General features: G+C 65.3%; 98 protein-coding genes and 1 pseudogene (1 of these 99 cut by a window edge). 60 read left to right on the top strand and 39 right to left on the bottom strand.

Going from position 1 to position 113,928, the window contains the following annotated elements; translation table 11 throughout:
* On the bottom strand, positions 1-1,113 hold the 5' portion of the coding sequence (glnA, locus tag EWH21_RS22395; protein ID WP_037056518.1) for a glutamate--ammonia ligase. 294 nt of this gene lie to the left of the window's left edge; the window shows 1,113 of its 1,407 coding nt (coding positions 1-1,113); the start codon lies at positions 1,111-1,113; its stop codon lies off the left edge, out of view.
* Between the two features lie 329 nt (positions 1,114-1,442).
* Here glnA and thiI point away from each other — a divergent pair, with 329 nt between their 5' ends.
* Entirely contained in the window at positions 1,443-2,897 is a 1,455-nt protein-coding gene (gene thiI, locus EWH21_RS22390; protein WP_175252706.1) for a tRNA uracil 4-sulfurtransferase ThiI, read from the top strand.
* 126 nt (positions 2,898-3,023) lie between these two features.
* On the top strand, positions 3,024-4,844 hold the full coding sequence (gene typA, locus EWH21_RS22385) for a translational GTPase TypA (protein ID WP_047585814.1): 1,821 nt from the start codon (positions 3,024-3,026) through the stop codon (positions 4,842-4,844).
* A gap of 231 nt (positions 4,845-5,075) precedes the next feature.
* On the opposite strand, the gene gbcA is transcribed toward typA, so the two are convergent.
* Positions 5,076-6,368, bottom strand: a complete 1,293-nt coding sequence (gene gbcA, locus EWH21_RS22380) for a glycine-betaine demethylase subunit GbcA (RefSeq protein WP_277699362.1) — start codon at positions 6,366-6,368, stop codon at positions 5,076-5,078.
* A 314-nt stretch (positions 6,369-6,682) separates the two neighbouring features.
* Between gbcA and gbcB the strand changes: the two genes are divergently transcribed.
* Positions 6,683-7,786 (top strand): glycine-betaine demethylase subunit GbcB, encoded by a 1,104-nt coding sequence (gene gbcB, locus EWH21_RS22375; protein WP_152489799.1) that lies wholly within the window; start codon positions 6,683-6,685, stop codon positions 7,784-7,786.
* Positions 7,787-7,831: 45 nt separating this feature from the next.
* Here the strand turns inward: gbcB and EWH21_RS22370 are convergent, their stop codons facing one another.
* The 3 genes from EWH21_RS22370 to EWH21_RS22360 form a co-directional block, all read right to left on the bottom strand.
* Positions 7,832-8,365, bottom strand: coding sequence for a hypothetical protein (locus EWH21_RS22370; protein WP_256663020.1), 534 nt, complete (start codon positions 8,363-8,365; stop codon positions 7,832-7,834).
* On the bottom strand, positions 8,343-9,491 hold the full coding sequence (locus tag EWH21_RS22365) for a PAAR domain-containing protein (RefSeq protein WP_152489798.1): 1,149 nt from the start codon (positions 9,489-9,491) through the stop codon (positions 8,343-8,345). Before EWH21_RS22365 ends, EWH21_RS22370 begins: the two co-directional genes overlap by 23 nt.
* A 230-nt stretch (positions 9,492-9,721) precedes the next feature.
* Complete coding sequence (locus EWH21_RS22360) at positions 9,722-10,762, bottom strand: low specificity L-threonine aldolase (RefSeq protein ID WP_175252707.1); 1,041 nt, start codon at positions 10,760-10,762, stop codon at positions 9,722-9,724.
* Positions 10,763-10,998: 236 nt separating this feature from the next.
* Between EWH21_RS22360 and EWH21_RS22355 the strand changes: the two genes are divergently transcribed.
* The 8 genes from EWH21_RS22355 to fdhA all read left to right on the top strand — a co-directional run bounded on the left by EWH21_RS22355 (position 10,999) and on the right by fdhA (position 21,136).
* On the top strand, positions 10,999-11,298 hold the full coding sequence (locus EWH21_RS22355; protein ID WP_037056501.1) for a hypothetical protein: 300 nt from the start codon (positions 10,999-11,001) through the stop codon (positions 11,296-11,298).
* Between the two features lie 690 nt (positions 11,299-11,988).
* The gene (glyA, locus tag EWH21_RS22350; protein WP_134676433.1) at positions 11,989-13,242 is read left to right on the top strand and encodes a serine hydroxymethyltransferase; all 1,254 of its coding nucleotides are present in this window, start codon (positions 11,989-11,991) and stop codon (positions 13,240-13,242) included.
* A gap of 134 nt (positions 13,243-13,376) precedes the next feature.
* Positions 13,377-14,627: a sarcosine oxidase subunit beta family protein gene (locus tag EWH21_RS22345; protein WP_037056274.1), complete on the top strand. Its 1,251-nt coding sequence runs from the start codon at positions 13,377-13,379 to the stop codon at positions 14,625-14,627.
* Between the two features lie 186 nt (positions 14,628-14,813).
* The gene (locus EWH21_RS22340; protein ID WP_037056275.1) at positions 14,814-15,140 is read left to right on the top strand and encodes a sarcosine oxidase subunit delta; all 327 of its coding nucleotides are present in this window, start codon (positions 14,814-14,816) and stop codon (positions 15,138-15,140) included.
* Positions 15,137-18,160 (top strand): sarcosine oxidase subunit alpha, encoded by a 3,024-nt coding sequence (locus EWH21_RS22335; RefSeq protein WP_277699361.1) that lies wholly within the window; start codon positions 15,137-15,139, stop codon positions 18,158-18,160. The genes EWH21_RS22340 and EWH21_RS22335 overlap by 4 nt, the downstream gene beginning before the upstream one ends.
* Positions 18,153-18,782, top strand: a complete 630-nt coding sequence (gene soxG / locus EWH21_RS22330) for a sarcosine oxidase subunit gamma family protein (RefSeq protein ID WP_037056277.1) — start codon at positions 18,153-18,155, stop codon at positions 18,780-18,782. The genes EWH21_RS22335 and soxG overlap by 8 nt, the downstream gene beginning before the upstream one ends.
* Before the next feature lie 127 nt (positions 18,783-18,909).
* Complete coding sequence (gene purU / locus EWH21_RS22325; RefSeq protein ID WP_047592001.1) at positions 18,910-19,773, top strand: formyltetrahydrofolate deformylase; 864 nt, start codon at positions 18,910-18,912, stop codon at positions 19,771-19,773.
* A gap of 163 nt (positions 19,774-19,936) precedes the next feature.
* Entirely contained in the window at positions 19,937-21,136 is a 1,200-nt protein-coding gene (fdhA, locus tag EWH21_RS22320) for a formaldehyde dehydrogenase, glutathione-independent (protein ID WP_037056281.1), read from the top strand.
* A 104-nt stretch (positions 21,137-21,240) separates the two neighbouring features.
* On the opposite strand, the gene EWH21_RS22315 is transcribed toward fdhA, so the two are convergent.
* From EWH21_RS22315 to EWH21_RS22285, 7 genes are all read right to left on the bottom strand, one after another.
* The gene (locus EWH21_RS22315) at positions 21,241-22,560 is read right to left on the bottom strand and encodes a sigma-54 dependent transcriptional regulator (RefSeq protein ID WP_037056283.1); all 1,320 of its coding nucleotides are present in this window, start codon (positions 22,558-22,560) and stop codon (positions 21,241-21,243) included.
* Positions 22,557-24,422 (bottom strand): ATP-binding protein, encoded by a 1,866-nt coding sequence (locus EWH21_RS22310; protein WP_277699360.1) that lies wholly within the window; start codon positions 24,420-24,422, stop codon positions 22,557-22,559. The genes EWH21_RS22315 and EWH21_RS22310 overlap by 4 nt, the downstream gene beginning before the upstream one ends.
* Positions 24,423-24,496: 74 nt before the next feature.
* Positions 24,497-25,231: an amino acid ABC transporter ATP-binding protein gene (locus EWH21_RS22305; RefSeq protein ID WP_037056288.1), complete on the bottom strand. Its 735-nt coding sequence runs from the start codon at positions 25,229-25,231 to the stop codon at positions 24,497-24,499.
* Positions 25,228-25,896: an ABC transporter permease subunit gene (locus tag EWH21_RS22300; RefSeq protein ID WP_172979188.1), complete on the bottom strand. Its 669-nt coding sequence runs from the start codon at positions 25,894-25,896 to the stop codon at positions 25,228-25,230. The genes EWH21_RS22305 and EWH21_RS22300 overlap by 4 nt, the downstream gene beginning before the upstream one ends.
* Positions 25,893-26,639 carry an amino acid ABC transporter permease gene (locus EWH21_RS22295; protein ID WP_037056294.1) on the bottom strand — a complete coding sequence of 249 codons (747 nt, stop codon included), beginning with the start codon at positions 26,637-26,639 and terminating at the stop codon, positions 25,893-25,895. The genes EWH21_RS22300 and EWH21_RS22295 overlap by 4 nt, the downstream gene beginning before the upstream one ends.
* Before the next feature lie 237 nt (positions 26,640-26,876).
* Positions 26,877-27,785 carry a glutamate/aspartate ABC transporter substrate-binding protein gene (locus EWH21_RS22290; RefSeq protein ID WP_152489794.1) on the bottom strand — a complete coding sequence of 303 codons (909 nt, stop codon included), beginning with the start codon at positions 27,783-27,785 and terminating at the stop codon, positions 26,877-26,879.
* 252 nt (positions 27,786-28,037) lie between these two features.
* On the bottom strand, positions 28,038-28,925 hold the full coding sequence (locus EWH21_RS22285) for an acyltransferase (RefSeq protein WP_277699359.1): 888 nt from the start codon (positions 28,923-28,925) through the stop codon (positions 28,038-28,040).
* 161 nt (positions 28,926-29,086) lie between these two features.
* Between EWH21_RS22285 and EWH21_RS22280 the strand changes: the two genes are divergently transcribed.
* The 9 genes and pseudogenes from EWH21_RS22280 (at position 29,087) to EWH21_RS22240 (ending at position 38,418) form a co-directional block, all read left to right on the top strand.
* Positions 29,087-30,325 (top strand): HD-GYP domain-containing protein, encoded by a 1,239-nt coding sequence (locus tag EWH21_RS22280; protein ID WP_037056302.1) that lies wholly within the window; start codon positions 29,087-29,089, stop codon positions 30,323-30,325.
* 95 nt (positions 30,326-30,420) lie between these two features.
* On the top strand, positions 30,421-30,933 hold the full coding sequence (locus tag EWH21_RS22275; RefSeq protein WP_277699358.1) for an ATP-dependent zinc protease: 513 nt from the start codon (positions 30,421-30,423) through the stop codon (positions 30,931-30,933).
* Between the two features lie 162 nt (positions 30,934-31,095).
* Positions 31,096-33,126, top strand: a complete 2,031-nt coding sequence (locus EWH21_RS22270) for a methyl-accepting chemotaxis protein (protein WP_277699357.1) — start codon at positions 31,096-31,098, stop codon at positions 33,124-33,126.
* Positions 33,127-33,315: 189 nt separating this feature from the next.
* Entirely contained in the window at positions 33,316-33,753 is a 438-nt protein-coding gene (locus tag EWH21_RS22265; protein ID WP_037056309.1) for a CBS domain-containing protein, read from the top strand.
* A gap of 146 nt (positions 33,754-33,899) precedes the next feature.
* Positions 33,900-34,580, top strand: a complete 681-nt coding sequence (creB, locus tag EWH21_RS22260) for a two-component system response regulator CreB (RefSeq protein WP_047591855.1) — start codon at positions 33,900-33,902, stop codon at positions 34,578-34,580.
* A gap of 143 nt (positions 34,581-34,723) precedes the next feature.
* Positions 34,724-36,145: a two-component system sensor histidine kinase CreC gene (gene creC / locus EWH21_RS22255; RefSeq protein ID WP_277699356.1), complete on the top strand. Its 1,422-nt coding sequence runs from the start codon at positions 34,724-34,726 to the stop codon at positions 36,143-36,145.
* A 270-nt stretch (positions 36,146-36,415) separates the two neighbouring features.
* On the top strand, positions 36,416-37,360 hold the full coding sequence (locus tag EWH21_RS22250) for a DMT family transporter (protein ID WP_047591857.1): 945 nt from the start codon (positions 36,416-36,418) through the stop codon (positions 37,358-37,360).
* A gap of 86 nt (positions 37,361-37,446) precedes the next feature.
* Positions 37,447-37,542 (top strand): annotated as a pseudogene (locus EWH21_RS22245) (hypothetical protein); the annotation flags it as partial.
* A 369-nt stretch (positions 37,543-37,911) separates the two neighbouring features.
* Entirely contained in the window at positions 37,912-38,418 is a 507-nt protein-coding gene (locus EWH21_RS22240) for a phage infection protein (RefSeq protein WP_277699355.1), read from the top strand.
* 130 nt (positions 38,419-38,548) lie between these two features.
* Here the strand turns inward: EWH21_RS22240 and EWH21_RS22235 are convergent, their stop codons facing one another.
* The 4 genes from EWH21_RS22235 to EWH21_RS22220 all read right to left on the bottom strand — a co-directional run bounded on the left by EWH21_RS22235 (position 38,549) and on the right by EWH21_RS22220 (position 43,744).
* On the bottom strand, positions 38,549-38,935 hold the full coding sequence (locus tag EWH21_RS22235; RefSeq protein ID WP_277699354.1) for a hypothetical protein: 387 nt from the start codon (positions 38,933-38,935) through the stop codon (positions 38,549-38,551).
* A gap of 81 nt (positions 38,936-39,016) precedes the next feature.
* Positions 39,017-39,571, bottom strand: coding sequence for a YdeI/OmpD-associated family protein (locus tag EWH21_RS22230; RefSeq protein WP_277699353.1), 555 nt, complete (start codon positions 39,569-39,571; stop codon positions 39,017-39,019).
* 244 nt (positions 39,572-39,815) lie between these two features.
* The gene (locus EWH21_RS22225) at positions 39,816-42,116 is read right to left on the bottom strand and encodes an ATP-dependent DNA helicase (protein WP_277699352.1); all 2,301 of its coding nucleotides are present in this window, start codon (positions 42,114-42,116) and stop codon (positions 39,816-39,818) included.
* Entirely contained in the window at positions 42,113-43,744 is a 1,632-nt protein-coding gene (locus tag EWH21_RS22220) for a VRR-NUC domain-containing protein (RefSeq protein WP_277699351.1), read from the bottom strand. The genes EWH21_RS22225 and EWH21_RS22220 overlap by 4 nt, the downstream gene beginning before the upstream one ends.
* A 248-nt stretch (positions 43,745-43,992) precedes the next feature.
* On the opposite strand from EWH21_RS22220, the gene EWH21_RS22215 reads away from it, so the two are divergent.
* The 8 genes from EWH21_RS22215 (at position 43,993) to yegQ (ending at position 51,467) form a co-directional block, all read left to right on the top strand.
* Complete coding sequence (locus EWH21_RS22215) at positions 43,993-44,421, top strand: phage infection protein (protein WP_257229330.1); 429 nt, start codon at positions 43,993-43,995, stop codon at positions 44,419-44,421.
* Between the two features lie 179 nt (positions 44,422-44,600).
* Positions 44,601-45,944 (top strand): cell envelope integrity protein CreD, encoded by a 1,344-nt coding sequence (gene creD, locus EWH21_RS22210; protein ID WP_047591870.1) that lies wholly within the window; start codon positions 44,601-44,603, stop codon positions 45,942-45,944.
* 47 nt (positions 45,945-45,991) lie between these two features.
* Positions 45,992-46,294 carry a hypothetical protein gene (locus EWH21_RS22205; RefSeq protein WP_277699350.1) on the top strand — a complete coding sequence of 101 codons (303 nt, stop codon included), beginning with the start codon at positions 45,992-45,994 and terminating at the stop codon, positions 46,292-46,294.
* A 144-nt stretch (positions 46,295-46,438) separates the two neighbouring features.
* On the top strand, positions 46,439-47,221 hold the full coding sequence (locus tag EWH21_RS22200; protein WP_277699349.1) for a hypothetical protein: 783 nt from the start codon (positions 46,439-46,441) through the stop codon (positions 47,219-47,221).
* A gap of 175 nt (positions 47,222-47,396) precedes the next feature.
* Positions 47,397-47,657, top strand: coding sequence for a DUF4212 domain-containing protein (locus EWH21_RS22195; protein WP_037056334.1), 261 nt, complete (start codon positions 47,397-47,399; stop codon positions 47,655-47,657).
* A 3-nt stretch (positions 47,658-47,660) separates the two neighbouring features.
* On the top strand, positions 47,661-49,430 hold the full coding sequence (locus tag EWH21_RS22190; RefSeq protein WP_277699348.1) for a sodium:solute symporter family protein: 1,770 nt from the start codon (positions 47,661-47,663) through the stop codon (positions 49,428-49,430).
* A 90-nt stretch (positions 49,431-49,520) separates the two neighbouring features.
* Positions 49,521-50,027 (top strand): hypothetical protein, encoded by a 507-nt coding sequence (locus EWH21_RS22185; protein WP_037056343.1) that lies wholly within the window; start codon positions 49,521-49,523, stop codon positions 50,025-50,027.
* A 132-nt stretch (positions 50,028-50,159) separates the two neighbouring features.
* Entirely contained in the window at positions 50,160-51,467 is a 1,308-nt protein-coding gene (yegQ, locus tag EWH21_RS22180; RefSeq protein WP_152489780.1) for a tRNA 5-hydroxyuridine modification protein YegQ, read from the top strand.
* A 217-nt stretch (positions 51,468-51,684) separates the two neighbouring features.
* On the opposite strand, the gene EWH21_RS22175 is transcribed toward yegQ, so the two are convergent.
* Complete coding sequence (locus EWH21_RS22175; protein WP_277699347.1) at positions 51,685-52,386, bottom strand: 3'-5' exonuclease; 702 nt, start codon at positions 52,384-52,386, stop codon at positions 51,685-51,687.
* Positions 52,383-54,314, bottom strand: coding sequence for a putative nucleotidyltransferase substrate binding domain-containing protein (locus tag EWH21_RS22170; protein ID WP_277699346.1), 1,932 nt, complete (start codon positions 54,312-54,314; stop codon positions 52,383-52,385). The genes EWH21_RS22175 and EWH21_RS22170 overlap by 4 nt, the downstream gene beginning before the upstream one ends.
* Before the next feature lie 177 nt (positions 54,315-54,491).
* On the opposite strand from EWH21_RS22170, the gene EWH21_RS22165 reads away from it, so the two are divergent.
* Positions 54,492-56,558 carry an LTA synthase family protein gene (locus tag EWH21_RS22165; protein ID WP_277699345.1) on the top strand — a complete coding sequence of 689 codons (2,067 nt, stop codon included), beginning with the start codon at positions 54,492-54,494 and terminating at the stop codon, positions 56,556-56,558.
* A 75-nt stretch (positions 56,559-56,633) separates the two neighbouring features.
* Here EWH21_RS22165 and EWH21_RS22160 read toward each other — a convergent pair whose 3' ends face one another.
* Positions 56,634-58,811: a malate synthase G gene (locus EWH21_RS22160; RefSeq protein WP_037056088.1), complete on the bottom strand. Its 2,178-nt coding sequence runs from the start codon at positions 58,809-58,811 to the stop codon at positions 56,634-56,636.
* A gap of 359 nt (positions 58,812-59,170) precedes the next feature.
* Here EWH21_RS22160 and EWH21_RS22155 point away from each other — a divergent pair, with 359 nt between their 5' ends.
* Positions 59,171-59,620 (top strand): GNAT family N-acetyltransferase, encoded by a 450-nt coding sequence (locus tag EWH21_RS22155; RefSeq protein WP_037056087.1) that lies wholly within the window; start codon positions 59,171-59,173, stop codon positions 59,618-59,620.
* A 33-nt stretch (positions 59,621-59,653) separates the two neighbouring features.
* On the top strand, positions 59,654-60,172 hold the full coding sequence (locus tag EWH21_RS22150; RefSeq protein WP_037056085.1) for an ACT domain-containing protein: 519 nt from the start codon (positions 59,654-59,656) through the stop codon (positions 60,170-60,172).
* A 253-nt stretch (positions 60,173-60,425) separates the two neighbouring features.
* Here EWH21_RS22150 and rarD read toward each other — a convergent pair whose 3' ends face one another.
* The 5 genes from rarD to EWH21_RS22125 all read right to left on the bottom strand — a co-directional run bounded on the left by rarD (position 60,426) and on the right by EWH21_RS22125 (position 64,634).
* Positions 60,426-61,322, bottom strand: a complete 897-nt coding sequence (gene rarD / locus EWH21_RS22145) for an EamA family transporter RarD (RefSeq protein ID WP_037056083.1) — start codon at positions 61,320-61,322, stop codon at positions 60,426-60,428.
* A 359-nt stretch (positions 61,323-61,681) separates the two neighbouring features.
* Positions 61,682-62,656 carry a serine/threonine protein kinase gene (locus EWH21_RS22140; RefSeq protein WP_047591885.1) on the bottom strand — a complete coding sequence of 325 codons (975 nt, stop codon included), beginning with the start codon at positions 62,654-62,656 and terminating at the stop codon, positions 61,682-61,684.
* 74 nt (positions 62,657-62,730) lie between these two features.
* Complete coding sequence (locus EWH21_RS22135) at positions 62,731-63,495, bottom strand: TOBE domain-containing protein (protein WP_277700641.1); 765 nt, start codon at positions 63,493-63,495, stop codon at positions 62,731-62,733.
* 61 nt (positions 63,496-63,556) lie between these two features.
* On the bottom strand, positions 63,557-64,297 hold the full coding sequence (locus EWH21_RS22130) for a ComF family protein (RefSeq protein ID WP_277699344.1): 741 nt from the start codon (positions 64,295-64,297) through the stop codon (positions 63,557-63,559).
* 43 nt (positions 64,298-64,340) lie between these two features.
* Entirely contained in the window at positions 64,341-64,634 is a 294-nt protein-coding gene (locus tag EWH21_RS22125) for a hypothetical protein (protein ID WP_037056078.1), read from the bottom strand.
* Positions 64,635-64,820: 186 nt separating this feature from the next.
* On the opposite strand from EWH21_RS22125, the gene bioB reads away from it, so the two are divergent.
* From bioB to EWH21_RS22070, 11 genes are all read left to right on the top strand, one after another.
* A complete protein-coding gene (gene bioB / locus EWH21_RS22120; protein WP_037056076.1) occupies positions 64,821-65,879 on the top strand; it encodes a biotin synthase BioB in 1,059 nt (352 codons plus the stop codon).
* A gap of 106 nt (positions 65,880-65,985) precedes the next feature.
* The gene (gene bioF, locus EWH21_RS22115; RefSeq protein WP_047593046.1) at positions 65,986-67,155 is read left to right on the top strand and encodes an 8-amino-7-oxononanoate synthase; all 1,170 of its coding nucleotides are present in this window, start codon (positions 65,986-65,988) and stop codon (positions 67,153-67,155) included.
* Positions 67,148-67,870 (top strand): alpha/beta fold hydrolase, encoded by a 723-nt coding sequence (locus EWH21_RS22110; protein ID WP_277699343.1) that lies wholly within the window; start codon positions 67,148-67,150, stop codon positions 67,868-67,870. Before bioF ends, EWH21_RS22110 begins: the two co-directional genes overlap by 8 nt.
* A complete protein-coding gene (gene bioC, locus EWH21_RS22105) occupies positions 67,863-68,717 on the top strand; it encodes a malonyl-ACP O-methyltransferase BioC (RefSeq protein WP_277699342.1) in 855 nt (284 codons plus the stop codon). Before EWH21_RS22110 ends, bioC begins: the two co-directional genes overlap by 8 nt.
* 62 nt (positions 68,718-68,779) lie before the next feature.
* Positions 68,780-69,469 carry a dethiobiotin synthase gene (gene bioD / locus EWH21_RS22100; RefSeq protein ID WP_277699341.1) on the top strand — a complete coding sequence of 230 codons (690 nt, stop codon included), beginning with the start codon at positions 68,780-68,782 and terminating at the stop codon, positions 69,467-69,469.
* A 96-nt stretch (positions 69,470-69,565) separates the two neighbouring features.
* Positions 69,566-69,865: a hypothetical protein gene (locus EWH21_RS22095; protein ID WP_047592815.1), complete on the top strand. Its 300-nt coding sequence runs from the start codon at positions 69,566-69,568 to the stop codon at positions 69,863-69,865.
* Between the two features lie 52 nt (positions 69,866-69,917).
* Entirely contained in the window at positions 69,918-70,652 is a 735-nt protein-coding gene (locus EWH21_RS22090; protein ID WP_277699340.1) for a putative metalloprotease CJM1_0395 family protein, read from the top strand.
* 169 nt (positions 70,653-70,821) lie between these two features.
* Entirely contained in the window at positions 70,822-72,627 is a 1,806-nt protein-coding gene (locus EWH21_RS22085) for a phenylacyl-CoA dehydrogenase (RefSeq protein ID WP_134676460.1), read from the top strand.
* A gap of 145 nt (positions 72,628-72,772) precedes the next feature.
* Positions 72,773-74,062: a GGDEF domain-containing protein gene (locus tag EWH21_RS22080; protein WP_277700640.1), complete on the top strand. Its 1,290-nt coding sequence runs from the start codon at positions 72,773-72,775 to the stop codon at positions 74,060-74,062.
* 103 nt (positions 74,063-74,165) lie between these two features.
* Positions 74,166-75,956 carry an acyl-CoA dehydrogenase C-terminal domain-containing protein gene (locus EWH21_RS22075; protein WP_277699339.1) on the top strand — a complete coding sequence of 597 codons (1,791 nt, stop codon included), beginning with the start codon at positions 74,166-74,168 and terminating at the stop codon, positions 75,954-75,956.
* Between the two features lie 162 nt (positions 75,957-76,118).
* On the top strand, positions 76,119-77,897 hold the full coding sequence (locus EWH21_RS22070; protein WP_277699338.1) for an acyl-CoA dehydrogenase C-terminal domain-containing protein: 1,779 nt from the start codon (positions 76,119-76,121) through the stop codon (positions 77,895-77,897).
* Positions 77,898-77,948: 51 nt separating this feature from the next.
* On the opposite strand, the gene EWH21_RS22065 is transcribed toward EWH21_RS22070, so the two are convergent.
* Entirely contained in the window at positions 77,949-78,548 is a 600-nt protein-coding gene (locus tag EWH21_RS22065) for a HutD family protein (protein WP_277699337.1), read from the bottom strand.
* A 215-nt stretch (positions 78,549-78,763) separates the two neighbouring features.
* Between EWH21_RS22065 and hutI the strand changes: the two genes are divergently transcribed.
* The 6 genes from hutI to hutC all read left to right on the top strand — a co-directional run bounded on the left by hutI (position 78,764) and on the right by hutC (position 86,409).
* Positions 78,764-79,975, top strand: coding sequence for an imidazolonepropionase (gene hutI, locus EWH21_RS22060; RefSeq protein WP_179555017.1), 1,212 nt, complete (start codon positions 78,764-78,766; stop codon positions 79,973-79,975).
* Positions 79,965-80,903: a formimidoylglutamase gene (gene hutG / locus EWH21_RS22055; protein WP_134676463.1), complete on the top strand. Its 939-nt coding sequence runs from the start codon at positions 79,965-79,967 to the stop codon at positions 80,901-80,903. The genes hutI and hutG overlap by 11 nt, the downstream gene beginning before the upstream one ends.
* A gap of 93 nt (positions 80,904-80,996) precedes the next feature.
* The gene (locus EWH21_RS22050) at positions 80,997-82,322 is read left to right on the top strand and encodes a YjiH family protein (protein WP_277699336.1); all 1,326 of its coding nucleotides are present in this window, start codon (positions 80,997-80,999) and stop codon (positions 82,320-82,322) included.
* A gap of 39 nt (positions 82,323-82,361) precedes the next feature.
* Positions 82,362-84,032 carry a urocanate hydratase gene (gene hutU / locus EWH21_RS22045; protein ID WP_152489764.1) on the top strand — a complete coding sequence of 557 codons (1,671 nt, stop codon included), beginning with the start codon at positions 82,362-82,364 and terminating at the stop codon, positions 84,030-84,032.
* Positions 84,029-85,570 (top strand): histidine ammonia-lyase, encoded by a 1,542-nt coding sequence (gene hutH / locus EWH21_RS22040; RefSeq protein ID WP_037056054.1) that lies wholly within the window; start codon positions 84,029-84,031, stop codon positions 85,568-85,570. The genes hutU and hutH overlap by 4 nt, the downstream gene beginning before the upstream one ends.
* Positions 85,571-85,698: 128 nt before the next feature.
* Positions 85,699-86,409 carry a histidine utilization repressor gene (gene hutC / locus EWH21_RS22035; protein ID WP_037056053.1) on the top strand — a complete coding sequence of 237 codons (711 nt, stop codon included), beginning with the start codon at positions 85,699-85,701 and terminating at the stop codon, positions 86,407-86,409.
* Positions 86,410-86,471: 62 nt separating this feature from the next.
* Here hutC and EWH21_RS22030 read toward each other — a convergent pair whose 3' ends face one another.
* From EWH21_RS22030 to EWH21_RS22015, 4 genes are all read right to left on the bottom strand, one after another.
* A complete protein-coding gene (locus tag EWH21_RS22030; RefSeq protein ID WP_037056052.1) occupies positions 86,472-87,131 on the bottom strand; it encodes an endonuclease in 660 nt (219 codons plus the stop codon).
* Between the two features lie 439 nt (positions 87,132-87,570).
* Complete coding sequence (locus tag EWH21_RS22025) at positions 87,571-88,449, bottom strand: alpha/beta fold hydrolase (protein WP_277699335.1); 879 nt, start codon at positions 88,447-88,449, stop codon at positions 87,571-87,573.
* Entirely contained in the window at positions 88,427-89,026 is a 600-nt protein-coding gene (locus EWH21_RS22020) for a TetR/AcrR family transcriptional regulator (RefSeq protein WP_277699334.1), read from the bottom strand. The genes EWH21_RS22025 and EWH21_RS22020 overlap by 23 nt, the downstream gene beginning before the upstream one ends.
* A gap of 82 nt (positions 89,027-89,108) precedes the next feature.
* Positions 89,109-89,996 carry a LysR substrate-binding domain-containing protein gene (locus tag EWH21_RS22015; protein WP_037056049.1) on the bottom strand — a complete coding sequence of 296 codons (888 nt, stop codon included), beginning with the start codon at positions 89,994-89,996 and terminating at the stop codon, positions 89,109-89,111.
* Between the two features lie 102 nt (positions 89,997-90,098).
* On the opposite strand from EWH21_RS22015, the gene EWH21_RS22010 reads away from it, so the two are divergent.
* From EWH21_RS22010 to EWH21_RS22000, 3 genes are read left to right on the top strand one after another with little or no spacing between them, the layout of a single operon-like run.
* A complete protein-coding gene (locus tag EWH21_RS22010) occupies positions 90,099-90,818 on the top strand; it encodes an MOSC domain-containing protein (protein ID WP_277699333.1) in 720 nt (239 codons plus the stop codon).
* Positions 90,811-91,956: an aminotransferase class III-fold pyridoxal phosphate-dependent enzyme gene (locus tag EWH21_RS22005; RefSeq protein WP_277699332.1), complete on the top strand. Its 1,146-nt coding sequence runs from the start codon at positions 90,811-90,813 to the stop codon at positions 91,954-91,956. Before EWH21_RS22010 ends, EWH21_RS22005 begins: the two co-directional genes overlap by 8 nt.
* Entirely contained in the window at positions 91,956-92,657 is a 702-nt protein-coding gene (locus EWH21_RS22000) for a type 1 glutamine amidotransferase (RefSeq protein WP_277699331.1), read from the top strand. Before EWH21_RS22005 ends, EWH21_RS22000 begins: the two co-directional genes overlap by 1 nt.
* A 63-nt stretch (positions 92,658-92,720) precedes the next feature.
* Here EWH21_RS22000 and EWH21_RS21995 read toward each other — a convergent pair whose 3' ends face one another.
* The gene (locus tag EWH21_RS21995; RefSeq protein ID WP_047589086.1) at positions 92,721-93,278 is read right to left on the bottom strand and encodes an NADPH-dependent FMN reductase; all 558 of its coding nucleotides are present in this window, start codon (positions 93,276-93,278) and stop codon (positions 92,721-92,723) included.
* 81 nt (positions 93,279-93,359) lie between these two features.
* A complete protein-coding gene (locus EWH21_RS21990; protein ID WP_277699330.1) occupies positions 93,360-94,253 on the bottom strand; it encodes a LysR family transcriptional regulator in 894 nt (297 codons plus the stop codon).
* Between the two features lie 140 nt (positions 94,254-94,393).
* Between EWH21_RS21990 and EWH21_RS21985 the strand changes: the two genes are divergently transcribed.
* Both EWH21_RS21985 and speB read left to right on the top strand, forming a co-directional pair.
* A complete protein-coding gene (locus EWH21_RS21985; RefSeq protein ID WP_277699329.1) occupies positions 94,394-95,467 on the top strand; it encodes a polyamine ABC transporter substrate-binding protein in 1,074 nt (357 codons plus the stop codon).
* A gap of 28 nt (positions 95,468-95,495) precedes the next feature.
* Positions 95,496-96,461: an agmatinase gene (gene speB, locus EWH21_RS21980; RefSeq protein WP_277699328.1), complete on the top strand. Its 966-nt coding sequence runs from the start codon at positions 95,496-95,498 to the stop codon at positions 96,459-96,461.
* A gap of 86 nt (positions 96,462-96,547) precedes the next feature.
* Here speB and EWH21_RS21975 read toward each other — a convergent pair whose 3' ends face one another.
* From EWH21_RS21975 to EWH21_RS21965, 3 genes are all read right to left on the bottom strand, one after another.
* Positions 96,548-98,107 carry an acyl CoA:acetate/3-ketoacid CoA transferase gene (locus tag EWH21_RS21975; protein ID WP_277699327.1) on the bottom strand — a complete coding sequence of 520 codons (1,560 nt, stop codon included), beginning with the start codon at positions 98,105-98,107 and terminating at the stop codon, positions 96,548-96,550.
* Between the two features lie 124 nt (positions 98,108-98,231).
* Positions 98,232-99,617, bottom strand: a complete 1,386-nt coding sequence (locus EWH21_RS21970; protein WP_037056042.1) for a GntP family permease — start codon at positions 99,615-99,617, stop codon at positions 98,232-98,234.
* Positions 99,618-100,567: 950 nt separating this feature from the next.
* Complete coding sequence (locus EWH21_RS21965) at positions 100,568-102,028, bottom strand: sigma 54-interacting transcriptional regulator (RefSeq protein WP_277699326.1); 1,461 nt, start codon at positions 102,026-102,028, stop codon at positions 100,568-100,570.
* Positions 102,029-102,325: 297 nt separating this feature from the next.
* Here EWH21_RS21965 and EWH21_RS21960 point away from each other — a divergent pair, with 297 nt between their 5' ends.
* The 4 genes from EWH21_RS21960 (at position 102,326) to EWH21_RS21945 (ending at position 106,429) form a co-directional block, all read left to right on the top strand.
* Positions 102,326-103,327 carry a DctP family TRAP transporter solute-binding subunit gene (locus tag EWH21_RS21960; protein WP_175254558.1) on the top strand — a complete coding sequence of 334 codons (1,002 nt, stop codon included), beginning with the start codon at positions 102,326-102,328 and terminating at the stop codon, positions 103,325-103,327.
* A 156-nt stretch (positions 103,328-103,483) separates the two neighbouring features.
* On the top strand, positions 103,484-103,960 hold the full coding sequence (locus tag EWH21_RS21955; RefSeq protein WP_037056038.1) for a TRAP transporter small permease: 477 nt from the start codon (positions 103,484-103,486) through the stop codon (positions 103,958-103,960).
* Entirely contained in the window at positions 103,950-105,245 is a 1,296-nt protein-coding gene (locus tag EWH21_RS21950; protein ID WP_037056035.1) for a TRAP transporter large permease, read from the top strand. Before EWH21_RS21955 ends, EWH21_RS21950 begins: the two co-directional genes overlap by 11 nt.
* Before the next feature lie 83 nt (positions 105,246-105,328).
* Positions 105,329-106,429, top strand: coding sequence for a GGDEF domain-containing protein (locus EWH21_RS21945; protein ID WP_277699325.1), 1,101 nt, complete (start codon positions 105,329-105,331; stop codon positions 106,427-106,429).
* A gap of 10 nt (positions 106,430-106,439) precedes the next feature.
* On the opposite strand, the gene EWH21_RS21940 is transcribed toward EWH21_RS21945, so the two are convergent.
* Positions 106,440-106,808 (bottom strand): hypothetical protein, encoded by a 369-nt coding sequence (locus EWH21_RS21940; protein ID WP_277699324.1) that lies wholly within the window; start codon positions 106,806-106,808, stop codon positions 106,440-106,442.
* Between the two features lie 188 nt (positions 106,809-106,996).
* Here EWH21_RS21940 and EWH21_RS21935 point away from each other — a divergent pair, with 188 nt between their 5' ends.
* Complete coding sequence (locus EWH21_RS21935) at positions 106,997-108,628, top strand: hybrid sensor histidine kinase/response regulator (RefSeq protein ID WP_277699323.1); 1,632 nt, start codon at positions 106,997-106,999, stop codon at positions 108,626-108,628.
* Between the two features lie 3 nt (positions 108,629-108,631).
* Here the strand turns inward: EWH21_RS21935 and EWH21_RS21930 are convergent, their stop codons facing one another.
* On the bottom strand, positions 108,632-109,267 hold the full coding sequence (locus tag EWH21_RS21930) for a response regulator transcription factor (protein ID WP_152489754.1): 636 nt from the start codon (positions 109,265-109,267) through the stop codon (positions 108,632-108,634).
* 148 nt (positions 109,268-109,415) lie between these two features.
* Here EWH21_RS21930 and EWH21_RS21925 point away from each other — a divergent pair, with 148 nt between their 5' ends.
* Positions 109,416-109,574, top strand: coding sequence for a YqaE/Pmp3 family membrane protein (locus EWH21_RS21925; RefSeq protein WP_003084988.1), 159 nt, complete (start codon positions 109,416-109,418; stop codon positions 109,572-109,574).
* A gap of 134 nt (positions 109,575-109,708) precedes the next feature.
* Here EWH21_RS21925 and egtD read toward each other — a convergent pair whose 3' ends face one another.
* Together egtD and egtB are read right to left on the bottom strand one after the other, a co-directional pair.
* Positions 109,709-110,671 carry an L-histidine N(alpha)-methyltransferase gene (egtD, locus tag EWH21_RS21920; protein WP_277699321.1) on the bottom strand — a complete coding sequence of 321 codons (963 nt, stop codon included), beginning with the start codon at positions 110,669-110,671 and terminating at the stop codon, positions 109,709-109,711.
* 2 nt (positions 110,672-110,673) lie between these two features.
* Complete coding sequence (egtB, locus tag EWH21_RS21915) at positions 110,674-111,957, bottom strand: ergothioneine biosynthesis protein EgtB (RefSeq protein WP_277699320.1); 1,284 nt, start codon at positions 111,955-111,957, stop codon at positions 110,674-110,676.
* A 427-nt stretch (positions 111,958-112,384) separates the two neighbouring features.
* Between egtB and EWH21_RS21910 the strand changes: the two genes are divergently transcribed.
* Positions 112,385-112,672 carry a hypothetical protein gene (locus EWH21_RS21910; RefSeq protein ID WP_277699319.1) on the top strand — a complete coding sequence of 96 codons (288 nt, stop codon included), beginning with the start codon at positions 112,385-112,387 and terminating at the stop codon, positions 112,670-112,672.
* A 491-nt stretch (positions 112,673-113,163) separates the two neighbouring features.
* Here EWH21_RS21910 and EWH21_RS21905 read toward each other — a convergent pair whose 3' ends face one another.
* Entirely contained in the window at positions 113,164-113,865 is a 702-nt protein-coding gene (locus EWH21_RS21905) for a hypothetical protein (protein WP_277699318.1), read from the bottom strand.
* Positions 113,866-113,928 lie beyond the last annotated feature (63 nt).

The following is a 113,928-nucleotide window of genomic DNA, read 5'->3' as shown; positions in this document are numbered from 1 at the left end:
GAAGGCCAGGTACGGGTTGGCAGCCGGGTCCGGGAAGCGCGCTTCGATGCGGCGGGCTTTCGGGCTGGCGACGTACGGGATACGGATCGAGGCGGAGCGGTTGCGAGCCGAGTAGGCCAGCATGACCGGTGCTTCGAAGCCCGGAACCAGACGCTTGTAGGAGTTGGTCGACGGGTTGGTGAAGCCGTTCAGGGCCTTACCGTGCTTGATGATGCCGCCGATGAAGTACAGGGCGGTCTCGGACAGGCCGGCATAGCCTTCACCGGAGAAGGTGTTCTTGCCGTCCTTGGAGATCGACATGTGCACGTGCATGCCCGAGCCGTTGTCGCCGTACAGCGGCTTCGGCATGAAGGTCGCGGTCTTGCCGTAGGCGTCGGCCACGTTGTGCACGCAGTACTTCAGGGTCTGAACTTCGTCAGCCTTGTTGACCAGGGTGTTGAACTTCACGCCGATTTCGTTCTGACCGGCAGTGGCCACTTCGTGGTGGTGCACTTCGACGACCAGGCCCATCTCTTCCATGGCGTTGCACATGGCGGTACGGATTTCGTGGTCGTGGTCGCACGGCGGAACCGGGAAGTAACCGCCCTTGACGGCCGGGCGGTGACCCTTGTTGCCGCCTTCGACGTCGCCGTCGGTCATCCAGGAACCTTGCTCGGAGTAGATCTTGAACATCGAGCCGGAGATGTCGGACTTGAACTTGACTTCGTCGAAGATGAAGAACTCGGGCTCCGGGCCGACGAATACGGTGTCGCCGATGCCGGTGGACTTCAGGAACTCTTCGGCGCGCTTGGCGATGGAACGCGGGTCGCGGTCATAGCCCTGCATGGTGCTCGGCTCGATGATGTCGCAGACCAGGATCAGGGTCGGTTCTTCGGTGAACGGATCCAGTACGGCGGTCTCGTCGACCGGCATCAGGATCATGTCGGAGGCTTCGATGCCTTTCCAGCCATGGATGGACGAGCCGTCGAACATCTTGCCGTGCTCGAAGAAATCTTCGTCCAGGGCGTCACGGGCCGGCATGGTCACGTGGTGCTGCTTGCCCTTGGTGTCGGTGAAGCGCAGGTCTACCCACTTCACGTCGTGTTCTTTGATCAGTTGAACAGCCTTAGACATGTTGTCCTCCAGGTGGAAAAGGCTCCTATCTATGAGCCTCGAATGTACGGTGAAGCCCGGCGGGATAGTCCGTCAGGGCGACCTGCCTCACAAGGGAGCAAATTGCATGCCAGTGCCCTGTATTGGGCAGAAGCCTGGAAACTCAGGCATGGCGCCGGCTGCGCGGATTTTCCCTGGAGATATTTGCACTGATATGGGGCTGCAAATTATGGCTATGCCCGCTTTTGGTGCGCCGCGTGTTCGTTGCAGTATTTTTGGTCAAAGCTTGAGCAATTTCCGCTATAATCCGCGCCCCTGTTTTTTCGTCGCCTCGAGCGGGCGCCTTATCCATGAAACTGATCGTCAAAGTTTTCCCTGAAATCACCATCAAGAGTCGCCCGGTGCGCAAGCAGTTCATCCGCCAGTTGGGGAAGAACATCCGTGCCGTGCTGCGCGACCTCGACCCCGCACTGCGGGTGACCGGTGTGTGGGACAACCTGGAGGTCGAGACCGACCTGGACGATCCGCGCCTGCTCGCCGAGATGACCGAACGCCTGCGCAACACGCCGGGCATTGGTCTGTTCCTCGAAGTCAACGAGTACCCACTGGGTGACCTCGACGAGATCACCGAGCACTGCAAGCGCCACTACGCCGACCAGCTGCCGGGCAAGATCTTCGCCGTGCGTTGCAAGCGCGGCGGCAAGCATGCGTTCAGCTCCATCGATGTCGAACGCCATGTCGGCAGCCGACTGCGTCAGGAGTGCGCTGCTGCCGGTATCGACCTGAAGAAGCCGGAAGTCGAAGTGCGCATGGAGATCCGCGACCAGCGCCTGTTCGTGGTGCACCATCGTCACGAAGGCCTGGGCGGGTATCCGCTGGGCTCGCTGGAGCAGACCCTGGTGCTGATGAGTGGCGGCTTCGACTCCACCGTGGCGGCTTATCAGATGATGCGCCGCGGCCTGGTCAGCCACTTCTGCTTCTTCAATCTCGGCGGTCGTGCCCATGAGCTGGGCGTGATGGAGGTTGCGCACTATATCTGGCAGAAGTTCGGCCGCTCGCAGCGCGTGCTGTTCATCAGCGTGCCGTTCGAAGAGGTGGTCGGCGAGATTCTCTCCAAGGTCGACAACAGCCAGATGGGCGTGATCCTCAAGCGCATGATGCTGCGTGCCGCGACCCGCGTGGCCGAGCGCCTGGATATCGAGGCGCTGGTGACCGGCGAGGCGATCAGTCAGGTGTCCAGCCAGACGCTGACCAACCTGGCGGTGATCGACTCGGCCACCGACATGCTGGTGATGCGCCCGCTGATCGCCAGCCACAAGCAGGACATCATCGATACCGCCACGCAGATCGGCACCGCCGAGTTTGCCAAGAACATGCCCGAGTACTGCGGGGTGATCTCGGTAAACCCGACCACCAAGGCCCGTGGTTACCGCGTGGAGAAGGAAGAAGCGCAGTTCGACATGGCCATTCTCGAGCGTGCCCTGGAGCGCGCGACCCAGCTGCCGATCGATCGGGTGATCGACGAGCTGGGCAAGGATGTGCAGGTCGAGACCGTTTCCGAGGCGCTGGCCGGACAGATCGTCATCGACATCCGCCATCCCGATGCCGCCGAAGACGAGCCGCTCGAGGTGCCCGGCGTCGAAGTGCAGGCGCTGCCCTTCTATGCACTGAACAACAAATTCAAGGAACTGGATGAGAATCGCCAGTACCTGCTGTATTGCGACAAGGGCGTGATGAGTCGCCTGCATGCCCACCACCTGCTGAGCGAGGGGCATGCCAATGTGCGCGTTTATCGTCCGGCATAGAACGCCGGGGCTCAATGGCGGAAGTATCCGCCATCGCCCTCCCGACCTCGGGCGCTGATCCCCTTTTCTTCATATTCGTCGTCCAGGCTGGGCGACACACCGAATCCTCTGATCGAGATACACACAGTGATCGAAAATCTGCGCAACATCGCCATCATCGCCCACGTCGACCATGGCAAAACCACCCTCGTCGACAAACTGCTGCGTCTGTCCGGCACCCTCGACCGCAAAGAAGCGGAAAACGAGCGCGTGATGGACTCCAACGACCAGGAGAAAGAGCGCGGCATCACCATTCTGGCGAAGAACACCGCACTGAAGTGGGGCGACTACAACATCAACATCGTCGACACCCCCGGACACGCCGACTTCGGCGGTGAAGTGGAGCGTGTGATGAGCATGGTCGACTCCGTGCTGCTGGTGGTCGACGCCCAGGACGGCCCGATGCCGCAGACCCGCTTCGTGACCCAGAAGGCATTCAAGGCCGGCCTGCGTCCGATCGTCGTGGTCAACAAGATCGACCGTCCGGGCGCGCGTCCTGACTGGGTCATCGACCAGATCTTCGACCTGTTCGACAACCTCGGCGCCACCGACGAGCAGCTGGACTTCCCCATCGTTTACGCCTCGGCCCTGAACGGCATCGCCGGCATGGATCACGAGAACATGGACGACAACATGGACGCCCTGTTCCAGGCCATCGTCGACCACGTGCCGGCACCGGTCGTCGATGCCACTGGTCCGTTCCAGATGCAGATCTCCCAGCTGGACTACAACAGCTTCCTCGGCGTGATCGGTATCGGCCGCATCGCCCGCGGCACCGTCAAGGCCAACAGCCCGGTGACCGCCATCGGCGCCGACGGCAAGAAGCGCAACGGCCGCATCCTGAAGATCATGGGTCACTCCGGTCTGCAGCGCGTCGAAGTGCAGGAAGCCACTGCGGGCGACATCGTCTGCGTATCGGGCATGGACGAGCTGTTCATCTCCGACACCCTGTGCGACCAGAACAACGTCGAGGCCCTGCCGCCGCTGACCGTCGACCAGCCGACCGTGAGCATGACCTTCCAGGTCAACGACTCGCCGTTCGCCGGCAAGGAAGGCAAGTTCGTCACCAGCCGCAACATCAAGGACCGTCTGGACAAGGAGCTGCTGCACAACGTGGCGCTGCGTGTCGAGCCGGGCGAGACTCCTGAGAAGTTCAAGGTCTCCGGCCGTGGCGAGCTGCACCTGTCGGTACTGATCGAAACCATGCGCCGTGAAGGCTTCGAACTGGCCGTTGGCCGTCCGGAAGTGGTGATCATCGAGAACGAGGCCGGCGACAAGCAGGAGCCGTACGAGAACGTCACCATCGACATCGAAGAGCAGCATCAGGGTTCGGTGATGGAGCAGATGGGCCTGCGCAAGGGCGATCTGACCAACATGATCCCCGACGGCAAGGGTCGTATCCGCCTGGAGTACACCATCCCGGCACGTGGCCTGATCGGCTTCCGTAACAACTTCCTGACCCTGACCTCGGGCAGCGGCATCCTGACCTCGACCTTCAGTCACTATGGCGCGATCAAGGCCGGTGAAGTGTCCAACCGTCAGAACGGTGTACTGGTCTCCATGGCCACCGGCACCGCGCTGACCTACTCGCTGGAAACCCTGCAGGCGCGCGGCAAGCTGTTCCTCGAGCCGGGCCAGGAAATCTACGAAGGCCAGCTGGCCGGTATCAACAGCCGTGACAACGACCTGGTGATCAACCCCACCAAGGGCAAGAAGCTCGACAACATGCGCGCTTCCGGCAAGGACGAAGTCATCGCTCTGGTGCCGCCGATCAAGTTCACCCTCGAGCAGGCGCTGGAATTCATCGCCGACGACGAGCTGGTGGAAGTGACGCCGAAGTCGATCCGTCTGCGCAAGAAGTACCTGAACGAGAACGACCGCAAGCGCTTCGAACGCGCCAAGGTCTAACGGCAGCTATCAGCAGCACGCTGCAAGTTGCAAGGGAAAGCCCCGTCAGAGCGATCTGGCGGGGTTTTTCATTGTGTGGCGCTCATCGGGCATCGCGCTCCATGCGGCAAAAGAAAACCCCGGCCTCCTTGCGGAGCCGGGGTTTTGCGTATCTGCCTCAGCCGCGCTGCGGTCGACAGGCCAGCAGCCCGTAGGCCGTCAGTCCGATCAACAGCAGCAGGCTGAGCGTCATCACTCGCCCGCCACCTGGCGCAGCGACTGTGCCGGGGTGTCGCCGAGGTTGTTGAGCATGCGCTCGCTGTACCAGTTGATGAAGTTGATCACGCCGAACTCGTAGGTCTTCGAGTAGGGGCCGGGCTGGTAGGCGGTGGAGTTGATGCCGCGCTGGTTTTCCTCGGCCAGGCGACGGTCCTGGTCGTTGGTGGCGTCCCATACCTGGCGCAGGCGGGCGACGTCATAGTCGACGCCTTCCACGGCATCCTTGTGCACCAGCCACTTGGTGGTGACCATGGTTTCCTGGGCGCTGATCGGCCACACGGTGAAGACGATCATGTGATCGCCCATGCAGTGGTTCCACGAATGCGGCAGGTGCAGGATGCGCATCGAGCCGAGGTCCGGGTCGGTGATGCGGCCCATCAGCTTCTTGCAGCCCTGCTTGCCATCCATGGTCATGGAGACGGTGCCCTTGAGCAGCGGCATGCGCACGATGCGGTTGCGCAGGCCGAAGCTGGCGTGAGCGTAGGGGATGTTGTCCTTGTCCCAGCGGGTGGTGCACTCGGCGACCTGATCCTTGAACGCCTGGCTGGCGCGCGGATCGGTGACGTCGTCCCACTCCAGCAGGGTGTTGAGCAGTTCGGGGTGCGAGCCGTTGCAGTGGTAGCACTCGCGGTTGTTCTCGAGCACCAGCTTCCAGTTGGCCTTCTCCATCAGGGTGGTCTGCACGGCCACCTTGGTGTTCTCCATGTCGTAGGGTTCCATGTAGTGCGTCAGGGTCGCGAGGAACTCGTCGATGGCTGGCGGGTTTTCCGCCAGGGAGATGAAGATGTAGCCGCCGGCGGTCTTGCAGGCGACCGGCTTGAGGCTGTAGTCGGCAAGGTTGAAGCCTTCGCCCATCTCGGTGCCGGCGAACAGCAGGCGGCCGTCCAGTTCGTAGGTCCACTGGTGGTAGGGGCAGACCAGCTTGGCGACCTTGCCCTTGTCGCTGACGCACAGGCGCGAGCCGCGATGGCGGCAGACGTTGTGGAAGGCGTGCACCTGGCCGTCATTGCCGCGCAGGACGATGACCGGGTTGTCACCGATCTGCAGGGTGAGGAAGTTGCCCTTGGTCGGGATTTCGCTGGTCATGCCGGCGATCAGCCATTCCTTGTGGAAGATCTCCTGCATGTCGACCTGGAACAGGCGCTCGTCGTTGTAGAAGGGCTGCGGCAGCGAGAAGCTGTGATCGCGCTCGTTGAGCATCTGTGCGGTCGCCTTGCGGACGGGCTCCAGCGGGTCGCCCAGGCTCAGGTTTTGGGTGCAGTCCATGATGACTCCTCATTGGCGGGTGCCTGGCACCTGCCGGAAATAGTGGCTGTTACGGTATGTGCCGCAAGGTGTCGAGCGGTCGCTGCTGCCTGCTAAGGGCACGCATGCTTGGTGAGGCGGAGTGTGGATCCGGCCCGCGCTGAATCCTTATCCATGGGCGACATGGCCGGATGCGTTTCCGACGCGCCAAGCCCCGTGCAATGGGGCAGGTCGCGATAAGCATGCGGATGTCGCTGGTGGATAAATGACGTCCGCCAGCCTTTCGCACAATCCGCTGCAATTAGGCCGATGTCCGGCCGTGTGGAGAGTCGTTCATGACCGCCAACGCCTTCCTCAATCCGGTAACTACCCAGACCTGGACCAATGGCCGCCACGTGGTGCGCTGCGTCAAGGTCATTCAGGAAACCTGGGATGTGCGCACCTTCTGCTTCATGGCCGATCAGCCGGTGCTGTTCTTCTTCAAGCCCGGGCAGTTCGTCACCCTGGAACTGGAGATCGAGGGGCAGCCGATCATGCGCTCCTACACCATTTCCAGTTCACCGTCGGTGCCCTACAGCTTCTCCATCACCATCAAGCGGGTGCCGGGCGGCCGGGTTTCCAACTGGCTGCACGACAACCTCAAGGAAGGCGACGAGGTGCCGGTGCACGGCCCGGTGGGGCTGTTCAACGCCATCGACTTCCCGGCGGACAAGGTGCTGTTCCTGTCCGGTGGGGTCGGCATCACTCCGGTGATGTCGATGGCGCGCTGGTTCTACGACACCAACGCCAATGTCGACATGGTGTTCGTGCACAGCGCGCGCTCGCCGAAGGACATCATCTACCAGCGCGAGCTGGAGCACATGGCCGCTCGCATCAACAACTTCAGCCTGCATGTGATTTGCGAGAAGCATGGCCTGGGCGAGTCCTGGGCGGGCTATCGCGGCTACCTGAACAAGGCGATGCTGGAGCTGATGGCGCCGGACTACCTGGAGCGGGAAATCTTCTGCTGCGGCCCGACCCCCTACATGGGCGCGGTCAAGCGCCTGCTGGAGGCGGCGGGTTACGACATGAGCCGCTACCACGAGGAAGCGTTCGGGCCGACGCCGCCGGAGATTCGCGCCGAGGTCAAGGAACTGGCCGCCGAGGCGGCCGATGCGCCGGAAGTGCCGGTCGGCGAGCTCAATCAGGTGGAGTTCTCCAGTACCGGCAAGAGCATCCGGGTGGCACCGGGGGAAACCGTGCATGCGGCGGCGGCCAAGCTCGGCCTGCACATTCCCAAGGCCTGCGGCATGGGGATCTGCGGCACCTGCAAGGTCATGAAAACCTCCGGCGAGGTGGAGATGGAGCACAATGGCGGCATCACCGACGAAGACGTCGCCGAGGGCTACATCCTGTCCTGCTGCAGCGTGCCGAAGGGCGACGTGGCGATCGATTACTGACGCAGCTGCCGGCGGCATGGCGCATCGGGTTTCAGTGGCTCTGCGTCATGGTGTCTGCGGTGGGCTGCAACGCCACTCATGCGTGCCCTCCAGGCGTTCGGCATCCCTCACCGACCAGTTGCCGGCGCTACCGACCAAGCAGAAGCGCTTGTAGAACCACGCTCGTCGACGCTTCTGATCGCCAGCCTGTAGCAGAACCTCATAGATGCCCGGCTCAAGCGCACGAGGTGGGACCCTGGTCTCGAAGGAGGCAACAGGCTGGCCATACTCGATGCAGGTGTCGGGGCGTAGCTGCACGGTGGAACTCGTGGTGCCGGGTGGCAGGCTGGCTTCCCATGCCTGCGCTGACGGTCGATTGACCTGTACTGCATACAGCTCCACCTGATTCTGGTCGAGGCGAGCGTTGCGAGAAAAGAAGCCAGGCACTTCATAGGTTTCACTGGCTCCGATGCACAGCGCCTCGTCACGTATCCAGGCACGTGCGTCACCATCATGGTGTCGAGACATCGCATAGCCGTCACACACGCAGACGAGGGCCAGGATTGGCAGTAAAACGCTACGGAAGCAGTTTGCGGTCATTTGGATTGCTCAGAAAATCGCCGAGAACGTTCTTGTAAGCGTCTATGCTGGGCACTCGCCTGCCACTGGCACTCCTCGTGGCGTTGTTGGTCGACCAGCAATAGTAGTCGGCGATGATGTCGCCCTGTTGCTCCATGTTGAAGTCCTGCAGCTTGTCGCCAGGCTTAAGTTCGTACTGGTAGGGATCGCCAAGAAGCCCCCAAAGCGTGCCGGGGTGCAGCAGCAGGCCATGTAGTCTGACCCAATACCCGAGTTGGTATTGCCATACATGCACCATCTCATGCATGAACCAGTGTTGATCATTGGGGAGAAGGGAGAAGTCTTCCTTGTAGTAATCCGGATTGAAGTACATCTCACCATTTGGGGTCATCGCCGTATTGTCCGGTTGTAGACCGAACGGCAGATATTCTTCGCTGTGGATTTTTATCTTGGTGTAGTCAACCGAGTCTTTGAACAGGCTTTGCGCCATGGCGAGTTCGCCACTGGTCAGCATTCTGAACCTGTCGCTCTTGTTCACCGGTATAGGCGCTGTTTTCGTTCCGGCGTTTTGCGTTGTTTGCACTCCACTCAACGGGATCGATATACCGCTTGCCTGAGTCTGTACATGGCGGCCGCAGCAGTTCGATGCGGCCGTCGGTGGCAGCAGCTCTACGTTGGTGATAGCCATCTGCGTGAAGGTCCGTATTGCCTGGGTCGTGCCGGATGTATCTGTAATTCCTTTCTGAATTGAGCCATCTGCCAGGGTTACCCTGTACGGCAAGCACGAATACGCCTGCCCGTTGCTAGCCAAGAGTTGTAGCTGGCAACTGAAGGCGCTCGGCAGGGAGGTAGGTGCGGTGAAAGGGGCAGACGCGTGCTGGTTCCCGACTACTACATCTCCCGAGCCGGTAATGATGCTGCCGCCGTGACTGGTAGAGCTGCCGAGAAAGGCGATCGGTAATCCATTGACCAGAATACTGCTCATGCCTTCGGCCACGGTATCGCCGCAAGCACTGTTATCGCCTATTCGTAGTGTTGGTAGGCCATTGATCAGAACATCGGGGGAGCCGGTGACGGTTGGGTTGACGGCGTGTCCCGGCAGGGGGCAAGCATCTTGGTCACTTTGGCGAGCTGCGGGTTTGGACATGTCTTTGCTTCCTGCAATGGTATCCGACAGGCCTGGATCCGGCGGCCTGTGTTTTTGGTGTCTTTACATGGTTGATAGTTCCCCGAGTGATCGGTCTCATTCCATGACGTGTGTCGCTATTCGAGGGAATAGTCGAGGCTTAGGTGACGCAGCGACCATCCCGGGTCAGGCCGCTCGGCTGCATGGAAGGGCGCGTTGCGCCGCTGCCATGCTCAGCCAGGGCAGATTGCTCAGGCACCCATCACTTCGCGGATATCGGCGGCCAGCTGGCGCACGCGGGCTTCGTCGGTATCCCAGCTGCACATGAAGCGTGCGCCGCCGGCGCCGATGAAGGTGTAGAAGCGCCAGCCGCGGGCGGTCAGGGCGGCGATGGCGGGTTCCGACAGCTGCAGGAACACACCGTTGGCCTCCACCGGGAACATCAGGCTGACGCCCGGTACGTCGGCGACCAGCGTGGCCAGCAGTTGCGCGCAGTGGTTGGCGTGGTTGGCGTACTTCAGCCAGGCGTCGTCCTGCAGGATGCCGACCCAGGGAGCCGACAGGTAGCGCATCTTCGAGGCCAGCTGGCCAGCCTGCTTGCAGCGGTAGTCGAAGTCCTCGGCGAGGGCCTTGTCGAAGAAGATGATGGCTTCGCCCACGGCCATGCCGTTCTTGGTGCCGCCGAAGCACAGCACATCGACGCCGGCCTTCCAGGTCAGCTCCGCCGGGCTGCAGCCGAGGAAGGCGCAGGCGTTGGAGAAGCGGGCACCGTCCATGTGCAGGTGCAGGCCGAGTTCCTCGCAGGTCTGGCTGATGGCGCGGACCTCTTCGGGACGGTAAACGGTGCCGACCTCGGTGGCCTGGGTGAGGGTCACCACGCGCGGTTTCGGGTAGTGGATGTCCTGGCGCTTGAGTGCCACGTCGCGAATCGCCTGCGGGGTCAGCTTGCCGTTGTCGGTCCGGGCCAGCAGTAGCTTGGAGCCGTTGGAGAAGAACTCCGGAGCGCCGCATTCGTCGGTCTCGACGTGCGCGGTCTCCGAGCAGATCACGCTGTGGTAGCTCTGGCACAGCGAGGCCAGGGCCAGGGAGTTGGCCGCTGTGCCGTTGAAGGCGAAGAACACCTCGCAGTCGGTCTCGAACAGGCGGCGGAAGTGATCGGCGGCGCGCGCCGTCCACTCGTCATCACCGTAGGCGCGCTGGTGGCCCAGGTTGGCTTCGGCCATGGCTGCCCAGGCTTCGGGACAGATGCCGGAATAGTTGTCGCTGGCGAATTGCTGGGCATTGTCGGGCATTGGCGCGTTCCTTCTGAGTTGCAGCCGGCGAGGGTGCCGGCAAAGCCACCACTTTACTCCGTGGCTGGTGGGATGGACGTCCGTGGCGGCGACGACTTGTTGTGTCGATGCGTACTGCCGGGTCGGATCCTGAATGACCGTTCGCCGCAGGGAGGGAACTCGTGTCGGCGGATGGTGTTCCCACTACAGAGGGCGGCATCTGGCCCGTCTTCCGCAATCAAGAGAAGGAGTTTCATATGACCTATCGTCACCTGCTCGCCATCGCGCTGCCACTGGTCGTGGCCGTACCCGCCTCCGCCGCCGAGTGGTCCGACAATGCCAAGACCGAGTTCGTTCAGCAGTGTATCGCTGGTGCTCCGGCAGGCTATGAGGAGCCACAGCTGCGAGCGTATTGCGACTGCGCCGCGACCAAGGTCAGTCAGGAATTCAGCGAGGCCGAGCTGCAAGCCATGAGCCGTCAGTCGCCGCCCGATCAGGCCATGCAGCAGCGTCTGGTGAATGCATCCAGCAGCTGCAGCGGCAAGCTCAAGCCTTGAGTCGCATTGAGCAAATAGCACACGCTTGCGCCGGAGCCGCATCGGCTCTGGCCTGGCGCCGGTTTTCCACAGACAGCCCACAGCACTGCTCACAGTATTTGTGCACGAGCAGATGCTATCTTATTGATCCTGCTCGATTTTTGCTCTTGCCTCGGTAAGCCCCGCCAGCACTGGCCTGGGCCGTTAACCGAACAGTCTATGCACAGCTTCATCCACATAATCTGTGCATATCCCCAGCGTTCCTCCCCTTGTCGTCCCGGTCGCAGGTGGACAACTCAGTCCGCGCGCAGCCCTGGGTGGATATCGATCAGTTCAGCGTACGTCAGGCCCTGCGCGGCCCCTGGCCTGGTATGGACAGCTTTTCCACAGGCTGTTCCACCGCTTCTGTGTATGTCTCTGGTTATTAACTTATTGATATTGCTCGGGAAATGACCTGGTTCCGGGAGCCCGCGTGGCATCGGCCCTGCGCCCGCTTGTGCACCGCTTATCCACCGAACGATCCCCGTTTTCTGTGCGCAAGAGGCGCCGCCCGGGTGGCGCTTCCGTTTGCGACAGAGGCATGTCGCAAACGAATGCTCTCGCGGCGTTGGCAGGCATTTGAGGGGGCAGGGCCGGCCCTACCATCGCTGCAAATGGGCCTGCCGGCCCCCCGACCAAGACCGCCGCCAGCAGGCGCGCAGGAGAATCGAGATGTTCAGCAAACAGGACCAGATCCAGGGTTACGACGACGCGTTGCTCGCCGCCATCAATCAGGAAGAGCGCCGTCAGGAAGAGCACATCGAGCTGATCGCCTCGGAGAACTACTGCAGCCAGCGTGTCATGGAGGCGCAGGGCAGCGGCCTGACCAACAAGTACGCCGAAGGCTATCCGGGCAAGCGCTACTACGGTGGCTGCGAGTACGTCGACAAGGTCGAGCAGCTCGCCATCGACCGTGCCAAGGAACTGTTCGGCGCCGATTACGCCAACGTCCAGCCGCACTCCGGTTCCTCGGCCAACAGCGCCGTCTATCTGGCGCTGCTGAATGCCGGTGACACCATCCTGGGCATGAGCCTGGCCCATGGCGGTCACCTGACCCACGGCGCCAAGGTGTCGTCCTCGGGCAAGCTGTACAACGCGGTGCAGTACGGCCTGAACCCGGCCACCGGCCTGATCGACTACGACGAGGTCGAGCGCCTGGCCGTGGAGCACAAGCCGAAGATCATCGTGGCCGGCTTCTCTGCCTACTCCAAGACCCTCGACTTCCCGCGCTTTCGCGCCATCGCCGACAAGGTGGGTGCCCTGCTGTTCGTCGACATGGCCCACGTCGCCGGCCTGGTGGCCGCCGGCCTGTACCCGAATCCGATTCCGTTCGCCGACGTGGTCACCACCACCACGCACAAGACCCTGCGCGGCCCGCGTGGCGGCCTGATCCTGGCCAAGGCCAACGAAGAGATCGAGAAGAAGCTCAACTCCGCCGTGTTCCCCGGTGCCCAGGGTGGCCCGCTGATGCACGTCATCGCGGCCAAGGCGGTGTGCTTCAAGGAAGCCATGGAGCCGAGCTTCAAGGCCTACCAGCAGCAGGTGATCGACAATGCCCAGGCCATGGCCGAAGTGTTCGTCGAGCGTGGCTACGAGGTGGTCTCCGGCGGTACCGACAACCACCTGTTCCTGCTCAGCCTGATCAAGCAGGGGCTGACCGGCAAGGAGGCCGATGCGGCCCTGGGTCGTGCCGGCATCACCGTGAACAAGAACGCCGTGCCGAACGACCCGCAGTCGCCGTTCGTCACTTCCGGCATCCGTATCGGCACGCCGGCGGTGACCACCCGTGGCTTCAAGGTCGCGCAGTGCCAGGCGCTGGCGGGCTGGATCTGCGACATCCTCGACCACCTCGGCGATGCCGACGTCGAGGCGCAGGTCGCCAAGCAGGTGGCCGCACTGTGCGCGGATTATCCGGTGTATCGGTAATTCGCAGGGTGGAAGGCGCTGTTTCCTTCCGCCCGCTATCGGTGGATCGATGAGGCGCGATCCACTTCAAGTGACCCTCTCCCCCGGCCCCTCTCCCGCAAGCGCGAGAGGGGAGTAAAAACTGGAGCATGCCCATGCAACGTTATTCCGGCTTCGGCCTGTTCAAGCACTCGTTCAGCCACCATGAGAACTGGCAGCGCATGTGGCGCAATCCGACGCCCAAGCCGGTGTACGACGTGGTCATCGTCGGCGGTGGCGGTCATGGCCTGGCCACCGCCTACTACCTGGCCAAGGAGTTTGGCGTGAAGAACGTCGCGGTGGTCGAGAAAGGCTGGCTCGGTGGCGGCAACACCGCGCGCAACACCACTATCGTGCGCTCCAACTACCTGTGGGACGAATCCGCGCATCTCTACGAGCATGCGATGAAACTGTGGGAAGGCCTGTCCCAGGACCTGAACTACAACGTCATGTTCTCCCAGCGCGGCGTCTACAACCTGTGCCATACCCTGCAGGACATGCGTGATGCCGAGCGTCGCGTCAGTGCCAACCGCCTCAACGGCGTGGACGGCGAGCTGCTCGACGCCAGGCAGGTCGAGGCGGAGATTCCCTACCTGGACTGCAGCAAGAACACCCGCTACCCGATCATGGGCTCCACCGTGCAGCGTCGCGGCGGCGTGGCCCGTCATGATGCCGTGGCCTGGGGCTATGCCCGTGCGGCCGATGCGGCCGGTGTCGACCTGATCCAGAACACCGAGGTGATCGGTTTCCGCAAGCAGAACGGCGCGGTGATCGGCGTGGAGACCAACAAGGGCTTCATCGGCGCCAAGCGCGTCGGCGTGGTCACTGCCGGTAACTCCGGGCACATGGCCGGGCTTGCCGGTTTCCGTCTGCCGCTGGAATCCCACCCGCTGCAGGCGCTGGTGTCCGAGCCGATCAAGCCGATCATCGACAGCGTGATCATGTCCAACGCCGTGCACGGCTACATCAGCCAGTCGGACAAGGGCGACCTGGTCATCGGTGCCGGTATCGACGGCTACAACGGCTATGGCCAGCGTGGCTCCTACCCGACCATCGAACACACCCTGCAGGCCATCGTCGAGATGTTCCCGGTGCTTTCGCGGGTACGCATGAACCGCCAGTGGGGCGGCATCGTGGACACCTGCCCGGACGCCTGCCCGATCATCTCCAAGACGCCGGTGGACAACCTGTTCTTCAACTGCGGCTGGGGTACCGGTGGCTTCAAGGCCACGCCGGGCTCGGGCCACGTGTTCGCCGCCAGCCTGGCCAAGGGGGAGATGCACCCGCTGGCCAAGCCGTTCTCCATCGATCGTTTCCACACCGGTGCACTGATCGACGAGCACGGCGCCGCTGCCGTGGCTCACTAAAACGCGCGTAGCGCAAAACCGATGACCCTCTCCCGCTTGCGGAAGAGGGTGGCCCGAAGGGCCGGGAGAGGGTGGCGCGGCCAACACCGCACGCCCTCTCCCCGACCCCTCGCCCACGGGTGGGCGAGGGGAGACCAGATAAACCCCGTTGGCATCTGCGAGCGGGGAGCGTTTCAGGAGGCCACCATGCTGCACATCTTCTGCCCCTACTGTGGCGAACAGCGCTCCGAAGAGGAGTTCCATGCCAAGGGCCAGGCGCATATCGCCCGCCCGCTCGACCCCGATGCCTGCAGCGATGCCGAGTGGGGCGAGTACATGTTCTTCCGCGACAACCCGCGCGGTATCCACCATGAGCTGTGGGTGCACGCGGCCGGTTGCCGCAAGTATTTCAACGTCACCCGCCACACCGTGACCTACGAGATCCTCGAGACCTACAAGGTCGGCGAGCAGCCCTCGGTCACCGCAGCCGGCGCCTCCGAGAAGAAAGCCGTGGCAGAAGGAGTAACGGCATGAGCCAGGTCAATCGTCTTGCCAAGGGTGGTCGTATCGACCGCAGCCAGCCGCTGAGCTTCAGCTTCAACGGCCAGAACTATCAGGGCTACGCGGGCGACAGCCTGGCGGCCGCACTGCTGGCCAACGGTGTCGACATCGTCGGTCGCAGCTTCAAGTATTCGCGTCCGCGGGGCATCGTCGCGGCCGGCAGCGAAGAGCCCAATGCCGTGCTGCAGATCGGTTCCCGCGAAGCCACGCAGATCCCCAACGTGCGCGCCACCCAGCAGGCCCTGTACGGCGGTCTGGTGGCCAGCAGCACCAACGGTTGGCCGAGCGTCAACACCGACCTGATGGGCATTCTCGGCAAGGTCGGCGGGGGCATGATGCCGCCCGGCTTCTACTACAAGACCTTCATGTACCCGCAGAACCTGTGGCTGACCTACGAGAAGTACATCCGCAAGGCGGCGGGCCTGGGTCGTTCGCCGACCGAGGTCGACCCGGACATCTACGACCAGCTGAACCAGCACTGCGACGTGCTGATCGTCGGCGCGGGCCCGGCCGGCCTGGCTGCCGCGCTGGCCGCGGGTCGCAGTGGTGCCCGTGTGATCCTCGCCGATGAGCAGGAAGAGTTCGGCGGCAGCCTGCTCGACACCCGGCAGACCCTCGATGGCAAACCGGCCAGCGACTGGGTGGCCAAGGTGGTCGCCGAGCTGGAGAGCCTGCCGGAAGTGACCCTGCTGCCGCGTGCCACGGTCAACGGTTATCACGACCACAACTTCCTGACCATTCATCAGCGCCTCACCGATCACCTCGGCGAAGTCGCGCCCATGGGCCAGGCGCGCCAGCGCATGCACCGCGTGCGCGCCAAGCGCGTGGTCCTGGCCAGTGGTGCGCACGAGCGGCCGCTGGTGTACGCCAACAACGACGCGCCGGGCAACATGCTCGCCGGCGCCGTGTCGACCTACGTGCGCCGCTACGGCGTGGCGCCGGGCAAGGCCCTGGTGCTGTCGACCAACAACGATTACGCCTACCGCGTGGTGCTCGACTGGCTCGACGCCGGTCGCCAGGTGGTGGCCGTGGCCGACGCGCGCAGCAATCCGCGTGGTACCTGGGTCGAAGAGGCGCGCTCGCGTGGCGTGCGCATCCTGACCGGCAGTGCGGTGATCGAGGCGCGCGGCAGCAAGCGTGTCACCGGCGCCCGTATCTGTGCCATCGACGTCAAGAGCCACAAGATCACCAGCCCCGGCGAAGTCGTGGACTGCGACCTGATCGTCAGCTCCGGCGGCTACAGCCCGGTGGTGCACCTGGCTTCCCACCTGGGCGGTCGTCCCGAGTGGCGCGAGGACATCCTCGGCTTCGTCCCCGGTGCGGGCAATGGCATCCAGCAGCGCATCGATGCCGGTGCGGTGAACGGTGTGTTCGGTCTCGGCGACGTGCTGGCCAACGGCTTCGAGGCCGGTGCCAAGGCCGCCGCGGATACCGGTTACAAGGCCGTCAGCGACAGCCTGCCGAAGGCCAGCATCCTCAACGAAGACCCGATGCTGGCGCTGTTCCAGGTCCCGCACGAGAAGAACACCGCGCGTGCGCCGAAGCAGTTCGTCGACCTGCAGAACGACGTCACCGCCGCGGGCATCGAGCTGGCTACCCGTGAAGGCTTCGAGTCGGTCGAGCACGTCAAGCGCTACACCGCGCTGGGCTTCGGTACCGACCAGGGCAAGCTGGGCAACATCAACGGTCTGGCCATCGCGGCCCGTTCCATGGGCATCAGCATCCCGCAGATGGGCACTACCATGTTCCGCCCGAACTACACCCCGGTGACCTTCGGCGCCGTGGCCGGTCGTCACTGTGGTGCGCTGTTCGATGCCAAGCGCTACACCGCGATGCAGGCCTGGCATGTCAGCAACGGCGCCGAGTTCGAGGACGTCGGCCAGTGGAAGCGTCCCTGGTACTTCCCGAAGAACGGTGAGGACCTGCACGCCGCCGTGGCCCGCGAGTGCCTGGCGGTGCGCAACAGCGTGGGCATTCTCGATGCCTCCACCCTGGGCAAGATCGACATCCAGGGCCCGGATGCGCGCGAGTTCCTCAACCGCGTCTACACCAATGCCTGGACCAAGCTGGACGTGGGCAAGGCCCGCTACGGCCTGATGTGCAAGGAAGACGGCATGGTCTTCGACGACGGCGTGACCGCCTGTCTGGCCGACAACCATTTCGTCATGACCACCACCACCGGCGGCGCGGCGCGCGTGCTCGAGTGGCTGGAGATCTACCACCAGACCGAGTGGCCGGAACTGAAGGTGTTCTTCACCTCGGTCACCGACCACTGGGCCACCATGACCCTGTCCGGCCCGAACAGCCGCAAGCTGCTGGCCCAGGTCACCGACATCGACCTGGACAAGGACGCCTTCCCGTTCATGAGCTGGAAGGAAGGCCTGGTCGGCGGCGTGCCGGCGCGGGTGTTCCGCATCTCCTTCACCGGCGAGCTGAGCTACGAGGTGAACGTGCAGGCCGACTACGCCCTGGGCGTGTGGGAGCAGATCATCGAGGCGGGCAAGGAATTCGACCTGACCCCCTACGGCACCGAGACCATGCACGTGCTGCGTGCCGAGAAGGGTTTCATCATCGTTGGCCAGGATACCGACGCCTCGGTGACGCCGGACGACCTCAACATGGGCTGGTGCGTCGGCCGCACCAAGCCGTTCTCCTGGATCGGCAAGCGTGGCATGAACCGCGACGACTGCCTGCGTGAAGACCGCAAGCAGCTGGTCGGGCTGAAGCCGGTCGACCCGAACAAGGTGCTGCCGGAAGGTGCGCAACTGGTGTTCGACCCGAAACAGTCCATCCCGATGCAGATGGTCGGCCACGTCACCTCCAGCTACATGAGCGCGGCCATGGGTCACAGCTTCGCCATGGCCGTCGTCAAGGGCGGGCTCAAGCGCATGGGTGAGCGGGTGTTCGCCCCGCTGGTCGATGGCAGCGTGATCGAAGCCGAAATCTGCAGCTCCGTGTTCTATGACCCGAAAGGGGATCGCCAGAATGTCTAACGTCAACCTGTTCCAACAACGTCCCGCCGACATCGCCGGGCAATCCCCGCTGCATCACGCCGGCCTGCACGAGCTGGCCGGCAAGGGCAGCAAGAGCGCCGGCGTGACCCTGCGCGAGAAGAAGCTGCGCGGTCATCTGGTGATCCGTGGCGACGCCAGGGATGCGGCGTTCTCCGGTGGCATCCACAAGGCCGTCGGCCTGGAACTGCCGGTGGCGCTGACCCTGGTGGCTGATGGCGACACCTCGCTGCAGTGGCTCGGCCCTGACGAATGGTTGCTGATCGTGCCCGGCGGCACCGAGTTCGACGTCGAGCGCAAGCTGCGCGAGGCGCTGGACGGCCAGCTGTTCTCGGTGGTCAACGTCAGCGGCGGGCAGACCCTGCTGCAGCTCTCCGGGCCCAAGGTGCGCGAGATGCTGATGAAGTCCACGTCCTACGACGTGCACCCGAGCAACTTCCCGGTCGGCAAGGCGGTGGGCACCGTGTTCGCCAAGTCGCAGCTGGTGATTCGCCATGTCGGCGAGGACACCTGGGAGCTGGTGATCCGGCGCAGCTTCGCCGACTACTTCTGGCTGTGGCTGCAGGATGCCTGCGCCGAGTACGGGTTGGCGGTCGAGGCTTGATATCCAACGGCTCCCTCTGGGGAGGCGGGAAGGGCAGACCGCGTTGACTCGGATAGCCCTCTCCCCGACCCCTCTCTCATGAATGGGAGAGGGGTGAACAGCAACGGAGTTTGTCTCGGAGATTGTTATGGGCCGCACCCCCGATACCTGGATTCTCACCGCTCACTGCCCGAGCGTGCTCGGCACCGTGGACGCGGTGACGCGCTTTCTCTTCGAGCAGCACTGCTACGTCACCGAGCACCACAGCTTCGATGATCGGCTGTCGTCGCGCTTCTTCATCCGCGTGGAGTTTCGTCAGCCGGACGGCTTCGACGAGCAGGCCTTCCGCGACGGCCTGGCCGAGCGCCTGGCGCCGTTCCAGATGCAGGTCGAGCTGACCCCGCCGGGCTACCGCGCCAAGGTCGTGCTGATGGTCTCCAAGGCCGATCACTGCCTCAATGACCTGCTCTATCGCCAGCGCATCGGCCAACTGGCCATGGATGTGGTGGCGGTGGTCTCCAACCACCCGGACCTCGAGCCGCTGGCGCGCTGGCATGGCATTCCCTATCACCATTTCCCGCTCGACCCGGCCGACAAGCCGGCGCAGGAGCGCAAGGTGCTCAAGGTGATCGAGGATACCGGCGCCGAACTGGTGGTGCTCGCCCGCTACATGCAGGTGTTGTCGCCCGAGCTGTGCAAGAAGCTCGATGGCTGGGCGATCAATATCCATCACTCGCTGCTGCCCGGCTTCAAGGGCGCCAAGCCCTATCACCAGGCCTACCAGAAGGGGGTCAAGCTGGTCGGTGCCACGGCGCACTACATCAACAACGACCTCGATGAGGGGCCGATCATCGCCCAGGGCGTGGAGGCGGTGGATCACGCCCATTACCCCGAGGACCTGATCGCCAAGGGGCGTGACATCGAGTGCCTGACCCTGGCGCGTGCGGTCGGTCATCACATCGATCGCCGCGTGTTCCTCAACGCCAACCGCACGGTGGTGCTCAACGCCTGAGGGCGGATCACCGGTAACCCGGACGCAAACCGGGGAAATTCTCGCTCACCGCCCTGCCAGGCTTTACCGGCGGTGACCGGCAACAGACGAAAGAAGCTCCAGTGCAAGGCCGCGTGGCCCTTCGGTCGCGCCTTGTATCCACAAAAAGAAAGGAGAGTTACGCATGTCTGGTAATCGTGGTGTGGTTTATCTCGGTGCGGGCAAGGTCGAAGTGCAGAAGATCGACTACCCGAAGATGCAGGACCCGCGCGGCAAGAAGATCGAGCACGGCGTCATCCTGAAAGTCGTTTCCACCAACATCTGCGGCTCCGACCAGCACATGGTGCGCGGCCGTACCACCGCTCAGGTCGGCCTGGTGCTGGGCCACGAGATCACCGGCGAGGTGATCGAGAAGGGCCGCGACGTCGAGCGCCTGCAGATCGGTGATCTGGTTTCCGTTCCGTTCAACGTCGCCTGCGGCCGTTGCCGCTCCTGCAAGGAGCAGCACACCGGCGTCTGCCTGACCGTCAACCCGGCGCGTGCCGGTGGCGCCTACGGTTACGTCGACATGGGCGACTGGACCGGTGGCCAGGCCGAATACGTGCTGGTGCCCTACGCCGACTTCAACCTGCTCAAGCTGCCGGACCGCGACAAGGCCATGGAGAAGATCCGCGACCTGACCTGCCTGTCCGACATCCTGCCGACCGGCTACCACGGTGCCGTGACCGCCGGTGTCGGTCCGGGCAGCACCGTCTACGTCGCTGGCGCCGGCCCCGTCGGCCTGGCTGCCGCCGCCTCGGCGCGCCTGCTGGGTGCCGCCGTGGTCATCGTCGGCGACCTCAATCCGGCGCGTCTGGCGCATGCCAAGGCCCAGGGCTTCGAGATCGCCGACCTGTCCAAGGACACCCCGCTGCACGAGCAGATCGCCGACCTGCTGGGCGAGCCGGAAGTCGATTGCGCCATCGATTGCGTGGGCTTCGAGGCCCGTGGTCATGGCCACGAGGGGGCCAAGCACGAGGCACCGGCCACCGTGCTCAACTCGTTGATGCAGGTGACCCGCGTCGCCGGCAAGATCGGCATCCCCGGCCTGTACGTGACCGAAGATCCGGGCGCGGTCGATGCCGCCGCCAAGATCGGCAGCCTGAGCATTCGCTTCGGCCTCGGCTGGGCCAAGTCGCACAGCTTCCACACCGGCCAGACCCCGGTGATGAAATACAACCGTGCGCTGATGCAGGCCATCATGTGGGACCGCATCAACATCGCCGAAGTGGTGGGCGTGCAGGTGATCAACCTGGACGACGCGCCGCGCGGCTATGGCGAGTTCGATGCCGGGGTGCCGAAGAAATTCGTCATCGACCCGCACAAGACCTTCAGCGCAGCCTGAGTTTCACGGCCCTGGGCGCATTGGTCCGCGCCTTTTTCGGGAGCCTGCGGGCTCCCTTTTTTCCTTTGCAAGGTTGATGAGGCGTTGCGCGGCTGAAGTTGCACCTACAGGCCGTACTTCTTCACCTTGTCGAACAGCGTGGTCTTGGCCATGCCCAGCGTCTGCGCGGCCTGGCTGAGGTTGCCGGCGTGGCGTTCCAGTGCAGCGCTGAGCAGGCTGCGCTCGAAGGCTTCCACGGCCTCGTTGAAGCCCAGCGTGTTGTTGTCGGCCTGGCCGCTTTTCTTGAACACCGGCAGGCCGAGGGCAAAGCGCTCGGCGACGTTGCGCAGTTCGCGCACGTTGCCTGGCCAGTCGTGGGCGCTGAGCGCGGCCAGGGTCTGGCGGTCCAGCTCGGGCACGGCGCGGTCGAAACGCAGCGCCGCCAACTGCAGGAAGTGCTCGAACAGCAGGGCGATGTCCTCGCGGCGCTCGCGCAGCGGCGGCAGTTCCAGGGTCACCACGTTCAGCCGGTAGTACAGGTCGCTGCGGAACTCGCCACGTTTGCCCAGTTCATCGAGGTCGGACTTGGTCGCGGCGATCACCCGGCAGTCGACGGCGACCGACTGGTTCGAGCCGAGGCGCTCCAGGCTGTGCTCCTGCAGCACGCGCAGCAGCTTGATCTGCAGGTTGAGCGGCATGCTCTCGATTTCGTCGAGGAACAGGCTGCCGCCGTCGGCGTGCTCGATCTTGCCGATGCGGCGCTTGCCGGCGCCGGTGAAGGCATGCGCCTCGTGGCCGAATATCTCGCTCTCGAACAGGCTTTCCGGCAGGCCGCCGCAATTGAGCGCGACGAACTGCTTGCTCTGCCGCCGGCTGAAGTCGTGCAGGCAGCGAGCGACCAGTTCCTTGCCGGTGCCGGTTTCGCCCTCGATCAGCACGTTGGCGTTGGTGTCGGCGACGTTGGCGATCAGCTCGCGCAACTGCTGCATGGCCGGCGAGCGGCCGATGATGCGCTGCTCCAGTGCCTGGCGCCCGGCCAGCTGGCGGCGCAGGGCGCTGACCTCGCGGGCCAGGGCGCGCTGCTCCAGGGCGCGGCGGGCGACGTCGACCAGGCGTTCCGGCGAGAACGGCTTCTCCATGAAGTCATAGGCGCCGTCGCGCATCGCCCCCACGGCCATGCCGATGTCGCCATGGCCGGTGATCAGTACCACCGGCAGGCTGGCGTCGCGTTGCTTGAGGCGCGTCAGCAGCTCCAGGCCATCGATGCCGGGCAGGCGGATATCGCTGACGACGATGCCGGCGAAGTCGCTGTCGACCTGGGCCAGGGCTTCCTCGGCGCTGCTCACGCCGATGCTGGGAATGTCTTCCAGGGCCAGGGCCTGCTGGCAGCCGAGCAGCACATGGGGGTCGTCTTCGACGATCAGGACGGTGAGGCGGTCGCTCATGCTTGTGGCTCTCGCGGATAGGGCAGGCTGAGGACGAAGGCGGTACCGCCTTCTTCCGGGTGGCGCACGGTGAGGCTGCCACCGGCGGCGGCGGCGAGGCTGGCCGAGAGAGTCAGGCCGAGCCCCAGGCCCTGTTCGCCCGGCTTGGTGGTGAAGAAGGGTTCGAACAGATGGGCGCGGGTTTCCGGCGCGATGCCGGGACCGTTGTCGCGGATTTCCAGCAGGTAGTGCTCGGCTTCGGCGTTGCCGCTCAGCCAGATATGCCGGTCGCCTTGCGCTTGCAGCGCGTCGACGGCGTTGCTGATCAGGTTGACCAGGATCTGTTCCAGGCGAATCTGCTCGATGGCCAGGCGCGCCTCGGCGAACTCCTGGTGAATCTTCACCCGGGTGCGCTGCAGGCGCGGATGCAGCAGCAACAGCGCGGCGTCCACCGCCTGCTGCAGCGAGGCTTCGCCCTGGTCGCCGGCACGGCGGGCGAAGGCGCGCAGGCTGGCGGTGATCTTGCCCATGCGGTCGACCAGCTCGGCGATGTTCTGCAGGTTGCTGCTGGCGACATCCAGCGCGCCGCGCTGGAGAAAGCGCACGGTGTTGGCCGACAGCGTGCGCAGGGCCGCCAGTGGCTGGTTGAGCTCATGGGCGATGCTGGTGGACATCTGCCCGATCACGGCCAACTTGCCGGCCTGGACCAGCTCGTCCTGGGCCTGGCGCAGGGTGGTTTCGGCCTGCTCGCGCTCGCTCACTTCCGCCAGCAGGCGTGCGTTGCTGGCCTGCAGGTCGGCGGTGCGCTCGGTGATCTTGCGTTCCAGTTCGTCGTTGGCCGCCTGCAGCGCTTCGCGTGCGGCCAGGCGGGTGGCGATGACCTTGCGCCGTTCGTTCCAGGCGATCAGCAGGAAGGCCAGCAGCGCGCAGGCCACCGCCGCCAGCAGGGCATTGAGCAGGGCGGCGCTGCGCTGCTCCTGCAGCGGGCTGAGCAGCGTCAGGTGCCAGGGCGTGTCGACCAGCGGGCGAGTCTGCAGCAGGTAGCGGGTGATGCTGCCGTCGTGGTCGAGGCTGATCTGTTCCAGGTCGTCGCCGAGCGCTTCACGCCCGGCGAACTGCAGCTCCTCCAGCGCCGCCCAGTGATACTGCAGGCTGCGCGCCAGGCGTTCGCGGCTGGCGTCGTCCAGCGCCTGCACGGCCTTGAGCCGGCGCTCCGGCTTGCTGGAGAGGATGATGATGCCGTTCTCGTCGCTGACGTAGGCTTCCAGGTGGGCGCGCTGCCAGCGCTCTTCGAGGGTGTCCAGGCGCACCTTGACCACCGCCACGCCGATCACCTTGCCGTCTTCGCGCAACCCGTGAGACAGGTAGTAGCCCGCCTCGCCGGTGGTGCTGCCGATGCCGTAGAAGCGGCCGGCCTTGCCCTGTACGGCATCCTGGTAGTAGGCACGGAACGACAGGTCCTCGCCGAGGTAGCTGTCGGCGCGGTCCCAGTTGCTGGTGGCGATGACCCGCCCGTCCAGGTCGAGCACGTAGATGGCCAGGCTGCCGCTGCGCTGGTTCAGCCCGGCCAGGTACTGGTTGACGTGATGCCTGCGGTACGCCGTGGGGAACTGCAGCAGGCGCGAGACGTTGCCTTCCAGCTCCAGCAGGCTGGGCAGGTAGGTGTACTTGGTGATCTCGCTTTCCACCGCGCGGGCATTCAGTTCGAGCTGGCGCTCGCCGCTTTCGGCCAGCGTCTGGATACCGCTGCGGTCACTCAGCAGATAGGCCGCATAGCCACTGCCAAGCACCAGCAGGAGGAGCAGGCAGGCCAGCGAGAGATGGCGAAGCAGGCGCGTTTTCACGATCAGGTCGGCGTGAGTACTGGCGGGCAGGCATTGCATCACAGTCATCCCTGTCTGGCCAGATGAGCGCCGCGCCGGGTGCGGCGTGCGCACCCGGCGGCGTCCGTGGGCGCTCAGTGCTGGAGAATCTTCGCCAGGAACTGCTGCGCGCGTTCGGAGCGGGCATTGATGTCGCCGAAGAACTCTTCCTTGGCGCAGTCCTCGACGATCTGCCCGCGGTCCATGAAGATCACCCGGTCGGCGACCTTGCGTGCGAAGCCCATCTCGTGGGTCACGCACATCATGGTCATGCCTTCCTGGGCCAGCTGCACCATCACATCGAGCACCTCGTTGACCATCTCCGGGTCGAGCGCCGAGGTGGGTTCGTCGAACAGCATCACCACCGGGTCCATGGCCAGCGCACGGGCGATCGCCACGCGCTGCTGCTGGCCGCCGGAGAGCTGGCCCGGGTGCTTGTGCGCGTGGGCGGCGAGGCCGACACGGTCGAGCAGGGCCAGGCCCTTCTCGGTGGCCTCGTCCTTGCTGCGGCCGAGCACCTTGACCTGGGCGATGGTGAGGTTCTCGGTGATCGACAGGTGCGGGAACAGCTCGAAGTGCTGGAACACCATGCCGACGCGCGAGCGCAGCCTGGGCAGGTTGGTCTTCTTGTCGGCGATGGAGGTGCCGTCGACCACGATGTCACCCTGCTGGAAGGGCTCCAGCGCGTTGACGCACTTGATCAGGGTCGACTTGCCCGAACCCGACGGGCCGCAGACCACGACCACTTCGCCCTTCTTCACTTCTGTGCTGCACTCGGTCAGCACCTGGAAGTCCCCGTACCACTTGTTGACGTTCTTGATGGCAATCATACGGCTAACCTTTTCTGCAGAAGCTTGACCAGTTGCGAGGCGGCGAAGCTGACGGTGAAGTAGACCAGGCCGGCGAAAATCAGAAACTCGTGGGGCTGGCCGATGATGTCGCCACGCGAGCGGGCGGCGTTGAGGAAGTCCATCAGACCCACGGTGTACACCAGCGAGGTGTCCTGGAAGAGGATGATGCTCTGCTGCAGCAGCAGCGGGGTCATCTTGCGGAAGGCCTGCGGCAGGATGATCAGGCGCATGCTCTGCGCGTAGCTCATGCCCAGCGCCGAGGCGGCGCCCATCTGGCCCTTGGGGATGGCCTGGATGCCGGCGCGGACGATCTCGCAGAAGTAGGCAGCCTCGAACATCACGAAGGCCACCAGGCAGGAGCTGAACGCCCCGACCGGCGTGTCCTCGCCGGTGATCCAGCGCAGGATGAAGGGCACCGCGAAGTAGAACCAGGTGACCACCAGCAGCAGCGGGATCGAGCGGAAGTAGTTGACGTAGGTGGCGGCGATGTTCGCCAGCAGCCGGCTGTGCGACAGGCGCATCAGGGCCAGCAGGGTGCCCAGCACCACGCCGCCGAGCACGCCGAGGACCATCAGCTGCAGGGTGATCAGCATGCCGTCCCACAGCCCCGGCAGCGCCGGAACGATTTGGCTGAAGTCCATCACTTGCCTCCTACGGAAATCAGGCCCGGCACCGCGACCTTCTTCTCGATCAGGCGCATCAGCAGCATCAGGCTCATGTTCAGGGTGAAGTAGATCAGCGTGGCCAGGGTGAAGGCCTCGAACAGGTTGGCGCTGAACTCGGCGGTCTGCTTGGTCTGCGCCAGCAGCTCCATCAGGCCGATCAGCGAGGCCACTGAGGAGTTCTTGAAGATGTTGAGGAATTCACTGGTCAGCGGCGGGATGATGATGCGAAACGCCTGTGGCAGCAGCACGTCCCGGTAGATCTGCGGCAGGCGGAAACCCAGCGCGTAGCCGGCGGCCAGCTGGCCCCTGGGCAATGCCTGGATACCGGTGCGCACCTGTTCGCAGACCCGCGCCGCGGTGAACAGGCCGAGGCACACGACGACCGAGAGATAGGCCGAGGTGGCCGGGTTGAGGTCCTGCTTGAACCACAGCTCCAGGGGTTCCGGCAGCAGGTCCGGCACCAGGAAGTACCAGAGGAACAGCTGCACCAGCAGCGGCACGTTGCGGAAGATTTCCACGTAGGCGGTGGCCAGGCCGGACAGCCAGCGGTTCGGCAGGGTACGCATGACGCCGAGCAGCGCGCCGAGCGCCAGGGCGATCAGCCAGCCTGCCAGGGCGATGGCGATGGTCCAGCCCAGGCCGGTGACGAACCAGTCCAGGTAGGTCTCGCTGCCGATGCCGGTGGACTTGAAGTAGATGCCCCAGTCCCAGTTGTAATTCATTGCAACTTTCCCCTCTGCTGAGGAAACGATCTGCTGCGCGTCGGCTCTGCTGTGTCGAAGGCAGATGCTCGCTGGCGAGATCGTGAATACGTTGGCGAAGCGCGAAAGCGGGCGACAGTTCCCCGTATCCGTGTGGGCGGATGGTCTCGGCTTCGTCAGGAGTTAGGTTGGGGAGGCCGCAGGCCTCCCCGGAGTCCCCGCGCCGTCACGCCTCGTGAGCGTGGCGGCGCATCACCGTCAAATCTGTTCTGCGGATTTGTCGGTCGGGTTGGCGATCAGCTGCTTCAGCTCGTCGCTCATGGGGAAATTCAGGTTCAGGCCCTTCGGTGGGACGGGCTGCTGGAACCACTTGGCGTAGATCTCGTTGATCTCGCCGGAAGCGAAGGTGTCGCTGATGGCCTTGTCGACCACCTTCTTGAAGGCCTCGTCGCCCTTGCGCAGCATGCAGCCGTAGACCTCGAAGGACTGCGGCGTGCCGACCACGCTCCAGTCGTCAGGCTTCTTGGCCTTGGCCATCTCGCCGGCGAGCAGGGCGTCGTCCATCATGAAGGCCACGGCGCGGTTGGACTCGAGCATCAGGAAGGACTCCCCGTGGTCCTTGGCCGAGATCACGTTCATGCCCATCTGCTTCTCGGCATTCATCGACTTGATCAGGCGCTCGGAGGTGGTACCGGCGGTGGTCACCACGTTCTTGCCCTTGAGGTCGCCGAAATCCTTGATGCCGCTGCTGTTCCTGGCCAGCAGGCGGGTGCCGACCTCGAAGATGCCGACCGAGAAGTCGACCTGCTGCTGGCGCTCGACGTTGTTGGTGGTGGAGCCGCATTCCAGGTCGACGGTGCCGTTCTGCACCAGGGGAATACGGGTCTGCGAAGTCACCAGGTTGTAGCGTACCTTGAGGTCAGGCAGGCCCAGTTCCTGTTTCAGCGCCTCGACCACTTTCAGTTGCAGATCGTGGGAGTAGCCGATGGGTTTGCGCGAGTTGTCGCCGAAGTAGGAGAAGGGGATGGAGGAGTCGCGGTGGCCCAGGGTGATGGTGCCGGTGTCCTTGATCTTCTTCAGGGTGCCGGTCAGCTCCTCTGCGATGGCCGGAGTGGAGAGAATGGCTGCAGCGACGGCCACGCTCAGTACACGGTGGAAGGTACGCATGAATCGAGTCCTCGGTATTGTTGTTGTGATGGCGTGCTCACGCCACTTTGCTCACGGAAGGTCTATCGCATTCCTGAGGGGGACCTGAGCAGGTTGCATGCCAGCGCTTTCGAGGACCTTGTTTTTATTTCAAGTGATTGATTTTAAAGAAATTAAATTTATTGCCCGAGCGGGGCGAGATGCCTGTTCGTTCGACCTTCCGACCATCGCGCTGCGCGGCATTCGGAAAACCGAACGACAAGCCGGTCATGGCTAGGCGTCGTGGCGCAGGTCGGCGATGCGCGCGTCCTTGGCCTGCCACAGTGCGGACACCCAGTCCTGCATCTGCTGGCGGAAGGCGGGGTCGTTCTCGTAGTCGCCGCGGCACAGCGTGGGGTCGAGAGGCAGCGTGCGGATGTCGACGATGACCTTCGCGACCTGGCCGCTGAGCAGGTCCCAGAAGCCTGGTACCTGCTGGTCGGGGTAGACCAGGGTCACGTCCAGCACGGCGTCCAGCTGCTCGCCCAGAGCGGCGAGGACGAAGGCCACGCCACCCGCCTTGGGCTTGAGCAGATAGCGGTACGGCGACTGCTGCTGCGCCTGCTTGGCCGGGGTGAAACGGGTGCCTTCCAGGTAGTTGACCACGGTGACGGGCAGGCGCTTGAACTTCTCGCAAGCCGCCTTGGTGATCTCCAGGTCCTTGCCTTTCATGTGCGGGTTCTTCTCCAGGAACGCCCTGGAATAGCGCTTCATGAAGGGGTAATCCAGCGCCCAGAAGGCCAGGCCGAGGAACGGCACCCAGATCAGCTCCTGCTTGAGGAAGAACTTGAAGTAGGGCGTCTTGCGGTTGAACGCCTGGACCAGCGCGGGAATGTCGACCCAGGACTGATGGTTGCTGATCACCAGGTAGGAGCAGTCCTGGCGCAATTCGGCATTGCCGCGAATGTCCCAGCGGGTCGGGGTCAGCAGGGCGAAGATGCGCTTGCAGTTCTCGGCCCAGAATTCGGCGACCCACATCACGCCGCGCGAGCAGGCGTCGCGCGCGGCCTGGCCGGGCAGCACGAATTTGCCCAGCGCGATCAGCAGCAACGGGCCGATCAGGATCAGGGTGTTGGCGAGTAGCAGAACGACGTTCGCAAGGCCGGTCAGCAGGGGGCGCATGTCGACTCCATGGCAGGCGGTGAGCGGCCATCTTATGCAAGCGCGACGCTTTGCTCAAAGCGCTGCTGACTGGCCTATTGCCAGTTGAGAGGCTATATACCCATGAGCCTCATCGGAAGTAGCCTGGTCAGGGAAGGCATTCTCATCTTTCGGTACATGCCATGCTCAAGCGGATCGCCGTCACCGATCTTCGTGTCGGAATGTTCATTCAGGAATTCTGTGGTTCGTGGATGGATCACCCCTTCTGGAAATCCAAGTTCGTCCTCAACTCCGAAAAGGATCTCGCACGCATTCGCGACAGCGCGATCAGCGAACTGTGGATCGACGTCAGCAAGGGGGCTGACGTCGCCGCCGGTGTGCAGGCCGCCACCGAGGCCGAGGTCGAATGCGAGGCACAGGCCCGCCTGCTGGCCGCCATCGAGCCACCCAAGGTCAGGAACCTGTCGATGGAGCAGGAGCTGGAGCAGGCGGTCAAGCTGTGCGCCCGCTCCAAGCAGGCAGTGGTGGACATGTTCAGCGATGCACGCATGGGCCAGGCGCTGCAGTTCGATCAGGCCGAGTCGCTGGTGGAGGAGATCTCCCAGTCGGTGATGCGCCACCCCAATGCGCTGATCAGTCTGGCGCGGCTCAAGCACAGCAACGAATACACCTACATGCACTCGGTCGCGGTGTGCGCGCTGATGATCGCGCTGGCCCGTCAGCTCGGCCTGCCAGAGGCGGCCGTGCGTGAGGCGGGGCTGGCCGGCCTGCTGCACGACATCGGCAAGATGGCGGTGCCGCAGGACCTGCTGGACAAGCCCGGCAAGCTCACCGACGGCGAGTTCGCCGCCGTGCGCAAGCACCCGGAGGAGGGCGGCAACATCCTCATCGCCAGCAAGCAGGTCAGCGCGCTGGTGCTGGACGTCTGCCTGCACCACCACGAGAAGATCGACGGCAGTGGCTACCCCCATCGCCTGCAGGGCGAGCAGATCAGCCTGCTGGCGAAGATGGGCGCGGTGTGCGACGTGTACGACGCCATCACCTCGAACCGTCCGTACAAGGCGGGCTGGGACCCGGCGGAGTCGATCCGCAAGATGGCCGAGTGGAAGGGCCACTTCGACGAGCTGGTGTTCCAGGCCTTCGTCAAGACCGTCGGCATCTACCCGGTCGGCGCGCTGGTGCGCCTGCAGAGCGGCCGCCTGGCCGTGGTCATGGAGCAGAACCCCAAGGCGTTGCTGGCGCCCAGGGTCAAGGTGTTCTTCTCGGCCAAGTCGCGCGTGCCGTTGCCGCAGAGCGTCGTCGATCTGAGCAAGATCACCGATCAGGACCGTATCGTCGGGCGCGAGTCCGCCGAGGAGTGGGGCTTCGAGCGCCTCGACGAGCTGTGGACCGGGATGGAGCTGGAAGGCCGTGGGCGCTAGCGCCTGAGGATGTAGCATGCGGTAACGCTTGGCGGGGAACATGGCCCGGGCAGGGCAGTCGTAGATTCGGTCACCGCAAACGAGAGGACCGATCCTTGAAATATGCTCTGCTCCTGCTGGCCGCTGCCATCAGTCTGCCAGCCATGGCCAACCAGCAACCCGATCTCTACGGTCGCTACGAACTGATCAAGCTCCCGGACCTGGGCAAGACCCTCAAGGCCAAGATGGACACGGGCGCCATGACCGCCTCGCTGTCCGCCAAGGACATCGAACCCTTCACCCGCAACGGCGAGGACTGGGTGCGCTTCCGTCTGGCCGTGGACGGTGCCGACGATACCCTGTACGAACATCCGCTGGTGCGCATCGCCGAGATCAAGAAGCGCGCCGAGGAAGGGGGCGAAGCCGGTACGCAGGAGGTCGCCTACTCGCAGCGCCCGGTGATCGAGATGCCGATCTGCCTGGGCGACGAGGAGCACACCATCGAGATCAATCTGACCGATCGACGTACCTTCAGCTATCCGCTGCTGATCGGCGCCAGCGCCATGCGCGATCTTGGTGCAGCGGTGGACCCGGCCGAGCGATACACCCGCGACCGTCCCCAATGCTGAGTTAATTGTCGCATTTCGGAAAAGGCTGATTCCCATTGGCCATTACACTCATTCGGAGTGCCCTGTAACGACTTCCTCGCGCCATGGGGCGCCGGGCCTGCTTCTTGCTAACTGCAATTGTTTGCCAGGCCTGTAGGCCCATTAGGTCACTGAGGTGTCGTCATGACGGGAGTACTCAAGCCGGGTGTACGGCTGCTGCAGCGTTTCAGTTTTGCCCACAAGTTCCAGCTGGTGTTCCTGTTGTTCGCATTGCCGTTGGGCTATGCGCTCTGGGTGATCAGCAGCGATTCCCTCTCGCGCCTGGATTTCGTCGACCGCGAGGTCGAGGGTGCGCAGGCGCTCGAGCGCATGGCCAAGGTGCAGCAGGAGCTGATTGCCCAGCGCACCCTGTTCGCCCGCTGGAAGGGCACCGAAGACGCCGCCGAAGGGCAGCTGCGCCAGCGTGAAGCGCAGCTCGATGCAGCCCTGGAGCAGGCGGCCGAGCCGCTGCAGAGCGCGTTGATCAGCGCCCAGGCGCGCGAGCACTTCCAGGCCCTGCAGGGCGAGCGCGACAGCCTGCGTGCGGAGGCGCTGAAGAAGGTGGCGCTGCCCGATGCGCTGGAGCGCTACCAGAAGACCCTGCTGCATCTGATCGCACTGCGCGAGCAGGTGGCGACCGACAGTGCCCTGATTCTCGATCCGAATCTCGACACCTACCTGATGATGGAGCAGATCACCTACATCATGCCGCGCCTGCTCGAGCAGCTCGGCACCTTCGCCGCGCAGGGGCATGGCGCCGTGGTCTCGCAGCATTTCACCCTGCAGAGCCGGGTGCTGATCCGCGACCTGCGCCGCAGCCTGGACGAGCAGCAGGCGCAGCTGGTCAAGGCGCAGACCACCCTGTCACGCGAGGCCCCGCAGGCCATGCGCCAGCTGAGCGGGCCCTTCGACGCCTCGCTCAAGGCCTTCGACGATTTTCTTGCCCAGATCGACCGCGACATGTTCGAGGCCAGCCCCATGGCGCTGACGCCCGAGCAGTTCATCCAGCGTGTCGAAGCCCTGCAAGTGCAGCTGCAGGACTTGCAGCAGGCGATCTATCAGCAGTTCTCCGTCAGCCTCGGTGGCTATCGGCAACGGGCGCTGAACACGATGATCGAGGTGGTCGGCGCGTTCGTCCTGCTCACCCTGCTGGCGATGTACGTGATGCTGTGCCTGAACGCTTCGATTCGCATCAGCACCGGCAACATCATCGAGGCCGCGCGTGGCCTGCGTGACGGTGACCTGCGCGTGCGCATGGAAGTGAACGGACGCGACGATCTGGCGGCCATCGCCCAGGCATTGAACATCGCCGTCGAGCAGATGCGCGACTCGTTGCAAGGGGTCAACCGCGAGAGTCAGCAGCTCGACAGCACGGTGCAGCTGCTCGGTGGCCAGGCCCAGCACGCGCTGGACGCCGTCGAACAGCAACAGGCGCAGATGAGCCAGATCGCCACCGCCGCCACGCAGATGGCCGCCACCGCGCAGAGCGTGGCGCAAAGCTGCGAGCAGGCGGCCGTGGAAGCGCAGCAGACCCGCGAGGTGGCGCTGAGCAGCAACCAGCGCAGCGAGCGCACCAGCGCCAGCATGCGCCAGCTCAGCAGCCGCCTGGGCGACAGCGCCGCGGCGTTGCAGGAGCTGCGTGAGCAGACGCAGCAGATCAACCGGGTGGTCGAGGTGATCAAGGGTATCGCCGAACAGACCAACCTGCTGGCGCTCAATGCCGCCATCGAGGCCGCCCGCGCTGGCGAGGCGGGGCGCGGGTTCGCCGTGGTCGCGGACGAGGTTCGCTCGCTGTCCAAGCGCACCCAGGACTCGACCCAGGAGATCGCCCAGACCGTGGACAACCTGCAACGCGTGGTCGGCCAGTCGGTCACGCTGATGGAGGACGCCTGCTCCCAGGCCGACGGCGATATCGGCAGCGTGCTGGCCATGGGCGACGAGCTGCAGAACATCGTCGATTCCGTGCAGCGGGTCAGCGACCGCCTGGCGCAGATCGCCACGGCGGCCGAGCAGCAGGCCGCCACGGCCGATGAGGTCAGCGGCAACATCCAGCAGGTCGATCAGGCCGCAGGGCAGTTGCTCGATGGCGCCCAGGCCGTCAGCAGCGCGGCCGAGCAGTTGCGCCGTGGCAGCGAAGGGCTGGCGCAGAATACCGGGCGTTTCAGCCTCGACTGAGGTTGGGGTTGCAGCCGAAAACAGCGGTGCGCTGATGCGGCGCCGGAGCCGGGCCGGAGCGCCAGCCCGGCCCGGTCCTCGCCTGTTCTGGCCGGCCTGAACGGCATTCGGCGATCTTTCGTGTAGCTCCTGAGCTGACCTGGCTGGCCAACTCTGCTAAAAACAATGCAAACCACACGGAGCCCCAGCATGAAAACGGTCGCCGAAGTCCTCAGAACCAAGTCGAACGCCCTTCTTTACAGCATCGATGCCGACGACTCCCTGCTCGATGGCCTGCGCATCATGTCCGAGAAGGGCATCGGCGCCCTGGTGGTGCTGTCTGGCGGGCGGCTGGTGGGCATCGTCAGCGAGCGCGACTACGTGCGCAAGGTGGCCCTGGCCGAGCGCTCCATGCTGGCGGCCAAGGTCAGCGAAATCATGACTCGCGACGTGATCAGCGTCGGCCCGCGCGACAGCCTGCAGCACTGCATGGAGCTGATGACCGAGCGCCGTCTGCGCCACTTGCCGGTGCTGGCCGAGGGCGAGCTGATCGGCCTGCTCTCCATCGGTGACCTGGTCAAGGAAACCATCGCCGAACAGGCCGACCTGATTCGCCAGCTGGAACAGTACATTCGCGGCGAGCACTGAGCCTGCCCGAGCGCGTCGCGGTGCCCCCATCCCATGGCAGTTGCAGCCCGTCAACGGCGTCCCGGCGGGTTGCCCCCGCCTGCGCTTGACGCCCGCCGCCGCCCTCGGCAGTCTCCTGCCGTCGAACCCCAGGTGCAGGATGCCCGATGCCGCAGATACTCATAGTCGAAGACGAAGCCGCGATTGCCGACACCCTGGTCTATGCCCTGCAGGCCGAAGGCTTCACCACTCACTGGTCGAGCCTCGGCAGCGAGGCGCTGACCCTGCTGGAGAGCGGGCGTTTCGACCTGGCCATCCTCGACGTCGGCCTGCCGGATATCAGCGGCTTCGAGGTGTGCAAACGCCTGCGGCGCTTTTCCGAGGTGCCGGTGATCTTCCTCACCGCGCGCAGTGAAGAGATCGATCGCGTGGTGGGCCTGGAGATCGGCGCCGACGACTATGTGGTCAAGCCCTTCAGCCCGCGCGAGGTGGCCGCCAGGGTCAAGGTCATCCTCAGGCGCATGGTGCCGCGCGAAACCACGGAGAGCGCCGCGCCAGGCGTTTTCCAGATCGACGACGCAGCCTTTCGCATCCACTACCACGGCCAGGCGCTGAGCCTGACCCGCCACGAGTTTCGCCTGTTGCGCACCTTGCTCGGCCAGCCGGGGCGAGTGTTCTCCCGCGAACAGCTGCTCGACGCGCTCGGCGTGCCCAGCGAAGCCGGTTACGAGCGCAACATCGACAGTCACATCAAGAGCCTGCGGGCCAAGCTGCGCAGCGTTGCCGCCACCGAGGAGCCGATCCAGACCCATCGTGGCCTGGGCTACAGCTTCGAGCCGGCGGCCTAGCGCCTTTACTCGATCTGCCAGGCTCGGTCGAGCGGCGTTGCAGGTGCCTTCGGAATGCTCGTTCACCCTTGTAAACTCCGCGTCCTCGGGCGTTTGCATCACCCTTTCCCTCCAGTTCGCGAGACCGTAGAGAGGCTCCTACCATGCCGTTGGGCGTTCGCATCTTCCTCGTCTACTTCCTCTTCGTCGGCCTGGCGGGCTGGTTCGTGCTCAGCACGGTGATGGACGAGATTCGTCCCGGCGTGCGCCAGAGTACCGAGGAGACTCTGGTCGATACCGCCAACCTGCTGGCGGAAATCCTGCGGGACGAGGTCAAGGCCGGTACCCTCGGCCAGGGCCGCCTGCCAGAGGCACTGGAGGCCTATGGCCGGCGCCAGCCGCAGGCGACCATCTGGGGACTGACCAAGGCCGAGGTCAACCACCGCATCTACGTCACCGACGGCCAGGGCATCGTCCTGCTCGACTCTGCCGGCCAGGCGGTCGGTCAGGACTACTCGCGCTGGAACGATGTGCTGCTGACCCTGCGCGGCCAGTACGGTGCCCGTTCCACCCGCGAAGACCCGAACGACCCCGATTCGTCGGTCATGTACGTGGCGGCACCGATCAAGGATGGCGAGCGGATCATCGGCGTGGTCTCGGTGGCCAAGCCCAACCGCACCCTGCAACCCTACATCGAGCGCTCGCAGAACCGCCTGGCCTGGCTCGGCGCTGGCTTGATCGGCCTCGGTCTGCTGATTGGCGCGGCGCTGTCCTGGTGGCTCAGCGCCGCACTGGGCAAGCTGACGCGCTATGCCCAGGCGGTCAGCGAGGGTCAGCGCGCCGAGGCGCCGCAGGTACGGGGTGGCGAGCTGGGGCAACTGGCCGTGGCAGTCGAGCGCATGCGCACCGAGCTGGAGGGCAAGGCCTACGTCGAGCGCTACGTGCACACCCTGACGCATGAGCTGAAGAGCCCACTGGCCGCCATCCGGGGCGCCGCCGAACTGCTCGAGGGCGACATGCCGGTGGAGCAGCGCCAGCGCTTCGTGGCCAATATCCAGCAGGAAAGCGCACGCCTGCAGAACCTCATCGAGCGCCTGCTGCATCTGGCTCAGGTGGAGCAGCGCCAGGGGCTGGAGGAGCGCGTGACAGTCGCGCTGAGGGCTCTGGTCGACGAGCTGCTGCAGGCGCAGCAGGCACGCATCACCGCCGCCGGTCTGCAGGTCGAAGAGGCGCTGCCGGCGGGCCTCAGCCTGCGGGGCGAGCGCTTCCTGCTGCGTCAGGCGCTGGCCAACCTGCTGGACAATGCCCTGGACTTCACGCCACCCGGCGGGCGCATCCGTATCGCCGCCGAACGCCGGGGCGAGGGTGTCGTGCTGCGCCTGTTCAACCAGGGCGAAGCCATTCCCGATTACGCGCTGGCACGCCTGACCGAGCGCTTCTACTCCCTGCCGCGCCCCAATGGCGGGCGCAAGAGCACGGGGCTTGGCCTCAACTTCGTCCAGGAAGTGGCCGAACTGCATGGCGGCGAGCTGCAGGTCGGTAACGTCGATGGGGGCGTAGAAGTACGCCTGACGCTGCCCACATAGGATGGGTAGCGCAACGCGAAACCACATCCTATGTGGGGTTCCAGTTTTCGCTGCGCTCAAGCCAGGCAGAGTGGACAAGCTTCGCGTTGTCCACCCTACGCGACGAGTTACCGTAGGGTGGATGACGCTTCTCTCATCCACCCTTGGAAGTGGCTGTCCGGCTACGTGTTGTTGAACATACTTAATATTGCACCCATAAATTGTTCATCTGGCAGCTAATGTCGTACGTGGTAATGTCGCGGCCGTTATTTTCTTGTGTTGAGAATATATATGTGGGTGGGTGCTCTTTGTGCGCTGATTGCCGGCATGATGTGGGGGCTGGTATTCATTGGGCCATTGCTGTTACCGGACTACCCGGCACTGCTTATTTCCATCGGGCGTTATCTGGCATATGGACTCATTGCACTGCCTTTGGCTTGGCTTGATCGTGCCGCCTTACTGAAACTTTCGCGCAACGATTGGCTGGTGGCTGCACTTCTATCGGCTGTTGGGAATTTCTTGTATTACTTCTGCTTGGCAAGCTCCATCCAGCGTACAGGTGGAGCCTTGAGCACTATGATTATAGGTACGTTGCCTGTAGTTATTGCTGTGGCTGCTAATTTGCAGCGGACTGCACAGGCAACCAGATTACCTTGGATGAAACTATTGCCTTCTACGGCGCTGATCATCATAGGGGTGATATGCGTAAACCAAGCCGAACTGGGAGGAAGGCTGGGGCATGAAGGCTTTGATCAATGGAGTTATGGCTTTGGAGTATTACTGGCCATAGCCGCTGTAGCATGCTGGACGTGGTATCCATTGCGCAATGCAGACTGGCTCAGGGAGAACTCCAGCGGCAGTGCAAGAACCTGGGCCACCGCACAGGGCATCGTTACGTTGCCTATGGCTATCATCGGCCTCCTTTGCCTGTGGTCATTTTTCGCCATCCAGGATGGCGACTTTGAAATGCCGCTTGGGCCGGAGCCCGGCTATTTCATTCTTGTCATAGTCGTGATGGCGCTATTTTCTTCCTGGCTGGCGACCGTGTGCTGGAATGAAGCCAGCCGGCGCCTCCCACCTGCACTGGTTGGTCAATTGATCGTGCTGGAAACACTGGCCGCAATGGCCTATCTGTTTATATGGCGCGGTGACGTCCCCGGTATTACGACCCTATCGGGAATGGTGGTGCTGATCGTTGGGGTTCTAATAGCGCTGAAGAAGAGTCGAGCTTTGTAGGATGGGGAGAGCAACGCGAACCCCATCATCTGTGAATTCCTGGGGCGCTGTGTTCTACCCTGGTGGCTTACAGTCCGGGCTACTTGCTGTGCCTGCTCAACCAAGGCGAAGCCATTCCCGATTACGTGCTGGCACGCCTGACCGGACGCTCCTATTCCCTGCCGCGCCCCAATGGCGGGCGCGTGGCACCAATCCGTGCTGGTGCTGCCCAGTGTGTGGAGGGACAGCCATGCCCGCTACATGGCCCTGTCGCCGCTGAAGCGCCTCCCACGGGACGGTGCCTGACAGCGCCCGCATGCAACCTGCTTCGCCACTGACGACATCCGGTCCACCAGCGCTGCAGTGTCACGCCCCTCAACCCCGGATTACGCGTGGAGCGATTTGTTCAACGACCGATGACTGACGCGGTTCGCCGCTGATGTCTTCTTGCTTGTTTGAATAAATATCTATTTATTCGATTCATTGCCTCGTTTATTTGCGCTATTTAATCGATTTAATGCGAGTAGCATAGGTTCCGTACTCACTTTCCAGCCTCATCCAGGAGCCTGATCATGAAAAAGCAAATCCTCGCCAGCCTCGTTATCGCCGCACTTTCCGCCAGCGCTTTCGCCGCGCCGCAGATTTCCGTTCAGTCCGTCGCTGCCCCTGTCGTCGCTGCAGACGGCGCTGACCGCGTGGGTGCGGACCGAGTGGCCGAAGGGGGCGCCGAACGCACCCTCGAGCGCTTCCGTGTCGCGGAGGACGGTGCTGACCGCGTCGGTGCTGATCGTGTCGCCGAGGGCGGTGCCGAGCGCGTAGGCGTCAACCGCATTGCAGAAGGCGGGGCCGAGTGCACTCTCGAGCGCTTTCGTGTCGCCGAAGATGGCGCTGATCGCGTCGGTGCTGATCGTGTCGCCGAGGGCGGTGCCGAGCGTGTAGGCGTCAATCGCATTGCAGAAGGCGGGGCCGAACGTACTCTCGAGCGCTTTCGTGTCGCCGAGGATGGTGCTGACCGCGTTGGTGCCGATCGTGTCGCCGAAGGCGGTGCCGAGCGAGTGGGCGCCAGTCGCACTGCCTGATCGACGCTTCACTCCGCTTCGACTGAAGGCGCCTATCCGGGCGCCTTCGTCGTTTATCGATAGCGTCCACGTTCTGCGTGGGCGCTATCCTCGGGTTGCTGTAGCGCCATGGCCTTGCCCGCCGATCCCTTCAGATGGCCTGGCCCAGCGCGAAAACAGGCAGGTACATCGCCAGGATCATGACGCTGATGGCCAGCGTCAGGCCGATGACGCCCGTCAGGCAGGCGGCCAATGGCCGGCGTTCGGCCTTGGGCCAGAACAGGAACGCCGCGATCACCAATATCGGCAGCACCCAGAGCCACAGGTGGTAGCTCAGGGCGAGCTGCGTCATCAGCGGTAGTTGGGCCCCGAAACTGTCGAAGACCTGCTGAAACGAAGGGATGACCAGCATCGGCAGCGCCGCCGCAATGAGTGCACAGATCAGTCCCACGATCAGGCGGGTGGCCGTGGTGGCGCTGCCACCCTGAGCCGATCCGCCTTCGAGGGTCGACTGAGGGGGTTGGTATGGATTGGTCATAGGGCCATGGCGTCTGGGGGAAGGGGAGGGTTCGATGAGCGAAGCGACTCAGGTGTCAGGCGTTTCAACGCCGTTCGTCATTTAGGAGTCTTCCGCTTCGGGCGCTCGGAAAGCCTTGCTGTAGTAACCCGACTGATCGAAGCAGCAGACCCGTTTCTTGCCGGATGCCAGCATGTCGCAAGCATCGGCAATGCGCTTGTCGCGCGTCTTGAGCTGCTTGGCTGACGTGATCCAGTGTATCCAGTCTACGCGCGCGATGGTCGTCGTGGCGTTCCACACTTCACAGGCTCGAGGGATGGCTGCCAGTGCCGCCTGCAGATCCGCCGGGATCTCGGGTTCGGGTTCGCTGGCGACAGGGGCGAGCTCCAGTGTCACGACATCCCCGGCGGCCGCGCCTGCGGCTTCCTGCAGGGCGCTGCTGACCTGCAGCCAATGGCTCAGTTGGCCATCCGGCTCAAGGGTCGCCTGGAACGGGTGGCCATTGAGCCTGCCGGCAACGGTCGTCCTGCCGCGTCTTGGCAGCTGTTCGCTGGCCTCCCTCGGCAGTACCACGAACGTCCATGACCTGTCGCCGGCAGGCTTTGCCGGGCGCAGAAGCCTTGCTTCGAAGCGGCATTTCACATCGGCTGTCGTCACGGCAAACCCTCCGTTCAGTACGCCTGGCCATGGATGGACGCGCAATGGCGCACAGGCTGCGGGCGGTCTCGATGGATGACCTTCCGGGTCATGCTGGAAATCCTTCTCTGGTTCGCCGTCTGTGGCGAGGCGCCGGAGTGTCTGGAGGTTATACCGCATGTCGGATAGCTGTTGGGAGGTCGTGATCCCGCGCTGAGCGTCCGGCCGCCGGAGCGCGCCGCCATGATCGCGGATGCATCCGCTGCTACGGATCGGCTTGCGGTTCCAGCGTATGGGCTTGCCGCGGCAAACGCAGCAGGTCGACCTGCCACCAGGTCGGCAGCAGGCGACGGACTTCCGGGCGGGCGAAGCGGTCGTCGATCAGGTAGAGCACGCCCTGGTCTTGCGGTGTGCGGATCACCCGGCCAGCGGCCTGCACCACCTTCTGCAAACCGGGATAGAGGTAGGTGTAGTCGTAGCCGTTGCCGAACAGGGCGTCCATGCGTTGGCGGATTTCCTCGTTGATCGGGTTGAGCTGCGCCAGGCCGAGCGTGGCGACGAAGGCGCCGATCAGGCGCTCGCCGGGCAGATCCACCCCTTCGCCGAAGACGCCGCCGAGCACGGCGAAGCCGATACCGCGACCGCCGACCTGGAAGCGTTCGATGAAGCCCTGGCGCGCCGCTTCGTCCATCTGCCGTGACTGCGTCCACAGCGGAATCTGCGGGTGATCGCGGCGCAGTTGCTGCAGCACCTGCTCCAGATACTGATAGCTGCTGAAGAAGGCCAGGTAGTTGCCGGGGCGTTCGCTGTACTGGCGCGCCATCAGCTGGCAGATCGGTGCCAGCGAGGCATCGCGGTGCTGGTAGCGGGTCGACAGGTTGCGCACCACCTGCACGTGCAGCTGTTCGGCGCTGAATGGCGAGGCGACGTCCAGGCACTGGGTTTCGATCGGCAGGCCGAGCAGGTCGAGGTAGTAGTGGCTGGGGCTGAGGGTGGCGGAGAACAGCGTGGCGCTGTGCGCCTCTTCGAAACGCGGGCCGAGGAAGGGCGCCGGCAGGATATTGCGGATGCACAGCGTGGAATGGCTGCGCCCGTTGCCGGCCTCTTCGCGGTTGATGTCGAACAGTGAGTGCGGGCCGAAGCTTTCCGCCAGGCGGCAGAACAGCATGGCGTCGAGGTAGAAGCTGAGCAGTTCACCGGCATTGCCTTCGGGCTGGTCGGTGAGCAGGTCGGTGATGGCGCTGACCGCCTTGCCCAGCGAGGCGAGCAGCAGGTCCGGCGCCAGCGGATAGACCTGGTAGGGCAGCTGCTGTTCACGGTGCAGCTGGTCCCAGTGGCGGTCGACGCGTTCCAGCACGCTTCTCAGGCGTTTCGGTGCGTCGCGGCACATGGCCTTGAAGCGCGCCTGATCCAGCTCGGCGCTGTACATGCCACGCCCGCGCTCGACCAGGTTATGCGCCTCGTCCACCAGCAGGCAGACGCGCCACTGGTTGACCAGGGTGAGGCTGTGCAGCAGGGCGCCGAGGTCGAAGTAGTAGTTGTAGTCGCACACCACCACATCGCTCCAGCGGCACAGCTCCTGGCTCAGGTAGTAGGGGCAGACGCCATGGGCGATGGCGATGTTGCGCACCGCCTGCTGATCCAGCCAGCGCTCCTTGAGCGCCGCGCTGCGTGCTGCCGGCAGGCGGTCGTAGAAGCCCTTGGCCAATGGGCAGGAGTCGCCGTGGCAGGCCTTGCTCGGGTGCTCGCAGGCCTTGTCGCGGGCCACGTGTTCCAGCACGCGCAGTGGCGTGTCCGGCTCGCGCAGGCGCTGCAGGGCATCCAGCGCCAGGCGCCGGCCCGGTGTCTTCGCACTGAGGAAGAACAGGCGGTCGAGCTGCTGGCCGGGCATGGCCTTGAGCTGCGGGAACAGGGTGCCGAGGGTCTTGCCGATGCCGGTGGTGGCCTGGGCCAGCAGGTAGTGGCCGTCGCGCGCGGCGCGGTACACGGCCTCGGCCAGTTGCCGCTGGCCGTGGCGGAATTCGCCGTAGGGGAAACTCAAGGCCTCCAGCGCCTGGTTGCGCGCCTGCTGGTGCGCCTGCTCCTGCCGCGCCCAGGTAATGTAGCGGCGGCAGTGCAGGGCGAAGAACTCACCCAGCGACTCGGCGCTGTGGCGCTCGCGGAACACCGTCTCCTGCTGGGTGATGACGTTGAAGTAGACCACCGCCAGGTCCAGCTCGTCGCAGCCCAGCTCCTGGCACAACAGCCAGCCGTAGATCTTCACCTGCGCCCAGTGCAGCAGGCGATGGTTGGCGGGGATGCGCGAGATGTCGCCTCGGTGGGTCTTGATCTCCTCCAGCAGACGAAACTCGGGGTCGAAGCCGTCGGCGCGACCACTGACCGTCAGCCCTTCGAACTCGCCGATCAGTGGCAACTCGGACACGTAATCCGGGCCGCGCCGGGCCACCACCGTGGCGTGCCCGGCCATGCCCTCCTGGGCCGTCGGCGAGGGGGTGAAACGCAGGTCGAGGTCACCCTCCTTGGCGGTGAACTCGCACAGCTCGCGCACGGCGACGCGCAGGTTCAATCGAGCCACTCTACGTAGCACACGCTGACCGGCATGCCGTGCTCGGCGCAGAACGCCAGCCAGCGCTTCTGGTTGTCCTGCAGGCGGTCGCCGGGGCCCTTCACCTCGATCATCCGGTAGCGTCCCTCGCGGGGCCAGAACTGGATCAGGTCGGGCATGCCGGCGCGGTTCTCGCGAATATCGGCCAGCAGGCGGCGGAACCAGGCGCCCAGGTGCGCTGGCGGCAGGCAGGCCAGCGCCTGCTCCAGGCGCTCGGCATCGAGCAGCTCCCAGAACACGAACGGTGACTGGATGCCGAATTTCTCGGCATGGGTACGGCGCATGGCGTCGCGATAACTGCCGTCATCCAGGCGCGCCAGGCAGGCGGCGAACAGCTCGCTGCGCCGGGCGTGGAAGTCGGCGCGGTGCAGATCGACCGGACCGGTATGGAAGGGATGGAAGAAGGCACCGGGCAGCGGGGCGAAGATCGCCTCCCAGCAGAGCAGGCCGAACAGCCCGCAGATCAGCGTGTTCTCCACGTAATGCACCGGCGCATCGGGCGCGGCCAGGTGCGCGGCCACGGCCAGCTCGACGCTGGCGGCGCGCGGCAGGCGCAGGTCGAGACGATCCTCATCGAGCTTCGCCGCCTTGGGCGCCGCCGGCAGGCCGAGGCGCTTGCGCAGGCGGGTGCGTGCGCGTCCGGCCAGTTGCGCTTCCTCGGCGTTGAGCGGCGCTTCGAGCACCTGTTCGACCAGGGTCAGCGCCTCGGTATCCTGGCCCAGGCGTTCCAGCACGCGAATCTGCCGTTGCCGCGAGCCGAGCGCGCGGGTGTCGCGATACAGCGTCAGCGCCGAGTCCAGTTCGCCCGCGCGCTCCAGATGCTGCGCCAGTTGCAGCAGCAGGCGCTGGTGGCGTTCGTTGATGTGCGCGCTGGCGCTGGCAAAGTCGCCAAGCTGCTGCAGCACCTCGGGCACCGTCATGCCTGCCTCGAAGGCTTCGCGGCAGAGGCGCAGGTGCAGGTAGTCGTCGACGTCCTGACGGCTGCGAAAACCGCGTGAGCCGGGGGTGATCGGCACCTGCTCGTAACGGAATATCCCCAGGTCGGCCAACACGAACTCCGACCAGTCCTGTGCCAGGTTGCCGAAGAACATTAGCCGCAGGCGGTCGCACAGCGGGCCGATGACCAGGCTCAACAGGCGCTCGTCCAGCCGTGGGCACCAATCGGCCAGGCTGCGCGGTTCCGTGTGCAGGGCGCGCAGGTGTTCGAGCAATTCGCTTTTCTTCAGGCTGCCTCCGGGCAGGTCGTCGGCGAAGTGCGTGGCCAGCTCATCCTTGAGCAGCAGGGCGCCCAGCTCATCGAAGGTCAGCGCTGCATGCTCGATCAGCCAGCCCGACGCCAGCAGCGCGCCAGCCGCAGTGGCAATGTCGCCGATCTCCACATAGCGCAGCTTGCCGGCGCGAAAGTGCACGCCCTTGCGCATGACCAGGCGCACCAGCAGCGCCTGGGATGGCAGCGGCAGCTGGAGAAAGTTCGCGACGAAGGCCAGCTCGGCGTCGTCCATCAGGTCGCGATGATGGGTGTCGAGCCAGTCGAGGGCCTTGCGGAAGTTGGCCAGGTAATAGAGTTCGGGGGCGTCGAGGTTGAGCATGGTGCGAAGTCTTACTGGTTTTTTATACAGATGCCAGTGCCGTTCACCCGCTGCATTGCCTGAGCAGACGGAAGGCGGGGCGCCTGAGTCGTGCCTGAGAGGTGAGCCTATCTAGCTGATCGGAAAGAGTTTTTTCAGCTATCGATGGCGTCGATTGTCACTATCCCGAGATGTCCCTTTTGCCGTTCCGGGGCGTGCGTAACATGACAACCGTACCCAGTTGCTCACCCCTTCTCAGGAGAACGAACATGAAAAAGCAGATCCTCGCCAGCCTTGTCCTCGCCGCCCTGTCCGCCAGTGCCTTCGCCCTGCCGCAGGTAACCGCCGCGCAATCCACCGCCCCTGTCGTCGCTGAAGATGGCGCCGATCGTGTTGGCGCGAACCGTGTCGCCGAAGGTGGTGCCGAGCGCACGCTGGAGCGTTTCCGCGTAGCCGAAGATGGCGCCGATCGTGTTGGCGCGAACCGTGTCGCCGAAGGCGGTGCCGAGCGCACGCTGGAGCGTTTCCGCGTCGCTGAAGATGGCGCCGATCGCGTCGGTGCGAACCGTGTCGCCGAAGGTGGTGCCGAGCGCACGCTGGAACGTTTCCGCGTAGCCGAAGATGGTGCCGATCGCGTCGGTGCGAACCGTGTCGCCGAAGACGGTGCCGACCGCGTAGGTGCCAGCCGTATCAGCTGATCCGGTCATCTATCACGCGGGAGCAGTCTCATGCCGCACAGCCGTTAGCAAGGGCGCCCTCGACCGGCGCCCTTTCTGTTTCCCACATTCTCCACACAATCTCCACGCTCGCCCCATACCCCCGCCACCCAGGCTGCCCAGACTCTGCCGTACCTTCACTCGCTACGGAGAGCCGTACCATGAGCCGTACCCTGGGCTTCAAGCTGGGCGCCATCGCCCTGCTGATTCTGCTGTTGATGATTCCCCTGTTGATGATCGATGGCCTGGTCGACGAGCGTCAGGGCCTGCGCCATGACGTGCTGCAGGACATCGCGCGCAGCTCCAGCTATCGCCAGCAGGTCACCGGGCCGATTCTGGTCGTGCCTTACATCAAGACCACTCACGAGTGGAAAACCAACAAGACCACCGGCGAACGCTACACCGAGGAGCGTCAGCAACGCGGACGCCTGTACTTCCTGCCGGAGCGCTTCGTGCTCGAGGGGCAGGTCGGCACCGAGCTGCGGGCGCGGGGCATCTACCAGGCGCGCCTGTACCACAGCGACAGCCAGGTCAGTGGCCAGTTCCGCCTGCCGGCGCGCCTGGGCCTGGGCGACGACCTCGGTTTCTACCGCTTCGAGAAACCTTTCCTTTCGGTCGGCATCAGCGACATTCGCGGTATCAGCAATGACCTGCAGCTGCGCCTCAATGGCCAGACCCTGAGCTTCGCTCCCGGCAGCGGCGACGACAGTTTCGGCGCGGGCGTGCATGCACCGATCCCCGCACTCGACCCGCAGGGTGGGCAGAGCCTGGAGTTCGCCTTCGACCTCAAGCTGCAGGGCACCGAGCAGTTGTCGATCGTGCCGGTCGGGCGTGACAGCCGGGTCAAGCTGAGCTCCGACTGGCCGCACCCGAGCTTCGTCGGCGAGTACCTGCCGAACCGTCGCAGCATCGACGCCAAGGGTTTCACGGCCGAATGGCAGACCAGCTTCTTCGCCACCAACCTGGAGGAGGCGCTGCGTGACTGCGTGGTGGGCGAGCGTTGCCAGGCGCTGTTCGGCCGCCACTTCGGCGTCAGCTTCGTCGACCCCGTCGACCAGTACCTGAAGACCGACCGGGCGATCAAATACGCGCTGCTGTTCATCGCCCTGACCTTCGCGGCGTTCTTCCTCTTCGAAGTGCTCAAGCGCCTTGCCGTGCACCCGGTGCAGTACGCCCTGGTGGGGCTGTCGCTGGCGCTGTTCTACCTGTTGCTGCTGTCGCTCTCCGAGCACCTGCCTTTCGCGCTGGCCTATGGCCTTTCCGCCACGGCCTGCGTCGGCCTGATCGGCTTCTACGTCAGCCACGTGCTGCACAGCTGGCAGCGCGGCATGGGCTTTGGCGCCCTGCTGGCGGCGCTCTACGGGATGCTCTACGGCCTGCTCAGCGCCGAGGATTACGCCCTGCTGATGGGCTCGCTGCTGGTCTTCGGCGTGCTCGGCAGCGTGATGGTACTGACCCGCAAACTGGACTGGTATGGCGTCGGCCGCGCGGCCCCGCAAGCCTGAATCATATGGCGCGGCAGTGGCCGCGCCGCTTCTCTGGAGGTGATCCCATGCGTCTTCTCATGCAGTTTTCCGCGTGCCTGGGCCTTGGCCTGGTGGTAGCCGTGATGATTCTGATCGGTCTGATGTTCGTTGGCTGGTTCGACGTCATCGATGGTCTGCTGATGACTGGCAAGCCCCTCGCCAGCCTGAGCCTGATGGTGTTGCCGGAGGGCTTCTGGAGTTCGCTGATGGGGGTGCAGGACGCCGCGAACAACAGCTCGCTGCGTTCCTTTCTGGCGCTGTGTGCCGCACTGGGCCAGGTCGGCCTGATCCTGGCGCTGGGTTTCATGCGCCTGTGGTACCGCGCATGAGCGGGCATATCGGTTTGCGTGAGGAGGCGCGTGCCGGGCATCTGCTGGCACGGCGCATCGCCTGGCTGTTTCGCGATGCCCGTCATGGGCGGTGGTGCTGCGCTGACGTAGACTCGCGGCGGGATGAACAGGAGGTGTTCAGGGATGACATTCAGACTCGCCGTGGGCCTGGCCGGCCTGCTGACAGCCAGCGTGGCGCTGGCCGATGACTGCTCGGCGCAACTGCCTGGCTGGCTGGAACAGGCGCACCCGGGCCAGGCTGGCGGAATCTGGCTGCAGGATGAGCGCGGGGCCTATCGGGTGGATGCCCGACAGAGCATCTGCAAGGTCTGGCCGGCGCGGCCGCACCTGACCCTGGTCGCCGTGCCGCTGCTGCGCGAGGAGCATGACGACCATGGCCAGAGCGACCTCGAAGTCCTCCTGCTCGATAGTGCCAGGCAAGATGTCGTGGCGCGCCTGATCGAACCCAACCGGCTGGATTGGGATGCGATATTCGTCGATGGCATCGAGTTCGACACCGCCCCTTATCGTCTGCGTGCGCAGGACCTGGCCTTCGGTGTCCGCATCAAGCGGCGCAACGGATCAGCCCCCAATCCCTTCCACGAAACCGAACTCAACCTGTACGAGCTGGATGGACAGCACCTGAGGTCGGTGCTGAGCGAGCTGGTGGTGCAGCGCTCGGGAGGGGAGTGGGATACCCACTGCGCCGGAGAGTTCAGCGAATCCACGGGCGTGGTGATCATCACCGAGCGCGTCGGGCATGCCGGCTATCGCGACCTGCAGCTCAGGATGAGCGCTATCCACAGCCGCTCCGCAGAGGTCGCCGGCGACTGTCAGACGGTCGAGCGCAGTACCCAGCGCTCCCGATACACCATCGAATACGGCGACGAGCGCTATCTGCTGCCGATCGAGCTGTCGCCGCTCTGAGCGGCCACCCTACTCCCGCACGATCTGCGCGAGGTTTTGCAAAACAGCGCCCGCATGCTGCACATGGACGGGCAGTCATGACGATCTTCGGCTAATACCAATGTCTAGCTGTCGGCTTTTGCTGGCCAGCTGCTAGTTTGAAGGTGCATCAGAATAACAATAACCGGAGGCGTCTATGACTTCTGAACAAGCAAATGCCGCGGCCTACTGGAAGGCCAATGTGCGGCTCATCACCTGGAGCCTGATCATCTGGGCGCTGGTTTCCTACGGATTCGCCATGATTCTGCGCCCCATGGTCGCGGGTATCTCGGTAGGCGGTTCCGACCTCGGATTCTGGTTCGCGCAGCAGGGCTCCATCCTCTTCTTCATCGGGCTGATCTTTCACTACGCGTGGAGACTGAACAAGCTCGATAAAGAATTCGGCGTCGAGGAGTAGGTCATGAGCCAGTTCGTAATCAACATGCTGTTCGTGGGGGCGTCCTTCGCGCTCTACATCGGTATCGCCATCTGGGCGCGCGCCGGTTCCACCAAGGAATTCTACGTCGCGGGCGGTGGCGTCCATCCGGTCACCAACGGCATGGCGACGGCTGCTGACTGGATGTCTGCAGCCTCGTTCATTTCCATGGCGGGCCTGATCGCCGCCGGTGGTTATGCCAACTCCACCTTCCTCATGGGCTGGACCGGCGGCTACGTGCTGCTGGCGATGCTGCTCGCGCCCTACCTGCGCAAGTTCGGCAAGTTCACCGTGCCGGACTTCATCGGTGATCGCTTCTACAGCCGCGGTGCGCGTCTGACTGCGGTGATCTGCCTGGTGATCATCTCCGTCACCTACGTGATCGGCCAGATGGCCGGTGCCGGTGTCGCGTTCTCGCGCTTCCTCGAAGTGAGCAACTCGACCGGTATCTGGATCGCCGCAGCGGTGGTGTTCGCCTACGCCGTATTCGGCGGCATGAAAGGCATCACCTACACCCAGGTGGCGCAGTACGTGGTGCTGATCATCGCCTACACCATTCCGGCGATCTTCATCTCCCTGCAGCTGACCGGTAACCCGATTCCGCCTCTGGGCCTGTTCGGTGACCATGTCGAGTCCGGCCTGCCGCTGCTGCAGAAGCTCGATGCCGTGGTCCGTGACCTGGGCTTCGCCGCCTACACCGCTGACGTCGACAACAAGCTGAACATGGTGCTGTTCACCATGTCGCTGATGATCGGTACTGCCGGTCTGCCGCACGTGATCATCCGCTTCTTCACCGTACCGCGCGTGGCCGATGCCCGCTGGTCCGCTGGCTGGACGCTGATCTTCATCGCGCTGCTGTACCTCACCGCTCCGGCTGTGGCCTCCATGGCGCGCCTGAACCTGATGACCACCATCTACCCGGAAGGCACCTCGGCGCCTGCGCTGTCCTATGAAGAGCGTCCGGAGTGGGTCAAGACCTGGGAAACCACCGGCCTGATCAAGTGGGAAGACAAGAACGGCGACGGCCGCATCCAGATGTACAACGATGCCGCACCGGCCTTCACCGCGACCGCTCAGGAGCGTGGCTGGAACGGCAACGAGCTGACCGTCAACAACGACATCCTGGTGCTCGCCAACCCGGAAATCGCCAACCTGCCGGGTTGGGTCGTGGGTCTGATCGCGGCGGGTGCCATCGCGGCTGCACTGTCCACCGCGGCGGGGCTGTTGCTGGCGATCTCCTCGGCGATCAGTCATGACCTGATCAAGACCCTGATCAATCCGAAGATCAGCGAGAAGAACGAGATGCTCGCCGCGCGGATCTCCATGGCCTGCGCGATCCTTCTGGCGACCTATCTGGGGCTCAATCCGCCTGGGTTCGCCGCGCAGGTGGTGGCGTTGGCCTTCGGTATCGCGGCAGCCTCGCTGTTCCCGGTGCTGATGATGGGGATCTTCTCCAAGCGCATGAACGACAAGGGCGCGATCTGCGGCATGGTCGCCGGTCTGGCCATCACCCTGGTGTACATCTTCACCTACCTGGGCTGGTTCTTCATTCCGGGCACCAACATGCTGGCCAATACCCCGGACAACTGGTTCATGGGCATCTCCCCGGCTTCCTTCGGTTCCGTCGGTGCGCTGATCAACTTCGCCGTGGCCTACGCCGTGTCGATGGTCACCGCCGAGCCGCCGCAGGAAATCCAGGATCTGGTGGAAAGCGTGCGTACCCCCAAAGGTGCTGGTGCCGCTCTGAGCCACTGAGCATAATCCTGGCCTGACGCCATCGTTCGATGGTCCAGGGTCTGACAGACGGGCCTCCTCGGAGGCCCGTCTTTTTTCGGGAACAGTCGTATGTTGTGGACTTTGCTTGCCATCGTGGTTTCGGGGCTCGGCGCTGCCGGTATTGCCCTGCTGCTGCGCAAACTGACGCGCAACAGGTTGCCCAGGTGGATCATTCCGCTGTTCGGTGGCCTGGGCATGCTGGGTTACCAGGTGTCCTACGAGTACGCCTGGTTCGAGCACCAGCAGCAGCGCCAGCCGAAGGAGTCGGTCGTGGTCGCGACCGAGCAGGGGCATGTGTTCTGGCGTCCCTGGAGCTACTTCGTACCCATCACCACGGCCTTCACCGTGCTCGACAGCAAGAGCGTCGTGCGCCAGCAGGTCGCGGATGCGCGGGTGGCGGAATTCATGCTCTATCGCTTCGAGAAGCAGCATGTCGACCATGTCTCGCACCAGGCGCACCTGCTCAACTGCGAAACGGCCGAGCTGCTGCCGCTGGATGAGCAGAAACAGCCGCAGCTGTCCCAGCTCAAGCGCATCGACAAGAGTGACACCCTCTACCGCCTGACCTGTCAGTAGGTCAGCGCGTGACCTGCCTCGCCGATCTCGCGGCGGGGCACGGGTCTTTCTGCCAGCGCATAGACCCAGGTCAATGCCCGCGCAGTGCATCTGCATAGAATCGCCAGCCCCTGATTTTTCGAGCGCGCGGTCATGCCCCGTTTTCCCGAATTGCTGTCGCCGGCCGGCACCCTGAAGAACATGCGCTACGCCTTCGCCTACGGCGCCGATGCGGTGTATGCCGGGCAGCCACGTTACAGCCTGCGCGTGCGCAACAACGAATTCGATCACGCCAACCTGGCGCTGGGCATCGCTGAGGCGCACGCACAGGGCAAGCAGTTCTACGTGGTGGTCAACATCGCCCCGCACAACGCCAAGCTCAAGACCTTCCTCAAGGACCTGGCGCCGGTGATCGAGATGGCGCCCGACGCGCTGATCATGTCCGACCCCGGCCTGATCATGCTGGTGCGCCAGCATTACCCGCAGATGCCGATCCATCTGTCGGTGCAGGCCAACGCGGTGAACTGGGCCAGCGTCGAGTTCTGGCGGCAGCAGGGGCTGACGCGGGTGATCCTGTCGCGCGAGCTGTCGCTGGAGGAGATCGGGGAAATCCGCGCCCAGGTGCCGGGCATGGAGCTGGAGGTATTCGTCCACGGCGCGCTGTGCATGGCCTATTCCGGGCGCTGCCTGCTGTCGGGCTACATCAATCGTCGCGATCCCAACCAGGGCACCTGTACCAATGCCTGTCGCTGGCAGTACCAGGCCACGCCGGCAGCCGAGAACGAACTGGGCGAGATCGTGCGCGTGGTCGACCCGACCCTGGGCCAGGGGGCACCGACCTCTCAGGCGTTCGTGCTGCAGGAAGCGGGGCGCCCGGAGGAGGAAATGAGCGCCTTCGAGGACGAGCACGGCACCTACATCATGAACTCCAAGGACCTGCGTGCGGTGCAGCACGTCGAGCGCCTGGTGCGCATGGGCGTGCATTCGCTGAAGATCGAAGGGCGGACCAAGAGCCACTTCTACGTGGCGCGTACTGCCCAGGTCTATCGCCGCGCCATCGACGATGCGCTGGCCGGCAAGCCCTTCGATCCGAGCCTGCTGGGCAGCCTCGAATCGCTGGCCCACCGTGGCTATACGGAGGGCTTTCTGCGCCGCCACGTGCACGACGAATACCAGAACTACGAGCGCGGCAGCTCGGTTTCCGAGCGTCAGCAGTTCGTTGGCGAGCTGACCGGCGAGCGCCGTGGCGAGCTGGTCGAAGTGCGGGTGAAGAACCGCTTCGCGGTGGGTGATGGCCTGGAACTGATGACGCCACAGGGCAACCTGCGCTTCACCCTGGAGCAACTGCAGAACGCACAAGGCCAGGCGCAGTCGGTAGCGCCTGGCGACGGCCACGTCCTCTACCTGCCGCTGCCGGCGCAGGTGCAGCTGGAGTACGGCCTGCTGATGCGCGATCTGTAGGGCGCGAGGGTGGAGGGATAGCGTTTTCGGTGGATGGGTGAAGCGTCATCCACCCTACGGTGTTGTAGGGGCGGGGGTGGATCGCCGGCAAGCCGGCTCCTACGGATCGCGTCAGCCGATGCATCTGGCGATTCGCTTCAGTCGCGATGTGCTCGAGCAGGGTGTAGGAGCCCGCTTGCGGGCGATACGGGCGATACGGGCGATGCGCAGGGCGCCGCTACATCGCCTGCTGGCGGCGGCGTCGGCTGGCCAGCTGGCGTTCCAGTTCGCAGAGGCTGTCGATGCCCTGGCGGCGTGCCTTGCTGAACAGCATCAGCGCCAGTTCGGCGGTGACCAGCGCGTCGGCACTGGCGTTGTGGCGCTGTTGCACCTGCAGGCCGAACTCGGTGACCCACTCATCCAGTCCGCCCTGACGCACGCGTGCCTGCGGGCAGAGCAGGGGGGCGATCTCGGCGACGTCGAAGAAGTTGTGCTGCAGGCGATAGTCCAGGCTCTGGCGCAGGGCACGCCCCAGCATGCGCTGGTCGAAACCGGCATGGAAGGCCAGCAGCGGGCTGCTGCCGACGAACTCCATGAAGTCCAGCAAGGCCTCGGCCGGGTCGACGCCGCGTGCCACCTCGCTGGGGGCGATGCCATGGATCAGGGTGCTGGCGCTGGCCTGGTGGTCGGGCCGGCGCAGGGTGCATTCGAACTGTTCGGCGAAGTCGATGGCGCCGTGATCGATCACCACCGCGCCAATCGCCAGTACCAGGTCGCGGCGCATGTTCAGGCCGGTGGTCTCCAGGTCCAGCACGACGATGCGCTGCTGGTGCAGCGGCCGCTCATCGAGCGGCGCGGGCGCACTCAGGGCCTGGCGACGTTGCAACTGCTGCTGGGTCAGGGCCGGGCCACGGCCGGTGAACCAGGTGAACTTGCTCATAGCTGATACCTCATGGCCAGGCTGCTCTGCAGTCGCTGAGCCTGGCGGAAGGACTCGCGCAGGATACGCCGGTCCAGGTGATTCAGGTGATCGGGGTCGACCCGATTGGAGTAGGGCAGTTCGTCGCGCGCCTGCAGCTGGTGCTGCTGCATGCGGGTTTGCTGGATGAAATGATAGGCCTCCTCGTAGGCCGCGCCATCCAGCGCATCGATCACGCCCTTGGCGACCAGCGCGCGCAGGCGCTCCAGGGTGCCGACCGAGCTGATGCCGTTGGCCAGCGCCAGCAGGCGGGCGCCATCGACGAAGGGCGTCAGGCCCTGCACCTTGAGATCGAGGGTGTCCTTGTCGGCGCCGGAGCGCGCCACCACGAAGTCGCGGAAGCGGCCAACCGGCGGACGCTGGCGCAGGGCGTTCTCGGCCAGCATCTTCTGGAACAGGCTGTTGCTGGCGACGCGTTCGAGCAAGGCGGCGCGCAGCTGCTCGCAGCCGGTATCCGGGCCCCAGATGGTGCGCAGGTCGAAGTAGATCGACGAGCCCAGCAGGTTCTCCGGCGTCGCTTCGTCCACGAAACCGGCGAAGCGCCGCGACCACTCCTGGCGCGACAGGCACAGCTCCGGGTTGCCGGCCATGATGTTGCCCTTGCACAGGGTGAAGCCGCATTGCGCCAAACGCTGGTTGATCTCGACGGCCAGCGGCAGCAGGCGGCCACGGATGGTGGCGGCCTCGGCAGCGTCGGCGGCCTCGAAGAGAATGCCGTTGTCCTGGTCGGTGTGCAGGGTCTGCTCGCGGCGGCCTTCGCTGCCGAAGCACAGCCAGGTGAACGCGATGCCCGGGTCGCCCATGTCCTCGAGGGTCAGCTCGATCACCCGGCACACGGTGTGGTCGTTGAGCAGGGTGACGATGTGGGTGATCTGCGTCGAGCTGGCGCCGTGGGCGAGCATGCGATCGACCAGCAGGCGAATGTCGCTGCGCAGCCCGGCCAGGGTCTCGACCTTGCCGGCGTGGCGAATGGTTCGGGCCAGGTGGACCAGGTCGACCCGCTGCAGGCTGAACAGGTCTCGCTCGGAAATGACCCCGCAGAGCTTCTCGTTCTGCACCAGGCAAACGTGGGCGATATGCCGCTCGGTCATGGCGATGGCGGCGTCGAAGGCACTGGCGTCCGGTTGCAGATGGAAGGGGTTGGGGGTCATCAGCCGGTCGATCGGCTGCGCCAGGTCGACGCCGTCGGCGACCACCCGGCGCAGGTCGCGCAGGGTGAAGATGCCCAGGGGCCGCTCGCTTTGGTCCACCACCACGATGCTGCCCACGTGCTGCTCGTGCATCAGCCGCACGGCCTCGCGCAGGGGCGTGTGCGGCGCGCAGCCGATGGGTTGGCGCATGGCCAGCTCACCCAGGCGGGTATCCAGCGAGTACTGCGCGCCGAGGGTTTCCACAGCGCGCAACTGCACCTGCTGGTTGACCTGGTCGAGCAGGCTGCTGACGCCGCGCAGGGCGAAGTCGCGCAACGGGTTGGAGACGGCGAACAGCTTGATGAAGGCGTGCTTGGCCAGCAGCAGGCAGAAGGTGTCTTCGGCGGCCAGGTGTTCGGTGCGGGTGGCGCGCTCGCCGATCAGTGCGGCCAGCGGAAAGCATTCGCCTGCGGTGATCTCGAAGGTGGTCTCGGTGCCACGGCGTGCGCTGTGCGGACGCTCACCGTGCACACGCCCCTGCTTGACGATGTAGAAGTGCTCGACCACGCCATCGGCGGGTTTGATGATCGAGTCGCCCTCGGCATAGAAGCGCAGCTGGCAATGCTCGACCAGAAACGCCAGGTGGGCGGTGTCCATCTGGTTGAAGGGGGGGAACTTCTGCAGGAACTCCATGGTGCCGTGGATGTTCTGCAGCACCGCGGTCTTGCCCGCATCGGCCATCGCGTCGGCCTTGCTCATGGGCTTGCGCCTCGCACGTTCGGGATGCTTGCAGTGTGGCCCCGGCACGGCGTTTTGCCCATTGCACCTAAGTAGGGGGCAGCGGCAACGCGCGCCGCACGGGGTTTTGACGAAATTTTTACGTCCCCCCGGGCAGACTTCGCCAGCCCTCGTGTTCCGCAACCAGCAGGCCTTTCCATGCAGCCATCCGTACCCGCCGCCCGAGCCCCGGCTCAGGTCAGCATCGCCAGCCATCTGGCATTCATCCTGAGCAGCGCACTGTGCATGCTGCTGCTGTTCGCGCTGGCGCGCCTGGGCCTGCTGGCCTACAACCATGCGCTGATCGCCGATACGCCGGCCAGCACCTTTGCCGAGGCCTTCTTCAACGGTGCGCGGTTCGACCTGCGCCTGATCGTCTATCTGTGCATCCCGCTGACCCTGGCGCTGCTCAGCGTGCGGGCGATGCGTGCGCGTCACCTGCAGGTGGCCTGGCTGACCCTCGCCACCAGCCTGTGCCTGTTCTTCGCCGTGGTCGAACTGAATTTCTACCGCGAATTCCACCAGCGCCTGAACAGCCTGGTGTTCCAGTACATGCAGGAAGACCTGGGCACCGTGGCCAGCATGATCTGGAACGGCTTCCCGGTGCTGCGCCTGCTGCTGGTCTGGGCCCTGGCCAGCGTGCTGCTGGCCTGGCTGTTCCGCCGCATCGAACGCGCCACCCGTGCCCGCGCGAACGCCAGCGCGCCGCACTGGGCGGCCCGCAGCGCGGTGTTCGTGATGTTCCTGCTGGTCTGCGTCGTGGCCGCGCGTGGCACCCTGCGCTCCGGTCCGCCGCTGCGCTGGGGCGACGCCTATACCACCGATTCGATGTTCGCCAACCACCTGGGCCTCAACGGCACCCTGACCCTGGCCAATGCCGCCAGCAACTACTTCTCCGATCACCGTGACAACAGCTGGAAGGCGACCCTGCCGGCGGACGAGGCCCGGCAGGTGACCCGCGACCTGCTGCTGACCCCGCGTGACCGCCTGATCGATGCCGACCAGGCGGCCGTGCGCCGCATCTACACGCCGCCGCCCGAAGGTCAGCTGCCGCAGGTGCGCAACGTGGTGGTGATCCTCATGGAAAGCATGGCGGGGCGCTACATCGGCGCGATGGGCAACCAGGACGGCATCACGCCGAACTTCGATGCGCTGGCCAAGCAGGGCCTGCTGTTCCAGCACGTGTTCTCCAACGGTACCCACACCCATCAGGGCATGTTCGCCACCATGGCCTGCTTCCCCAACCTGCCGGCGTTCGAGTACCTGATGCGCATGCCCGAGGGCAGCCACCAGTTCTCCGGGCTGCCGCAGCTGCTCAGTGCCCGTGGCTACGATGACGTCTACGTCTACAACGGCAGTTTCGCCTGGGACAACCAGTCCGGCTTCTTCGCCAACCAAGGCATGCGCAATTTCGTCGGCCGCGAGGACTTCGTCGACCCGGTGTTCATCGACCCGACCTGGGGTGTCTCCGACCAGGACATGTTCAGCCGTGGCGCCGAGGAGCTGGCCAGGCTGGGGCGCCAGGGCAAGCCCTTCTATGCGCTGCTGCAGACGCTCTCCAACCACACCCCGTACGCCTTGCCGGAAAACCTGCCGGTCGAGCGCGTCAGCGGCCACGGTTCGCTCGACGAGCACCTGACCGCCATGCGCTACGCCGACTGGGCGCTGGGGCAGTTCTTCGCCAAGGCGCGTCAGGAGCCCTACTTCAAGGACACCCTGTTCGTGGTGCTGGGCGATCACGGCTTCGGCAACGATGAACAGATCACCGAGATGGACCTGTCGCGCTTCAGCATCCCGCTGCTGATGATCGGTCCGGGCGTGCAGGAGACCTTCGGCAGCAGCCGCGATACCGTCGGCAGCCAGATCGACGTGGTGCCGACCATCGTCGGGCGCCTGGGCCTGCCGGTACAGGCGCAGTGCTGGGGCCGCGACCTGCTGGCGCTGCCGCCGGGTGATGCGGGGGTGGCGGTGATCAAGCCGTCCGGCAGCGACCAGACCGTGGGCCTGGTGAGCGGCGACCGCATCCTGGTCAAGCCACGTGACCGTGACGCGCGCCTGTATCGCTACCAGCTGGGCCACGACGCAGGCGCCGAGGTGATCGATGACGCCCAGGCGCGTACGGACCTGGAGCGCAAGCTGTCGGCCTTCGTCCAGACCGCGACCGCCAGCCTGCTGGGCAATACCACCGGCGTCTCGCTGGACAAGACGGCGCAGGCCAAGCGCTAGCGGCACAGGCCTGCCGCGACCGCCCAATAAAAAACCGCCCCGAAGGGCGGTTTTTTCATACCTGCTGCGCGGGTATCACAGGCCGTTCTTGGCCTTGTACTCGCGGCGACGGCGGTGCAGGACCGGCTCGGTGTAGCCGTTGGGCTGCTTGCAGCCTTCGACGACCAGCTCCAGCGCGGCCTGGAAGGCGACGTTGCTGTCGAAGTCCGGGGCCATCGGGCGGTACAGCGGGTCGGCCGCGTTCTGGCGGTCGACCACCGGTGCCATGCGCTTGAGGCTCTCGACCACCTGCGCCTCGCTGACGATGCCGTGGCGCAGCCAGTTGGCCAGCAGCTGGCTGGAGATACGCAGGGTGGCGCGGTCTTCCATCAGGCCGACATCGTTGATGTCCGGCACCTTGGAACAGCCGACGCCCTGGTCGATCCAGCGCACCACGTAGCCGAGGATGCCTTGCGCGTTGTTGTCCAGCTCGTTGCGGATTTCTTCCGCGGACCAGTTGGTGTCCTTGGCCAGCGGGATGGTCAGGATGTCATCCACCGACGCCGGGGTGCGCTTGGCCAGCTCGGCCTGACGGGCGAACACGTCGACCTTGTGGTAGTGCAGGGCGTGCAGGGTGGCGGCGGTCGGCGACGGGACCCAGGCGGTGTTGGCGCCGGACAGCGGGTGCGCGACTTTCTGCTCGAGCATGGCGGCCATCAGGTCCGGCATCGCCCACATGCCCTTGCCGATCTGCGCACGGCCCTGCAGGCCGGTGGCCAGGCCGACGTCGACGTTGTTGTTCTCGTAGGCACCGATCCAGGCCTCGCTCTTCATGGCGGCCTTGCGCACGACCGCGCCCGCTTCCATGGAGGTGTGGATCTCGTCACCGGTACGGTCGAGGAAGCCGGTGTTGATGAACACCACGCGCTCGCTGGCCGCCTTGATGCAGGCCTTGAGGTTGACGGTGGTGCGGCGCTCTTCGTCCATGATGCCGACTTTCAGGGTGTTGCGGGCCAGGCCCAGCACATCCTCGACGCGGGCGAAGATTTCGCTGGTGAAGGCGACTTCTTCCGGGCCGTGCATCTTCGGCTTGACGATGTAGACGCTGCCGGTGCGGGTGTTCTTGCGGCTGGTGTTGCCGTTCAGGTTGTGCACCGCGATCAGGCTGGTGAACAGCGCGTCCTGGATGCCTTCCGGAATCTCGTTGCCCTCGGCATCGAGGATGGCCGGGTTGGTCATCAGGTGACCGACGTTGCGCACGAACAGCAGCGAGCGGCCGTGCAGGGTCAGTTCGCCACCGTCGACCTTGGTGTAGACGCGGTCCGGGTTCATGGTGCGGGTGAAGGTGCTGCCGCCCTTGGACACTTCCTCGGCCAGGTCGCCCTTCATCAGGCCCAGCCAGTTCTTGTAGACCACGACCTTGTCGTCGGCATCGACGGCGGCGACGGAGTCTTCGCAGTCCATGATGGTGGTCAGCGCCGCTTCCATCAGCACGTCTTTCACGCCGGCGGCGTCGGTGCTGCCGATGGGGCTGCTGGCATCGATCTGGATTTCGAAGTGCAGGCCGTTGTGCTTGAGCAGCACCGCGACCGGTGCGCTGGCGTCACCCTGGAAGCCGATCAGTTGCGCGTCGTCGCGCAGGCCGGTGTTGCTGCCGCCCTTGAGGCCGACGACCAGCTTGCCGTCGACGATCTTGTAGGCGCTGGAGTCGACATGCGAGCCGGCGGCCAGCGGAGCGGCCTCGTCGAGGAAGGCGCGAGCGAAGGCGATGACCTTGTCACCACGGACCTTGTTGTAGCCCTTGCCCTTCTCGGCGCCACCTTCTTCGCTGATCACGTCGGTGCCGTACAGTGCGTCGTACAGCGAGCCCCAGCGGGCGTTCGAGGCGTTGAGGGCGAAGCGGGCGTTCATGACCGGCACGACCAGCTGCGGGCCGGCCAGGCGGGCGATTTCTTCGTCGACGTTCTGCGTGGTGGCCTGGAAGTCCTGCGGCTCCGGCAGCAGGTAGCCGATCTCCTGCAGGAAGGCCTTGTAGGCAGCGGCGTCATGAGCCTGACCCTGGCGCGCCTGGTGCCAGGCATCGATCTGCGCCTGCAGCTCGTCACGCTTGGCCAGCAGGGCACGGTTCTTCGGTGCCAGGTCCTTGATGACCGCGGCGGCGCCAGCCCAGAAGCTGTCGGCAGCGATGCCGGTACCGGGGATGGCTTCGTTGTTCACGAAGTCGTACAGGGCTTTGGCGACCTGCAGGCCACCGACTTGAACGCGTTCAGTCATCACTTGCCTCACTCTCTCTGAGCTCTACTCAAAAGCCACTTCGGGCCCCTCTGAAACTACCTGCGTTGCCATCGACTACGCCTTTGGAGAGGCTCGTCGGAGACGGCCTTGCCGTCTTGTAGTCCAAGGCGCGGCATACTACATCAAGATTCGGGGGAAATGCAGTGGGGATACGTCAGTCCGCGACCGAAAAGGTCTTTCCGGTCATTATCGATACGTTGTGTGTGCAAAAAAGAGTGTCATTGTTTCATAAAAATCGTAAAAACGTACACGATTAATTGTTCTGGCTACTGACAAGCACGCGAATATGGCCTACGCCGCCTCGCCTATACTGCCTGTCATGCATTCTGGAGTGCCTCATGACGGTATCTGCTGCTAGTGCCAATGACCTGGTCGATCTCGTGCGTCTGTTCGCCGGCTACCTGCGTTTCTACCAGGTGCCGAGGGCAGAGTCGGACATCGCGGATTTCCTCGGCGAGCGCCTGCAACGCGGCGACGCGCAGCTGTTCATCGCCCGCGACGCGCAGGGCGTTGCCCAGGGGTTCGTCCAGCTCTATCCGTTGTTCTCCTCGCTGGCGCTGGAACCGGCCTGGCTGCTCAGCGATCTGTATGTGGACGAAGCGTCCCGCCGCGCAGGTGTCGGCGAGGCGCTGATGAACGCGGCCCGTGCCCACGCCGAGGCCACGGGTGCCTGTGGCCTGCAGCTGGAGACGGCGAAGAGCAACCTGGCCGGGCAGCGTCTCTACGAGCGTCTCGGCTATGTGCGTGACGAACAGTTCCTTACCTATTGGCTGGCGCTGAAGCGCTGACCCTGTGGCTATGACATGAGAGAGGGGCAGTAGATGGATCATCTGGTATTGACGGTGATTGCCGCGGATCAACCCGGCCTGGTCGAGCGCCTGGCTGGCTGCGTCGCGGCCCACGGCGGCAACTGGCTGGAGAGCCGCATGGCGCGCATGGCCGGGCAGTTCGCCGGGATCGTGCGGGTGGACGTGCCGGGCGAGGCGCATGGCGCGCTGATCCGGGAGCTCGAAGCCCTGAGCGCACAGGGGATTCGCGTGCAACTGGCGGCCAGTGGCAGCGAGCCCGGCGGACGCTTCACCTCGATTCGCCTGGAACTGGTGGGCAACGACCGTCCGGGTATCGTCCGCGACATCACCCGCGTGCTCGCCGAGCAGGGCGTCAACCTGGAAAACCTGCTGACGGAAGTGGCGCCGGCGCCCATGAGCGGCGAGCTGCTGTTCACCGCCGAAGCGATGCTGGCGGTGCCCGAGTCGCTGGAACTGGAGCAGTTGCAGGCACGCCTGGAGACCCTGGCCGATGACCTGATGGTCGAGCTGAACCTGCGTGCCGAGGACTGATATCCACGGCCTGCGTGGATCAGCCTGTGGATAAACTGGGGAGCCCCGACGCACCACCTAGTGCGCCGGGGCTTTTCGTTGTCTGGCTAAAAAATCAGCAGGATCAATGGCTTGTGCACAAATGCCGGGGATGGATCTGTGGATAAGCCTGGGGTGAACGAGGCTGCGCCAGGAGCGACGCGGCCTGCAGCTGGCTGAGCGTTTTCTGTGCAGCGAGCACGGCGCGCAACGCCTCGGCGCCGTATCCTGCTGCCTATCGAGCGGGCGGGCGCTTGCGCAGGCTCAGCCAGATATCGATGCTGTATACAATCAGCGCAGCCCAGATGCAGGCAAAGGCGAGCAGGGTGCTCGGCGAGAAATGCTCGTCGAACAGCAGGATGGCCTGCAGCAGCACCAGCGTGGGCGCCAGGTACTGCAGAAAGCCCAGCGTGGTGTAGGGCAGGTGCCGCGCCGCCGCATTGAAGCACACCAGCGGCACCAGGGTGATCGGGCCTGCCGCCGCCAGCCAGAGGGCCTCGCTGCTGGTCCAGAAGCTTGCCTGGCTGCTCGTGGCCGCCGGGTGCAGGAGCAGCCAGCCCAGTGCCAACGGCAGCAGCAGCCAGGTTTCCACCACCAGGCCGGGCAGGGCCGCCACTGGCGCCTGCTTGCGAATCAGCCCGTAGAAACCGAAGGTCAGGGCCAGCACTAGTGAGACCCAGGGCAGGCTGCCGACCTGCCAGAGCTGCTGCAGCACGCCCAGCGCGGCCAGCGCGACGGCCAGCCACTGCAGGCGGCGCAGGCGTTCGCCGAGAATCAGCAGGCCGAGCAGAACGTTGATCAGCGGGTTGATGTAGTAGCCCAGGCTGGCCTCGATCATGCGCCCGTTGTTCACCGCCCAGACGTACACCAGCCAGTTGGTGGCGATCAGCAGGCCGCAGCCGGCGAGCACCGCCAGGCGCCTGGGGTTGTCACGCAGCTCGCGCCACCAGCCCGGGTGCTTCCAGACCAGCAGCAGCAAGCCGCCGAACAGCGCCGACCAGAGCACGCGATGAACGATGATTTCCATCGCGGGTACGCTTTGCAGGGCTTTGAAGTAGAGGGGAAACAGGCCCCAGATGATGTAGGCGGTAAGGCCCAGAATGTACCCGCGCTGCGGGTTGGCGGTGGCCATCGATGATCCTTGCTGGGGCGGCTTGAGGGGCCGGCAAATTCTAGTCGTCTGGCCCCGGACTTGTCTGTCCGTTCAGTTTCCCTGGCTGCCCAGGCCTGGGGGAAAGTCGTAAGGCAAACTTTACGCGGTGCGCGCAACTGTATCGGTACGCGGGGCCGGCGCAGCCGCTGGGTAGCCCGGATGCGATCCGGGGCCGCGGGATGGAACGGCAAGCATCGCGGCTGAAGCCGCTCCTACGGCACAGGCGAACACCGGTAGGAGCGGCTTCAGCCGCGAAGGCTCCATCTCTCGGATAGCCGCAATGACCTCACGCCAGGGCGTGGTTCGGATTCACGCCGGGCGCGCAGCCAGGCCAGGTTTCAGAACAGCCGCAACGGCTCCTCATCCAGCGCAGCCAGCTGCTCGCGCAGGGCGAGAATCTGGTCGCCCCAGTAGCGCTCGCCGGCGAACCAGGGAAAGGCCAGGGGGAAGGCCGGGTCGTCCCAGCGCCGTGCGATCCAGGCGCTGTGGTGCATCAGGCGCAGGGCGCGCAAGCCCTCGATCAGCGGCAGTTCGCGGGCGGCGAAATCATGGAATTCCTGATAGCCATCGACCAGTTCGGCAAGCTGGCCGAGGCGCTCATGGCGTTCGCCGGCCAGCATCATCCACAGGTCCTGCACGGCCGGGCCCATGCGGCAGTCATCCAGGTCGACCATATGGAAGCTGTCATCGCGGCACAGCAGGTTGCCGGGGTGGCAGTCACCATGCAGGCGGATGGCCTGGTAGCGCACGCGGGAGAACAGCTCGTCGAGGCGCGCCAGCAGGTCGCGGGCGACCGACTCGTAGGCCGGCAGCAGGCTGCCCGGCACGAAACCGCCGTCGAGCAGCGCGCCCAGGGCGGCATGGCCGAAGTTGTCCACCGCCAGGGTCTCGCGGTGGGCGAACGGACGACTGGCGCCGATGGCGTGCATGCGTCCGAGCAACTGGCCGAGACGATACAGCTGATCGAGATTGCCGGGCTCCGGGGCGCGGCCACCACGGCGCGGGAACAGGGCGAAGCGGAAACCGCCATGCGCGAACAGCGTCTCGCCGTCGCGTGACAGCGGCGCCACCACCGGCACTTCATGCTCGGCCAGCTCGGCGCTGAAGGCATGCTCTTCACGGATCGCCGCGTCGCTCCAGCGATCCGGGCGGTAGAACTTGGCGATCAGCGGCGTCTCGCCCTCGATGCCGACCTGATAGACGCGGTTCTCGTAGCTGTTCAGCGCGAGCACGCGAGCGTCGCTGAGGTAGCCGAGGCTTTCCACGGCGTCGAGTACCAGGTCCGGGGTGAGGGTCGAAAAAGGATGGCTCATGAACGGCTCCGCACAAGTGGGCGCCCAGTCTACCGGCTTGCGCGAGGTGCAGGGGGCTGGCCGTCGCGGGTGCGCTACAGCTGGGTGCCGAGCAGCACCTGACTGGCGGCGAACTGGGCGCGGACCGGGTCGTCGCGGTTCAGGCCCAGTGCGGTCAGCTGCTCGGCGGCGATCAAGGCGCACAGGGTCTGGCCGCTGGCCAGACCGATGCGTACTTCGCTGGGGCCGTCGAGTGCTGGGATGATCTGTTCGATGCGCCCTTCCAGGGCATTGCGCTGTTCATCGCGGTGCGCGTGCAGCGGATGCAGCTCCAGCCAGCCGGCCTTGATCAGGGCGACGACGTTGCTGCCCGGCTGCAGGTGCAGGTTGTCCGTGCTGTCGTGGGTGATCTGCGCCTGCAGCCGCTCACCGCCCGGCAGCTCGATATCGATCAGGTCGTTGTGCCCGCACGGATGAATCGCACGCACGCGACCGGCGAGCTGGTTGCGCGCGCTGGTGCGCAGCATCAGGCGGCCGAGCAGTTGCAGGTCGGCGTCGTCCTCGGCAGCCAGCAGCAACTGGGCCTGCAGCGCCTGCACGCGCTGGTGCAGGGCCAGCAGGCGCTCGCCGGCTGGCGTCAGGCGTGCACCGCCACCGCCCTTGCCGCCGACGTTGCGGCTGACCAGCGGCTGCTCGGAAAGATTGTTCAGCTCGTCGATGGCGTCCCAGGCCGACTTGTAGCTCAGCCCGGCGGCCTTGGCGGCGCGGGTGATGGAGCCCAGCTCGGCAATCCGTTCCAGCAGGGCCAGGCGTTTGGGGCGGCGGCTGAGCAGTTGCGCGAGAGGGTCGAGCTGAGACATGGCGGACGGGCAGGCGAGAAGAATGTCGGGCACGGTGCGTGACTGCGCGCGGCACGTCAAGTCAGCCGTCCCCCGGTGCTGGCGTGCGGGCCAGGCAGTAGACGTCGATGCGTGACGCCCCGGCGCGGCGCAGCAGTTGGGCGATGCTGCTGGCGGTCGCGCCCGTGGTCAGCACGTCATCGACCAGCGCCAGATGAGCGCCGCGGAGCCGGGCCTGCGGCTCCAGGGCGAAGGCCTGGCGCAGGTTGCGCTTGCGCGTGGCGGCGTTCAGCCCCTGCTGCGCAGGGGTATCGAGCGGGCGCCGCAACCAGTCGCCGTGAACCGGCAACTGCAGGCTGGCGCCCAGCCAGTCGGCGAGCATCTGCGCCTGGTTGAAGCCTCGCTGCCGTTGCCGCCGCTGAGCCAGTGGCACGGGCAGCAAGGCCTGTGGCCTGGGCAGGCCTTCGGCATAGGTGTGGCGCAGGTGTTGGGCCAGCAACTCGGCGAGCAGGCGACCGTGCGGCCACTGGCCCTGGTGCTTGAAGCGGGTGATCAGGCTGTCTACCGGGAAGGCATAGCGCCACGGCGCCTCCACGCGGGTGAAGCCTGGCGCCTTCTTCTGGCAGGCGCCGCAGGTCAGTCCTTGCGCGGGCAAGGGTACGGCGCAGACCGGGCAATGCGCCCCCAGCCAGGGCAGCTCGGCTTCACAGGCCGTGCAGATGCCGTGCGTGGGGTGGTCGTTGGCGTCGTCGCACAGTTGGCAGTGGCGCCGCAGGCGCAACCAGCCGAGGCGTTGCAGCGAACGCAGGTCGAATCCGGGCATGACGGCTCATCCTTGAGCGACGGAGCCCCGAGCCTAGCAGGTCTCAGCGAATCAGCCAGCCCATCACCACCAGGCCGAGGAACAGCCAGATGACCCCGCCGATGATCGAGCGTCTCAGCAGCGCGCGCACGCCGTTGTAGAGAAACAGCAGGCCGATGATCAGCAGGATGATGCTGAAGATCGAGACGTCCATGCCGATGGCGCTGGCCAGGCCGCGGAGGAAATCGTCGAACGCATCGGCAACGGCTCCCAGCGCACCGGACAGCACGTCCACGACGAAACGGATGGCGCGACCCAGTACCTGGCCGAGTCCTTCGAAGAAACCTTCTACCTGCATGCAAGCGTCCTGTATTGGCGATAGGCATTGGGCAAGATGCCATGATGGAAGTTCGATCGATCAATATGTGATCAATGGTAAACCTGTGTCTTTCTTGCGGTTGACAGCATCCAACTGCCACTTATGATGGCCTGAGCCTGAATGCCCCCTCAAACAGATGCCACCAAGCGTCGAAGGATTTCCCAGATGAGCGCAACCGCAGCAACCACCGCCCGCCACGATTGGTCCCTCGCCGAAGTTCGTGCGCTGTTCGAGCAGCCCTTCAACGATCTGCTGTTCCAGGCGCAGACGGTACACCGCGCGCACTTCGATCCCAACCGCGTGCAGGTCTCGACCCTGCTGTCGATCAAGACCGGTGCCTGCCCGGAGGACTGCAAGTACTGCCCGCAGTCCGGCCACTACAACACGGGTCTGGACAAGGAAAAGCTGATGGAGGTGCAGAAGGTGCTGGAGGCGGCGGCCGAGGCCAAGGCCATCGGCTCGACGCGCTTCTGCATGGGCGCGGCGTGGAAGCATCCGTCGGCCAAGGACATGCCCTACGTGCTGGAAATGGTCAAAGGCGTGAAGAAGCTCGGCCTGGAAACCTGCATGACCCTCGGTCGCCTGGACCAGGAACAGACCCAGGCGCTGGCCGATGCGGGGTTGGACTACTACAACCACAACCTCGACACCTCGCCGGAGTTCTACGGCAACATCATCACCACGCGCACCTACGGCGAGCGCCTGCAGACCCTGGCCTACGTGCGCGAGGCGGGTATGAAGATCTGCTCCGGCGGCATTCTCGGCATGGGCGAGTCGGTGGATGACCGCGCCGGGCTGCTGATCCAGCTGGCCAACCTGCCCGAGCATCCGGAAAGCGTACCGATCAACATGCTGGTCAAGGTCAAGGGCACGCCGTTGGCCGAAGAGAAGGACGTCGATCCGTTCGACTTCATCCGCACCCTGGCGGTGGCGCGCATCATGATGCCGCAGTCCCATGTGCGCCTGTCTGCCGGTCGCGAGCAGATGAACGAGCAGATGCAGGCCCTGGCCTTCATGGCCGGTGCCAACTCGATCTTCTACGGCGAGAAACTGCTGACCACCGCCAACCCGCAGGCCGACAAGGACATGGCCCTGTTCAAGCGCCTCGGCATCAAGCCGGAAGAGCGCGAGGAACATGCCGACGAGGTGCATCAGGCGGCCATCGAGCAGGCCCTGGTCGAGCAACGCGACTCCCAGCTGTTCTACAACGCGGCCTCGGCCTGATATCTCCCAGGTGGATGGATGAAGCGTCATCCGCCCTGCGCAGCCCGATGCCATGCGCAGGGTGGCTGACCCGCTTGCGGTTATCCACCGTTCTCCGGTGCCTGCCATGTCTTTCGATCTTGCTGCCCGCCTGGCCGAGCGCCAGGCAGCCGACCTGTTCCGCAGCCGTCCTCTGCTGCAGACCCCGCAGGGTCCGCAGGTGCGTGCTGATGACCAGGAGCTGCTGGCCTTCTGCTCCAACGATTACCTGGGCCTGGCCAACCACCCCGAGGTGATTCGTGCGCTGCAACAGGGCGCGGAGCAATGGGGCGTCGGTGGCGGCGCGTCGCATCTGGTGATCGGCCACAGCACGCCTCACCATGAGTTGGAAGAGGCGCTCGCCGCGTTCACCGGACGCCCGCGCGCGTTGCTGTTCTCCACGGGCTACATGGCCAACCTCGCCGTCGTCACCGCGCTGCTCGGCCAGGGTGACAGCGTGCTGGAGGATCGCCTCAACCACGCGTCGCTGCTCGACGCCGGCCTGCTGTCCGGCGCGCGCTTCTCGCGCTACCTGCACAACGATGCGGTCAGCCTGGCCAATCGCCTGCGCAAGGCCAGCGGCAACTGCCTGGTGGTCACCGATGGGGTGTTCAGCATGGATGGCGACCTGGCCGACCTGCCGGCGCTGTGCGCCGAGGCGCGGCTCAAGGATGCCTGGGTGATGGTCGACGACGCCCATGGCTTTGGTCCGTTGGGGGCGACCGGCGCTGGCATCGTCGAACATTTCGGCCTGGGTCAGGATGACGTGCAGGTGCTGGTCGGCACCCTGGGCAAGGCCTTTGGCACCGCCGGTGCCTTCGTCGCTGGCAGCGAAGAGCTGATCGAGACGCTGATCCAGTTCGCCCGCCCCTACATCTACACCACCAGCCAGCCGCCCGCCGTGGCCTGCGCCACGCTGAAGAGCCTGGAGCTGCTGCGTACCGAGAGCTGGCGCCGCGAACACCTGGCCGGACTGATTGCCCGCTTCCGTCAGGGCGCCAGCGAGATCGGCCTGGACCTGATGGACAGCCCGACGCCGATTCAGCCGATCCTGGTCGGTGACAGCGCCCGCGCCCTGAAGCTTTCGGCGCTGCTCAAGGCGCGCGGCATGCTGGTCGGCGCCATCCGTCCGCCGACCGTGCCGGCCGGCAGTGCGCGCCTGCGCGTGACCCTCTCCGCCGCCCATAGCGCAGCGCAGCTCGAACTGCTGCTCGAAGCCTTGGCCGAATGCTGGCCCCAGGTGTGTACCGATGACTGAGAAACTGATTCTGCTGCCCGGCTGGGGCTTCGATGCGGCCGTGCTGCAACCCCTTGCGGATGCACTGGGTGGCGAGTGCCAGGTGCAGGTCGCTGCACTGCCCAGGCTGGCCTCCGCGTCTGCCGGGGACTGGCTCGACGAGCTGGATGCGCGCCTGGCCGATGGTTGCTGGCTGGCCGGCTGGTCGCTGGGCGGCATGCTCGCCGCTGCCCTGGCGGCGCGGCGCGGCGCGCGTTGCCGCGGCCTGATCAGCCTGGCCAGCAATGCCTGCTTCGTGGCCAGCGAGCACTGGCCGCAGGCGCTGGCCGAGGACACCTACAGCGCGTTCTACCAGGGCTGCCAGGCGAATGCCGGCGCGACCCTGAAACGCTTCGCCATGCTCTGTGCCCAGGGCGCTGCAGATGCGCGCGGCCTGTCGCGGCAGCTGCAGACGCACCTGCTCGCGGGGGACGAGGCGGCACTGCTCGCCGGCCTGCGGGTTCTGGCGAGCCTCGACAATCGTGCGCCGCTGGCGGCCTTCGGCGGGGCGCAGCTGCATCTGCTGGCCGAGCTGGACGCACTGGTCCCGGCTGCGGCGGGCGACGCGCTGCTGGCGTTGTTGTCGGCGGGCGAGGTGGATGTGCTGGAGGGTTGTGGTCATGCCTTCGTGCACGAGCAGGCTGACAGCGTGGCGGCGTTGATGCTGGATTTCATCCGTGAGTCCGACGATGGCTGAGTGTTCCGAACGCGCGCAGGGCTCCGACGCCGAGGTGAGCACGGCGGCCCTGCCGGACAAGCGCCAGGTGGCGGCGTCGTTCTCGCGAGCGGCGACGAGCTACGATGCCGTGGCCGAGCTGCAGCGCCATGTCGGCACGCAACTGCTGGCGCGTCTGCCGGTTTCGCTGCAGCTGCATCGTTGGCTGGACCTGGGCAGCGGCACGGGTTATTTCACCCGCGCCCTTGGCGAGCGCTACGGGCAGGGGACGGGGTTGGCCGTGGACATCGCCGAAGGCATGCTGCGCCATGCCAGGCCCCAGGGGGGCGCCGCGCACTTCATCGCCGGTGATGCCGAGGCCCTGCCGCTGCAGACGGCCAGCGTCGACCTGCTGTTCTCCAGCCTGGCGCTGCAGTGGTGCGCCGATTTCCCGCGCGTGCTGAGCGAGGCGCAGCGGGTGTTGCGCCCCGGTGGCGTGCTGGCGTTCTCCAGCCTGTGCGTCGGCACCCTGCAGGAGTTGCGCGACAGCTGGCAGGCGGTCGACGGCTTCGTCCACGTCAATCACTTCCGCCGGTTCGAGGACTACCAGCAGTGTTGCGCCGCCAGTGGCATGCAGGTGCTGAGCCTGCAGCGCCAGGCGCAAACGCTGCATTTCCCCGACCTGCGCAGCCTGACCACTTCGCTCAAGGACCTCGGTGCGCACAACCTCAACCCTGGCCGGCCGGGCGGCCTGACCGGGCGTGCGCGCATTCGCGCGCTGGTCGAGGCCTACGAGCGCTGGCGCCAGCCTGCCGGGCTGCCTGCCACCTATCAGGTGGTCTACGGCGTGTTGCAGAAACTTCCGGGCGACGTTGCTGGCGTCGCCTAGCGGCGGTCCGCAATTGCCCGCCAGAAAGACACCTTTGGATAGCAGCGACGGGAGACATCGTCATGACGCACGCCTACTTCGTCACGGGGACGGATACCGAGATCGGCAAGACCACCATCGCTGCCGGCCTGCTGCACGCTGCCCGTCTGCGTGGGTTGAGTACTGCGGCGGCCAAGCCGGTCGCCTCCGGTTGCCAGGGAACGCCGCAAGGGCTGCGCAACGACGATGCACTGGCCTTGCTGGCGCAGTGTTCGCTGCCGCTGCGCTACGAGGAGGTCAACCCGCTGGCGTTCGAGCCGGCGATCGCGCCGCACCTGGCGGCGCGCGAGGTCGGCGTCGAGTTGACTGTCGCCAGCCTGGCCAGCCCGGTACGCGCGATCCTGGCAAGGAACGCCGACTTCTCCCTGGTCGAAGGTGCCGGTGGCTGGCGTGTACCCCTGGCCGGGCGCGAGAGCCTGTCGGACCTGGCCCAGGCGCTGGCGATACCGGTGATCCTGGTCGTGGGTGTGCGGCTGGGCTGCATCAATCACGCGGTCCTGACGGCCGAGGCCATCGAACGTGACGGGCTCGAGCTTGCCGGCTGGGTCGCCAATATCGTCGACCCGCAGACCTCGCGCCTGGAAGAGAACCTGGCGACCCTGGGCGAGCGATTGCCCGCCCCGTGCCTGGGCCGGGTGCCGTACCTGGCAGATGCGAGCGCCGCAGCGGTGGCGCAGCACCTGGCGCTGGAACGTCTGGCCGACTGGGAATAAACAGCCGGCGGACGATAGCCTTTTGTCTGTACATTTTTTAGCCGACTTCTGCTTCAATACGCAGCATCAGGTTTTATTTCCCCTTGGGAGCTGCCGATGGAAATCTCCAGCAATGCATTCAGTTCGGGCTTGAACGGCATCCAGGCCGGGCAGCGCCGTGTCGAGCAGGCGGCCAGCGACATCGCCAGCAACGCGGTGACCGAGCCGCAGCAGCCCAGCCAGACGCCACCGCAGAACCAGGTGAACCCCACGCCACAGTCTGCCGAGCAGACGCGCCCCGACCTGGCGGAAAGCCTGGTCGCCTTGCGCGTTGGCGAGAACGAGGTGCGGGCCAGCTCACGTGTCGTGGAAACCGCCGATGAGGTGCTGGGTACGCTCATCGACACGCGTGCGTAAGTAGTTCCACCCCGGCCGTGGATGCGGCCTGCAACGGGGTAGGAGGGAGCACATGCAGATCGGCAACAGCGTGCCACCTTTCGTCCCTGCGCCGTCCTTCTCTTCGGCTCGGCCCCTCTCGTCCGACGTTTCCCCCGATATCGCCCGTGCCGACCAGGCACCCGTGACCGCGCCGCAGGAGCAGCAGGCGAATTCCAGCGCCTCCGGGCGCGAAGAGGCTGACCGTGCCTCCACCGATACGGCGGACGACAGCGCCGAAGCCAGCCCCCGGGAGCAGCGCCAGCAGCAGCTGGAGATCGCCGATCTGGTTCAGCGCGATCGTGAAGTGCGCGCCCACGAACAGGCCCATGCCGCTGTCGGCGGGCAGTACGCCGGTTCACCGACCTACAGCTTCAAGCGTGGCCCTGACGGCCAGCGCTATGCCGTCTCCGGCGAGGTCGGCATCGACACGGCCGCTGTCCCCAATGACCCCGAAGCCACCTTGCGCAAGATGGAAGTCGTGCTGCGGGCCGCCCTCGCGCCCGCCGAGCCCTCCGCACAGGATCTGCGCGTGGCTGCCCAGGCCCAGGCCAAGGCGGCGCAGGCGCGGGTGGAGCTGGCCGAACTGCGTCGCGACGAAGCCGCCAGCGCCAGTGAGGAGAGCAAGGGGCGTGACGACGAACGGCAAGCCCAGGAGGCGTCTGACGAGCAGGGCCAGCAGGCCGTGCCGCCCGCACCTGACCTTGACCTGTACCGGCGCCTGGGCGAGTTGCCGTCGTCGGAGCCCGGCATCGATCTGGTCGCGTGACGGGTCGATTGGCAGCGCTTGACAAGGGGTTGGCGTAAACGTATGTTTCAAACGCCTGTTTGATTGCTTCGGCCGCAGCCTCGTGGCCGGGCAGCCGGGAGTGATCCCGAGAGCGACCGCCAAGACGGTCACCCCAACTACTAGGAATCCACCGCAGAGGTTTACCGCTATGCCTGACTACAAGGCCCCCTTGCGTGACATTCGTTTCGTTCGTGACGAGCTGCTGGGCTACGAAGCGCACTACCAGAGCCTGCCAGGTTGCCAGGACGCCACTCCGGACATGGTCGACGCCATCCTCGAGGAAGGCGCGAAGTTCTGCGAGCAGGTCCTGTCGCCGCTGAACCGCGTGGGTGACACCGAAGGCTGCACCTGGAGCGAGTCCGGTGTGAAAACCCCGACGGGCTTCAAGGAGGCCTATCAGCAGTTCGTCGAAGGCGGCTGGCCGAGCCTGGCCCATGACGTCGAGCACGGCGGTCAGGGTCTGCCGGAGTCGCTGGGTCTGGCGATCAGCGAAATGGTCGGTTCGGCCAACTGGTCGTGGGGCATGTACCCGGGCCTCTCCCACGGTGCGATGAACACCCTGAGCGCCCACGGTACCGACGAGCAGAAGCACACCTACCTGACCAAGCTGGTATCCGGCGAGTGGACCGGCACCATGTGCCTGACCGAGCCGCATTGCGGCACCGACCTGGGCATGCTGCGCACCAAGGCCGAACCGCAGGCCGACGGCAGCTACAAGGTCACCGGCACCAAGATCTTCATCTCTGCGGGTGAGCACGACATGGCCGGCAACATCGTCCATATCGTCCTGGCCCGCCTGCCCGATGCTCCGGCCGGTACCAAGGGTATCTCGCTGTTCATCGTGCCGAAGTTCATGCCCAACGCCGATGGCGGCGTAGGCGAGCGCAATGCCGTTTCCTGTGGCTCCATCGAGCACAAGATGGGCATCCACGGCAACGCCACCTGCGTGATGAACTTCGACGGCGCCACCGGCTTCCTGATCGGCCCGGCCAACAAGGGCCTGAACTGCATGTTCACCTTCATGAACACCGCTCGTCTGGGTACCGCGCTGCAAGGCCTGGCCCACGCCGAAGTCGGTTTCCAGGGTGGCATCAAGTACGCCCGTGAGCGTCTGCAGATGCGTTCGCTGACTGGCCCGAAAGCGCCGGAAAAAGCCGCTGACCCGATCATCGTGCATCCGGACGTGCGCCGCATGCTGCTGACCATGAAGGCCTTCGCCGAAGGCAACCGTGCCATGGTCTACTTCACCGCCAAGCAGGTGGACATCGTTCAGCACAGCGACAACGAAGAAGAGAAGAAGGTCGCCGACGAGCTGCTGGCGTTCCTGACGCCGATCGCCAAGGCCTTCATGACCGAAGTGGGCTTCGAGTCCGCTTCCCACGGCATGCAGATCTACGGTGGCCATGGCTTCATCAGCGAGTGGGGCATGGAGCAGAACCTGCGTGACTGCCGCATCTCCATGATGTACGAAGGCACCACCGGCGTTCAGGCGCTCGATCTGCTGGGCCGCAAGGTGCTGATGACTCAGGGCGGCGCGCTGAAGAACTTCACCAAGATCGTGCACAAGTTCTGCCAGGCCAACGAAGGCAACGACGCCGTCAAGGAGTTCGTCGAACCGCTGGCCAAGCTGAACAAGGAGTGGGGCGACATCACCATGAAGATCGGCATGGCGGCGATGAAGGATCGCGAGGAAGTCGGTGCCGCTTCGGTGGACTACCTGATGTACTCCGGTTACGCCTGCCTGGCCTACTTCTGGGCCGACATGGCGCGCCTGGCTGCCGAGAAACTGGCTGCCGGTGCGGGTGACGAGGCCTTCTACAAGGCCAAGCTGCAGACTGCCCGCTTCTACTTCGCGCGCATCCTGCCGCGCACTCGCGCGCACGTCGAGACCATGCTGTCTGGCGCCAGCAACCTGATGGACATGGATGAAGAGCACTTCGCGCTCGGCTTCTGATTCCATCACGGTTGAACGCAAACGCCGCCCTTCGGGGCGGCGTTTGCGTTTTTGCGCGTCGTACTGAAGGGAATGTCGCATCCTGTCGCTGTTTTCAATCATCGAAGCAGGCAGAATGCCTTCATCTCTTGCTCAGGGTGTCCGCGTGATCCGTCCGGCCAATCTGCGCCTCAGCCATTTCCTCTCCTCGCTGCCGTTGCTGGTCGGCGCGTTCGTGGCTGCCCGGCTGCCGGTGCTCAGCGAATTCTTCATCTCCCTGTTCAATGTCCTGCCGACCCTGCTGTTGCTGCTCGGCGGCGCCTTCTGCCTGGCCTATGGCCGCCAGCGCGAGGTCTTCCTGCTGCTGGTGCTGTACGTCGGCTACTTCATGCTCGATATCCAGGTCGATCATTTCCGTGACAACGGCCAGGTCAGGGACGACGCCGTCCTGGTCTTTCACCTGATCTGCCTGCTGTTGCCGATGCTCTACGCCCTCTACGGCTGCTGGGAGGAGCGTTCGCACCTGGCCCAGGACATGCTGGCGCGGGCGCTGGTCCTGCTGGCGGTCAGTGCGGTGGCCTTCGCGCTCGGACGCCGTTATCCACAGGGCATCGCCGACTGGCTGGCGCAGATCCACTGGCCGGCGTTGCACGGCGCCTGGATGAGCCTCGCGCAGCTGACCTACCTGGTGTTCCTGGTCGCTTTCGTCGCGCTGCTGGTGCAGTACCTGCGACGCCCGCGGCCCTTGCACGCGGCGCAACTGGTCGGGCTTGTCGGCCTGCTGTGGATGCTGCCGCAGGTGTTCATCATGGCCCATGCGCTGCAGGTGATGAGCAGCATGGTCATGCTCATGCTGGTGGCGGCGGTGGCGCACGAGGCCTACCAGATGGCCTTCCGTGACGAGCTGACCGGCCTGCCGGGACGGCGTGCGCTCAACGAGCGTCTGCAGCGCCTCGGGCGTGACTATGTGATCGCCATGGTCGATGTCGATCACTTCAAGAAATTCAACGATACCCATGGCCATGACGTCGGCGACCAGGTGTTGCGCCTGGTCGCCAGCCAGCTGCGCAAGGTCGGCGGTGGCGGCAAGGCCTACCGCTATGGCGGCGAGGAGTTCACCCTGCTGTTTCCCGGCAAGAGCGTGGAGCAATGCGTGCCGCACATGGAGGCCGTGCGCCTGGCCATCGAGCAGTACCGCATGCAGCTGCGCGACAAGCAGAGCCGTCCGCGTGATGATCGCGAGGGCAAGCAGCGTCGTGCCGGCAAGGCCGCCAGCGAGGTTTCGGTGACGGTCAGCATGGGCGTGGCCGAGCGCCAGGCCGAGCAGCGCACACCGCAGGAAGTGATCAAGGAAGCGGACAGGGCGCTCTACAGCGCCAAGGCCGCCGGGCGCAACTGCATTCGCAGCGCCGGGCAGCGACGTGGTGCGGTGAAGGTCAGCGCCTCGGCCGACTGAGCCGGCTTATGGCGGCGCATTCAGGCGGCCAACGATCATTGTTGCCGTTCCATTCGCGGCAGTAGCGTGGGGCACCTGACCGCTACCCGAATGGAGAACGACCATGCCCGAGTACAAGGCCCCGCTGCGCGACATGCGCTTTCTGATCGACGATGTCTTCGCCTTTCCCGCCCACTACGCCAGCCTGGGGGCCGACGATGCGAGCCCGGACATGGTCGCGGCGATCCTCGAGGAGGGCGCCAAGTTCTGCGAACAGGTGCTGGCCCCGCTGAACCGCAGCGGTGATGAGGAGGGTTGCCATTTCGACAACGGCGTGGTGACCACGCCCAAGGGCTTCAAGGAGGCCTTCGCGCAGTATGCCGAGGGCGGCTGGATGGGGCTGGCCGCTGACCCGCTGCATGGCGGGCAGGGCCTGCCCGAGTCTCTCGGCCTGATCGTCGCCGAGATGGTCGCCTCGGCTAACCAGTCCTGGGCCATGTACCCGGGGCTGACCCATGGCGCCATGTCCGCGATCCACGCCCATGGCAGCGAAGAGCAGAAGCAGACCTACCTGACGCGCCTCACCGAAGGCCGCTGGACCGGCACCATGTGCCTGACCGAGCCGCATTGCGGCACCGACCTGGGCATCATCAAGACGCGCGCCGTGCCGCAGGCCGACGGCAGCCATGCGATCTCCGGGACGAAGATCTTCATCTCCGCGGGCGAGCACGACATGAGCGAGAACATCGTGCACCTGGTGCTGGCCAAGCTGCCCGACGCGCCTGCGGGCACCCGGGGCATCTCCCTGTTCATCGTGCCCAAGTTCCTGCCCCAGGGCGACGGCGTCGGCGCGCGCAATGCAGTGAGCTGCGGCTCCATCGAGCATAAGATGGGCATCAAGGCCTCGGCGACCTGCGTGATCAACTTCGACGCTGCGACCGGTTACCTGATCGGCGAGGCCAACAAGGGCCTCGCCTGCATGTTCACCATGATGAACCATGCCCGCCTGGGCACCGGCATGCAGGGCCTCTGCCTGGGCGAGGCCAGTTATCAGGGCGCCCTGCGCTACGCCAGGGAGCGCCTGCAGATGCGCGCACTGACGGGGCCGAAGGCGCCGGACAAGGCGGCCGATCCGATCATCGTGCACCCCGATGTCCGCCGTATGTTGCTGACCATGAAGGCCTTCAACGAGGGCAACCGCGCGCTGGCCTACTTCACTGCGCAGCTGATCGATGTCGCGCACCGCGCCGAGACGGCCGAAGCGCGCCAGGAGGCCGAGGACCTGCTGGCCTTGCTCACGCCGATCTGCAAGGCGTTCATGACCGAGACCGGGCTCGAGGCCACCAACCACGGCATGCAGGTTTTCGGCGGGCATGGCTACATCCGTGAGTGGGGCATGGAGCAACTGGTGCGCGATTGCCGCATCGCGCCGATCTATGAAGGCACCAATGGCATCCAGGCCCTCGACCTGCTCGGGCGCAAGGTGCTGGGCAGCCAGGGCAAATTGCTGCGCGGTTTCACCCGTGTCCTGCACAAGTTCTGCGAGGCCCAGCAGGAGCATCCGCAACTGGCCCCGCAGGTGGCGCAGCTGGCGGCGTTGAACCGGCAGTGGGGGGAGCTGACGCAGAGCATCGGCATGGCCGCGATGAAGAATCCGGACGAGGTCGGCGCGGCGTCGGTCGATTACCTGATGTATTCGGGCTATGTCACCCTGGCCTACTTCTGGTTGCGCATGGCTGTGGTCGCCCAGGAAAAGCTCGCGCAAGGGGATGACGAAGGCTTCCATCAGGCCAAGCTGGTGACGTGCGCCTTCTACTTCCAGCGCATCCTGCCGCGCACCGAGGCGCATCGTCTGGCGATGTCGGCGGGCAGCGCCAGCACCATGCAGCTGGCGGAAGATCACTTCGCCTTCTGACCGCTGGTCGAGGCAATTCGGCCCGCCCTTTGGCGGGCCTTTTCATTTCATGGACATATGAGCGGTCGATGAATAATTGGTCACAACATGACCCTATGTGTCTGAAAAGTTGTTGGATTAAACTCGGTCCACATACGTAAGTCCGCTTTTCGAGGATGTGTCATGGCCGATTACAAAGCCCCCCTGCGCGACATGCGCTTCGTGCTCAATGAAGTATTCGATGTCTCCAAGCTCTGGGCCGAGTTGCCGGCCCTGGCCGAAGTGGTCGATGCCGATACCGCCAGCGCCATTCTGGAGGAGGCCGGCAAGGTCACCGCAGGCAGCATCGCGCCGCTGAACCGCAGTGGCGATGAAGAAGGCTGCTCCTGGGACGACGGCGCGGTGAAAACGCCGGCAGGCTTCCCCGAGGCCTACCAGACCTACGCCGAAGGCGGCTGGGTGGGTGTCGGTGGTTCGCCGGAGTTCGGCGGCATGGGCATGCCCAAGGTGATCGGCGCCCAGGTCGAGGAAATGGTCAACTCGGCCAACCTGTCCTTCGGTCTCTACCCGATGCTGACCGCCGGTGCCTGCCTGTCGATTCTCAACCACGCCAGCGAAGAGCTGAAGGCGCAGTACCTGCCGAACATGTATGCCGGCGTCTGGGCCGGCTCCATGTGCCTGACCGAACCGCATGCCGGCACCGACCTGGGCATCATCCGCACCAAGGCCGAGCCCCAGGCCGATGGCAGCTACAAGGTCACCGGCACCAAGATCTTCATCACCGGTGGTGAGCACGACCTGACCGAGAACATCATCCACCTGGTGCTGGCCAAGCTGCCGGATGCGCCGGCTGGCCCGAAAGGCATTTCGCTGTTCATCGTGCCCAAGGTCATGGTCAATGCCGACGGCTCGCTGGGTGAGAAGAACGCCCTGGGCTGCGGCTCCATCGAACACAAGATGGGCATCAAGGCCTCGGCCACCTGCGTGATGAACTTCGATGGCGCCACCGGCTACCTGGTCGGCGAAGTGAACAAGGGCCTCAACGCCATGTTCACCATGATGAACTACGAGCGCCTGGGCGTTGGTATCCAGGGCCTGGCACTGGGTGAGCGCAGCTACCAGAGCGCCGTCGAGTATGCGCGCGAGCGCATCCAGAGCCGTGCCCCGACCGGCCCGCAGGCAAAAGACAAAGCAGCCGACCCGATCATCGTGCATCCGGACGTGCGTCGCATGCTGCTGACCATGAAGGCGCTGAACGAGGGCGGTCGTGCCTTCTCCAGCTACGTCGCCATGCAGCTGGACACCGCCAAGTACAGCGAGGACAAGGACACCGCCAGGCGCGCCGACGAACTGGTCGCCCTGCTGACGCCGGTGGCCAAGGCCTTCCTCACCGACATGGCGCTGGAAACCACCGTGCATGGCCAGCAGATCTTTGGCGGCCATGGCTTCATCCGCGAGTGGGGCCAGGAGCAGCTGGTGCGCGACTGCCGCATCACCCAGATCTACGAAGGCACCAACGGCATCCAGTCGCTGGACCTGATGGGGCGCAAGATCGTGGGCAGCGGTGGCAGCTTCTACAAGCACCTGTCCGACGAGATCAAGGCGTTCGTCGCCTCGGCCGATGCCGGCCTCGCCGAGTTCACCCAGCCGCTGACCGCGGCGGTGCAGAACCTCGATGAGCTGACCGCCTGGGTCCTGGATCGTGCCAAGAGCAACCCCAACGAAATCGGCGCGGCGTCGGTGGAGTACCTGCACGTGTTCGGCTACACCGCCTACGCCTACATGTGGGCGTTGATGGCGCGCGCGGCGCTGGGCAAGGAAGCTCAGGACGAGTTCTACGCCAGCAAGCTGGGCACGGCGCGCTTCTACTTCGCCCGCCTGTTGCCGCGCGTTCACTCCTTGAGCGCCTCGGTCAGGGCCGGCAGCGAATCGCTGTACCTGCTGGATGCCGCGCAGTTCTGAGTTCTGCTGCGTGGTGGATGAGCCCCGGCCCCTGTGCCGGGGTTTTTCATTTCAGCGGCAGCGCGCGTTCAGCCTGCCCAGGTAGAGCAGGGCAGGGCGCTGCGACTGCAGGTGCAGCGGCCCCGGCCCCGGCTCGTTCTCCACGAGCAGGCCGTTGCCCGCCGCGATGTCGTGCAGTACACCGCCTGCATCGACCCTGACGGCGGTCTGCGCCGCGTTCCATAGCAGCAGCACTTCGGCATCGTTCTCCACGAGCTGTTCGCCCTGCAGCCTCAGCGCCTGCAGGTCATGCGTCCAGGCGCCGCGTCGCGTCATCAGGTTGAGGTCGGTGATGAGGCCGTCCTGCAGCTGCGCGCTGATCGCTTCCTCACCGCCGAACACTGCGATGGTGCCGTCGCCCGATAGCGTCTCGCGCCGGCCGTTTTCCCGCTGCAGGTGCAAGCCCTCGCCGGCCAGCACGACCAGGCTGCGGTCGATGCCGGGGAAGCGGGAGAAGGCACCGCTGGAGGCGACGCTCGCGCTGCTGATGCGCCAGTCGAAGTCGTCCAGGCTGGCGCCTGCCGGGCAGATGGCCAGTTCCAGCGTCGAGCCGCCGCCGTTCTTCCAGGGCATGGCGATGGCGCTGCTGGGGTCGAGCAGGGTGTAGGGCATGGTCTTCTCTAATGTATATACATATTGAGCGGATCGCCGGTATGGCGACCGCTTGCCTCGTCATTCCCCGCGTGTCGCGGAGGTGTTTGCAATCATAACGTATCGCTGCAACGGTCAAGCGACAGGCGGATGATCTTGGCATGCGTCGCCGGCTTGACGTCGATTCGATTCGTTTCTATTGTATATACAAATAAAGCGCAAAGAGCACCAGCCAGATGCATTCCAATTCGAAACAGCTGTGGCGCGACGTTCAGGTCTTCGATGGCCAGGCGCTGCTGGACGAGGCGATGACCGTGCGCGTCGACGACGGTCGCGTGGTCGGTATGTGGCCGTCGCGTGCGTTCGCCGAGGCGGACGCCCAGGGCGCCGTCGAAGCGGGGCAGGGTGGGGTGATGACGCCGGGCCTGGTCGACTGTCACACGCACCTGGTTTACGCCGGCGACCGCGCCGGTGAATTCGAGCAGCGCCTGGAAGGGGTCAGCTACGCCGAGATCGCCAAGGCCGGCGGCGGCATCCTCAGCACCGTGCGCGCGACTCGCGAAGCCAGCGAGGAGGCGCTGCTCGCCGCCAGCCTGCCGCGTCTCGACGCGCTGCTCGCCGATGGCGTGACCACCGTGGAGATCAAGTCCGGTTATGGCCTGACCCTGAGCGACGAACTGAAGATGCTGCGTGTCGCCCGTCGTCTCGGCGAGCTGCGCCCGGTGCGCGTCACCGCCACGCTGCTGGGTGCCCATGCGCTGCCTCCGGAATACGCGGGACGCGCCGATGACTATGTGAGCCTGGTCTGCGACGAGATGATCCCGGCCGCCGCTGGCGAAGGGCTGGCCGACGCGGTGGATGTGTTCTGCGAAGGCATCGGTTTTTCCCCGGCGCAGTGCGAGCGCATCTACCAGGCCGCCCAGGCGCACGGCCTGGCGATCAAGGCGCATGCCGAGCAGCTGTCCAACCTCGGTGGCAGCGCCCTGGCCGCGCGCTACGGCGCGTTGTCGGCCGACCATATCGAATACCTCGACGAGGCCGGCGTGCGGGCCATGGCCGAGGCCGGCACCGTTGCCGTGCTGCTGCCCGGCGCCTTCCACGTGCTGCGCGAGACCCAGTTGCCGCCCATCGACCTGCTGCGCCAGTACCAGGTGCCGATGGCCGTGGCCAGCGACGCCAACCCCGGCACCTCGCCGATCTGCATGCCGAGTCTGATGGCCAACCTGGCCTGCACCCTGTTCCGCCTGACCCCGCGTGAAGCCCTGGCCGGCATGACCGCCCATGCTGCCCGCGCCCTCGGCCTGCCCGAGCTGGGACGGATCGCCGTCGGCGCAGCGGCGGACCTGTGCCTGTGGGACATCCAGCACCCGGCCGAGCTGGCCTATGCGGTGCAGAGCGGGCGCCTGCGCCAGCGCATTTTCAACGGAGTCATCACCCATGCTCGCTGATCGTTTCTCCCTCGACGCCTGGACCGGCCGTATCGACCCCGAGCCGGACAGCCCGCGCTGGCACCAGCGCATCCAGCCGCTGGCCGAGGCCCGCGAGCCAGGCCTGGCCCTGCTCGGCTTCGCCTGCGACGAGGGCGTGCGACGCAATCATGGTCGCGTCGGCGCCGCCGGCGGGCCGCTGGCCCTGCGCAAGGCTCTGGCCAACCTGGCCTGGCACCGTGAAGCGCCGGCCTTCGACGCCGGCGACGTGATCTGCGAGGACGGCGACCTGGCCGCCGCCCAGGCGCGCCTGGCGCGTGGCGTCTGCGCGCTGCTGGAGGCCGGGCACCTGCCGCTGGTGCTCGGTGGCGGCCATGAGGTGGCCTTCGGCAGCTGGTCCGGCCTGGCCGAGCATTTCGCCGGACGGAAGACGGCGCCGAAGATCGGCATCGTCAACTTCGACGCGCATTTCGACCTGCGCGATCCGGCTCACGTGCAGTCCTCGGGCACGCCCTTCGCGCAGATCGCCGAGCAGTGCCAGGCCCGTGGCTGGCCGTTCCACTACGCCTGCCTGGGCGTCAGCCGAGCCAGCAATACCCGCGCGCTGTTCTCCCGCGCCGCCGAGCTGAACGTGCTGGTGCGCGAGGACCACGAGATGCGCGAGGCCGGCCTGGCCGCCATCGCAGCCGAACTGGAGACCTTCCTCGCCGACTGCGACGCCTTGTACCTGACCATCGATATCGACGTGCTGCCCGCCTGCGAGGCGCCGGGCGTCAGCGCACCGGCCGCGCGCGGGGTACCGCTGGCGCTGCTCGAGCCGCTGCTCGAAGGCCTCAAGCGCAGCGGCAAGCTGCGTCTGGTGGATTTCGCCGAGCTCAACCCGAACCACGACATCGACAACCGCACCGCCAAGGCGGCGGCGCGCCTGATTCACCTGCTCAGTCTCTGAGCAGGCGCCAACCCGACGCTTTCTCGCACAACAACAACTACGAGGAACCTCCCATGTACGTCATCGTCCGCCGCAGCGGCCAGGAGCCGCGCCATGTCTGAACCCCTGTCACTGAGCGGCAGCGTGTCGCGCCCGCGTGCCCTGGCGCGCCTGCTGGGTTACAGCCTGATCGGCCTGCTGCTGTTCTTCGTGCCATTCGACATCGGCGGGCGCTCGACCATCCTCCTCGACCACGCCGCCAGCGCCCTGCAACTGCACGCGCGCCCGCTGGTGATCGGCCTGGCCCTGCTGTTCATGCTCTACGGCGCGCTGGCACCCTGGCTCGACGGCAGCTGGCGCAGGAGCCTGACCCACACCGCGTTCAGCGTCCTCAAGGTATTCGGTCTGCTGATCGGACTGGCCTACCTGCTGCAGCTCGGGCCGCAGGCGCTGTACCAGCCGGGCATGCTGCCGTTTCTGTTCGACAAGCTGGTGCTCAGTCTGGCACTGATCGTGCCGCTGGGTTCGCTGGCCCTGGTGTTCCTCATCGGCTTCGGCCTGCTCGAGCTGATCGGCGTGCTGATGCAACCGGTGATGCGGCCGATCTGGCGGACACCCGGCAAGTCGGCCATCGATGCCGTGGCGTCGTTCGTCGGCAGCTACTCGGTGGGCCTGCTGATCACCGACCGCATGTACCAGCAGGGGCACTACAGCGTGCGTGAGGCGGCAATCATCGCCACCGGCTTCTCCACCGTGTCCGCGCCGTTCATGGTGATCATCGCCAAGACCCTGGGCCTGATGGGGCAGTGGAACCTGTATTTCTGGGGAGCCATGGCCGTGACCTTCAGCGTGACTGCGGTCAGCGCGCGCATCTACCCACTCTCGCGGCTGCCGTCCGAGACCATCCCCGAGGCGCAGCTGCAGGCCGGGGAAAGCCGCCTGGGCAGTGCCTGGCGAGCCGGCCTGGAGCAGGCGGGCAGCGCGCCATCGTTGCTCTGCGCGCTGCGCGAGACCTTCGTCGACGGCCTGCGCATGACCGCCGCGATCCTGCCGAGCATTCTCGCCGTCGGCCTGCTCGGGCTGCTCGCGGCCAAGTACACGCCGCTGTTCGATGCCCTCGGCGTGTTGCTCTACCCGCTGACCTGGCTGTTCGGTCTGGACGAGCCGATGCAGGTGGCCCGCGCCCTGTCCTCCGGCCTCGCGGAAATGTTCCTGCCGGCGATGTTGCTGAAGGACGCCGATGTGCTGGTCAAGTTCGTCACCGCCATCGTCTCGGTGAGCAGCGTGCTGTTCCTCTCCGCCTCGATTCCCTGCGTGTTGGCCACGCGGATTCCCCTGAGCATGGGGCAACTGCTGCTGATCTGGCTGCAGCGCACCCTGCTCAGCCTGCTGTTCGCCATCCCCCTGGCGTACCTCGCACAATTTCTGGGCTGGCTCTGACCGCCCGTGACTAACCCGTTCTCCCCAGGAGCCCGCAACATGACCAAGTTCCGCGACACCGAAATCCGCGCCCCGCGTGGTACCCAACTGAATGCCAAGAGCTGGCTGACCGAAGCGCCGCTGCGCATGCTGATGAACAACCTCGACCCGGACGTGGCCGAGAATCCCAAGGAGCTGGTGGTGTACGGCGGCATCGGCCGTGCCGCGCGCAACTGGGAGTGCTTCGACAAGATCGTCGAAACCCTGAAGGAGCTGAACGACGACGAAACCCTGCTGGTGCAGTCGGGCAAGCCGGTCGGCGTGTTCCGCACCCACAAGGACGCGCCGCGCGTGCTGATCGCCAACTCCAACCTGGTGCCGCACTGGGCCACCTGGGAACACTTCAACGAGCTGGATGCCAAGGGCCTGGCCATGTACGGCCAGATGACCGCCGGCAGCTGGATCTACATCGGCAGCCAGGGCATCGTCCAGGGCACCTTCGAGACCTTCGTCGAGGCCGGTCGCCAGCACTACGACGGCAACCTCAAGGGGCGCTGGGTACTCACCGCCGGTCTCGGCGGCATGGGCGGCGCCCAGCCGCTGGCCGCGACCCTGGCCGGTGCCTGCTCGCTGAACATCGAGTGCCAGCAGTCGAGCATCGACTTCCGCCTGCGCAGCCGCTACGTCGACGAGCAGGCCAGCGATCTCGACGACGCCCTGGCGCGCATCGCCAAGTACTGCGCCGAAGGCAAGGCCATCTCCGTCGCGCTGCTGGGCAACGCCGCCGAGATCCTGCCGGAGCTGGTCAAGCGTGGCGTGCGCCCGGACATGGTCACCGACCAGACCAGCGCCCACGACCCGCTCAATGGCTACCTGCCGATCGGCTGGACCTGGGAGCAGTACAAGGACCGCGCCGCCACCGATCCGGCCGCAGTGGTCAAGGCGGCCAAGCAGTCGATGGCCGTGCACGTGCAGGCCATGCTCGACTTCCAGAAGATGGGCGTGCCGACCTTCGACTACGGCAACAACATCCGCCAGATGGCCAAGGAAGAGGGCGTGGCCAACGCCTTCGACTTCCCGGGCTTCGTGCCGGCCTACATCCGTCCGCTGTTCTGCCGTGGTGTCGGCCCGTTCCGCTGGGCGGCGCTGTCCGGCAACCCCGAGGACATCTACAAGACCGACGCCAAGGTCAAGGAACTGATCCCGGACGACGAGCACCTGCACCGCTGGCTGGACATGGCCCGCGAGCGCATCAGCTTCCAGGGCCTGCCGGCGCGCATCTGCTGGGTCGGCCTGGGCCTGCGTGCCAAGCTCGGCCTGGCGTTCAACGAAATGGTCCGCAGTGGCGAGCTGTCTGCGCCGGTGGTGATCGGCCGCGACCACCTCGACTCCGGTTCGGTGGCCAGCCCCAACCGCGAGACCGAGGCGATGGCCGACGGCTCCGATGCCGTGTCCGACTGGCCGCTGCTCAACGCCCTGCTCAACACCGCCAGCGGTGCCACCTGGGTGTCGCTGCACCATGGTGGCGGCGTGGGCATGGGCTTTTCCCAGCACTCCGGCGTGGTGATCGTCTGTGACGGTACCGACGAGGCCGCCGCCCGTATCGCCCGTGTGCTGACCAACGACCCCGGTACTGGTGTAATGCGTCACGCCGATGCCGGTTACCAGATCGCCATCGATTGTGCCCGCGAGCAGGGTATGAACCTGCCGATGATCGGCAAAGGAGAATGAACGTGACTGCCCTGAACCTGAACCCTGGCCAGCTGACCCTGGCCGACCTGCGCACCGTCTACCAGGCTCCGGTGCGCTTGACCCTGGACCCGAGCGCCCATCAGGCGATCGACGCCAGCGTCGCCTGCGTCGAAAGCATCATCGCCGAGGGCCGCACCGCCTATGGCATCAACACTGGCTTCGGTCTGCTGGCCTCGACCCGCATCGCCAGCCATGACCTGGAAAAACTGCAGCGCTCGCTGGTGCTGTCGCACGCGGCCGGTATCGGCGAGCCGCTCAGCGACGCCATGGTGCGCCTGATCATGGTGCTGAAGATCAACAGCCTGGCGCGCGGTTTCTCCGGCATCCGGCGCAAGGTGATCGACGCGCTGATCGCCCTGGTCAACGCCGAGGTCTACCCGCACATTCCGCTCAAGGGCTCGGTAGGCGCCTCCGGCGACCTGGCGCCGCTGGCGCACATGTCCCTGGTGCTGCTCGGCGAGAGCCAGGCACGGCACAAGGGCGAGTGGCTGTCGGCCACCGAGGCGCTGGCCGTGGCCGGCCTGGAGCCGATGACCCTGGCCGCCAAGGAGGGCCTGGCCCTGCTCAATGGCACCCAGGTGTCCACTGCCTACGCCCTGCGCGGGCTGTTCGAGGGTGAAGACCTGTACGCCGCTGCCAGCGTCTGCGGCGCGCTCAGCGTCGAGGCGCTGCTCGGTTCGCGTTCGCCGTTCGATGCACGCATTCACGCTGCCCGTGGCCAGCGCGGACAGATCGATGCCGCCGTGGCCTACCGTCACCTGCTCGGCGACAGCAGCGAGATCGGCCGCTCCCACGAGGCCTGCGACAAGGTGCAGGACCCGTATTCGCTGCGCTGCCAGCCGCAGGTCATGGGCGCCTGCCTGACCCAGCTGCGCCAGGCGGCCGAGGTGCTGGGCGTCGAGGCCAACGCGGTATCGGACAACCCGCTGGTGTTCGCCGCCGAAGGCGAAGTCATCTCCGGTGGCAACTTCCACGCCGAGCCGGTGGCCATGGCCGCCGACAACATCGCCCTGGCCATCGCCGAAATCGGTTCGCTGTCCGAGCGTCGTATCTCGCTGATGATGGACAAGCACATGTCGCAGCTGCCGCCGTTCCTGGTGGCCAATGGCGGGGTCAACTCCGGCTTCATGATCGCCCAGGTCACCGCCGCGGCGCTGGCCAGCGACAACAAGGCCCTGGCCCATCCGCACAGCGTCGACAGCCTGCCGACTTCGGCCAACCAGGAAGACCATGTGTCGATGGCGCCCGGCGCCGGCAAGCGCCTGTGGGAAATGGCCGCCAACACCCGTGGCGTGCTCGCCGTCGAGTGGCTGGGCGCCTGCCAGGGCCTGGACTTCCGCGAAGGCCTGAAGAGCACCCCGGCGCTGGAACAGGCACGGGAAATCCTGCGCGGCGAGGTGCCGTACTACGTCGAGGATCGCTTCTTCGCGCCGGACATCGCCGCGGCCAACGAGCTGCTGGCCGAACGCGTGCTGACGCCCCTGCTGCCGGCCGGGATGCTGCCTTCCGTGGGCTGATCCAGGCCCTGTAGGAGTCCGCTCGCAGGCGATCAGGCCCACACGCCTGGCGCCGGCAAGCCGGTTCCTACAGCGAACGGCGGTTGTCGCGTTATCATCCGCGCAGCCGGATTCACCAAGGAGCTTTCGTGACCACCACCCCGCGCTACAAGGCCATCGAGGATTTTCTGCTCGAACGCATTCACGGCGGTGCTTATCCGGTCAATCACCAGATTCCGCCGGAAGAGCAGCTGGCCCGCGATTTCTCCGTCAGCCGCATGACCGCCAACAAGGCGATCCAGAATCTGGTGCAGAAGGGCTACCTGGTACGCCAGGCCGGCCTGGGCACCTTCGTCACCGACCGCAAGGCCGAATCGCCGCTGCACGAGGTGATGAATATCGCCAGTGAAGTGCGTGGTCGCGGCCATGCCTATTCCAACCAGGTGCTGCGCTGCGAGGCCATCGCGGCGGACGACGAGGTCGCCTTGCGCCTGGGCGTGCGCCTGGGGGCCGAGGTGTTTCACAGCGTGCTGGTGCACCTGCAGGATGGCCTGCCGATCCAGCTGGAGGATCGCTTCGTCAATCCGCGCTGGGTGCCGGACTACCTGCAGACCGATTTCAGCCAGCGCACGCCCAACGAGGTGCTGGTGGCGAGCAGCCCGATGTCTGATGTCGAGCATGTGGTCGAGGCCGTGCTGGTGGATGCGCGTACCGCCGAGCAGTTGCAGATCGACCCCGCCATGCCCTGCCTGAGCGTGATCCGGCGGACCTGGTCGGGTGACCATCTGATCAGCTATGCGCGCCTGATCCATCCGGGCGAGCGCTACAAGCTGCGTTCGCTGCACAAGCGCAGAAGCTAGGCGCTGGGCGAGGCGATCCGCAGCCGTCCTGTCGCGCTCAAGGCGCTTGCCACTGCGTCGGCTCAGTCGCCGATCAACTGATCCACCAGGTCCGGGTCGTCGATGAAGCGGTTGCGCGTGCCTTGCAGCACCTCGATCCTGTCGTTGCGCGCCCTTTCATCGGCATCGGGCGGGTCCAGGCGGTGCCAGGCCTTGAACATCGGTATCAGGCCGACGATGGGCAGGTCGTATTCCACGTGCATGTAGAAGATCGCCCGGGCGATATTGCCCTTGGCTTCGTCGCGCGGCTCGACCAGCTGGAAGCTGTTCTTCATGTCGCAGCCGATATCGGCGAACTTGCTCGATACATCGTCACCCAGCTCGCCGAACTGCGCATTGCGTCTGACCAGCTCCACCCGGGTCAGGGCCGGGTAGTGGTTGTGCAGGTCGGCGGCGATGTAGGGATAGCGTGGGTTCATGATCGTGCATTGACGATCGGTCACGCAGCGCATGGCGCTCTTGAGCTGCTTGCTGCTGTAGATCGGGCTGGCGGTGAGTGCGCCGCCGCCACTCTCGAACGCCTTGCCGCAATACAGCGTAGTGCCGCCATTGCCATAGAGGCTCTGCCAGAACGCCTGGTCGATGGCTTGCTTGACGTTGCCCAACTGACTTTGTCCGCTGCCCAGAGCGGAAACGCTGACGCAGGTTGCCAGGCAACCCAGAAACAGGATGACCGTACGCATGCTTTGGCTGCCATTGCCGGGGGAGGTTTCTTGTAGGACAAAGTGAAGTCTAGCAAGACGTGCGTCACAAAAGCACGAGGCATTGCGCCAGCATTTGCAAGGTGCGCAAAGGACCCTGAGGCGCGTGGCAACGGGCGCCGCAGCGTGGCCTCAACTGCGGGGTGAAAGCGTGTAAGTCATGGCTTACATGATGTCCCGATTATCACCACTGTCGGTGTTTCAGGTACGGGCGTACTCTTCTTTCCATGGATTCAGCGCAGGAAGCGCACAAACGAACAGGGACACACTGGACAGCCACCAGGACGGTGAGCAGATCAAGGATGTCAGGACAACAGTCTGCAAGGCCCCGCAATCGCGGGGTTTTCTTTTTTCCGGCTTTCGAATTTCCGCAACGGCAATCGTCACACGCTGATGCAGCGACGGCGCCGTCGCGTGGCGCTCACGCCGCCTGCCGCTCGGCCTGCAATTGCTCGAACCAGTCCAGCGTCTCGTCCCACAGGCGCTGCGCGGCCGGACGGAAGTAGCCCATGTGACCGACATTGCCCAGCCCCTCGGCCTGGGAATCGAGTGTGCGCGCCTGGTACGGCGCATTGACGTAGGCGGCCATGAAGGCGTCGCGTGAGGCCGGTGGCGCCCACAGGTCATCGAGCGTATTGAGCGCCATCACGGGGGTGACGACCTGGGCGAAGCGTTCGGCCAGGCCCGGCATCTGCGGGTCGTCGAAGAAATAGCGCGGGTAGCGGCACCAGCGTTTCCACTGCCGGTAGACGCCCATTGGCAGGTCTTCACCCATGCCCAGCTTGCTCCAGGCCAGGTAGCCCTTGTAGCGCGTCATCAGCGGGCCGATCAGCCGCCACATGGCCAGTACACGCACCTGCTCGGCCCTGGGCATCCAGCCATGCCAGCCGGCGCCGGTGCCGAAGGTGTAGAAGCCGGCGACCTGATCATGGTTGGGCAGCAGGCCGAAGGCGTGCCCGCCGAACGAGTGGCCGATCATGTACAGCGGCCGTTCGGCATGCCGGTGCTGGTCGACTGCCGCAGCCAGGTCGAGGTGCGCCCAGTCCAGATATTCCATCTCGAAACCGCGCAAAGTAGCGGGCCTGGATTGGCCGACGCCACGGTAGTCCAGGGTCAGGGTATTGAAGCCGCGGCGCGCGGCATGCTCGGCGAAGCGCCGGTAGAAACCCTGCGGCACGCCGGTGGCACCGGCGATCAGCAATTGCGCGTGCGCCTGTTCGGCGTGGTAGCGCGTCGCCGTCAACGGGTAGTCGTCGAGGGCGAGCAGGGACAGGGTTTCACTGCGAATGGATGCGGTCATGCTGGCTGGCCTCCGTGTGCTGCTGGCGGGTCAGGTGGAGCAGGGTGGTAGCGGCCTGTTTCAGTGGCTCGCTGCTGTCGGCGGCGCGTGCTTGCAGCAGGCCGCCTTCGTAGAGTGCGACGAACAGGGCGGAGAGCCCCTCCGGTTGGGGGTAGCCGTGGCGTTGCAACTGCTGTTGCAGGGCTTGGCGAATGGCGCTGAAAGCGTTGGCCAGGGCTGCACGAATCTCGCTGTCGGCCGGGCCGCTTTCCAGGGCCACGGCGGCCAGCGGGCAGCCACTCTCGAAAGCGCTGCCCTGCAACTGGTCGAGGGCGCCGTGCAGCCAGGTGGCCAGGGCATCGAGCGGGTCGGGCTGGCGCTCGAAGAGCGTGGCGAAGGCCTTCTCCGCGCGCTGGCCGACGCGTTCGATGGCGGCGACCGCCAGTTCGCTCTTGCCGCCCGGAAAGTGGTGGTAGAGGCTGCCCTTGGGAGCGCCGGCGCTGGCCAGCAGTTCGCTCAGGCCGACACCATGCAGGCCCTTGCGCTGCAGGGCGTCGATCATGGCATCGATCAGCTTGTCACGTGTGCTCTTGTTCATGGCTGAATTATGTAGACCGGTCGGTCTAGTGGCGAGTGTCATTCAGGCCGTGGGTGAAGGCATATCGGCAATCACCCATGGGTCAGGGTGTTTCCCAGGCGCCGTCCAGTGCGCTACGCAGCAGGTCGATCATCGCCTGCTGGCGCTGTGCGTCGCGGTAGACCAGGCCCACCTGCAGGGGAATGCGCGGCTCGCTGAGGGGCTTCCAGAGCAGCCCGTGATGGGCGTGCATCTGCCGCGCGCGGCCCGGCAGCACGCTGGCCAGCGTGGTGTGCGGCAGGCTGTCGAGGATGCCGTTCATATGGTTCAGCTCGGCCTGTACCTGGGGCCGGCGACCGAGCAGGGCGAGCTGTTCCTGCCAGATCTGGCGTACGCGAAACTCTTCGCCGAGCAGCAGCATCGGCAGTTCCGCCGCCTGGCTCAGCGAGACCTTGCGGAAGTCGCGCAGCGGATGATCGTCCTGCACCACCAGCTGCAGTTCGTCCTCGTACAGCGCCAGGCTGTGCAGGCCCGGCTGGCGCGGCGGCAGGAAGCCGATGCCGATGTCCAGACCGCCGCTGAGCAGGCGCCGCTCGATGTCCACGCCGGACAGCTCGAAGAGCTTCACCACCAGCTGTGGCTGCGCCTGCTGCAGACGCTCCAGCAGCAGCGGCACCAGGCTGGCATTGACCGTCTGCAACACGCCGATGGACAGGCTGCGCGGCCCCGGCCCACGAAAGCTGCGCAGCGCCTCGCGGGCCCGCTCCATGCCGTCCAGCAGCGGCACCGCGTGGTTGTACAGCGTATGCGCGGCGAGCGTCGGCAGCAGGCGTCGGCCATTGCGCTGGAACAGGCCGACATCCAGATCGCCCTCCAGCTGGCGGATCTGCTGCGACAGCGCCGGTTGAGAAATGCTCAGGCGCTCGGCGGCACGGCCGACGTGACCTTCCTCGTAGAGCGCGACGAAATAGCGGAGTTGGCGAAAATCCATAAGTTCTGATTATGAATCAAGCAGGGAAATCGAAATGTCAAAATGGCCCGATGCTCCCTAGTCTAGCCGCATGATCAACAGCCGATAAGGCCGGAGCGGTCGGTGAAGCAGGTCGAGATCCTGGGTGTATTCATAGGTAAAGCTGAAGATATTGGCGGTGGCCTCAGTGCCGCGCGCTGCAAGCAGCGGGCTGAGCACCGTCTGTGGCTGTGGCCCCAGGGGCTGGGCCAGGACGAACAGGGCGATGCACGCTTCCATGGCGGGCCGGAGCGCGCCTTGCACCACTTGCCGAGCGAGCACTATGCCTACTGGCGCTCGCATTACCCCGAGCTGCAGTGGCCGCTGTCGAGCTTCGGGGAAAACCTTTCCAGCCGCGGGCTGAGCGAGGAGCAGGTGTGCATCGGCGATATCTTCCGCTGGGGGGACGTGCTATTGCAGGTGAGCCAGCCGCGCTCGCCCTGCTATCGCCTCAACCGCCCGGGTGCCAACCCGGAACTGGCCAGGGCGGTACAGGACAGTGGCCGCTGCGGCTGGTTCTACCGCGTGCTCAGGCCAGGGTTCGTCAGTGCCGAGATGCCCTTCGAGCTGGTCCAGCGCAGCTACCCGAGCCTCAGCGTGGCGCAGGCGCTGCAGCATTTCTACCACTTCCCCATGGAGCGCGCCGGCCTGCAGCAGCTGCAGCTGTGCCCGGCGCTCTCCGCACGCTGGCGCGAGATCGCGGCGCAGCGCCTGCGCAGCGGGCGCCTGGAGGACTGGTCGGCACGCCTGCAGGGTGTGCCGCTGGAGGGTGTGGTGGCCGAGGGTGGGCGTCGTTATGCGTGACAGCATGGCGCGCCTGCAGTTGATGGGTGAACGTGCCGCGCCGGTGTTCGTGCGCGGCCAGGGTTCCTGGCTGTGGGATGCCGAAGGCAGGGCCTATCTGGATTTCGAGCAGGGCATGGGCGGCAACAGCCTGGGGCACAGCCCGACGTTGCTGCTCGATGCACTGCGGCGGCAGGCCGAACTGCTGGTCAGTCCCGGTCGCCAGTACTGCAGCCGTGGTCAGCTCAAGCTGGCGGCGCGCCTGTGCGAGGCGACCGGCAGCGAACGCGTGGCGTTCTGCAGCGGCCCGGTCGAAGCCAACGGGCTGGCGGTGCGTCTGGCGCTGCAATGGGCGGCGGAACAGAACCCCGCCGCCGACACCCTGGTAGTGCTCGACGGCAGCCACGTCGAGCTGCCCGCGCAGCTCGGGGCGACGCGTGTGCTGCGCGTCCCCTTCAATGACCTCGATGCCCTGGCGGCGGTGGTCGACCTGCGCTGCGCCGCCGTGCTGATCGAGCCGCTGCAGCTCGTCAGGGGCGTGGTGCCGGCGACACTGGAATACCTGCAAGGCGCGCAGCGGCTATGCCGCGAGCAGGGCGCCGTACTGATCCTCGATGAAAGCAGCAGTGGTATGGGACGTTGTGGCGCACTGCTGGCCGAGGAACTGTACGGCGTGCGCGCCGACCTATTCACGCTGGGCAGTGCCCTGGCGGGCGGCCTGCCGCTGGCGGCCGTGCTGGCGCGTGGGCGGATCGCCAACGCGGCTGCCGATGCGCTGCCGCAGGCCTGTCCGGGCGAGGCATTGCTGACGGTGGCCGGTGTCGCGGTGCTGGGTGCCGTGCTCGACGGCAGCTTCTTCGCGCAGACGCGTGAGGTGGCCGAACACCTGCGCGAGGGGCTGGCCCATCTGGCGCGGCGTCATGCTCATGGGCCGCTGCGGGGGCACGGGCTGATGCTCGGCCTGCCATTGATCGGACAGCGTGCGCGCGTCGTGCAGCGGGCGGCCCGGGAGCAGGGGCTGCTGCTGGGGATGGCGGGTGACGAGTGCCTGCGCCTGTCGCCGGCCCTGACGGTGAGCCATGGCAATGTCGAGGAAATGCTCAGGCGTCTGGGCCGGGCATTGCGACGAGTCGAACAGCGCTGTGAGGAGGTCGCCTGATGCGTATCGCGCTGCTGCAACACACGCCCAGTGCCGGCCCTGCGGCGCTGGACCGCTGGCTGGACGGGCACCAGGTCAGCTGGCACCGGCTGTACGCTGGCGCCCCGCTGCCGGGACTGGATGAGTTCGACCTGCTGATGCTGCTCGACGGTGCGTTGAGCGTGCACGACGAGCGCCATCACCTGTGGATGTCCGCCGAGAAGCGCCTGATACACCGTGCCTTGCTGGCGCGCAAGCGGGTCTTCGGCAGTGGTCTGGGTGCCCTGTTGTTGGCCGAAGCGCTGGGCGCACGTATCCAGCATGCCGATACGGACGTGCAGGTTGGCTGGTGGCAGCTGGAGAAATGCGCGTCGTCACGCCAGTCACCGCTCGGGCGCATGCTGCCGCCGCGTTTGCTGGCGCTGCACTGGCAGCGCGAGACCTGCAGCCTGCCGCACGGCGCCATCGCCTTGTACGGCTCGCCCGTCGCCGAGCTGCAGGGCTTCGTCTGGCAGGAGCGGGCCATCGGTTTGCTGTGTCAGCTGGAGTGCGACGGCGCCAGCCTGGACGAGCGCCTGCAGCAGGACGCGGCCGAACCGGGGCGCTCCACTGCACAGGACATCGCCGCCATTCGTGACGGCGCGCCGCACGCCGCCTCGGCCAACGCCACGCTGTTTCGCGTGCTCGATTACCTCTCGGGTGCTCATGCCCACATGACCTGAACACCCTTTTGCGAGTCTGTCGCGACGCCCCGTTCTACCGCCGGGGCGTGTTTTCTTCTGCCGTCAGCCGACCTGTTTCGCGACCCAGGCCGCGTAGGCGTCGATGAACTTCTGCAGGAACGGCTTGATGCCGTCGCTGAGGTTGCCGTTGTCATCGAAGAAGCTGCCGGCGCCACCAAGGTAGGCCTCCGGCTGCTGCAGCACATGGACGTCGAGGAACACCAGGCACTGGCGCAGATGATGGTTGGCGCCGAAGCCGCCAATGGCACCGGGCGAGGCGCTGAGCACGGCGCCGGGCTTGCCGCTGAAGCTGCTCTGGCCGTAGGGGCGCGAACCGACATCGATGGCGTTCTTCATCGCACCGGGGATCGAGCGGTTGTACTCGGGGGTGACGAACAGCACCGCGTCGGCTGCCTTCAGCTTGCTGCGAAATGGCGCATAGGTAGCGGGTGCGCTGTCGCCATCGGCGTCCTCGTTGTACAGCGGCAGGTCGCCGATCTCGACGATCTCCAGGTTCAGCGAGGCGGGTGCCAGGTCGGCCAGGGCCAGGGCCAGTTTGCGATTGATGGAGGCCTTGCGCAGGCTACCGACCAGCACGGCGACATTGTAAGTCTTGCTCATGTGTACTCCAGAAGGCGTGGTGAGGAAGGAATCACCACTATAGACCCCGGATGTTTCAGGCGGTGCCGAGTGCGAGTGGGGTCATTCGCCGAAGCCGTGCAACAGGTCTTCGGCGAAGGCCTTTTGCGCCTCGCTGGCGGTATGGCCACGGTGGCTCGCCAGGCGAAAGCACACGCTGAAATCCCAGTCGCCGGGGAGTGCGCGCAGGCTGCCACGGGCTACCCAGGGGGTTGCAATGTGCTCGGGCAGGTAGCCCAGGTGAGCCCCCGAGAGGATGAACGCGAGGCTCCCTTCCACCTGTTCGCAGCGTGCGCTGCTGGTGCCGCCCTGCCAGGGCTCGTCGGCGGCGATGAAACGGTAGGGGTGCACCACGCGGTCGCAGCCCCGAAGGTCATCGACGCTCAGCGTCTGCCGTTCGAACAGCGGGTGCTGGCGGCCGCAGTACAGACGCTGGCGTTCGGCGAACAGCGGCTGGTAGTCCAGTGCCGTCTGGCTGCCGGAGAAATAGCCGATGGCCAGTTGCAGCTGGTCCTGCAGCAGGCGCCGCTCCAGCTCGGCGGGCATGGCGCTGAGCAGTTCGATCTGCACCGCCTGGTTGCGCTGGCGAAAGCGTCCGATGGCCTCAGCGATACGCTCCAGCACCTCGTCCGAGAGGGCTTCGGAGAGGCCGATGCGCAGCTCACCGAGCAGCATGTCGGCCATGCCCTGGGCCTCGCCCTTGAACGTTTCAATGGCGGCGAACAGTTTGCGTGTGGCGGCCAGCACCTGCTCACCCTTGGGGGTCAGGCGAAACCCCGCCTTGCCACGTTCGCACAGGCGAAAGCCGAGGCGTGTCTCCAGCTTGGCCATCTGTGTGCTGATGGTCGACTGGCCAACGCCCAGTTCACCCTGTGCGGCGCTGAAACCGCCGCTTTCCACCACGGTGACGAACAGCCGCAGCAGCTGCAGGTCGAGGTCGCGCAGTTGGTTGAGCATGGCGGCTCCATACATTGATGACGGTCGATGTTGGAGTAGAACACTTCGTATTTATCCGAAGCAACGCTGCGCGCAGGATGCAGACATCCCAGCCTCCACCAGAGAGGCACGGCCAACCGACTCTGCCCGAGGATAGAACCATGCGTCTTGCTGCAAGCCTGTTGCTCCTGGTCGTCGCCACGCCCCTGATGGCGGAGCCCCGGCAGCTCAATCTGTACAACTGGGCCGACTACGTGGCACCGCAGGCGCTCCAGCGCTTCCAGGCCGAGACCGGCATTCGCGTCAAGTACGACACCTTCGACAGCACCGATGTGCTGGAAAGCAAGCTGATGACCGGGGGCAGTGGCTACGATGTCGTGTTCCCCGCATCCAGCGGTCTGTCGCGCGCCATCCAGGCCAGGGCGCTGCAGCCGGTCGGGACGCTGCAGAACGCCGTCAACCTCGACCCCGAACTGCTGGCCAAGCTGGCCAGTGTCGACCCCGGTAACCAGTACGGCGTGCCCTACACCTGGGGCACGGTCGGGCTGGCCATCAACAGGCAGGCCGTGGAGCAGCGCCTGCCCGGTATGGCGCTGGACAGCCTCGACCTGCTGTTCAAGCCCGAATACGCCACTGCGCTCAGGGATTGCGGCATCTCCGTGCTCGACTCGCCGCAGGAGGTGATCGCCGTTGCCCTCAACTACCTGGGCAAGTCGCCCTACAGTGCTCGGGCCGAAGATCTGGAGGCCGTCAGCGCCTTGCTCGCCGCGCTGCAACCCAACCTGCGCTACGTCGGCAGTGCCCGGCAGATCGATGACCTGGCCAGAGGCGAAACCTGCCTGGCGCTGACCTACACCGGCGATGCCGGCATGGCTGCCGCACGCGCCGCCGAGGCCGGGCAGCCCTTCGAGGTGCTCTACCGCATTCCGCGCGAAGGCACGCTGATCTGGTTCGACACCATGGCCATCCCGGCGGACGCGCCACACCCGCAGAACGCCCGCGCCTTCATCGACTTCATGTTGCAGCCGGCGGCAATCGCCGAGCTGACCAACGAACTGTTCTTCGCCAATGCCAACCGTGCCGCCACCCCATTGCTTGACGATGCGGTGCGTAGCGACCCGGATATCTACCCGCCCGAGGCGGTGCGCGAGCGCCTGTTCGCCGAGCAGGTGCTGAGTCTGCGCGAGCAGCGCCGGCGCACCCGCCTGTGGACGGCGTTCCGCAGCCAGTACTGAGCACTTACCCGAGAGAGCGAGAGCCACCATGGACCAAGCCTTCGACAACGACCAAGCCATCACCCGCGACGGTCTCTACGGGACTGCCGCCGAACCCACCTACGCCGGCATCACCAGCTTCATGCGCCGACGCTACAGCCGAGATCTCGCGGGTGTGGACCTGGCCATCAGCGGCGTGCCCTTCGACACCGCCACCACCAACCGTCCCGGTAGCCGCTTCGGCCCGAGGGCGATCCGTGCCGCTTCGATCCAGTCGGCCTGGGCGCGGCATTTTCCCTGGGAGTTCGACCCGTTCGACCTGCTTGCCTGTGTCGACTACGGCGACTGCTACTTCGACCATGGCACGCCGCAGGACACCCCGGCGGCGATCGAGGCACACGCAGCGCGCATCCTCGACGCAGGCAGTGCGCTGCTGACCCTGGGTGGCGATCACTTCATCAGCTATCCACTGCTCAAGGCGCATGCGAAGAAACACGGCACGCTGGCGCTGATTCACTTCGATGCGCACAGCGATACCTGGCCAGACGAGGAGGGCCAGCGCATCGACCACGGCACCATGTTCTATCACGCCGCGCGTGAGGGCCTTGTCGACCCTGCGCGTTCGGTACAGGTCGGCCTGCGTACCACCAACGATGACGTCATGGGCTTCCAGGTGCTCGATGCCCGCGAAGTGCACCGCAGCACGCCGGAGCAGATCGCCGAGCGCATTCGTGCACGGGTGGGCGAGCACCCGGTCTATCTGACGTTCGATATCGATTGTCTCGATCCGGCCTTCGCCCCTGGCACCGGCACACCGGTCTGCGGAGGGCTTTCCAGTCATCAGGCGCTGGAGATCCTGCGTGGTCTGCGCGGTATCAACCTGGTCGGAATGGATGTGGTCGAGGTGGCGCCACCCTACGACAACGCCGAGGTCACCGCGCTGGCCGCAGCCACTCTGGCGATGGAGATGATTTGCCTGTACGCCGCGCGGCATAAGCTGGGTGAAGAGACCTAGGGTGGAGCGGTGAGGCGGGGGCCGTCCTGCAAGGCGCGCTGGCTCCGGGCAAAAAAACGGGCCCGTTCAGGCCCGCAAGTTCACGCTCAAAGAGTGCCCAGTGAGTGGGCCAGCCCGAGGGGCTCGGGCCTGAACAGTCGTGCATCCATCAGCCTGGGCTGGTTCACGATGGGGGCGAAGTCCATGCGCGCGAGTATGTCGCGGTCGATGTCCACGCCCGGTGCCACCTCGATCAGCTCCAGGCCGGTACGGGTCAGGCGCAGCACGCAGCGTTCGGTGACGTAGAGCACCGGCTGGCCACGTTCGGCGGCCAGCTGGCCGGCGAAGGTGCGGTGTTCCACTTCGCCGACGAACTTGCGCATGTCGCCATCCTCGACGATGCGCAGCTGGCCATCCTCGATGCGGATGTCCTGTTTGCCGGCGCTGAAGGTGCCGACGAACACCACCTGCTTGGCGTTCTGGCTGATGTTGATGAAGCCACCGGCACCGGCCAGGCGCGAACCGAACTTGGACACGTTGAGGTTGCCCGCCGCGTCGGCCTGGGCCAGGCCGAGGAAGGCGATGTCCAGGCCGCCGCCGTCGTAGAAGTCGAACTGGTAGGGCTGGTCGAGCAGCGCGCTGTGGTTGCTGGCGGCACCGAAGTCCAGGCCCGAGGCCGGCACGCCACCGATCACGCCGGGTTCGGCGGTGAGCGTCAGGCGCTCGATCACACCTTCTTCGGCGGCCACAGCGGCGACGCCCTCGGGCATGCCGATGCCGAGATTGACCACCGCCCCGGCCTGCAGCTCCAGCGCCGCACGGCGGGCGATCAGCTTGCGCACGTCCAGCGGCATGGGTGCCAGGCTGTTCACCGGTACCCGGGTTTCTGCGGCGAAGGCCGGGTTGTAGGCGGTGGCGAACGTCTGCTGGTGGTTGGCGGGTTCGGCCACCACCACGCAGTCCACCAGGATGCCGGGAATCTTCACCTGGCGCGGGTTGAGCGAGCCACGTTCGACCACGCGCTCGACCTGGGCGATGACCAGGCCGCCGCTGTTGCGCGCAGCCATGGCGATGGCCAGGCTCTCGATGGTCAGCGCCTCGCGCTCGAAGCTGAGGTTGCCGTCGGCATCGGCACTGGTGGCGCGGACCACGCCGACATGCACCGGAAAGCTGGGGTAGAACAGGTAGTCCTCGCCGTCGATGGGCATCAGCCGCACCAGGTCGGTGGTGGTGCGCGCGTTGAGCTTGCCGCCACCATGCCGCGGGTCGACGTAGGTGCCCAGGCCAACACGGGACAGCTGCCCCGGCTTGCCGGCGGCGATGTCGCGGAACAGCTGGGAGATCACCCCCTGCGGCAGGTTATAGGCCTCGATGCGGTTGTCTACGGCCAGCTTCTGCAGCCCCGGCACCAGGCCCCAGTGGCCACCGATCACACGGCGCACCAGGCCCTCGTGGGCCAGGTGGTTGAGGCCGCGACCCTTGCCGTCGCCTTGCCCGGCGGCGTACACCAGGGTCAGGTCGCGGGGCGCCTGCTCGGCGAGAAAGCGCTGCTCCAGGGCGATGGCGATCTGCTCGGCGAAGCCGATGCCGACGAAACCACCGGTGGCCAGGTTGGCGTTGTCCGGGATGCGCGCCACGGCGGCGGCGGCGGTCATGATCTTGCTCATGGCGGGTACTCGAAAAACGATTGAACACATTGCGCTACGGGGAGCTGCCTGCGCCCAGGCGGGGAGGGCTGCGTACCGCTGTACGTCAACCCTCCGTGCCTGAGTGCAGGCTTCACCTGCCTCGTCAGAAACTGCCGAACAGGGTGCCCAGGGTGATCACCACGGCCAGGGCCATCATCGGGAAGGCCACGGTGTTGACGAAGATGAACTTGTACGACTCGCGGTGCGTGAGCTTGCAGATCGCCAGCAGCGAGATCACCGCGCCGTTGTGCGGCAGGGTGTCCATGCAGCCGGAGGCCATGGCGGCGACGCGATGCAGCAGCTCGGGGCTGATGCCGGCGGCGGTGGCCAGGGTCAGGTATTGCTCGCCGAGGGTCTTCAGCGCGATGGACATGCCGCCGGACGCCGAGCCGGTGATGCCGGCGAGGATATTCACCGCCACCGCTTCGGAGATCAGCGGGTTGCTCGAGACGCCCAGCACCAGGTCACGGATGACGACGAAGCCGGCCAGCGATGCGATCACCGTGCCGTAGCCCACCTCGGCGGCGGTGTTGAGGATCGGCAGCATGGAGCCGAAGGCGCCGTCGTTGACGCTCTTCTTCAGGTCCATCCAGCGCTTCCAGTGCAGGCCGATGAGCAGCACGATGGCCACGCCGAGGGCGACGATGATCGACCAGATACCGATCAGCGACCTGGCATCCTGCAGACCGCCGAACTCCGGTTTGGCCAGGTAGCTGGTGTCCACCGCCGGGAGAATCTGCTTGGCCATCAGGAAGTTCAGGCCGATCACCACGAAGATCGGCAGCAGCGCCAGCCAGAAGCCGGGAATGTCGCGGCGCTCCTCGACGACCGGATCGTCACGGTGTTCGCCGTAGCCTTCGCCTGCCGCCATCAGCTTGCGCGACTGTGCGGTGAGCCACCAGGTGCCGAGGCCGAACATGATCAGCCCGGCAATCACGCCCAGGCCCGGTGCGGCGAAAGCGTCGGTACCGAAGAAGGGATTGGGGATGGCGTTCTGGATCGCCGGCGTACCGGGCAGCGCGGTCATGGTGAAGGTGAACGAGCCGAGGGCGATGGCACCGGGGATCAGGCGCTTGGGAATGCCCGCTTCACGGAACAGCGCGGCGCCGATCGGGTACACGGCGAAGGCCACGACGAACAGCGACACGCCACCGTAGGTGAGGATGCCGCAGGCCAGCACGATGGCCAGGATGGCGCGCTCGCTGCCGACCTTGGCGACGATGCCGTGGGCGATGGCGCGGGCCGAACCTGAGTCGTCCATCAACTTGCCGAACAGTGCGCCCAGCAGGAACAACGGGAAGAACTGGATCACGTAGCCGCCCATGGCTTTCATGAACACCTGGGTGTAGGTGGGCAGCAGCAGGCCGATGTCGCCAGCGAACAGCAGTGCCAGCAGGGCCAGGAGCGGGGCGAGGATAAGGACGTTGATGCCGCGATAGGCGAGGTACATTAACAATGCGAGCGACAGCAGAATACCGAGGGTACCCATGGGTGATTCCTTTTGTTGTTGTTCTAGCGGCGCTGGGCCGTTGTATGAGCAGGCGCGTGTGCGGCAGTGCGCCCTTGACGGCTATAGAGCCAGAGTCGTGCCAGTCTCGGGTGAGACTTTGGTCGATAGGGCGCAAAGGCCTGTGGCTGGGGGATTTCAGGCGGGTTTGGCAGGCAGGGGCGTGGTGGATATAGGTGAATGAGTGTCCAGATTCATGGATTTAGTCCAGATTTGTGGACTTGTGCGAGTAGGTATTCCAGAGATCTGGATACTTGGTGGCGCAGTAGCCCGGATGCAATCCGGGGCCATTGTGGTGCCTGTTCCCCGGATTTCATCCGGGCTACGTACCTGCGGTTGGCAACGATATCTGTAGGATCGGCTTAAGCCGCAAAGGGCTGCGAAAGAGCATCGCGGCTGAAGCCGATCCTACGGTCACTGTGTCGGGCGACTGCATACGACGAATGCGTAGGGCGGGTGCAACCCGCCAATGACCGGCTCTCTGAAGGTCCAGCACCGTAGCCCGGATGCAATCCGGGGTCATCGTGGTGCCTGTTCCCCGGATTTCATCCGGGCTACGTACCTGTGGTTCGCAACGATCTCTGTAGGAGCGGCTTCAGCCGCGAAGGGGGGCGAGAGAGCATCGCGGCTGAAGCCGCTCCTACGGTGACTGTGTACGACGAATGCGTAGGGCGGGTGCAACCCGCCAATGGCCGGTTCGCTGAAAGTCCGGCGCCGTAGCCCGGATGCAATCCGGGGCTGTCGTGGTGCCTGTTCCCCGGATTTCATCCGGGCTACGTACCTGTGGTTGGCAATGATCTCTGTAGGAGCGGCTTCAGCCGCGAAGGACTGCGAAAGAGCATCGCGGCTGAAGCCGCTCCTACGGTGAATGCATACGCCAAATGCGTAGGGCGGGTGCAACCCGCCAGTGACCGCTCCCACAACTGGTCCGCTTAGCCCCTGCGTCCAAGGCCATGCTGCGCCAGCTTGGCGTAGAACCCGGCGCGGGATATTCCCAGGCGTTCGGCGGCCTGCTGGCGATTGCCGGCGGCGGCCGTGAGTGCCGCCTGCAGCGCCTGGCGTTCGACCTGCGCCAGCTGTTCGGCCAGCGTCCCCGCCGGGCTCGCCACTACCGGCGCAACGGGCCCCGGCTCGCTCGGTGCTACCGGGTCCACCAGCAGGTCACGCAGGGTTTCACCATCCAGGCGGCCATCCAGCGCCAGTTGCGCCCGCTCCAGCAGGTTGCGCAGCTCTCGCACGTTGCCGCGCCAGGGCTGGGCGTAGAGCAGCGCCAGTGCGTCGTCCGTCAGCTCCAGCGGCGCCAGGCCGGAACGGTTGGCCAGGTCGTCGAGCAGGTGTTCGATCAGCGCGGGGATGTCACTGGCCCGTTCGCGCAGCGGTGGCACGCGCAGGGCCAGCACGTTGAGGCGGTAGTAGAGATCGTCGCGGAACTGCCCGGCAGCGACTTTGGCCTCCAGGTCGATATGGGTGGCGGCGATCACCCGCACGTTCAGCGGTTTGACCTGGTTGGAGCCGAGCGGCTCGACCTCCTGTTCCTGCAGCACACGCAGCAGCTTGGCCTGCAACGGCAGCGGCAGGTCGCCGATCTCGTCGAGGAACAACGTGCCGCCGTTGGCCACCTCGAACTTGCCGATGCGCCCCTTGCGCTCGGCGCCGGTGAAGGCGCCCGGTGCGGTGCCGAACAGCTCCGCCTCGACCAGGGTTTCCGGAATCGCGGCGACGTTGACCGCGACGAAGGGGCCGTTGGCCCGCGGCGACAGGTTGTGGATGCCCTGGGCCAGCAGCTCCTTGCCGGTGCCGGTCTCGCCGCGGATCAGCACCGTGGCGTCCAGTTGCGCGGCGCGCCGGGCCTGGCGCTTGACCTCGCTGGCCGCGGCGCTGGCGCCGATGAAGCCGGCGATGGTGTAGCGCGCCCGACGGGCCTTGGCCAGCTCGTGCTGGGTGGCGAGCAACTGGCTCTGCAGGTTGTTGTACTTGGCCATCAGCGGCTTGAGATGGCGGGCGCGGTCGAACAGGACGAAGCCCAGCGCACCGACCAGGGTGCCGTCCTCGTCGCGCAGCGGGATGCGGGTGACCACGAAGTGTTCGCTGCCGAAGGCCATCAGGTCGAGCATGCTCGGCTGGTCGCTCTCGACCACCTCGCGCAGGCGGCTGGCCGGCAGCACTTCCTCGATCTCCTTGCCCAGTGCGGTACGCGGATCGGCGATGCCGACCTTCTGCGCGTACTTGTCGTTGATCCAGACGATGCGCGCCTGGCGATTGACCGCGATGGTGCCCTCGCACTGGGCGTTCAGGTGGTCGAACAGCAGCGGCATGGCCACCGCGCGAAAACGCTCGGGCGACACACCGATGATCAGGCCGTGCTGGTCGAGGTCGTCGCGAGAGATGGCCATGGGCGAATATCCGAAGTCACAAGCCGCTGATTATGGTTGGCGGCGCTGCCAGCGGGCAACGTCGACGGACATCGGACAATGGCATTCGGCGCGCGCTTCTGGAATAGTTAGGCGGCTATGCGTAACCCGCTGGCACCTGCCGATCGCCCACAAGGCCTGCCCGGCAGTCGTGACACCTGCCGTGTCCCTCTCGCGTGCCAACCTGGCGCGCCAGGCGAGCCACCCGTTCGCCGCTGGATCCGCACCCTTGCCCGGTGCCACAACGACAACGACCAAGATCCATACAAGGACGCCCCGATGAAACTCAAGCGACTCTTTTCCGCGCTCGCCGCCGGCGCTGCGCTGACTGCCCTGTGCGCCACCGCGCAGGCACGCGAATATTCCGTGTCCACGGTCCTGTCGGATGCCTTCCCCTGGGGCCAGGCCGCACAGAAGTGGGCCGACCTGGTCAACGAACGCTCCGAAGGGCGCATCACCCTGCGCGTGTACCCCAATGCGCAACTGGTGGCTGGCGACCAGACGAAGGAGTTCTCCGCCATGCGCTCCGGCCTGATCGACATGGCCGTGGGTTCGACCATCAACTGGTCGCCGCAGGTCCCGGAACTCAACCTGTTTTCCCTGCCGTTCCTGATGCAGAACGACGCCGACCTCGACGCCATCACCCAGGGTGAAGGCGGCAAGCTGGCGTTCGCCGCCATCGAGCAGCGCGGCATCGTGCCGCTGGCCTGGGGCGAGAACGGCTTCCGTCAGCTGTCGAACTCGGCCAAGCCGGTACGCAGCCCGGCCGATCTGGCGGGCCTGAAGATCCGTGTGGTCGGCTCGCCGCTGTTTCAGGACACCTTCACTGCCCTCGGCGCCAACCCCACGCAGATGAGCTGGGCCGACGCCAAGCCGGCGCTGACCACCGGTGCGGTGGACGGCCAGGAAAACCCGCTGTCGGTGTTCGACGTGGCGCGGATCGACCAGGTCGGCCAGAAGTACCTGACCCTGTGGAACTACATGGCCGACCCGCTGATCTTCGCGGTCAACCAGCGCGTCTGGAAAGCCATGCCGGAAGCCGACCGCGAGCTGCTCAGCCAGGCCGCGCGCGATGCCGGCAAGTGGGAGATCGAGCTGTCGCGCAATGCCCAGGCCCAGCGTCTGGCAGACATCCGCGAGCGTGGCGTGGAGGTGATCGAACTGAGCGAGGCCGAGCGTGCCGCGTTCGTCGAGGCCACTGCCAGCGTGCAAGAGAAATGGGCACCGCGTATCGGCGATGCGCTGATGGACGCCGCGCGCAAGGCCGTGGCCCAGCCCTGATCCGTTTCATCTGACCGCAAGCCCAAGGGCTTTGCGGCGTGGTGCTGCAGGTCTGTCGCGCGATACCGATCCGCTCCCCTCTCTCGTTCATGGGAGAGGGGTTGGGGAGAGTCGCCCTTCTGCTGAATCACGCCGAGCCGGTCGTTCGAGGTTCTTATGAGCAAGCAAGTCGACGCGCCACTGGAGCGCGCGCTCGCCACCCTGGCCCTGGTGATCATCAGTCTGATCAGCCTGGCCAACGTCGTGGTGCGTTATTTCACCGATGCTTCTTTCGCGTTCACCGAGGAAATCTCGGTGTTCCTGCTGGTGGTGCTGACCTTCGCCGGTGCCAGCGTGGCCATGCGCAGCAACCGGCACATCCGTATCGGCCTGCTCGAGCGCCTGTTCCCGCGCCTGCGCACGCCGCTGATCCTGCTGCAGTGGCTGGCTGGCGTGCTGGTACTGGGGCTGGTGTGCTGGTTCGGTGGCCAGTTCGCCTGGGAGGAATACCAGTGGGAGTCGCAGTCGCCGGGGCTCGGCCTGCCCAACTGGTGGTACGTGGTGTGGCTGCCGATCCTGGCGCTGCTGGTGTTCGTGCGGCTGAGCCAGATGACCCTGGATCGCCTGCGCGGGAGGATCAGCGATGAGCCCTGATCTCTGGTTGATCCTCAGCTTCGTCGTGCTGCTGGCGCTCGGTGTGCCGGTGGCCTTTGCCCTGGGGCTGTCCGGCGCCATCGGCATCATCGCCGGCCTGTCGCCGGACATGCTCGCCACCCTGGGTACCAACACCTACAACGGCGTGGCCAAGTACCCGCTGATCGCCATTCCGCTGTTCATTCTCACCGGCCTGGTGTTCGAGAAGGCCGGAGTGGCCTTGCGCCTGGTGCGCTTCGCCCAGGCGCTGATCGGCCCGCGTCATGGCGGCCTGGCGCTGGTGGCGGTGCTGGTGTGCCTGATCATGGGCGGCATGAGCGGCTCCGGTCCGGCGGATGCCGCTGCGGTGGCCATGGTGATGCTGCCGAGCATGACCCGGGCAGGCTATCCCAAGCCATTCTCGGCCACCCTGATCGCTGCCTCGGCGTCCACGGCGATCCTGATCCCGCCGTCGATCGCGCTGATCCTCTACTCCATCGTGGTGCCCGGCGTGGACCTGCGCGCGCTGTTCGCCGCCGGCCTGTTCCCCGGCATCATCGCCGGCCTGGTGCTGCTGCTGCCGGCCTGGCTGCTGTCGCGCCGCTACGGCTGGGAGTCCCCGGAGCAGGGTGAGCGCCCGGCATTGGGGGAGAGCTTCAAACAGGCGCTGCCGGCGCTGTTCGCCCCGGTGCTGATCCTCGGCGGGCTGCGCAGCGGCCTATTCACTCCGACCGAAGCGGCGGTGGCCGGTGTCACCTACGGCGTGCTGGTCGGCCTGTTCCTCACCCGCGAGCTGGACTGGCGAGGCCTCTGGCGCCTGTGTGGCGAGGCGGCGGTGATCTCCGGGGTGGTCATGCTGATCATCGCCCTGGCCGGCATCTTCGCCTGGGCCGGCACCATGCTCGGCACCTTCCGCCACCTGGCCGAATGGCTGATCTCGCTGTCGGACAACGGCTGGGTATTGCTGGCACTGGTGATGCTCGCCGTGCTGCTGGCGGGCATGCTGCTCGATGCGATTTCCATCTACCTGATCCTGATGCCGATCCTCATCCCGGTGATGCAGCACTTCGGCTGGAATCCGGTGTGGTTCGGCATCCTGCTGGCGATGAACATCGCCATCGGCCAGTTCACCCCTCCGGTGGCGATCAACCTGATGGTCACGGCCGAGGTCGCCAAGATCCGTCTCGAGCAGACCGTGGGCTGGGCCGCGTTGTTCGTGGTGGTGATGTCCAGTGCGCTGCTGCTGGTGGCGATCTTCCCGGAAATCGCCCTGTGGTTGCCGCGAGTGCTGGGCTACGCGGTGTAAAAGGCGCGACAGCGTCTATAGTTGGCAGATGGTGCGCAGCGGGGGGCTGCGCACCACTGAGGGCGGTACCGCTGGGCAAGAACATGGGCGATGGTGACTATAACGAGCACAGGGATGTAGGCACGGAGCACTGCGAAGGGCTGCGTGAGTCGGGCAAGCGTGCGCTGATGCGTACCATCCTGCTGGCAACGGGGCTGACCCTGGGTGGCTTTGCCGTGCTGCAGGCGTTGGCCGGCAACTATCCGTTCGCCATCATCGAAGTGCTGTGCACCGCGTTGCTGCTGTTCGGCGCCAGCCGCATCGGGCGTGCGCGCCACCTCAACCTGTGGATCTACCTGTACCTGGTCCCGACCTTCTGTTTCATCCTCTACATCATCGTCATGCCGGATGCCTCAGCGGCGGCGTTCGTCTGGCTGTACATGATTCCGCTGTTGGCCTACCTGCTGCTGGGCAAGCAGCGCGCCTTTCTGCTGACCGCGCCGTTCATGCTCGCCGGCCTGTTGCTGTACTTCGCCGACAACCGCCTGAACCTGGATACCCGTGGCCTGATCGACCTGGGCAATGCGGCCCTGTGCGGTGTCCTCATCCTGGTCTTCGTGCATATCTACGATGGCTTGCGCATGCAGGCCCATCTGGAGCTGGAGCGCCTGGCGCAGACCGATTCGCTGACCGGCGTGGCCAGCCGTGGCAGCTTCCAGCATGCCTTGCAGCGCAGCATCCAGGAGGTCGAGCGCAGCAACGGGCACCTGGTGCTGGCGCTGCTCGACGTCGACCACTTCAAGCAGGTCAACGACCAGTGGGGGCACGAGGCGGGGGACATGGCCCTGCAGCACATCTGCCAGATACTCCAGCACCGCCTGCGCGTGACGGATTTCCTCGGGCGCCTGGGCGGCGAGGAGTTCGGCCTGTTGCTGCGGCACACCGACAGTGCGGGCGCCGAGCCGCTGGTGGAGCTGCTCCGCGAGCAGGTCGCCGAGCAGCCGCTGGAGTACGACGGCCAACTGATCGCGCTGTCGGCCACCTTCGGCCTGGCCGCCTGGCCAGCGGATGGACGCAGCGCCGCCGAACTCTACCGCAGCGCCGACCGCCGCCTGTACCGGGGCAAGCAGCGCGGGCGCAATCAACTGGTCAGCGCGGACGTTCCCGGGGAACTGTTGCTGGACAAGTTCGACGTGCGCCTGTGAGGGAGCACGCTCAGCGCGTCGCGCTGGTTGGTGCGGGCGCTACGCAGGGTTGCTGGTTGGTACCGGCCAGTTTCTCGACGTTGTTCAGCACGTTCTGCCCCTGGTTGACCCGCTGGGCGTTCTCCGCGACCTGCATGCGCTGGGTGTAGGTGGCGGAGTTGCCGTTGAAACTCTGCTGCGTCTCGAGCACGGTGTTGGCCATGTCCAGCAGACTGCGACCGGTTTCGATCAGGCTGCTGGTTGCGCTCGGGGCGCATGGGTCATTGGCCATCTGGGCATTCTGCAGGCCCTGGCTCTGCGTGTTCTGTGGCAGGCAGCCGGTCAGCGCCGTCATTACGGCAGCACCTAGGACCAAGCCCAGGCTTCCATTGATATTCATCGGACATTCCCTTCGATCACCAGGCCTCGGCCCAGTGCCGAAGCGTTGTCCGCGATTCTAGGAAGGGGCTGCCAGGCCAGGAATAGTACGGGTGTACTAGTGCCCGCCTATGGTCCTTGCCGCGTTCGCTGCCCAGGGCCTAAGGTGTCGGGGTAACGACGAAAGCTGTTTCAGCAGGGAGTGTCAGCATGCCCAGGAAGGGTTCCGTTTCCTACGATACCGAGCTCGCCCAGGCCGGAGTACGGCTGATTTTCGTGGCGATCGTCAGCAGCTATACCGTGCTGCTCTACCGCTATTCGCTGATGGAGCCTGGCCCGGTCTGGAAGGCGCTGGCGCTGTACGCAGCGTTGCTGGTGCTGGCGATGATCATTCGCTGCGACGTCATGCGCCGTCCGGGAAACCGCCCCTGGCGGCGCATGCTCACCATGCTCAACGACTACACGGGGATCACCCTGACACTGGTCAACGGTGGTCAGTTGATGCTGCCGATCTATGCAATCCTGGTCTGGGTCACGATCGGCTACGGGTTGCGCTACGGCTTCGGCTACCTGTTGCGGGCGACGCTGATGGCGTTGCTGTCCCTGATCCTGACCGCTTGCATGTCGGAGTACTGGCAGTCGCAGCCTTACCTGGTGGCGACGCTGCTGCTGACGGCCCTGATGGCGCCTGCCTACCTGCACACGCTGCTCAAGCGCGCCCGCGAAGCCGCCGAGGCCGAACAGGCGGCGAACCGGGCCAAGTCGCAGTTCCTCGCGCAGGCCAGTCATGACCTGCGGCAACCGGTTCACTCCATCAGCCTGTTTACCGCCTGCCTGCGCGACAGCGACCTGGGCGCCGAGCAGCGGCGCCTGGTGGAGAACATCGACAAGTCGCTGCACAGCGTCGCGCGCCTGTTCCGCTCGATTCTCGACATGTACTCGCTGGACAGCGGCAAGGTAGTGCCGCGAATGGAGACGTTGGAGCTGCGTCCTCTGCTGCAGCAACTCATCCAGCAGAATGCCGAGGCGACGCGCTGGGCCGGGGTCGAGATCCGTCTGCATTGCCCGCCACTGCATGTGCGCGCAGATCCGGCGCTGCTCACCACCATGCTGCAGAACCTGCTGTCCAACGCGCTGAAATACGCGCCGGGCAAGCCGGTGCTGATCGCCTGTCGGCGTCGCGGCCAGGGGCTCGCCATCGAGGTTTACGACCGGGGCCGGGGCATCGCCGTCGGCCACCTCGACAGCATCTTCAACGAGTTCTATCGCGTGCGTCAGGAGCGCGACCGTGACGTCGACGGCATGGGCCTGGGCCTCGCCATCGTCAGGCGCCTGGGCAGGCTGATGGACCTGCGCGTGAGCATGCGCTCCGTCGAGGGCCGAGGCACGCGGGCGATGATCGACGGCTTGCAGCGGGTCGAGGCACCGAGCGAAGGCCGCTCGACCCACGCGGGCAGCGCTCAGGCGCCGAGGATGCTGGACGGCTTGCGCGTGTGCCTGATCGAGGATGACCAGAACGTGCTGCTGGCGACCGCGACCCTGTTGCGCAAGTGGGGCTGCGAGGTGGCGACCTTCGATGCGCTGCCCGATGCGTCGATGCACTTCGACCTGGTGGTGACCGACTTCGACCTCGGCACCGAAGTCTCCGGCGCCGACTGTATCCGTCACCTGCGCCGACACAGCGGACGTGAAGTGCCGGCGATCATCATGACCGGGCACGACGTACGCCGTGTGCAGGAGCAGGTGGGCGATGGCAACACGCCGATCCTGTCGAAGCCGGTGCAGCCTGCCGAGCTGCGTTCGCTGCTGGTGGCGCTGAAGCTCAAGCTCAAGGCCGCCTGAGCGCTACACCAGCCCGGCCTTGGCGCCGATACCCGCCGCTGCCGCACGGGTGCTGACGTCCAGCGTGCGCAGCAGCGAGGAGACATGGATGCGGACGGTGAACGGGGAGATATCCAGCTCGCGGGCGATTTCTTTGTTCGATAGCCCGCGCACCACCAGGCGCAGGACATCCTGCTGGCGCGGCGTCAGCTGTTCCAGCAGGTGGCGGTTCTCGGCAAAGTCCGGTACGCCGGACGGCCCCAGCGCCATGACGAACTCCCCGGCGCAGACGGCCAGCAGTGACTCGGCGATCTCCTCGGGAGGGGTCGCCTTGCCGATGAAACCGTCGGCACCTGAGGCCATGACCTCATCGATCAGCTCGCGGTTATCGACCATCGACACGATCACGATGGAGCTGCGCTGGAACTCCTGGCGCAAGGCACTGATGGCATGGGGGGACTGACCGGGGAACAGCAGGTCGAGCATGAACAGGCGCGGGGCCTTGCCGTCGCGTGCGAGGCTCAACACTTCGTCCATGTCGCCCGCCTCGAGGATCTCCGCCTGGGGGAAGACTCGCTGGGCGATACGGCACAGGCCATCCCGGAAAACAGGATGGTCGTCGGCCACGATTATGCGTTCTTGTTGTGAGGGTTCGGACATGGTGGGCGCTTCCGTCTGGCCCTCAGACTAAAGTCATATGCCGGTCGGCGCCAGCGGATGTTCTCTCCAGCCATGCCGCCGAACTGAACCGGAGGGTGCCGCGCCGGGTCTGTGTGAGTACACCTCATGGAATGCCAAGGAGTCGTACATGGACCTTATCCGCATCCTCATCGCCATTCTGCTGCCGCCGCTGGGCGTGTTTCTCCAGGTCGGTTTCGGCGGTGCGTTCTGGCTGAACATCCTGCTCACCCTGTTGGGCTACATCCCCGGCATCGTGCATGCGGTGTACATCATCGCCAAACGCTGAGGGCCTGTTCCCGCCCGCAGCGATGCAAAGAGCGGAGCCCCTCTCTCGCCAGCGGGAGAGGGGAGACGATCACGCCGCAGTTCCCCCAGCCCGCTCTCCGAAGTGGCTCGTCATTCGTTGCAGGCGATGCTGCATCACTCCCGCCGCAAGAAATGCACGCTGAACAGCTGCGCCGGGTCGCGCCACATCGCCACCGAGGCGAAGCCACAGCTGCCGGCCAGATCGCGAAACCCACTCGGCGTGTACTTGTAGGAGTTCTCCGTGTGCAGGGTCTCGCCGGCGGCGAAGTCGAACACCCGGTCCTCGATCCTGACCTGCTGCGCCTGCCGGCTGATCAGGTGCATCTCGATGCGCGACTCGGCCTCGTTGTAGAACGCTCGGTGCTGGAAACTGCGCGGGTCGATGTCGCTGTCCAACTCGTTGCGGATGCGCTCGACCAGGTTGAGGTTGAACAGCGCGGTGACCCCGGCATGGTCGTTGTAGGCGCGCTCCAGTACCTGACGGTCCTTGACCAGATCCACGCCGATCAGCAGACCACTGCCGGCCGGCAGCGCCTGGTGCAGATTGCGCAGGAAGGCGCGCGCCTGGTCCGGGTCGAAGTTGCCGATGCTGGAGCCCGGGAAGAAGGCCAGCGGGCGTTGTCCCAGCGCGTTGCCGGGGAGCTTCAGCGGTTGGCTGAAGTCGGCGCACAGGGCATGTACGTCGAGCCAGCGATAGTCTGTGGCCAGGCGGCGGGTGCTGGCCTGCAGGAACTCGCGGGAGATATCGATACCCAGGTAGCGCGCCGGGCGCAGGGCTTCGAGCAACAGGCGGATCTTGCGGCTGGCGCCACTGCCCAGTTCGACGAGGCTGGCGTTGCGCCCGGCCAGCGCGGCGATGTCCTGCGCGGCCAGGCGCAGGATGGTCTCCTCGGTGCGCGTCGGGTAGTACTCCGGCTGCTGGCAGATCAGCTCGAACAACTGCGAGCCACGGTGATCGTAGAAGAACTTCGGCGACATCGTTTTCGGCCAGGCCGCGAAGCCGCGCAATGCCTCGTCGCGCAACGCCTCCTGTTCCGGGCTCAGGGATCGTTCGTTGCTACGCAGTGCCAGTGCCATGCTCAAAGCTCCTTGGCCAGGCGCAGGCCGGAGAACTGCCAGCGCATCGTGGGGTAGAAGAAATTGCGATAGGTGGGGCGAACGTGGTCTTCGGGGGTGGCGCAGCTGCCGCCGCGCAACACCATCTGCCCGGACATGAACTTGCCGTTGTACTCACCCAGGCTGCCGCCCAGCGGACGAAAGCCGGGGTAGGGCCGGTAGGCGCTGGCGGTCCATTCCCAGACATCGCCGTACAGCTGCTGCAGGCCTTCGCCCGCGCCAGCGGCCACCGGCTGCAGGTGATCGTTCTCGACGAAGTTGCCCCACAGCGGCTCGTCCTGCGCGGCGACTTCCCATTCCTCTTCACGTGGCAGGCGTGCCTGCGCCCAGGTGGCGAAGGCCTCGGCCTCGAAGTAGCTCAGGTGACAGACCGGTGCGGCGAGGTCCAGCTCGCGCGGGCCGCCCAGGGTCAGCTCCAGCCAGTCGTCACCCTCACGCAGCCAGTACAGCGGCGCCTGCCAGCCGGCGCGCTGGATATGGTCCCAGCCATCCGCCAGCCACAGCGCGGTGCTGCGATACCCGCCGGCGCGGATGAACTCGAGGTACTCGCCGTTGCTCACCGGCCGGCTGGCCAGCTGAAAGTCGTCGACGAACACCCGATGGCGCGGCCGCTCGCAATCGAAGGCGAAACCCTCGCCGGCATGCCCGACATGCCGCAGCCCGGCGGGAAAGCGCAGCCACTGCAGTTCGCCGGCTGTGGCAGCGCCGGGCTTGAGGTCGTCACGGTAAGCCGGGCGCAACGGGTTCTGCGCCAGGATGTGCTTGATGTCCATCAGCAGCAGCTCCTGATGCTGCTGCTCGTGCTCCAGTCCCAGCTCGATACGCTGCAGAATCTCGTCGGCCAGCTCGCCGCTCTGCCGGGTCAGCAACTGCGCCATGGCCAGGTCGACATGGCTGCGATAGGCATACACCTCGCTCACCGTCGGCCGCGACAACAGCCCGCGCCGCGCGCGTTCGAAGGGCGTGCCGTGGGTCTGGTAGTAGGAATTGAACAGGTGGTCGTAGCGCTCATCCAGCGGGCGATAGCCGGGCAGGAAGGGCCGCAGCACGAAGGCCTCGAAGAACCAGGTCACATGCGCCAGATGCCACTTCGGCGGGCTGACGTCCGGCATGCTCTGGATCACATAGTCCTCGCGCTCCAGCGGCTCGCAGAGTCGCTCGCTGGCGGCGCGCACCCGCTGATAACGCTGCCATAGGCGTTCGAGGTGAAGGTGTGAAGCGTCGATCCTGCTGGCGCGGTTTGGCATGTCGCGCGTCCTTTGCTGGCGTCGCGGAGGCGACGGTTCTTAGAGCCGACCGGGCGAACAGGGCAAAGGTTCCGGCAAAAGCATGACGTTCGGATGACAGGTCGCCGAGGCCTGTGGGTATTGGCCTTGCGAGAGCCTGGAGGCATCACCAATCACGTCAACACCGCCAGTGCACTGGTCATGTACAAGAGCCTTGGCCGTAGGTGTCCGGCCACGCCGGACTTTTCCTGTATAGGTCACGTTCCATCGATCTGCCAGTCGATCGCTCAGATCAGCTCTGGCACGGCTCAACCTCTGTCCTGAACCTGACCAGGGCTCTAAAGAGCGTTTTCGTGATTAAGCACGTTGCTCGCCGTTGTGAGTATTCGGAGCGGTCGGGCGATGGCAAGATTCGCTCTGACACCGGCCTGTTGGTTCTCCCTGACTCATGAAAAAATTGATCGCATTAGTCATTCTTGGCCTACTTGCCGTGCTCTATATCGGCTATTACGAGTCTCTGGGTGATGCGGAAGTGAACAAGGTGTTCTTCATCAAAAAGTCCCCCACTCTGCAGATCAAGTTCAAACACCTGTTCGCTAACGAGGCTGACGATAAACCCTTGGAGAAACTGACATCCGAGCAGCGTAAGCAGGTAATTGATTACTGCAAATATCGTCTTGGAATTGAGACCGCGCTGAACAACCAAGACGAGTTAGAGATGTGTAAGCAGCGGTAACCAACGGCGAGGCGGATTATGAGTGAAGTGGAGACATCGGCTTATTCCTCATCAAACCAGAAAGGGGACGTATTCTGCGGTTCTGTTGGTGGGGTTCTATCCCGCTAGCACTGTCGTCGATGGCCGCCGCTGGAGTACGCCGTTGCACTACTGGAGGAGCTGAAAGCCCCGTAAGGCGGGGACGCACCGGCCAGCGGCTGGGCGCGTGAGTACCGCCTCAACGGGCGCGGGGGAAACGGCAACGAGTGGAAGCAGCGTAATGAACGCTGGGAGGCTGTTGCGTTCTATGAACTGCGTGTCTCAGGTCCCGGTTCTGAACCAACCGCAGTTGCCGACTTGCTGTACGGCAAGGCATATACCTGATCAAACCAAGCTGGCGGGCGAGGTTCGAGAAGGCGTCGCTGCCGTTTCCAAAGCTTGGGCAGGCTCTGCCAGATCGGAGACAGCTGAAAGCTCAACCATCGTAAACACTATGCTGAGTGCGCAGTTCTTTATGTGAACTGCGCCGGGTCCAGCCGCTCGACAGGTGCAAACCCAGCAGTCTTTTTGAAGGTCATAGAGTGTACGAAGTTAGCCATCGCATCTGAGGGGTCGATATTGTAGAGATTAAATTGATAGAGGGTGTCCCGTGAGATAGCAACACTCAGAATGGGGGCCTTTTCCATGTGCCCTGTTGATGTATTTAGCAGCAAGTCCTCTGCTGTAATGATGACCATCGTCTCAGGCAAGGAGCTGAACAACTCATTTGCAACGCGCAGCACACAGCTACACACATAGTCCTGCTCAAGCTCATTGAATTTACTTACAGGCATCTTCTTTACCGAAAGTTTCCCGCTTTGCAGTAATGATTTGGTCTCATTGGGAATGGCCTTACGGCCATGAACAGAAATGCTGCACTCGATAATCCCTGTGTCTCCAATGGAGAATTGGAGTTCACTCCCGAGTTCACTGATGTCGCTAAAGCGATCGAGTTTTTTGATGGCCTCCAACTTTGCGCTAGGGTTCGAATTTAGCACGCGCTCAGCCAGCTCAACCTCGCTAGACCACTCTTGGTAATCTGTTTGCCACTGGTTTTCAGATTGCACGTTGTCTTTTTTATCCTGCTCTTTGGCTGCCTCCACAAGCTGCTTGAATCGCCCCTGATTTCTTAGACACCTCCAAGCCTCATAATGAGGCCCATCAGGAGGTGCCATGAGCAACCAGCGTTACCCCGAAGAATTCAAAATCGAAGCGGTCAAGCAAGTGACCGAGCGCGG

This window comes from Pseudomonas sp. REST10 (assembly GCF_029542605.1).
GTDB lineage: Bacteria > Pseudomonadota > Gammaproteobacteria > Pseudomonadales > Pseudomonadaceae > Aquipseudomonas > Aquipseudomonas khazarica.
The sequence above is the reverse complement of the archived record's forward strand: the minus strand, read 5'-3'. Positions and strand labels throughout refer to the sequence as shown.

Coding starts and splice junctions, on each gene's coding strand:
- thiI (WP_175252706.1), top strand. CDS start 1,443: ATGAAACTGATCGTCAAAGTTTTCCCTGAAATCACCATCAAGAGTCGC.
- gbcA (WP_277699362.1), bottom strand. CDS start 6,368: ATGGACTGCACCCAAAACCTGAGCCTGGGCGACCCGCTGGAGCCCGTC.
- gbcB (WP_152489799.1), top strand. CDS start 6,683: ATGACCGCCAACGCCTTCCTCAATCCGGTAACTACCCAGACCTGGACC.
- EWH21_RS22370 (WP_256663020.1), bottom strand. CDS start 8,365: ATGACCGCAAACTGCTTCCGTAGCGTTTTACTGCCAATCCTGGCCCTC.
- EWH21_RS22365 (WP_152489798.1), bottom strand. CDS start 9,491: ATGTCCAAACCCGCAGCTCGCCAAAGTGACCAAGATGCTTGCCCCCTG.
- EWH21_RS22360 (WP_175252707.1), bottom strand. CDS start 10,762: ATGCCCGACAATGCCCAGCAATTCGCCAGCGACAACTATTCCGGCATC.
- EWH21_RS22355 (WP_037056501.1), top strand. CDS start 10,999: ATGACCTATCGTCACCTGCTCGCCATCGCGCTGCCACTGGTCGTGGCC.
- glyA (WP_134676433.1), top strand. CDS start 11,989: ATGTTCAGCAAACAGGACCAGATCCAGGGTTACGACGACGCGTTGCTC.
- EWH21_RS22345 (WP_037056274.1), top strand. CDS start 13,377: ATGCAACGTTATTCCGGCTTCGGCCTGTTCAAGCACTCGTTCAGCCAC.
- EWH21_RS22340 (WP_037056275.1), top strand. CDS start 14,814: ATGCTGCACATCTTCTGCCCCTACTGTGGCGAACAGCGCTCCGAAGAG.
- EWH21_RS22335 (WP_277699361.1), top strand. CDS start 15,137: ATGAGCCAGGTCAATCGTCTTGCCAAGGGTGGTCGTATCGACCGCAGC.
- soxG (WP_037056277.1), top strand. CDS start 18,153: ATGTCTAACGTCAACCTGTTCCAACAACGTCCCGCCGACATCGCCGGG.
- purU (WP_047592001.1), top strand. CDS start 18,910: ATGGGCCGCACCCCCGATACCTGGATTCTCACCGCTCACTGCCCGAGC.
- fdhA (WP_037056281.1), top strand. CDS start 19,937: ATGTCTGGTAATCGTGGTGTGGTTTATCTCGGTGCGGGCAAGGTCGAA.
- EWH21_RS22315 (WP_037056283.1), bottom strand. CDS start 22,560: ATGAGCGACCGCCTCACCGTCCTGATCGTCGAAGACGACCCCCATGTG.
- EWH21_RS22310 (WP_277699360.1), bottom strand. CDS start 24,422: ATGCAATGCCTGCCCGCCAGTACTCACGCCGACCTGATCGTGAAAACG.
- EWH21_RS22305 (WP_037056288.1), bottom strand. CDS start 25,231: ATGATTGCCATCAAGAACGTCAACAAGTGGTACGGGGACTTCCAGGTG.
- EWH21_RS22295 (WP_037056294.1), bottom strand. CDS start 26,639: ATGAATTACAACTGGGACTGGGGCATCTACTTCAAGTCCACCGGCATC.
- EWH21_RS22290 (WP_152489794.1), bottom strand. CDS start 27,785: ATGCGTACCTTCCACCGTGTACTGAGCGTGGCCGTCGCTGCAGCCATT.
- EWH21_RS22285 (WP_277699359.1), bottom strand. CDS start 28,925: ATGCGCCCCCTGCTGACCGGCCTTGCGAACGTCGTTCTGCTACTCGCC.
- EWH21_RS22280 (WP_037056302.1), top strand. CDS start 29,087: ATGCTCAAGCGGATCGCCGTCACCGATCTTCGTGTCGGAATGTTCATT.
- EWH21_RS22270 (WP_277699357.1), top strand. CDS start 31,096: ATGACGGGAGTACTCAAGCCGGGTGTACGGCTGCTGCAGCGTTTCAGT.
- EWH21_RS22265 (WP_037056309.1), top strand. CDS start 33,316: ATGAAAACGGTCGCCGAAGTCCTCAGAACCAAGTCGAACGCCCTTCTT.
- creB (WP_047591855.1), top strand. CDS start 33,900: ATGCCGCAGATACTCATAGTCGAAGACGAAGCCGCGATTGCCGACACC.
- creC (WP_277699356.1), top strand. CDS start 34,724: ATGCCGTTGGGCGTTCGCATCTTCCTCGTCTACTTCCTCTTCGTCGGC.
- EWH21_RS22250 (WP_047591857.1), top strand. CDS start 36,416: ATGTGGGTGGGTGCTCTTTGTGCGCTGATTGCCGGCATGATGTGGGGG.
- EWH21_RS22240 (WP_277699355.1), top strand. CDS start 37,912: ATGAAAAAGCAAATCCTCGCCAGCCTCGTTATCGCCGCACTTTCCGCC.
- EWH21_RS22235 (WP_277699354.1), bottom strand. CDS start 38,935: ATGACCAATCCATACCAACCCCCTCAGTCGACCCTCGAAGGCGGATCG.
- EWH21_RS22220 (WP_277699351.1), bottom strand. CDS start 43,744: ATGCTCAACCTCGACGCCCCCGAACTCTATTACCTGGCCAACTTCCGC.
- EWH21_RS22215 (WP_257229330.1), top strand. CDS start 43,993: ATGAAAAAGCAGATCCTCGCCAGCCTTGTCCTCGCCGCCCTGTCCGCC.
- creD (WP_047591870.1), top strand. CDS start 44,601: ATGAGCCGTACCCTGGGCTTCAAGCTGGGCGCCATCGCCCTGCTGATT.
- EWH21_RS22205 (WP_277699350.1), top strand. CDS start 45,992: ATGCGTCTTCTCATGCAGTTTTCCGCGTGCCTGGGCCTTGGCCTGGTG.
- EWH21_RS22200 (WP_277699349.1), top strand. CDS start 46,439: ATGACATTCAGACTCGCCGTGGGCCTGGCCGGCCTGCTGACAGCCAGC.
- EWH21_RS22195 (WP_037056334.1), top strand. CDS start 47,397: ATGACTTCTGAACAAGCAAATGCCGCGGCCTACTGGAAGGCCAATGTG.
- EWH21_RS22190 (WP_277699348.1), top strand. CDS start 47,661: ATGAGCCAGTTCGTAATCAACATGCTGTTCGTGGGGGCGTCCTTCGCG.
- EWH21_RS22185 (WP_037056343.1), top strand. CDS start 49,521: ATGTTGTGGACTTTGCTTGCCATCGTGGTTTCGGGGCTCGGCGCTGCC.
- yegQ (WP_152489780.1), top strand. CDS start 50,160: ATGCCCCGTTTTCCCGAATTGCTGTCGCCGGCCGGCACCCTGAAGAAC.
- EWH21_RS22175 (WP_277699347.1), bottom strand. CDS start 52,386: ATGAGCAAGTTCACCTGGTTCACCGGCCGTGGCCCGGCCCTGACCCAG.
- EWH21_RS22170 (WP_277699346.1), bottom strand. CDS start 54,314: ATGAGCAAGGCCGACGCGATGGCCGATGCGGGCAAGACCGCGGTGCTG.
- EWH21_RS22165 (WP_277699345.1), top strand. CDS start 54,492: ATGCAGCCATCCGTACCCGCCGCCCGAGCCCCGGCTCAGGTCAGCATC.
- EWH21_RS22160 (WP_037056088.1), bottom strand. CDS start 58,811: ATGACTGAACGCGTTCAAGTCGGTGGCCTGCAGGTCGCCAAAGCCCTG.
- EWH21_RS22155 (WP_037056087.1), top strand. CDS start 59,171: ATGACGGTATCTGCTGCTAGTGCCAATGACCTGGTCGATCTCGTGCGT.
- EWH21_RS22150 (WP_037056085.1), top strand. CDS start 59,654: ATGGATCATCTGGTATTGACGGTGATTGCCGCGGATCAACCCGGCCTG.
- rarD (WP_037056083.1), bottom strand. CDS start 61,322: ATGGCCACCGCCAACCCGCAGCGCGGGTACATTCTGGGCCTTACCGCC.
- EWH21_RS22140 (WP_047591885.1), bottom strand. CDS start 62,656: ATGAGCCATCCTTTTTCGACCCTCACCCCGGACCTGGTACTCGACGCC.
- EWH21_RS22135 (WP_277700641.1), bottom strand. CDS start 63,495: ATGTCTCAGCTCGACCCTCTCGCGCAACTGCTCAGCCGCCGCCCCAAA.
- EWH21_RS22130 (WP_277699344.1), bottom strand. CDS start 64,297: ATGCCCGGATTCGACCTGCGTTCGCTGCAACGCCTCGGCTGGTTGCGC.
- EWH21_RS22125 (WP_037056078.1), bottom strand. CDS start 64,634: ATGCAGGTAGAAGGTTTCTTCGAAGGACTCGGCCAGGTACTGGGTCGC.
- bioB (WP_037056076.1), top strand. CDS start 64,821: ATGAGCGCAACCGCAGCAACCACCGCCCGCCACGATTGGTCCCTCGCC.
- bioF (WP_047593046.1), top strand. CDS start 65,986: ATGTCTTTCGATCTTGCTGCCCGCCTGGCCGAGCGCCAGGCAGCCGAC.
- EWH21_RS22110 (WP_277699343.1), top strand. CDS start 67,148: ATGACTGAGAAACTGATTCTGCTGCCCGGCTGGGGCTTCGATGCGGCC.
- bioC (WP_277699342.1), top strand. CDS start 67,863: ATGGCTGAGTGTTCCGAACGCGCGCAGGGCTCCGACGCCGAGGTGAGC.
- bioD (WP_277699341.1), top strand. CDS start 68,780: ATGACGCACGCCTACTTCGTCACGGGGACGGATACCGAGATCGGCAAG.
- EWH21_RS22095 (WP_047592815.1), top strand. CDS start 69,566: ATGGAAATCTCCAGCAATGCATTCAGTTCGGGCTTGAACGGCATCCAG.
- EWH21_RS22090 (WP_277699340.1), top strand. CDS start 69,918: ATGCAGATCGGCAACAGCGTGCCACCTTTCGTCCCTGCGCCGTCCTTC.
- EWH21_RS22085 (WP_134676460.1), top strand. CDS start 70,822: ATGCCTGACTACAAGGCCCCCTTGCGTGACATTCGTTTCGTTCGTGAC.
- EWH21_RS22075 (WP_277699339.1), top strand. CDS start 74,166: ATGCCCGAGTACAAGGCCCCGCTGCGCGACATGCGCTTTCTGATCGAC.
- EWH21_RS22070 (WP_277699338.1), top strand. CDS start 76,119: ATGGCCGATTACAAAGCCCCCCTGCGCGACATGCGCTTCGTGCTCAAT.
- EWH21_RS22065 (WP_277699337.1), bottom strand. CDS start 78,548: ATGCCCTACACCCTGCTCGACCCCAGCAGCGCCATCGCCATGCCCTGG.
- hutI (WP_179555017.1), top strand. CDS start 78,764: ATGCATTCCAATTCGAAACAGCTGTGGCGCGACGTTCAGGTCTTCGAT.
- hutG (WP_134676463.1), top strand. CDS start 79,965: ATGCTCGCTGATCGTTTCTCCCTCGACGCCTGGACCGGCCGTATCGAC.
- EWH21_RS22050 (WP_277699336.1), top strand. CDS start 80,997: ATGTCTGAACCCCTGTCACTGAGCGGCAGCGTGTCGCGCCCGCGTGCC.
- hutU (WP_152489764.1), top strand. CDS start 82,362: ATGACCAAGTTCCGCGACACCGAAATCCGCGCCCCGCGTGGTACCCAA.
- hutH (WP_037056054.1), top strand. CDS start 84,029: ATGAACGTGACTGCCCTGAACCTGAACCCTGGCCAGCTGACCCTGGCC.
- EWH21_RS22030 (WP_037056052.1), bottom strand. CDS start 87,131: ATGCGTACGGTCATCCTGTTTCTGGGTTGCCTGGCAACCTGCGTCAGC.
- EWH21_RS22025 (WP_277699335.1), bottom strand. CDS start 88,449: ATGACCGCATCCATTCGCAGTGAAACCCTGTCCCTGCTCGCCCTCGAC.
- EWH21_RS22020 (WP_277699334.1), bottom strand. CDS start 89,026: ATGAACAAGAGCACACGTGACAAGCTGATCGATGCCATGATCGACGCC.
- EWH21_RS22015 (WP_037056049.1), bottom strand. CDS start 89,996: ATGGATTTTCGCCAACTCCGCTATTTCGTCGCGCTCTACGAGGAAGGT.
- EWH21_RS22005 (WP_277699332.1), top strand. CDS start 90,811: ATGCGTGACAGCATGGCGCGCCTGCAGTTGATGGGTGAACGTGCCGCG.
- EWH21_RS22000 (WP_277699331.1), top strand. CDS start 91,956: ATGCGTATCGCGCTGCTGCAACACACGCCCAGTGCCGGCCCTGCGGCG.
- EWH21_RS21995 (WP_047589086.1), bottom strand. CDS start 93,278: ATGAGCAAGACTTACAATGTCGCCGTGCTGGTCGGTAGCCTGCGCAAG.
- EWH21_RS21990 (WP_277699330.1), bottom strand. CDS start 94,253: ATGCTCAACCAACTGCGCGACCTCGACCTGCAGCTGCTGCGGCTGTTC.
- EWH21_RS21985 (WP_277699329.1), top strand. CDS start 94,394: ATGCGTCTTGCTGCAAGCCTGTTGCTCCTGGTCGTCGCCACGCCCCTG.
- speB (WP_277699328.1), top strand. CDS start 95,496: ATGGACCAAGCCTTCGACAACGACCAAGCCATCACCCGCGACGGTCTC.
- EWH21_RS21975 (WP_277699327.1), bottom strand. CDS start 98,107: ATGAGCAAGATCATGACCGCCGCCGCCGCCGTGGCGCGCATCCCGGAC.
- EWH21_RS21970 (WP_037056042.1), bottom strand. CDS start 99,617: ATGGGTACCCTCGGTATTCTGCTGTCGCTCGCATTGTTAATGTACCTC.
- EWH21_RS21965 (WP_277699326.1), bottom strand. CDS start 102,028: ATGGCCATCTCTCGCGACGACCTCGACCAGCACGGCCTGATCATCGGT.
- EWH21_RS21960 (WP_175254558.1), top strand. CDS start 102,326: ATGAAACTCAAGCGACTCTTTTCCGCGCTCGCCGCCGGCGCTGCGCTG.
- EWH21_RS21955 (WP_037056038.1), top strand. CDS start 103,484: ATGAGCAAGCAAGTCGACGCGCCACTGGAGCGCGCGCTCGCCACCCTG.
- EWH21_RS21950 (WP_037056035.1), top strand. CDS start 103,950: ATGAGCCCTGATCTCTGGTTGATCCTCAGCTTCGTCGTGCTGCTGGCG.
- EWH21_RS21945 (WP_277699325.1), top strand. CDS start 105,329: ATGGGCGATGGTGACTATAACGAGCACAGGGATGTAGGCACGGAGCAC.
- EWH21_RS21940 (WP_277699324.1), bottom strand. CDS start 106,808: ATGAATATCAATGGAAGCCTGGGCTTGGTCCTAGGTGCTGCCGTAATG.
- EWH21_RS21935 (WP_277699323.1), top strand. CDS start 106,997: ATGCCCAGGAAGGGTTCCGTTTCCTACGATACCGAGCTCGCCCAGGCC.
- EWH21_RS21930 (WP_152489754.1), bottom strand. CDS start 109,267: ATGTCCGAACCCTCACAACAAGAACGCATAATCGTGGCCGACGACCAT.
- EWH21_RS21925 (WP_003084988.1), top strand. CDS start 109,416: ATGGACCTTATCCGCATCCTCATCGCCATTCTGCTGCCGCCGCTGGGC.
- egtD (WP_277699321.1), bottom strand. CDS start 110,671: ATGGCACTGGCACTGCGTAGCAACGAACGATCCCTGAGCCCGGAACAG.
- egtB (WP_277699320.1), bottom strand. CDS start 111,957: ATGCCAAACCGCGCCAGCAGGATCGACGCTTCACACCTTCACCTCGAA.
- EWH21_RS21910 (WP_277699319.1), top strand. CDS start 112,385: ATGAAAAAATTGATCGCATTAGTCATTCTTGGCCTACTTGCCGTGCTC.
- EWH21_RS21905 (WP_277699318.1), bottom strand. CDS start 113,865: ATGGCACCTCCTGATGGGCCTCATTATGAGGCTTGGAGGTGTCTAAGA.